At 73.8% G+C, this 114,190-nt stretch carries 102 protein-coding genes and 3 pseudogenes (1 of these 105 cut by a window edge); 63 read left to right on the top strand and 42 right to left on the bottom strand.

Annotated features, from left to right (window positions below):
• The 16 genes in view from asnB to PUR71_RS27545 are tightly spaced (at most 56 nt apart) and all read left to right on the top strand, a layout consistent with a single transcriptional unit that may run on beyond the window.
• Positions 1-1,400: the 3' portion of an asparagine synthase (glutamine-hydrolyzing) gene (gene asnB / locus PUR71_RS27620; protein WP_329929841.1), read on the top strand. Its footprint begins 508 nt before the window's first position; the window shows 1,400 of its 1,908 coding nt (coding positions 509-1,908); the start codon falls outside the window, past its left edge; the stop codon is at positions 1,398-1,400.
• 56 nt (positions 1,401-1,456) lie between these two features.
• Positions 1,457-3,661 carry a bi-domain-containing oxidoreductase gene (locus PUR71_RS27615; RefSeq protein ID WP_329929840.1) on the top strand — a complete coding sequence of 735 codons (2,205 nt, stop codon included), beginning with the start codon at positions 1,457-1,459 and terminating at the stop codon, positions 3,659-3,661.
• Positions 3,658-5,607, top strand: coding sequence for an alginate lyase family protein (locus PUR71_RS27610; RefSeq protein ID WP_329929839.1), 1,950 nt, complete (start codon positions 3,658-3,660; stop codon positions 5,605-5,607). The genes PUR71_RS27615 and PUR71_RS27610 overlap by 4 nt, the downstream gene beginning before the upstream one ends.
• A gap of 11 nt (positions 5,608-5,618) precedes the next feature.
• The gene (locus PUR71_RS27605) at positions 5,619-7,133 is read left to right on the top strand and encodes a right-handed parallel beta-helix repeat-containing protein (RefSeq protein WP_329929838.1); all 1,515 of its coding nucleotides are present in this window, start codon (positions 5,619-5,621) and stop codon (positions 7,131-7,133) included.
• 1 nt (position 7,134) lies between these two features.
• The gene (locus PUR71_RS27600; RefSeq protein ID WP_329929926.1) at positions 7,135-8,382 is read left to right on the top strand and encodes an O-antigen ligase domain-containing protein; all 1,248 of its coding nucleotides are present in this window, start codon (positions 7,135-7,137) and stop codon (positions 8,380-8,382) included.
• Positions 8,382-9,656 carry a glycosyltransferase gene (locus PUR71_RS27595; RefSeq protein ID WP_329929837.1) on the top strand — a complete coding sequence of 425 codons (1,275 nt, stop codon included), beginning with the start codon at positions 8,382-8,384 and terminating at the stop codon, positions 9,654-9,656. The genes PUR71_RS27600 and PUR71_RS27595 overlap by 1 nt, the downstream gene beginning before the upstream one ends.
• Positions 9,653-10,885 carry a class I SAM-dependent methyltransferase gene (locus PUR71_RS27590; protein WP_329929836.1) on the top strand — a complete coding sequence of 411 codons (1,233 nt, stop codon included), beginning with the start codon at positions 9,653-9,655 and terminating at the stop codon, positions 10,883-10,885. The genes PUR71_RS27595 and PUR71_RS27590 overlap by 4 nt, the downstream gene beginning before the upstream one ends.
• Entirely contained in the window at positions 10,882-11,694 is an 813-nt protein-coding gene (locus PUR71_RS27585) for a glucose-1-phosphate cytidylyltransferase (RefSeq protein ID WP_329929835.1), read from the top strand. The genes PUR71_RS27590 and PUR71_RS27585 overlap by 4 nt, the downstream gene beginning before the upstream one ends.
• On the top strand, positions 11,691-12,338 hold the full coding sequence (locus PUR71_RS27580) for a PIG-L deacetylase family protein (RefSeq protein ID WP_329929834.1): 648 nt from the start codon (positions 11,691-11,693) through the stop codon (positions 12,336-12,338). Before PUR71_RS27585 ends, PUR71_RS27580 begins: the two co-directional genes overlap by 4 nt.
• 3 nt (positions 12,339-12,341) lie before the next feature.
• The gene (locus tag PUR71_RS27575) at positions 12,342-13,367 is read left to right on the top strand and encodes an NAD-dependent epimerase/dehydratase family protein (RefSeq protein ID WP_329929833.1); all 1,026 of its coding nucleotides are present in this window, start codon (positions 12,342-12,344) and stop codon (positions 13,365-13,367) included.
• Entirely contained in the window at positions 13,355-14,638 is a 1,284-nt protein-coding gene (locus tag PUR71_RS27570) for a DUF4910 domain-containing protein (protein ID WP_329929832.1), read from the top strand. The genes PUR71_RS27575 and PUR71_RS27570 overlap by 13 nt, the downstream gene beginning before the upstream one ends.
• On the top strand, positions 14,635-15,936 hold the full coding sequence (locus tag PUR71_RS27565; RefSeq protein WP_443077593.1) for a hypothetical protein: 1,302 nt from the start codon (positions 14,635-14,637) through the stop codon (positions 15,934-15,936). Before PUR71_RS27570 ends, PUR71_RS27565 begins: the two co-directional genes overlap by 4 nt.
• Positions 15,933-16,880: a glycosyltransferase family 2 protein gene (locus tag PUR71_RS27560; protein WP_329929830.1), complete on the top strand. Its 948-nt coding sequence runs from the start codon at positions 15,933-15,935 to the stop codon at positions 16,878-16,880. Before PUR71_RS27565 ends, PUR71_RS27560 begins: the two co-directional genes overlap by 4 nt.
• On the top strand, positions 16,877-18,082 hold the full coding sequence (locus tag PUR71_RS27555) for a polysaccharide pyruvyl transferase family protein (protein ID WP_329929829.1): 1,206 nt from the start codon (positions 16,877-16,879) through the stop codon (positions 18,080-18,082). Before PUR71_RS27560 ends, PUR71_RS27555 begins: the two co-directional genes overlap by 4 nt.
• Positions 18,079-18,630: a dTDP-4-dehydrorhamnose 3,5-epimerase family protein gene (locus tag PUR71_RS27550; protein WP_329929828.1), complete on the top strand. Its 552-nt coding sequence runs from the start codon at positions 18,079-18,081 to the stop codon at positions 18,628-18,630. The genes PUR71_RS27555 and PUR71_RS27550 overlap by 4 nt, the downstream gene beginning before the upstream one ends.
• A 6-nt stretch (positions 18,631-18,636) precedes the next feature.
• Positions 18,637-19,971 carry a glutamate-1-semialdehyde 2,1-aminomutase gene (locus PUR71_RS27545; RefSeq protein ID WP_329929827.1) on the top strand — a complete coding sequence of 445 codons (1,335 nt, stop codon included), beginning with the start codon at positions 18,637-18,639 and terminating at the stop codon, positions 19,969-19,971.
• A 2-nt stretch (positions 19,972-19,973) separates the two neighbouring features.
• Here PUR71_RS27545 and PUR71_RS27540 read toward each other — a convergent pair whose 3' ends face one another.
• The 3 genes and pseudogenes from PUR71_RS27540 to PUR71_RS27530 all read right to left on the bottom strand — a co-directional run bounded on the left by PUR71_RS27540 (position 19,974) and on the right by PUR71_RS27530 (position 21,991).
• The gene (locus tag PUR71_RS27540) at positions 19,974-20,618 is read right to left on the bottom strand and encodes a phosphatase PAP2 family protein (RefSeq protein ID WP_329929826.1); all 645 of its coding nucleotides are present in this window, start codon (positions 20,616-20,618) and stop codon (positions 19,974-19,976) included.
• A 125-nt stretch (positions 20,619-20,743) separates the two neighbouring features.
• A pseudogene (locus PUR71_RS27535) lies at positions 20,744-20,983 on the bottom strand (aldo/keto reductase); the annotation flags it as partial.
• A 102-nt stretch (positions 20,984-21,085) separates the two neighbouring features.
• Positions 21,086-21,991, bottom strand: a complete 906-nt coding sequence (locus PUR71_RS27530; RefSeq protein WP_329929825.1) for a LysR family transcriptional regulator — start codon at positions 21,989-21,991, stop codon at positions 21,086-21,088.
• A gap of 461 nt (positions 21,992-22,452) precedes the next feature.
• Here PUR71_RS27530 and PUR71_RS27525 point away from each other — a divergent pair, with 461 nt between their 5' ends.
• The 8 genes from PUR71_RS27525 (at position 22,453) to PUR71_RS27490 (ending at position 30,868) form a co-directional block, all read left to right on the top strand.
• On the top strand, positions 22,453-23,130 hold the full coding sequence (locus PUR71_RS27525) for a DUF4142 domain-containing protein (RefSeq protein WP_329929824.1): 678 nt from the start codon (positions 22,453-22,455) through the stop codon (positions 23,128-23,130).
• Between the two features lie 81 nt (positions 23,131-23,211).
• Positions 23,212-24,654, top strand: coding sequence for a DUF1996 domain-containing protein (locus PUR71_RS27520; RefSeq protein WP_329929823.1), 1,443 nt, complete (start codon positions 23,212-23,214; stop codon positions 24,652-24,654).
• The gene (locus tag PUR71_RS27515) at positions 24,651-25,640 is read left to right on the top strand and encodes a hypothetical protein (RefSeq protein ID WP_329929822.1); all 990 of its coding nucleotides are present in this window, start codon (positions 24,651-24,653) and stop codon (positions 25,638-25,640) included. Before PUR71_RS27520 ends, PUR71_RS27515 begins: the two co-directional genes overlap by 4 nt.
• Complete coding sequence (locus PUR71_RS27510) at positions 25,637-27,070, top strand: NADH-ubiquinone oxidoreductase-F iron-sulfur binding region domain-containing protein (RefSeq protein WP_329929821.1); 1,434 nt, start codon at positions 25,637-25,639, stop codon at positions 27,068-27,070. The genes PUR71_RS27515 and PUR71_RS27510 overlap by 4 nt, the downstream gene beginning before the upstream one ends.
• A gap of 102 nt (positions 27,071-27,172) precedes the next feature.
• A complete protein-coding gene (locus PUR71_RS27505) occupies positions 27,173-28,228 on the top strand; it encodes an SCO0930 family lipoprotein (RefSeq protein WP_329929820.1) in 1,056 nt (351 codons plus the stop codon).
• Positions 28,229-28,272: 44 nt separating this feature from the next.
• On the top strand, positions 28,273-28,707 hold the full coding sequence (locus PUR71_RS27500) for a hypothetical protein (protein WP_329929819.1): 435 nt from the start codon (positions 28,273-28,275) through the stop codon (positions 28,705-28,707).
• Positions 28,708-29,246: 539 nt separating this feature from the next.
• The gene (locus tag PUR71_RS27495; RefSeq protein WP_329929818.1) at positions 29,247-30,068 is read left to right on the top strand and encodes an RNA polymerase sigma factor; all 822 of its coding nucleotides are present in this window, start codon (positions 29,247-29,249) and stop codon (positions 30,066-30,068) included.
• A gap of 185 nt (positions 30,069-30,253) precedes the next feature.
• Entirely contained in the window at positions 30,254-30,868 is a 615-nt protein-coding gene (locus tag PUR71_RS27490; protein WP_329929817.1) for a hypothetical protein, read from the top strand.
• Positions 30,869-31,280: 412 nt separating this feature from the next.
• Here the strand turns inward: PUR71_RS27490 and PUR71_RS27485 are convergent, their stop codons facing one another.
• The 4 genes from PUR71_RS27485 to PUR71_RS27470 form a co-directional block, all read right to left on the bottom strand.
• Positions 31,281-32,177 carry an MBL fold metallo-hydrolase gene (locus PUR71_RS27485; protein WP_329929816.1) on the bottom strand — a complete coding sequence of 299 codons (897 nt, stop codon included), beginning with the start codon at positions 32,175-32,177 and terminating at the stop codon, positions 31,281-31,283.
• The gene (locus PUR71_RS27480; RefSeq protein WP_329929815.1) at positions 32,174-33,421 is read right to left on the bottom strand and encodes an MFS transporter; all 1,248 of its coding nucleotides are present in this window, start codon (positions 33,419-33,421) and stop codon (positions 32,174-32,176) included. Before PUR71_RS27480 ends, PUR71_RS27485 begins: the two co-directional genes overlap by 4 nt.
• 76 nt (positions 33,422-33,497) lie before the next feature.
• Complete coding sequence (locus PUR71_RS27475) at positions 33,498-34,073, bottom strand: TetR/AcrR family transcriptional regulator (RefSeq protein ID WP_329929814.1); 576 nt, start codon at positions 34,071-34,073, stop codon at positions 33,498-33,500.
• Between the two features lie 208 nt (positions 34,074-34,281).
• Complete coding sequence (locus PUR71_RS27470) at positions 34,282-35,031, bottom strand: FadR/GntR family transcriptional regulator (RefSeq protein WP_329929813.1); 750 nt, start codon at positions 35,029-35,031, stop codon at positions 34,282-34,284.
• A gap of 213 nt (positions 35,032-35,244) precedes the next feature.
• Between PUR71_RS27470 and PUR71_RS27465 the strand changes: the two genes are divergently transcribed.
• The 5 genes from PUR71_RS27465 to PUR71_RS27445 are packed head-to-tail and all read left to right on the top strand — an operon-like array spanning position 35,245 to position 41,089.
• A complete protein-coding gene (locus PUR71_RS27465; protein ID WP_443077591.1) occupies positions 35,245-36,810 on the top strand; it encodes an amino acid permease in 1,566 nt (521 codons plus the stop codon).
• 40 nt (positions 36,811-36,850) lie between these two features.
• Positions 36,851-38,209: a glutamine synthetase family protein gene (locus PUR71_RS27460; RefSeq protein ID WP_329929812.1), complete on the top strand. Its 1,359-nt coding sequence runs from the start codon at positions 36,851-36,853 to the stop codon at positions 38,207-38,209.
• A complete protein-coding gene (locus PUR71_RS27455) occupies positions 38,206-38,946 on the top strand; it encodes a gamma-glutamyl-gamma-aminobutyrate hydrolase family protein (RefSeq protein WP_329929811.1) in 741 nt (246 codons plus the stop codon). Before PUR71_RS27460 ends, PUR71_RS27455 begins: the two co-directional genes overlap by 4 nt.
• A complete protein-coding gene (locus tag PUR71_RS27450; protein ID WP_329929810.1) occupies positions 38,943-40,316 on the top strand; it encodes an aldehyde dehydrogenase family protein in 1,374 nt (457 codons plus the stop codon). The genes PUR71_RS27455 and PUR71_RS27450 overlap by 4 nt, the downstream gene beginning before the upstream one ends.
• Positions 40,313-41,089 carry a 3-oxoacyl-ACP reductase gene (locus tag PUR71_RS27445; protein ID WP_232543295.1) on the top strand — a complete coding sequence of 259 codons (777 nt, stop codon included), beginning with the start codon at positions 40,313-40,315 and terminating at the stop codon, positions 41,087-41,089. The genes PUR71_RS27450 and PUR71_RS27445 overlap by 4 nt, the downstream gene beginning before the upstream one ends.
• 189 nt (positions 41,090-41,278) lie before the next feature.
• Here PUR71_RS27445 and PUR71_RS27440 read toward each other — a convergent pair whose 3' ends face one another.
• From PUR71_RS27440 to PUR71_RS27420, 5 genes are all read right to left on the bottom strand, one after another.
• Complete coding sequence (locus PUR71_RS27440) at positions 41,279-42,718, bottom strand: lyase family protein (RefSeq protein WP_329929809.1); 1,440 nt, start codon at positions 42,716-42,718, stop codon at positions 41,279-41,281.
• A complete protein-coding gene (locus PUR71_RS27435; RefSeq protein ID WP_329929808.1) occupies positions 42,715-43,929 on the bottom strand; it encodes an MFS transporter in 1,215 nt (404 codons plus the stop codon). Before PUR71_RS27435 ends, PUR71_RS27440 begins: the two co-directional genes overlap by 4 nt.
• Positions 43,929-44,558 carry a GNAT family N-acetyltransferase gene (locus PUR71_RS27430; protein WP_329929807.1) on the bottom strand — a complete coding sequence of 210 codons (630 nt, stop codon included), beginning with the start codon at positions 44,556-44,558 and terminating at the stop codon, positions 43,929-43,931. The genes PUR71_RS27435 and PUR71_RS27430 overlap by 1 nt, the downstream gene beginning before the upstream one ends.
• A gap of 37 nt (positions 44,559-44,595) precedes the next feature.
• On the bottom strand, positions 44,596-46,305 hold the full coding sequence (locus PUR71_RS27425) for an FAD/NAD(P)-binding protein (RefSeq protein ID WP_329929924.1): 1,710 nt from the start codon (positions 46,303-46,305) through the stop codon (positions 44,596-44,598).
• 441 nt (positions 46,306-46,746) lie between these two features.
• Positions 46,747-47,511, bottom strand: a complete 765-nt coding sequence (locus tag PUR71_RS27420) for a VOC family protein (protein ID WP_329929806.1) — start codon at positions 47,509-47,511, stop codon at positions 46,747-46,749.
• A 303-nt stretch (positions 47,512-47,814) separates the two neighbouring features.
• Between PUR71_RS27420 and PUR71_RS27415 the strand changes: the two are divergent.
• The 8 genes and pseudogenes from PUR71_RS27415 to PUR71_RS27380 all read left to right on the top strand — a co-directional run.
• Positions 47,815-48,348, top strand: a pseudogene (locus PUR71_RS27415) (carbohydrate binding domain-containing protein); the annotation flags it as partial.
• 42 nt (positions 48,349-48,390) lie between these two features.
• Positions 48,391-49,506 carry a chitinase gene (locus PUR71_RS27410; protein WP_443077597.1) on the top strand — a complete coding sequence of 372 codons (1,116 nt, stop codon included), beginning with the start codon at positions 48,391-48,393 and terminating at the stop codon, positions 49,504-49,506.
• Between the two features lie 190 nt (positions 49,507-49,696).
• Positions 49,697-50,374 carry a TetR/AcrR family transcriptional regulator gene (locus PUR71_RS27405; protein WP_329929805.1) on the top strand — a complete coding sequence of 226 codons (678 nt, stop codon included), beginning with the start codon at positions 49,697-49,699 and terminating at the stop codon, positions 50,372-50,374.
• A gap of 138 nt (positions 50,375-50,512) precedes the next feature.
• Positions 50,513-52,123 (top strand): cytochrome bc1 complex cytochrome b subunit, encoded by a 1,611-nt coding sequence (gene qcrB, locus PUR71_RS27400; protein ID WP_329929804.1) that lies wholly within the window; start codon positions 50,513-50,515, stop codon positions 52,121-52,123.
• Positions 52,124-52,150: 27 nt separating this feature from the next.
• Positions 52,151-52,591, top strand: a complete 441-nt coding sequence (locus PUR71_RS27395; RefSeq protein WP_329929803.1) for a PPOX class F420-dependent oxidoreductase — start codon at positions 52,151-52,153, stop codon at positions 52,589-52,591.
• Positions 52,592-52,813: 222 nt separating this feature from the next.
• A complete protein-coding gene (locus PUR71_RS27390; RefSeq protein WP_329929802.1) occupies positions 52,814-54,019 on the top strand; it encodes a PucR family transcriptional regulator in 1,206 nt (401 codons plus the stop codon).
• Positions 54,020-54,178: 159 nt separating this feature from the next.
• Complete coding sequence (locus PUR71_RS27385; protein WP_329929801.1) at positions 54,179-54,535, top strand: DUF485 domain-containing protein; 357 nt, start codon at positions 54,179-54,181, stop codon at positions 54,533-54,535.
• Entirely contained in the window at positions 54,532-56,136 is a 1,605-nt protein-coding gene (locus tag PUR71_RS27380) for a sodium/solute symporter (RefSeq protein ID WP_329929800.1), read from the top strand. Before PUR71_RS27385 ends, PUR71_RS27380 begins: the two co-directional genes overlap by 4 nt.
• A 15-nt stretch (positions 56,137-56,151) precedes the next feature.
• Here the strand turns inward: PUR71_RS27380 and PUR71_RS27375 are convergent, their stop codons facing one another.
• From PUR71_RS27375 to PUR71_RS27355, 5 genes are all read right to left on the bottom strand, one after another.
• On the bottom strand, positions 56,152-57,039 hold the full coding sequence (locus PUR71_RS27375) for a carbohydrate ABC transporter permease (protein ID WP_329929799.1): 888 nt from the start codon (positions 57,037-57,039) through the stop codon (positions 56,152-56,154).
• The gene (locus PUR71_RS27370; protein ID WP_329929798.1) at positions 57,036-58,349 is read right to left on the bottom strand and encodes a carbohydrate ABC transporter permease; all 1,314 of its coding nucleotides are present in this window, start codon (positions 58,347-58,349) and stop codon (positions 57,036-57,038) included. Before PUR71_RS27370 ends, PUR71_RS27375 begins: the two co-directional genes overlap by 4 nt.
• A 5-nt stretch (positions 58,350-58,354) precedes the next feature.
• Complete coding sequence (locus PUR71_RS27365; RefSeq protein ID WP_329929797.1) at positions 58,355-59,683, bottom strand: ABC transporter substrate-binding protein; 1,329 nt, start codon at positions 59,681-59,683, stop codon at positions 58,355-58,357.
• Positions 59,684-59,741: 58 nt separating this feature from the next.
• On the bottom strand, positions 59,742-61,439 hold the full coding sequence (locus PUR71_RS27360) for a glycoside hydrolase family 13 protein (protein ID WP_329929796.1): 1,698 nt from the start codon (positions 61,437-61,439) through the stop codon (positions 59,742-59,744).
• A 195-nt stretch (positions 61,440-61,634) separates the two neighbouring features.
• Positions 61,635-62,942, bottom strand: coding sequence for an ABC transporter substrate-binding protein (locus PUR71_RS27355; RefSeq protein WP_329929795.1), 1,308 nt, complete (start codon positions 62,940-62,942; stop codon positions 61,635-61,637).
• Positions 62,943-63,132: 190 nt separating this feature from the next.
• Here PUR71_RS27355 and PUR71_RS27350 point away from each other — a divergent pair, with 190 nt between their 5' ends.
• Genes PUR71_RS27350 through PUR71_RS27340 form a run of 3 tightly spaced genes read left to right on the top strand, consistent with a single transcriptional unit; the run spans position 63,133 to position 66,795 of the window.
• Positions 63,133-63,636 (top strand): helix-turn-helix transcriptional regulator, encoded by a 504-nt coding sequence (locus tag PUR71_RS27350; RefSeq protein ID WP_329929794.1) that lies wholly within the window; start codon positions 63,133-63,135, stop codon positions 63,634-63,636.
• Positions 63,633-64,397, top strand: coding sequence for an ABC transporter ATP-binding protein (locus tag PUR71_RS27345; protein WP_329929793.1), 765 nt, complete (start codon positions 63,633-63,635; stop codon positions 64,395-64,397). The genes PUR71_RS27350 and PUR71_RS27345 overlap by 4 nt, the downstream gene beginning before the upstream one ends.
• A 4-nt stretch (positions 64,398-64,401) precedes the next feature.
• The gene (locus PUR71_RS27340; RefSeq protein WP_329929792.1) at positions 64,402-66,795 is read left to right on the top strand and encodes an FtsX-like permease family protein; all 2,394 of its coding nucleotides are present in this window, start codon (positions 64,402-64,404) and stop codon (positions 66,793-66,795) included.
• A 221-nt stretch (positions 66,796-67,016) separates the two neighbouring features.
• Here the strand turns inward: PUR71_RS27340 and PUR71_RS27335 are convergent, their stop codons facing one another.
• Complete coding sequence (locus PUR71_RS27335) at positions 67,017-67,421, bottom strand: VOC family protein (RefSeq protein WP_329929791.1); 405 nt, start codon at positions 67,419-67,421, stop codon at positions 67,017-67,019.
• 105 nt (positions 67,422-67,526) lie between these two features.
• On the opposite strand from PUR71_RS27335, the gene PUR71_RS27330 reads away from it, so the two are divergent.
• Positions 67,527-68,495, top strand: a complete 969-nt coding sequence (locus tag PUR71_RS27330; protein ID WP_329929790.1) for a helix-turn-helix transcriptional regulator — start codon at positions 67,527-67,529, stop codon at positions 68,493-68,495.
• 82 nt (positions 68,496-68,577) lie between these two features.
• Here the strand turns inward: PUR71_RS27330 and PUR71_RS27325 are convergent, their stop codons facing one another.
• Complete coding sequence (locus PUR71_RS27325) at positions 68,578-70,056, bottom strand: purine-cytosine permease family protein (RefSeq protein ID WP_329929789.1); 1,479 nt, start codon at positions 70,054-70,056, stop codon at positions 68,578-68,580.
• Between the two features lie 182 nt (positions 70,057-70,238).
• Between PUR71_RS27325 and PUR71_RS27320 the strand changes: the two genes are divergently transcribed.
• Complete coding sequence (locus tag PUR71_RS27320) at positions 70,239-71,579, top strand: YhgE/Pip domain-containing protein (protein ID WP_443077589.1); 1,341 nt, start codon at positions 70,239-70,241, stop codon at positions 71,577-71,579.
• 418 nt (positions 71,580-71,997) lie between these two features.
• Here the strand turns inward: PUR71_RS27320 and dnaE are convergent, their stop codons facing one another.
• The 4 genes from dnaE to PUR71_RS27300 form a co-directional block, all read right to left on the bottom strand.
• The gene (dnaE, locus tag PUR71_RS27315) at positions 71,998-75,564 is read right to left on the bottom strand and encodes a DNA polymerase III subunit alpha (RefSeq protein ID WP_329929788.1); all 3,567 of its coding nucleotides are present in this window, start codon (positions 75,562-75,564) and stop codon (positions 71,998-72,000) included.
• A 349-nt stretch (positions 75,565-75,913) separates the two neighbouring features.
• On the bottom strand, positions 75,914-76,381 hold the full coding sequence (locus PUR71_RS27310; RefSeq protein WP_329929787.1) for an ATP-binding protein: 468 nt from the start codon (positions 76,379-76,381) through the stop codon (positions 75,914-75,916).
• Positions 76,382-76,542: 161 nt separating this feature from the next.
• On the bottom strand, positions 76,543-76,983 hold the full coding sequence (locus PUR71_RS27305) for an STAS domain-containing protein (protein ID WP_329929786.1): 441 nt from the start codon (positions 76,981-76,983) through the stop codon (positions 76,543-76,545).
• 100 nt (positions 76,984-77,083) lie between these two features.
• A complete protein-coding gene (locus tag PUR71_RS27300) occupies positions 77,084-77,983 on the bottom strand; it encodes a SigB/SigF/SigG family RNA polymerase sigma factor (RefSeq protein WP_329929785.1) in 900 nt (299 codons plus the stop codon).
• A gap of 250 nt (positions 77,984-78,233) precedes the next feature.
• Between PUR71_RS27300 and PUR71_RS27295 the strand changes: the two genes are divergently transcribed.
• The 5 genes from PUR71_RS27295 (at position 78,234) to PUR71_RS27275 (ending at position 81,185) form a co-directional block, all read left to right on the top strand.
• Entirely contained in the window at positions 78,234-78,677 is a 444-nt protein-coding gene (locus PUR71_RS27295) for an SRPBCC family protein (protein ID WP_329929784.1), read from the top strand.
• 139 nt (positions 78,678-78,816) lie between these two features.
• Positions 78,817-79,185, top strand: coding sequence for a PRC-barrel domain containing protein (locus PUR71_RS27290; protein ID WP_329929783.1), 369 nt, complete (start codon positions 78,817-78,819; stop codon positions 79,183-79,185).
• Between the two features lie 120 nt (positions 79,186-79,305).
• Positions 79,306-79,701, top strand: a complete 396-nt coding sequence (locus PUR71_RS27285; RefSeq protein ID WP_329929782.1) for an SsgA family sporulation/cell division regulator — start codon at positions 79,306-79,308, stop codon at positions 79,699-79,701.
• A 34-nt stretch (positions 79,702-79,735) separates the two neighbouring features.
• Positions 79,736-79,990: a hypothetical protein gene (locus PUR71_RS27280; RefSeq protein WP_329929781.1), complete on the top strand. Its 255-nt coding sequence runs from the start codon at positions 79,736-79,738 to the stop codon at positions 79,988-79,990.
• 100 nt (positions 79,991-80,090) lie between these two features.
• Positions 80,091-81,185, top strand: a complete 1,095-nt coding sequence (locus tag PUR71_RS27275; RefSeq protein ID WP_329929780.1) for a mechanosensitive ion channel family protein — start codon at positions 80,091-80,093, stop codon at positions 81,183-81,185.
• A gap of 243 nt (positions 81,186-81,428) precedes the next feature.
• Here the strand turns inward: PUR71_RS27275 and PUR71_RS27270 are convergent, their stop codons facing one another.
• Complete coding sequence (locus PUR71_RS27270; RefSeq protein WP_329929779.1) at positions 81,429-81,833, bottom strand: hypothetical protein; 405 nt, start codon at positions 81,831-81,833, stop codon at positions 81,429-81,431.
• Positions 81,834-82,178: 345 nt separating this feature from the next.
• On the opposite strand from PUR71_RS27270, the gene sigK reads away from it, so the two are divergent.
• The 3 genes from sigK to PUR71_RS27255 all read left to right on the top strand — a co-directional run bounded on the left by sigK (position 82,179) and on the right by PUR71_RS27255 (position 84,003).
• Positions 82,179-82,763, top strand: coding sequence for an ECF RNA polymerase sigma factor SigK (sigK, locus tag PUR71_RS27265; RefSeq protein WP_329929778.1), 585 nt, complete (start codon positions 82,179-82,181; stop codon positions 82,761-82,763).
• Positions 82,760-83,509 carry an anti-sigma factor gene (locus tag PUR71_RS27260; protein ID WP_329929777.1) on the top strand — a complete coding sequence of 250 codons (750 nt, stop codon included), beginning with the start codon at positions 82,760-82,762 and terminating at the stop codon, positions 83,507-83,509. Before sigK ends, PUR71_RS27260 begins: the two co-directional genes overlap by 4 nt.
• Positions 83,510-83,622: 113 nt before the next feature.
• Positions 83,623-84,003, top strand: coding sequence for a DoxX family protein (locus PUR71_RS27255; RefSeq protein ID WP_329929776.1), 381 nt, complete (start codon positions 83,623-83,625; stop codon positions 84,001-84,003).
• Between the two features lie 69 nt (positions 84,004-84,072).
• Here PUR71_RS27255 and PUR71_RS27250 read toward each other — a convergent pair whose 3' ends face one another.
• The 5 genes from PUR71_RS27250 to PUR71_RS27230 all read right to left on the bottom strand — a co-directional run bounded on the left by PUR71_RS27250 (position 84,073) and on the right by PUR71_RS27230 (position 89,200).
• The gene (locus PUR71_RS27250) at positions 84,073-84,510 is read right to left on the bottom strand and encodes a universal stress protein (RefSeq protein WP_329929775.1); all 438 of its coding nucleotides are present in this window, start codon (positions 84,508-84,510) and stop codon (positions 84,073-84,075) included.
• Positions 84,511-84,626: 116 nt separating this feature from the next.
• Positions 84,627-85,490: a universal stress protein gene (locus tag PUR71_RS27245; protein ID WP_329929774.1), complete on the bottom strand. Its 864-nt coding sequence runs from the start codon at positions 85,488-85,490 to the stop codon at positions 84,627-84,629.
• Between the two features lie 13 nt (positions 85,491-85,503).
• Positions 85,504-85,896 carry a DUF302 domain-containing protein gene (locus PUR71_RS27240; RefSeq protein WP_443077588.1) on the bottom strand — a complete coding sequence of 131 codons (393 nt, stop codon included), beginning with the start codon at positions 85,894-85,896 and terminating at the stop codon, positions 85,504-85,506.
• A gap of 131 nt (positions 85,897-86,027) precedes the next feature.
• Positions 86,028-86,867 (bottom strand): alpha/beta fold hydrolase, encoded by an 840-nt coding sequence (locus tag PUR71_RS27235; RefSeq protein WP_329929773.1) that lies wholly within the window; start codon positions 86,865-86,867, stop codon positions 86,028-86,030.
• Entirely contained in the window at positions 86,864-89,200 is a 2,337-nt protein-coding gene (locus tag PUR71_RS27230; protein WP_329929772.1) for a hypothetical protein, read from the bottom strand. Before PUR71_RS27230 ends, PUR71_RS27235 begins: the two co-directional genes overlap by 4 nt.
• A gap of 196 nt (positions 89,201-89,396) precedes the next feature.
• Here PUR71_RS27230 and PUR71_RS27225 point away from each other — a divergent pair, with 196 nt between their 5' ends.
• Positions 89,397-89,807 (top strand): hypothetical protein, encoded by a 411-nt coding sequence (locus PUR71_RS27225; protein ID WP_329929771.1) that lies wholly within the window; start codon positions 89,397-89,399, stop codon positions 89,805-89,807.
• 107 nt (positions 89,808-89,914) lie between these two features.
• A complete protein-coding gene (locus tag PUR71_RS27220; protein ID WP_329929770.1) occupies positions 89,915-91,294 on the top strand; it encodes a pyridoxal-phosphate dependent enzyme in 1,380 nt (459 codons plus the stop codon).
• Between the two features lie 124 nt (positions 91,295-91,418).
• On the opposite strand, the gene PUR71_RS27215 is transcribed toward PUR71_RS27220, so the two are convergent.
• Positions 91,419-91,646, bottom strand: a complete 228-nt coding sequence (locus PUR71_RS27215; protein ID WP_329929769.1) for a DUF6458 family protein — start codon at positions 91,644-91,646, stop codon at positions 91,419-91,421.
• A gap of 201 nt (positions 91,647-91,847) precedes the next feature.
• Here PUR71_RS27215 and PUR71_RS27210 point away from each other — a divergent pair, with 201 nt between their 5' ends.
• Complete coding sequence (locus tag PUR71_RS27210; RefSeq protein ID WP_329929768.1) at positions 91,848-93,023, top strand: serine hydrolase domain-containing protein; 1,176 nt, start codon at positions 91,848-91,850, stop codon at positions 93,021-93,023.
• A gap of 46 nt (positions 93,024-93,069) precedes the next feature.
• Here the strand turns inward: PUR71_RS27210 and PUR71_RS27205 are convergent, their stop codons facing one another.
• Positions 93,070-93,918 (bottom strand): alpha/beta fold hydrolase, encoded by an 849-nt coding sequence (locus PUR71_RS27205; protein ID WP_329929767.1) that lies wholly within the window; start codon positions 93,916-93,918, stop codon positions 93,070-93,072.
• A 230-nt stretch (positions 93,919-94,148) separates the two neighbouring features.
• On the opposite strand from PUR71_RS27205, the gene PUR71_RS27200 reads away from it, so the two are divergent.
• Positions 94,149-94,568: a hypothetical protein gene (locus PUR71_RS27200; RefSeq protein WP_329929766.1), complete on the top strand. Its 420-nt coding sequence runs from the start codon at positions 94,149-94,151 to the stop codon at positions 94,566-94,568.
• Positions 94,569-94,701: 133 nt separating this feature from the next.
• On the opposite strand, the gene PUR71_RS41355 is transcribed toward PUR71_RS27200, so the two are convergent.
• Positions 94,702-94,935 (bottom strand): hypothetical protein, encoded by a 234-nt coding sequence (locus PUR71_RS41355; protein ID WP_443077586.1) that lies wholly within the window; start codon positions 94,933-94,935, stop codon positions 94,702-94,704.
• 65 nt (positions 94,936-95,000) lie between these two features.
• On the opposite strand from PUR71_RS41355, the gene PUR71_RS27190 reads away from it, so the two are divergent.
• Together PUR71_RS27190 and PUR71_RS27185 are read left to right on the top strand one after the other, a co-directional pair.
• Positions 95,001-95,639 (top strand): ATP-dependent Clp protease proteolytic subunit, encoded by a 639-nt coding sequence (locus tag PUR71_RS27190; protein WP_329929765.1) that lies wholly within the window; start codon positions 95,001-95,003, stop codon positions 95,637-95,639.
• Position 95,640: 1 nt separating this feature from the next.
• On the top strand, positions 95,641-96,243 hold the full coding sequence (locus tag PUR71_RS27185) for a ClpP family protease (RefSeq protein ID WP_329929764.1): 603 nt from the start codon (positions 95,641-95,643) through the stop codon (positions 96,241-96,243).
• Between the two features lie 84 nt (positions 96,244-96,327).
• Here the strand turns inward: PUR71_RS27185 and PUR71_RS27180 are convergent, their stop codons facing one another.
• The gene (locus PUR71_RS27180) at positions 96,328-96,762 is read right to left on the bottom strand and encodes a helix-turn-helix domain-containing protein (RefSeq protein ID WP_329929763.1); all 435 of its coding nucleotides are present in this window, start codon (positions 96,760-96,762) and stop codon (positions 96,328-96,330) included.
• Positions 96,763-96,910: 148 nt separating this feature from the next.
• On the opposite strand from PUR71_RS27180, the gene PUR71_RS27175 reads away from it, so the two are divergent.
• Positions 96,911-97,228, top strand: coding sequence for a WhiB family transcriptional regulator (locus PUR71_RS27175; protein ID WP_329929762.1), 318 nt, complete (start codon positions 96,911-96,913; stop codon positions 97,226-97,228).
• A gap of 22 nt (positions 97,229-97,250) precedes the next feature.
• On the opposite strand, the gene PUR71_RS27170 is transcribed toward PUR71_RS27175, so the two are convergent.
• The gene (locus PUR71_RS27170; protein ID WP_329929761.1) at positions 97,251-98,009 is read right to left on the bottom strand and encodes an alpha/beta fold hydrolase; all 759 of its coding nucleotides are present in this window, start codon (positions 98,007-98,009) and stop codon (positions 97,251-97,253) included.
• Positions 98,010-98,450: 441 nt separating this feature from the next.
• Complete coding sequence (locus tag PUR71_RS27165; RefSeq protein ID WP_329929760.1) at positions 98,451-99,503, bottom strand: BTAD domain-containing putative transcriptional regulator; 1,053 nt, start codon at positions 99,501-99,503, stop codon at positions 98,451-98,453.
• Between the two features lie 282 nt (positions 99,504-99,785).
• Between PUR71_RS27165 and PUR71_RS27160 the strand changes: the two genes are divergently transcribed.
• The gene (locus PUR71_RS27160; RefSeq protein ID WP_329929759.1) at positions 99,786-99,941 is read left to right on the top strand and encodes a hypothetical protein; all 156 of its coding nucleotides are present in this window, start codon (positions 99,786-99,788) and stop codon (positions 99,939-99,941) included.
• Positions 99,942-100,118: 177 nt separating this feature from the next.
• Here PUR71_RS27160 and PUR71_RS27155 read toward each other — a convergent pair whose 3' ends face one another.
• Positions 100,119-101,612 (bottom strand): amidase, encoded by a 1,494-nt coding sequence (locus PUR71_RS27155; protein WP_329929921.1) that lies wholly within the window; start codon positions 101,610-101,612, stop codon positions 100,119-100,121.
• A 317-nt stretch (positions 101,613-101,929) separates the two neighbouring features.
• Positions 101,930-103,462: an APC family permease gene (locus tag PUR71_RS27150; protein ID WP_329929758.1), complete on the bottom strand. Its 1,533-nt coding sequence runs from the start codon at positions 103,460-103,462 to the stop codon at positions 101,930-101,932.
• Between the two features lie 96 nt (positions 103,463-103,558).
• On the opposite strand from PUR71_RS27150, the gene PUR71_RS27145 reads away from it, so the two are divergent.
• The gene (locus PUR71_RS27145) at positions 103,559-104,188 is read left to right on the top strand and encodes a TetR/AcrR family transcriptional regulator (RefSeq protein WP_329929757.1); all 630 of its coding nucleotides are present in this window, start codon (positions 103,559-103,561) and stop codon (positions 104,186-104,188) included.
• A 65-nt stretch (positions 104,189-104,253) separates the two neighbouring features.
• On the opposite strand, the gene PUR71_RS27140 is transcribed toward PUR71_RS27145, so the two are convergent.
• From PUR71_RS27140 to PUR71_RS27130, 3 genes are all read right to left on the bottom strand, one after another.
• Positions 104,254-104,952: a hypothetical protein gene (locus tag PUR71_RS27140; RefSeq protein WP_329929756.1), complete on the bottom strand. Its 699-nt coding sequence runs from the start codon at positions 104,950-104,952 to the stop codon at positions 104,254-104,256.
• 114 nt (positions 104,953-105,066) lie between these two features.
• Entirely contained in the window at positions 105,067-105,627 is a 561-nt protein-coding gene (locus tag PUR71_RS27135; protein ID WP_329929755.1) for a hypothetical protein, read from the bottom strand.
• A gap of 77 nt (positions 105,628-105,704) precedes the next feature.
• Entirely contained in the window at positions 105,705-106,211 is a 507-nt protein-coding gene (locus tag PUR71_RS27130) for a diadenosine tetraphosphate hydrolase (RefSeq protein WP_329929754.1), read from the bottom strand.
• 772 nt (positions 106,212-106,983) lie between these two features.
• On the opposite strand from PUR71_RS27130, the gene PUR71_RS27125 reads away from it, so the two are divergent.
• From PUR71_RS27125 to PUR71_RS27115, 3 genes are all read left to right on the top strand, one after another.
• Complete coding sequence (locus PUR71_RS27125; protein ID WP_329929753.1) at positions 106,984-108,120, top strand: carboxylate-amine ligase; 1,137 nt, start codon at positions 106,984-106,986, stop codon at positions 108,118-108,120.
• 121 nt (positions 108,121-108,241) lie between these two features.
• Positions 108,242-109,921: a PP2C family protein-serine/threonine phosphatase gene (locus tag PUR71_RS27120; RefSeq protein ID WP_329929752.1), complete on the top strand. Its 1,680-nt coding sequence runs from the start codon at positions 108,242-108,244 to the stop codon at positions 109,919-109,921.
• Between the two features lie 230 nt (positions 109,922-110,151).
• Positions 110,152-110,829, top strand: a complete 678-nt coding sequence (locus tag PUR71_RS27115; protein ID WP_329929751.1) for a DUF1062 domain-containing protein — start codon at positions 110,152-110,154, stop codon at positions 110,827-110,829.
• Positions 110,830-110,894: 65 nt separating this feature from the next.
• On the opposite strand, the gene PUR71_RS27110 is transcribed toward PUR71_RS27115, so the two are convergent.
• A complete protein-coding gene (locus PUR71_RS27110; protein ID WP_329929750.1) occupies positions 110,895-112,046 on the bottom strand; it encodes a citrate synthase/methylcitrate synthase in 1,152 nt (383 codons plus the stop codon).
• Positions 112,047-112,218: 172 nt separating this feature from the next.
• Here PUR71_RS27110 and PUR71_RS27105 point away from each other — a divergent pair, with 172 nt between their 5' ends.
• Positions 112,219-113,460: a citrate synthase gene (locus tag PUR71_RS27105; protein ID WP_329929749.1), complete on the top strand. Its 1,242-nt coding sequence runs from the start codon at positions 112,219-112,221 to the stop codon at positions 113,458-113,460.
• A gap of 79 nt (positions 113,461-113,539) precedes the next feature.
• Here the strand turns inward: PUR71_RS27105 and PUR71_RS27100 are convergent.
• Positions 113,540-114,030, bottom strand: a pseudogene (locus PUR71_RS27100) (IS630 family transposase); the annotation flags it as partial.
• Between the last annotated feature and the right edge of the window lie 160 nt (positions 114,031-114,190).

Here is a 114,190-nt window from a genome sequence, read left to right as displayed (position 1 = left end):
GCTCGCTGGAGGTGGACCACGCGGCGCTGGTGGCCTCGTTGCTCTACTACTGGGTGCCGGACTCGCGGTGCGCGTACCGCGAGGCGGAGAAGCTGCCGCCGGGCGGCTGGCTCCGCTGCACGCCCGACGGCCGGGTGGAGCGCGGCCGGTACTGGCACCTGCGGGAGGTGGCCGCGGAGGGCCGGGAGCGGGCCCGCGCCGGTGAACTGCCCGACCTCGCGGCCATCGTGGAGGAGTCGACCCGGCGTCACCTGCTCTCCGACGTGCCCGTGGCGACCTTCCTCTCCGGCGGGCTGGACTCCAGCTACCTGACCGCGCTGGCCGCCCGCGACCGGCCCGGGATCTCCGCCTACACGATCGGCTTCCGCGCCGAGGACGCCAGGTTCGAGGCCATGCCCGACGACCTCCGCTACGCCCGACAGGTGGCCGGGCGCTTCGGCGTCGACCTGCACGAGATCGAGATCGCCCCGGACGTGCTCGACCTGCTGCCGAGGATGACCTACCACCTGGACGAGCCGATCGGCGACCCCGCCGCGATCAACACCTTCCTGATCTGCTCGGCGGCCCGGGAGGCCGGGGTCAAGGTGATGCTCTCGGGGATGGGCGCCGACGAGCTGTTCGCCGGCTACCGCAAGCACCTGGCCAACCGGCTCGCGCTGCGCTACCAGCGCGTGCCGCGGCCGCTGCGGCGCGGCCTGTCCGCGGCCGTGGACCGGCTGCCGGTCGCCACGGCCGACCGCGGGTTGCGCTCGGTGCGGTTCGCCAAGCGGTTCCTCTCCTTCGCCGACCTGCCGGAGGAGGCGGCGTTCCGGCGCAGCTACACGATGTACGACCGGGCCGAACTGCTCGCGCTGGTCGACCCGGACCTGGCCGGGACGGTCGACGACGTGCTGACCGAGCACGCGGACGTCTACGGGGACAACGACCTCGACGACTTCGTCAACCGCATGTGCCTGGGTGACGCCCGGATGTTCCTGCCGGGACTGAACCTCGCCTACACGGACCGGTCGAGCATGGCCGCGTCGACCGAGGTGCGGGTGCCGTACGTGGACGTCGAGGTGGTGCGGGCGGCGTTCGCGGTGCCCGGCGACCGCAAGATCGTCGGACGGCAGGGCAAGGCCGTGCTCAAGGAGGCGGCCGCCTCGGTGCTGCCCCGGGAGATCGTGTACCGGCCCAAGGGCCTGTTCAGCGCCCCGCTGCGGGCCTGGATGAGCCGGGACCTGGCGCCGCTGGTGCGCGAGGTGGTGAACGACGGCGTGCTCGTCCGCTCGGGCTTCCTGCGCAAGGACGCCCTGGCGCGGCTGGTCGCCGCGGACGCCGCCGGGCAGCAGGACTACTCCAAGCACCTGTGGCACGTGCTGACGCTTGAGCACTGGTACCGCGGCGCGACCTCCGTCTGAGGCCGCGGCGCGCACGTGATGACTGGGAAACCGGCTCGGGAACAAGGGGACTTCGGGTGAAACAGGTCGTGCAGAACTACAGGAGCGGCGAGCTGTCGGTGCTCGACGTGCCGGCGCCGGGCTGCAAGCCGGGCGGGGTGCTGGTCCGCAGCGCCTTCTCGCTGATCTCCACCGGCACCGAGCTGATGAAGGTCTCGGAGGCCGGGATGTCGATGCTGGGCAAGGCCCGCTCCCGGCCCGACCAGGTGGCCAAGGTCATGCAGAGCGTGGCCACCAACGGGCTGCCCGCCACCTACCGCAAGGTGATGGGCAAGCTGGACTCCTACACGCCGCTGGGCTACTCGCTGTGCGGGGTGGTCGAGCAGGTCGGCGCCGGGGTCGACGACGTGAAGGCCGGCGACCTGGTCGCCTGCGCCGGCAACGAGCACGCGCTGCACGCCGAGCTGAACTGGGTGCCGAGGAACCTCTACGTCCCGGTGCCGGACGGCCTCGCGCCGCGGCACGCGGCCTTCGGCACGGTCGGGTCGATCGCGCTCCAGGGCGTGCGCCAGGGCGAGCCGCAGCTCGGTGAGGTGGCGCTGGTCATCGGCCTCGGGCTGATCGGGCAGCTGGTGGTGCAACTGCTCACCGCCGCGGGGGTGCGCGTCGTCGGGGCCGATCCCGACCCGGCGCGCTGCGAACTCGCCGAGCGCCTGGGCGCCGTGGCCTGCGGCGACCCCGGGTCCGCGGCCGTGGCGGCGGCCGTCGCCGAGCTGACCGGCGGTCACGGCGTGGACCAGGTGTACCTGGCGGCCGGCGGCGCCAGCAACCAGCCCGTCGAGCTGGCCGCCGCGCTGGCCCGGGACCGCGGCCGGGTCGTCGACATCGGCAAGTGCCGTCTGGACCTGCCGTGGAACGCGTACTACGAGAAGGAGCTCGACGTCCGGTTCTCCCGCTCGTACGGTCCCGGGCGCTACGACCCGGAGTACGAGCTGGAGGGGCGGGACTACCCGATCGGCTACGTGCGCTGGACCGAGCGGCGCAACCTCGCGTGCTTCCTCGACCTCGTCTCCCGCGGCCGCGTCGACGTGGAGCCCCTGATCTCGCACATCGCCGACTTCGAGGACGCCGTCGAGACGTACCGGCGCCTGAAGGACGGCGAGTCGAAGGCCGTGGCGGTGCTCTTCCGGTACTCCGGACCCGAGGGGGAGGGGACGGCTCAGGCCCCGGCCGTGGCGGTGCCCGCGGTGCGCGTCGAGACCAGGGCACCTGCCCCGTCCCGTCCGGTCGACACGCCGGTGCGGCTGGCGTTCGTCGGCGCGGGGAACTACGCGACGTCGATGCTGCTGCCGCACCTGGCCCAGCGCGAGGGCGTCGTGCTGTCCACCGTCGTCACCACGACGGCGCTCTCGGCGGCCAACGCGCAGCGGAAGTTCGGCTTCGCGCGGGCGACCACCGATCTGGACGGCGTGCTCGGGGACCCGTCCATCGACGCGGTGTTCGTGGTCACCCGGCACAGCTCGCACGCCGACCTGACCCGGCGGGCGCTGCTGGCCGGCAAGACGGTGTTCGTGGAGAAGCCGCTGGCCCTGACCGAGGACGAACTGGCGGGCGTGCTCGCGGCGGTGACGGAGTCCGGCAACGACCGGCTGCAGGTGGGCTTCAACCGCCGGTTCTCGCCGCTGCTGCGCGAGGCCAAGGCCCGGTTCGGCACCCGGAGCGGCCCGGCGAGCCTGCGCTACCTGGTCAACGCGGGCCGCCTGCAGCACGGCAGCTGGTACCTCCGGCAGGGCACCGAGGGCTCGCGGTTCACCGGCGAGGGCGGGCACTTCGTGGACACGGCGAGCTGGCTGCTGGAGGCCGACCCGGTCTCGGTGTACGCGGTCGCCGCGGCCGGCAACGAGGACCTCCAGGTCGTGCTGCGCTACCCGGACGGCTCCACGGCCACCATCAGCTACGTCACCACCGGCGCCTCCGGCTTCCCCAAGGAGACGATGGACCTCGTCGCGGACGGCAAGGTCCTGAAGCTCGACGACTTCGTCCGGGCCTCGGTGCATGTCGACGGCACGGCCGGGCGGAAGCGGTGGGTCAGTTCGCGGCTGCCGAAGGCCCGGGACAAGGGCCAGTCCAACGAAGTGGCCGCGTTCGTCCGGGCGGTGCGCACCGGCGGGCCGATGCCGGTGCCGCTGGAGTCGCTGGTCGCCACCACGGCGGCGACGCTCGCGGTGCGCACCGGCCTGGCGAGCGGCGCGCCGGTGACGCTGGCGAGGGCGGCACGATGACGATGAGCGCGGGCTGGTACCTGCGCCGGCTGTCCCGGATGGGGCCGCGGGAGGTCGGCGGCCGGGCGGGCGACGCGGTGCGAAGGCGACGGTGGCGCGCGCAGCCGCCGCCCTGCCCGGCCGTCGTCGGGGCCCGGTTCACCGCCGTCCTGCCCGCCGGGGCGCTCGCCGCGGTGCCGCCGGAGGCCGCGAAGCGCCTCGTCGCCGGGGCGGACCGGCTGATGGACGGGCACGCCGGGTTCTTCGGGGTGGACCGCGACGACCTGGTGGACCCGGACTGGTGGCGCGACCCGAGGACCGGGCGCCGGGCCCCGGCCGGCTACGCCTTCGACGTGCCCTACCGCGACGAGGACGCGGTCGGGGACGTCAAGCAGATCTGGGAGCCGTCCCGGCACCAGTACCTGACCGTGCTCGCCGCCGCCTACGCGCTCACCGGCAACGAGCGCTACGCCGAGCGCGCGGCCGCGCACCTGCGCTCGTGGTGGGCGGCCAACCCGCCGCTGCACGGCGTGCACTGGACCAGCGGCATCGAGCTGGGCATCCGGCTGCTGTCGTGGGTGTGGGTGCGCCGGCTGCTCGACGGCTGGCCGGGCGCGGCCGGGCTGTTCGAGGGCAACCCGGTGGCGCTGGAGCAGATCTGGCACCACCAGCGCTGGCTGGCCGCCTTCCCCAGCCGGGGATCCTCGGCGAACAACCACGTCATCGCCGAGGCCGCCGGGCAGTTCGCCGCGGCCTGCGCGTTCGGCTGGTTCCCGGCCTCGGCACGCTGGCGCTCCGGCGCGCTGCGGTCGCTGGAGCGCCACCTGCGCGCCAACACCTTCCCCTCCGGCCTCAACCGCGAGCTGGCGACCGAGTACCACGGGCTCGTCCTGGAGCTGGGCCTGGCGGCGCTGGCCGAGGCGGACGCCGCCGACGTGCCCGTCCCGGAGTCCGTCCGGCTGGTCCTGCTGCGGATGACCGACGCCCTCGCGGCCGTCGTGGACAACCGGCTGCGCCCGCCGCGCCAGGGCGACGCGGACGACGGGTTCGGGCTGGTCCTGGACGCCCCGGGCACCGACCGCTGGGCCTCGTTGCTGGCCACCGGGGACGCCGTGTTCGGCCGGCTCCCCTGGTGGCCCGAGGCGACCGGCGACGACGTGCGCACCCCGCTGCTGGCCGCGCTCGTCGAGCCGTACGCAACGAACGGAACCGTCACCCGCCCCGCGCGCAGGCCCGGACACTTCGCCGACGCCGGCATGACCATCCTGCGCGGCCCGGGGGAGATCTGGTGCCGCTGCGACGGCGGCCCGCACGGCTTCCTGTCCATCGCCGCGCACGCCCACGCGGACGCGCTGTCCGTGGAGGTCCGGCACGACGGCGTGGACGTCCTCGCGGACCCGGGGACGTTCTGCTACCACGGGCAGCCCGAGTGGCGGAGCTACTTCCGCTCGACCCTGGGCCACAACACCCTGGAGCTGGACGGCGCCGACCAGTCCGTCTCCGGCGGCCCGTTCCTGTGGACCCGGCACGCCCGCGGCCGCGTCCTCGCCGCGGACACGTTCAACGGGAGCGTGGCCCGCTGGAGCGCCGAGCACGACGGCTACGGGGACTCGGTGCACCGCCGCCGGGTGGAACTGACCGCCGCGAGTCGGGAGGTGCGGGTGGTCGACGAGGTGCGCGGCCCGCGCCGGGCCGTGCGCCTGGCGTTCCACCTCGGCCCGGCGATCACCGCGGACCTGGCGGGGCACCGGGCCCTGCTCACCTGGACCCGGGACGGCGAGGGCCGCTCCGCGGTGCTCGACCTGCCAGGGCGGTTGTCGTGGCGGGCGCACCGCGGCGAGACCGACCCGCCACTGGGCTGGTACTCGTCCGGCTTCGGGCGCAAGGAGCCCTCGACCACGCTCGTCGGCACCGGATTCACCGGCGGCGCCGGGGAGTTCACCACCACGCTCGGATTCCGGGACTGAAGGGGGGAGGGGTGGGGATCAAGAGGCGGCACCGGGGGGCGCTGGCACTGGTCCTGCTGCTGGCGACGGGCTGCACGGGCGGCTCGGGCACCTCGCCGACGCCGACGGCCACGCCCTCCGGCTCCGTGGCCGCGGCCCAGGTGTGCGCCCACCCGGGGGAAGGCCCGGCGGCCGCTCCGGCGGGCGCGGTGACGGTCGACCCCGCGGTGGTCGGCGACCTGACGGCGAAGACCAAGAGCAGCCCCCCGCACACCACGTTCTGGCTCCAGCCCGGGACGCACAGGCTCGAACCGGACCGGTACGCCCAGGTCGTCCCGAAGGAGGGCGACACCTACCTCGGCGCGCCGGGCGCGGTGCTCGACGGCCTGAAGACCAACCAGTACGCGTTCGGCGGCGCCGCCGCCGACGTCACCATCCGCTACCTGACCGTTCAGGGCTTCGCCGCGCCGCAGAACGAGGGCGTGGTCAACCACGACTCGGCCGACGGGTGGGTGATCGAGCACGCGACGATCCGCGACAACTCCGGGGCCGGGCTGATGGCCGGCGCCCACCAGCAGGTCCGCGCCGACTGCCTCCAGGGCAACGGGCAGTACGGCATGAACGCGTACAAGTCCGGCGCCCCCCTGGGCGGCCTGGTGGTCGAGGGCAACGAGATCACGGGCAACGACACGGACCAGTGGGAGCAGCGCCAGCCCGGTTGCGGCTGCACCGGCGGAATCAAGTTCTGGGCCGTCAACGGCGCCGACGTGCACGGCAACTGGGTGCACGACAACCGCGGCCCCGGGCTGTGGGCGGACACCAACAACAACGACTTCCGCATCGAGGACAACGTCCTGGAGGCCAACGACGGCGCCGCGCTGATCTACGAGACCAGCTACAACGCGGTCATCCGCAACAACACGATCCGGCGCAACGACGTCGTCGAAGGCCGCCGCTCGGCCGACCGCGGCGACGACTTCCCGTACGCGACCGTCTACCTGTCCGAGTCCGGCGGCGAACCCCGGATCCCCGCCCGCACCGACAGGATCGAGATCTACGGGAACGTCCTGGAGGACAACTGGTCCGGGATCACCCTGTGGGAGAACGCCGACCGCTTCTGCAACAGCCCGGCCAACACCTCCTCCGGCGACTGCACGCTCCTGGTGAAGAACACCGCGGACTGCGCCCAGCCGGCCATCGCCGCCCCGCCGCTCTACGACGACTGCCGGTGGAAGACCCAGCGGGTGGACATCCACGGCAACCGCTTCGTGCTGCACCCGTCCGCCGTCGGCTGCACGGTGAAGTGCGGCCGCATGGCGGTGCTGGCCAACTACGGCACCTACCCGGACTGGTCGCCGTACAAGGGCCAGCCGGTGGCCGTGGCGGTCACCGGCGACCAGCAGAACCACTGGCACGACAACGCCTACCTGGGGCCGTGGAGCTTCGTCGCCCACGACCCGAGCCGCACCCTCGACTTCGGGCAGTGGCGGGGCGATCCGTACCGGCAGGACACGGGCAGCACCTTCCAGCCGCAGGCCGGTGGTTGAGGTGACCCGGGACCTCACGCACCACGGGACGCCGCACGGACCGGGCACCCCCACGTCCGTCGGCGCGGTCTGGGCGCTGCTGATCCTCAACACCCTCGGCTCCGCCGGGGCGCGGACCGTCATCCCGCTGCCGCGCTCGCTCATCCAGACGGCCACCATGGGCGCGCTGCTCTCCGCCTTCGCACTGGCGCTCGTCCTCAACCTCCGGCTGCGGATCCGACCCGGTGCCCACCTCTTCCTGCTCACCCTGCTGCTGGTGCTGAGCGTGATCTCCAGCGCACACCTGGAGTCCGGGTTCGGCGCGCTGTTCCGCTGCGCCCGGCTGGCGCTCTTCGTCGGCACGCTGTGGCTGCTCAGCCGGTGGTGGGACGGCGGCGAGACGTTCGTCCGCCACCACATCAGGGCGTACTACGCGGTGCTCGCGTCGGTGGCCGCCGGCCTGGTCGTCGCGCCGGGGGCGGCGATGCCCGAGCTCTACGGCGGGCGGCTGGTCGGCGCGCTGTGGCCGCTGACCCCGCCGCAGATCGGGCAGTACGCGGCGGTGATCATCGGGCTCACCGTGCTGCTCCTCCTGGGCGGCCGGACCACCAGGGGCAGTGCGGCGGCGGTCGTCGTGCCCTCTCTCGTCCTGCTCGCGCTGACCCACACCCGGACGGCCACGCTCGGCCTGATCCTCGGGCTGGCCCTGGCGATCGGCTCGCTCGTCCTGACCAGCGCCGCCGCCCGGCGGTTCTTCGCCTGGGCGGTGCTGAGCGCCGCCGTGGCCGCGGTGGCGCTCGGCTCCCTGCTCCAGGCGTGGTTCCTGCGCGGCCAGAGCCAGGAGAACTTCTCCAGCCTCACCGGGCGGGCCAAGGTCTGGGACGCCCTGCTGGCGGCGCCCCGGACCACGACGGAGCAACTGTTCGGCGCCGGCCTGGGCGACAAGTCCTTCGGCGGCCTGCCGATCGACAACAGCTGGCTGGCCGTCTACAACGAACAGGGCCTGACGGGCGTCGCCGTCGTCGCGGCGATCATCATCGGGCTCGGCGGCGTCGCACTGCTGCGGCCGCCCTCGTTGGCGAGGGCCTGCGCGATCTTCCTGATCGGCTACTGCGCGATCGCCTCCTACACGGAGGCCGGGCTCGGCGACGCCTCGCCCTACCTGCTCCACCTGACCGTGGCCGCCGGGCTGTTGGCGGCACCCGCCCCGGCCGAGCCCCTCGCGGCGCGCGTACCGCACCGGGCCGCCCGGAGATCGGAGGTGACCTGATGCACGTCCTCGTGGTGCACAACCGCTACACCTCGGCGCAGCCGAGCGGGGAGAACAAGGTCGTCGACCAGGAGGTGGCACTGCTGCGCGAGGGCGGCCACCGGGTCGAGCTGTTCGAGCGCCGCAGCGACGACATCGCCGGCCGCTCCCTGCCCGGCAAGGCCGCGGTGCCGCTGCTGGTGCCGTGGAACCCGGCGGTCCGCACCGAGCTCGCCGCCCGGCTGCGCCGTGAGCGGCCCGACGTGGTGCACGTCCACAACGTCTTCCCGCTGCTGTCGCCCGCGGTGCTGGCCGCCTGCGCCGACGCCGGGGTGCCGGCCGTCGCGACGCTGCACAACTACACCCAGGTCTGCCCGCCGGGCACGCTCCAGCGGGACGGGCGGCCGTGCACCGAGTGCGTCGGGAGGTCACCGTTGCCCGCCGTCCGGCACGGCTGCTACCGCGGCTCGCGGCTGGCGACGGTGCCGCTCGCGGTCAGTTCGGCGGTCAACCGGCGGCGGTGGTGGTCCGGCGTGGAGCGGTTCTTCTGCATCTCGGCGGCGCAGCGCGACGTCCTGGTGCGGGCCGGTCTGCCGGCCGAACGCCTGGCGGTGAAGCACAACTTCGTGCCGGAGCCGGGCGTGCGGCGCACGGGCGCGGGCGAGCACGTGCTCTACCTGGGCCGGCTCGCGGAGGCCAAGGGCGTGCCGCTGCTCATGGCCGCGTGGGACGCGATCGCCGCCGACGGCGGGGTGGGCGTGCCGCTGGTGATCGCCGGCGCGGGCCCGCTGGAGCCGGAGGTCACGGCGTGGGCGGCGGGCCGGGAGGACGTGCGCTTCGCCGGCCTCCACGACACGGCCCAGTGCCGGGAGGCCGTCGCGCGGGCGGTCGCCGTGGTGGCGCCCTCGACCTGGCTGGAGGCGTTCGGCCTGGTGGTCGTGGAGGCGATGGCGGCCGGGGTCCCGGTCGTCGCCGCCGGGCACGGCGCCTTCGTCGAACTCGTCGAGGACGGCGTGACCGGGCTGCTGCACGAGCCCGGCGACGCGGCCTCGCTCGCGGCCCGCCTGCGCGGGATCACGGCGGAGCCGGCGCGCAACCGGCAGATGGGCCTGGCGGCCCGGCGGCGGTACGAGCGGGGGTTCGGCCCGGCCGTCGGGCTGGAGCGCCTGGTGGAGGGGTACCGGACCGCGATCGCGGGTCGGTCCGGCGGCGCCGAGGGCGCGCCGCCGCAGGGAACGGACAACGCTGGCCCGCGGTGGGGATCCCGCGCGGGCAGGAGTGGGGGCAGTAGATGACATGCCGACTGTGCGGCTCGGCGGCGACGGCGAGCGTCGTCGACCTGGGGGCGACACCGCCGTGCGAGAGCTTCCTCGCCGCGGACGAACTGGACCGGCCGGAGCCGACCTACCCGCTGCACCTGCGGGTCTGCACCGAGTGCTGGCTCGCGCAGATCCCGCCGCTGATCACACCCGAGGAAACGTTCACGCAGTACGCGTACTTCTCCTCCTACTCGACCTCCTGGGTGGAGCACGCGCGGGCGTTCGTCGACGGCGCCGTCCAGCGACTGGGCCTCGGCGCCGACGCCTTCGTGGTCGAGGTCGCGAGCAACGACGGCTACCTGCTGAAGCACGTGGTGGACCGGGGGATCCGCTGCCTCGGCATCGAACCGTCGGTCAACGTCGGCGCCGCGGCACGCGAAGCGGGTGTGCCCACGCTCACGGCGTTCCTCGACCGGGCCACCGGCACGGCCGTCCGGGGCGAGCACGGCCCGGCGGACCTGGTCGTGGCCAACAACGTGTACGCGCACATCCCCGACGTGGTCGGCTTCACCCAGGGACTGCGCGCCCTGGTCGCCGACGACGGCTGGGTCTCCATCGAGGTGCAGCACCTGCTGACCCTCATCGAGGAGAACCAGTACGACACGATCTACCACGAACACTTCCAGTACTACACGGTGGCCTCCGCGGCCCGCGCCCTCGCGAGCGGCGGGCTCACGCTCGTGGACGTCGAGCTGCTGCCCACCCACGGCGGCTCCGTCCGGCTGTGGGCCCGCCCGGCCGAGGCGGCCGGCGAGCCGGCCCGGCGGGTGGCCGAGGTGCTGGACCGGGAGAAGGCCGCCGGGCTCCGGGAGCTGTCCGGGTACACCGAGTTCTCCGCCCGGGTGGCCAAGGTGCGCCGGGACCTCCTGCGCTTCCTCGTCGACGCGGCCGAGCGCGGCGAGACGGTCGTCGGCTACGGCGCCCCCGGCAAGGGCAACACCCTGCTCAACCACTGCGGCGTCCGGCCCGACCTGCTCCCGTACACCGTCGACCGCAACCCCTACAAGCACGGCCGGTTCACCCCGGGCACCCGCATCCCGATCCTGGCGCCCGAGCGGATCGCCGCCGACCGCCCGGACTACGTCCTCGTCCTCCCGTGGAACCTGCGCGCGGAGCTGGTCGAGCAGCTGTCCTTCGTCCACGAGTGGGGCGGCCGCCTGGTCTTTCCCATCCCGGAGCTGAGCATCATCGAGGTGAAGCCGTGAAGGTCGTCCTGTTCTGCGGGGGTTACGGGCTGCGCATGCGCAGCGGTGCGTCGGACGACGTGCCCAAGCCCATGGCGATGGTCGGTCCGCGGCCGCTGATCTGGCACGTGATGCGTTACTACGCCTACTTCGGGCACACGGAGTTCATCCTGTGCCTCGGGTACGGGGCCCACCACATCAAGGACTTCTTCCTCAACTACGAAGAGACCACGTCGAACGACTTCGTGCTGCGGGGCGGCAGGACCGAGCTGCTGTCCACCGACATCTCCTCCTGGACGATCACCTTCGCGCAGACCGGCATCGAGTCGCCGATCGGGGAGCGGCTGCGCCGGGTGCGCCACCACCTGGACGGCGACGAGATGTTCCTCGCCAACTACGCCGACGTGCTGACCGACGCCCCGCTGCCGGAGATGATCGACCGGTTCGCGCGGCGGGACGCCGGCGCGTCGATGATGGTGGTGCCGCCGCAGTCCTCCTTCCACTGCGTGGAGTTGGGCGAGGACGGCCTGGTGGGCGGCATCACGGCGGTGAGCGAACTGCCGCTGTGGGAGAACGGCGGGTACTTCGTGCTGCGCCAGGAGGTCTTCGACCACATTCCGGAGAACGGGGACCTCGTCGCCGACGGGTGCGCCCGACTCGCCAAGTGCGGACGGCTGGTGGCGCACCAGCACCGCGGGTTCTGGAAGCCGACCGACACGGTGAAGGAGCGGGCCGCGCTCGACCTCGCCTACGCCCGCGGGGACCGCCCGTGGGCCGTGTGGGAGCGGGACGGCGCGCACGCGGCCGGCGCCGCGGTGAGGACCGCGTGATCCGGCTCGGCGCCGGGCGCCTGGAGCGGATCGTCGCGGCGGGGGCGCACTGCGACGACATCGCCATCGGCGCCGGCGGCACGCTGCTGACGATGTGCCACGCGCGGCCGGGCGTCCGGGTCGACGCGCTGGTGCTCTCCGGCGGCGGCAGCGAGCGGGAGCAGGAGGAACAGGCCGCGCTCGCCGCCTTCTGCCCGGGCGCCGACCTGCGCCTGACCGTCCTCAAGCTGCCGGACGGCCGGCTGCCCGCGCACTGGGACGAGGCCAAGGCCGCCGTCGAGGACCTGCGCGAACGCACCGACCCGGACCTGATCCTCGCCCCGCGCACCGACGACGCCCACCAGGACCACCGCGGCCTGGCGCGGCTGCTGACCACCGCGTTCCGCGACCACCTCGTGCTCGGCTACGAGATCGTCAAGTGGGACGGCGACCTCGGCCGGCCCACGGCCTACCAACCGCTCTCCCCGGAGACCGCCGAGGAGAAGGTGCGGCTGCTGCAGGAGCACTACCCCTCGCAGCGGAACCGCCCTTGGTACGACCGCGAGGCCTTCCTCGGACTGGCGCGGATCCGCGGCATCGAATGCCACGCGCGCTACGCCGAGGCGTTCGCCACCACCAAAGTCACTCTCAACCTGGGGGGTTGAACCATGCGCGTACTGCTGACAGGGCACCAGGGCTACCTGGGCACCGTGATGGCCCCGGTCCTCGCCGCCGCCGGACACGAGGTCGTCGGCCTGGACGCGGGCCTCTTCGCCGACTGCGTCCTCGGCCCGAAGCCCGCCGACCCGCCGGGTGTGCGGGTGGACCTGCGCGACGTCACGGCCGAGCACGTCGCCGGCGTGGACGCCGTGATCCACCTGGCCGCGCTGTCCAACGACCCGCTGGGCTCGCTCGCGCCGGACCTCACCTACGACATCAACCACCACGCCTCCGTCCGGCTCGCCGAGCTGGCCCGCGACGCCGGGGTGCGGCGCTTCCTGTACGCCTCCACCTGTTCCGTCTACGGCGCCGCCGGCGGCGACGACCTGGTGGGCGAGGACGCGCCGCTGCGCCCGGTGACGCCGTACGCGGAGTCCAAGGTGCGGGTGGAGGACGACCTGCACGCCCTGGCCGACGGCGACTTCACCCCGGTGTACATGCGCAACGCCACCGTCTTCGGCTACTCGCCCCGGCTGCGCGCCGACATCGTGCTGAACAACCTGGTGGGCCACGCGCTGCTGTCCGGCGAGGTGCTGGTGCTCTCCGACGGCACGCCCTGGCGCCCGCTGGTGCACGCCGCCGACATCGCCCGGGCCTTCGCGGCCGCGCTGACCGCGCCGCGCGAGGCGGTGCACGACCGGGCGTTCAACATCGGCAGCGAGGTCAACAACGTCACCGTCGCCGAGATCGCCCAGCAGGTCGCCGAGGCGGTGACCGGCGCGCAGGTGGTGATCACCGGGGAGAACGGCGCCGACCCGCGCTCGTACCGGGTGGACTTCTCCCGGTTCCGCGCCGCGCTGCCCGGCTTCGACTGCGAGTGGACGGTCAAGCGGGGCGCTCTCGAACTCGCCGACGCCTACCGGACGTTCGGGCTGACCCGGGAGGACTTCGAGCGGCGCTTCACCCGGCTGGCCGTGCTGCGCGAGGCGTCCTGCGCCGGGGCCGTCGACGAGACGCTGCGGTGGCGCCGGTGACCGGGGTCGGCGAGGAGATGCACGCCCTGGTGGAGCGGCTGTACCCGCTCTGCCGGAGCATCACCGGCGACGGGGTGCGCGCCACCCTGGAGATCGTCGGCGAGTACGTCCCGCTCCGGGTGCACGAGGTGCCGACCGGGACGCGGGTGCTGGACTGGACGGTGCCGCAGGAGTGGAACATCCGGGACGCGTACGTCGCCGACGCCGCCGGCCACCGCGTCGTCGACTTCGCCGCCTCCAGTCTGCACGTGCTCGGCTACAGCGTGCCGGTGGCCGCGACCATGCCGCTGTCCGAGCTGCGCGGACACCTGCACACCCTGCCGGACCACCCCACCTGGGTGCCCTACCGCACCAGCTACTACGCGCCGGACTGGGGCTTCTGCCTGTCCCAGGAGACCCTGGACGGGCTGCCGGACGGCGACTACGAGGTGCGCATCGACTCCACCCTCGCGGACGGCCACCTCACCTACGCCGAGCACGTCGTTCCCGGGCGGGTCGCCGACGAGGTGATCGTCTCCTGCCACGTCTGCCACCCCGCGCTGGCCAACGACAACATGGCGGGCGTCGCGGTGGCGACCTACCTGGCACGGGAGTTGGCGGAGCGGAGCCCGTACTACACGTACCGGTTCATCTACGCGCCCGGCACGATCGGGGCGATCACCTGGCTGGCCCGCAACGCGGAGCGGATCGAGCGGGTCAAGCACGGACTGGTGCTGGCCTGCGCGGGCGACCGGGGCCGGCTGACGTACAAGCAGAGCCGGCGCGGCGACGCGGAGATCGACCGGGTGCTGCGGCACGTCCTGCGCACCTCCGAACGCCCGCACGACGTCGTCGAGTTCACCCCGTACGGCTACGACGAGCGGCAGTACTGCTCGCCCGGGTTCGACCTCGGCGTCGGCTCGCTCAGCCGGACCCCGTACGCCCGGTACCCGGAGTACCACACCTCGGCGGACAACCCGGACTTCGTCTCCCCGCAGGCTCTGGCCGACACGCTCGCCGTCTGCCGCGAGGCCTTCGCCGTGCTCGACCGCAACCGGCGCCACGTCAACCTCAGCCCCTACGGCGAACCGCAGTTGGGGCGGCGCGGGCTCTACGACCCGCTCGGCGGGCGCAGCGACGCGAAGCAGGCCCAGACGGCGATGCTGTGGGTGCTCAGCCTGTCCGACGGGGAGCACAGCCTGCTGGACGTCGCCGAGCGCTCCGGGCTGCCCTTCGACGCGGTGGCCGCCGCGGCCGACGCCCTGTGCGGCGCCGGGCTGATCACGGCATGACGCGGATGGCCACCGGGACCGTGAAGCCGGGCCCCATCGCCAAGCGGGCCGTCGTCGGCCGGCTGTCCTGGGGGCTGGCCGACCAGGCGGCCTCCAGCATGACCAACTTCGCGGTGGGCATCTACGTGGCGCGCGAGCTGGGCGTGACGGCGTTCGGCGTGTTCAGCCTGGCCTGGCTGACCTACGGCGTGGTGCTCAACGTCGCCCGCGGGCTGGCCACCGACCCGCTCGTGGTGCGCTTCAGCGGCGTGCCGGAGGCGACCTGGCGCTCGGCCGCGGCCCGCGCCTCGGGCGCCGCGCTCGGCGTGGGCGCCGTCCTCGGTGCCGGATGCCTGCTGGTCGGGCTCGGCGTCGGCGGCCGGGTGGGGCCCGCCTTCGCCTGCCTCGGCGTCGTCCTGCCGGCGCTGCTGCTCCAGGACTCCTGGCGGTTCGCCTTCTTCGCCGCCGGCACCGGGCGGAAGGCGTTCGCCAACGACCTCACCCAGGGCGTCGCGCTCGTCCCGGCCATGGTCGTCGCCGCCCGGGTGGGCAGCGTGTCCGCCTTCGTGCTGGCCTGGGGCGCCTCCGCGGCGGTGGCCGCGGGCTCCGGGTGCCTCCAGTCCGGCATCCGGCCCCGGGTGTCCCAGGCCCGCGGGTGGCTCCGCGAGCAGCGCGACCTCGGCTCCCGGTACCTGGCCGAGAACGTCAGCCTCAGCGGCGCGAGCCAGCTGCGGGCCTACGGGCTCGGCGCGATCGCCGGCGTCGGCGCGGTCGGCGCGGTCCGCGGCGCCGAACTCCTGCTCGGCCCGTTCCTCGCCCTCCTGATGGGCCTGTCGCTGGTCACCGTCGCGGAGGCGGCCCGGGTGCTGCGCCGCGCACCGGAACGGCTCGGCAGGTTCTGCCTCCTGCTCGGCGGCGGCCAGGCCGGCGCCGCGCTGCTGTGGGGCGCGGCGCTGCTGCCGGTGCCGGACCGGGCCGGCGAGCTCGTCCTCGGCGGCGTCTGGCACTCCGCCTCGCAGCTCATCGTGCCCGCAACCCTCGGCGTCGCGGGCGCCGGCCTCGCCAGCGGCGCGGCGGCCGGGCTGCGCGCCCTCGCCGACGCCCGGCGCAGCCTGCGCTGCCAGCTGTTCGCCTCCGCCTGCTACGTCGCCGGCGGCCTCGGCGGCGCGGTCGCGGCCGGCCCGGTCGGTTCGGCCTGGGGCGTCGCCGCCGCGACCGCCTGCGGCTCGGCCGCGTGGTGGCTGCACCTGCGGACCGCCCTGCGCGAGCACCACCCCGTCCCCGTTCCCCTCCCCGTCCCCGAAGTGAGGACGCCGTGACCGCCCAACCCCGGCTGAGCATCGGCCTGCCCGTCCACAACGGCGAGGAGTACCTCGCCGAGTCGCTCGACGCCCTCCTCGGCCAGACCTACGAGGACTTCGAGCTCGTCATCTCCGACAACGCCTCGACCGACGGCACCCAGGACATCTGCCGCACGTACGCCGCGCGGGACTCCCGGATCCGCTACCTGCGCCTGCCCCGGAACATCGGCGCCGCGCCCAACCACAACCACGTCTTCACCGAGTGCCGCGGCGAACTCTTCAAGTGGGCCTCGCACGACGACCTGTACGCCCGGGACCTCCTCCGGCGCTGCGTGGAGGCGCTGGACGAACGGCCCGACGTCATCCTCGCCCACTCCGGACAGGCCGTCATCGACGGCGACGGCCGGGTGAAGGTGCCCTACGAGTACGGACTCGCCACCGACTCCCCGCACGCGCCGGAACGCTTCCGCAGCCTCCTCTTCGAGCCCGGCGGAGACGACTTCTACGGCGTCATGCGGGCCGACGTGCTGCGCCGCGTGAAGCCGCACGACAGCTACCACCACGCGGACCGCACGTTCGTCGCCGAGATCACCCTGCACGGGCCCTTCCACCAGGTGCCGGAGCTGCTGTACTTCCGCCGCGACCACCCCACCCGCGCCGAGCGGGCGAACCCCTCCAAGCGCTCCCGGTGCGTCAACCTGGACCCCCGCCGGGCCGGGCCGCTGCACCCGACGCCCCGGCTGCTCGCCGAGTACGTCTGGGGCTTCGCCTCGGCGGTCCGGCGGGCGCCGCTGTCCGCGGCGGACCGGCGCGCCTGCTACGGCCACCTGGCCGCCTGGATGACCAGCCGGCTCCGGCCGGGCGCCGGCGAGCGGGTCGAGGACCGGGCCCCGGCAGACCCGGCGCTGCTGACGGTGGCCGTCGACGCCCTCGTGGCCGGACGCGAGGGGCGGGGGGCGTGACCCGCGTGCGCGTCGGGGTGTTCGGCCTGCTCGGCTCCGGCAACCTCGGCAACGACGGGTCCCTCGAAGCCGTGCTCGGCCACCTCCGCGCCGAGCACCCGGAGGCCGTCGTGGATGCGCTGTGCGGCGGCCCCGAGGCCGTCACGGCCCGCCACCGCATCCCCGCGACGCGGCTGCACTGGTACCGCGGGGAGTACCGGACCGCCTCCCGGGCGGGCGCGATCGCGGCGAAGGGCGTCGGCAAACTCGTCGACGCCGTCCGCACCGCCGCGTGGGTGCGCCGGCACGACGTGGTGATCGTGCCGGGCATGGGCGTCCTGGAGGCCACGCTGCCGCTGCGGCCGTGGGGCTTCCCGTACGCGCTGTTCCTGCTCTGCGCGTCCGGCCGGCTGCTCGGCACCCGGGTGGCGCTGGTCGGCGTCGGCGCCGCCCCCGTCGCCGACCGGCCCACCCGGGCGCTGGTCCGCCGGGCGGCGCGCCTGGCCGCGTACCGCTCCTACCGGGACGACCTGTCCCGCGACGCGATGCGGGCGATGGGCGTGGACACCGCGCGGGACGAGGTCCACCCGGACCTCGCCTTCGCCCTGCCGGCGCCGGCCGCCACCGCGTCCCCGGACGGGCGGGTCTGCGTCGGTGTCATGGACTTCCACGGCGGCAACGACGACCGCTCCCGGGCCGAGGAGATCCACCGGCGCTACCTCGACGGGACGACCCGCTTCGTCCGCGCGCTGGTCGAGGACGGCCGGCCGGTCCGGCTGCTCACCGGCGACGGCGTCGACGCGACGGTGGTCGCCGCGATCCTCGAAGCCGTCGACTCGCCGCTGGTCACCGCCGCCCGAACGGCCTCGCTGGCCGACCTGATGGCAGAGGCGGCGGCCGCCGACGCCGTGGTGGCGACCAGGTACCACAACCTCGTCTGCGCCCTGAAGGCCGGCACGCCGACGCTCGCCCTGAGCTACGCGGCCAAGAGCGACGCGCTCATGGAGCAGATGGGGCTGGGCAGGTACTGCCACCCGGCGCGCGAGGTGGACGCCGACCGGCTGATCGAGCAGTTCCGGGAGCTGGAAAAGCACGCGGCCGAGCTGCGCCGGACCCTCGCCGAGCGGAACCTGGCCGCCACCCGGCGCCTGGAGGCCCACTTCACCACGCTGTCCGAGGTCCTCTTCCCCACGACCGACCACGCTTCGAGGGAGGCGCCGTGAAGGCGACCGAAGTCCCGGCGATCGCCGGCGCGTACCTGTTCGAGCCGACGCCGTACACCGACGCACGCGGCTTCTTCTGCCGCACCTTCGACGCCGACGTGATCCGCTCGGTGGGCCTCGACCCGGACGCCTTCGTCCAGCACAGCGTCTCCCGCTCGGTCGGCGGCGTGCTGCGCGGCCTGCACCTGCGCTCCGGCGCCGGCGAGGCCAAGCTGGTGCGCTGCTCGTACGGGCGGGTCTTCGACGTCGTCGTGGACCTGCGGCCCCACTCGCCGACCTACCGGAACCAGGCCCACTTCGAGCTGTCCGGCGAGACGCAGGCGACCCTGTACGTCCCTGCGGGGTGCGCGCACGGCTTCCAGGCGCTGACGCAGACCACCGACGTCTCGTACCTGATCGACCGCCCGCACGATCCCACCGAGGACGTGACCATCGCCTTCGACGACCCGGAGCTCGCCGTCCCCTGGCCGCTGCCGCCCACGTCGATGTCCGAGCGGGACCGGGCGGCGCCGAGCCTCGCCGAGGTCCTGAGCCGGAAGGAGAGCTGAGACCCGGTGGAGAGCGCACACACCGACGAGTTCGCGCTGCCCCGGTCACGCGCGGCGAACGAGAAGCTGCACGCCATGATCCCCGGCGGCGCGCACACCTACGCCAAGGGCGACGACCAGTACCCCGAGCACCTCGCCCCCGTCATCAGCCACGGCCGCGGCGCCCACGTGTGGGACGTCGACGGCAACCGCTACGTCGAGTACGGCTCCGGCCTGCGGTCGGTCAGCCTCGGCCACGCGCACCCGCGCGTCCTGGCGGCGGTCCGGCGCGAACTCGACCGCGGCGGCAACTTCGTGCGGCCCTCCATCGTGGAGGCCGAGGCCGCGGAACGCTTCCTGGAGACCGTGCCGACCGCCGAGATGGTGAAGTTCGCGAAGAACGGCTCCGACGTCACCACCGCCGCGGTGCGGCTCGCCCGCGCCGTCACCGGGCGCACCCGGGTGGCCATCTGCGCCGACCACCCGTTCTTCTCCGTCGACGACTGGTTCATCGGCACCACGCCGATGTCCGCCGGGATCCCGGCGGCGATCACCGACCTCACCGTGGCGTTCCCCTACGGGGACCTGGCCGCCACGGAGGACGTGCTCACCCGGTACCGGGGCGAGGTCGCCTGCCTCGTCCTCGAACCCGCCGGCCACGCCGAGCCGCCGCCCGGATACCTCGCGGGTCTGCGCCGACTGGCCGACCGGCACGGCTGCGTGCTGGTCTTCGACGAGATGATCACCGGCTTCCGCTGGTCCGAGGCGGGCGCCCAGGGCCTGTACGGCGTCGTGCCCGACCTCTCGACGTTCGGCAAGGCGCTGGGCAACGGCTTCGCCGTCTCCGCACTGGCCGGGCGACGCGACCTGATGGAGTGGGGCGGGCTGCGCCACACCGGCGACCGGGTGTTCCTGCTGTCCACCACGCACGGCGCGGAGACGCACGCGCTGGCCGCCGCGATGGCCGTCCAGACGACCTACGTCGAGGAGGGCGTCACGGCCAGGCTGCACGCCCTCGGCGAGCGGCTGGCCGCCGGGGTCCGCGAGGCCGCCGCGGGCATGGGCGTCGGCGACCACGTCCTCGTCCGGGGCCGGGCCAGCAACCTGGTCTTCGCCACGCTCGACGCGAGGGGGGAGCCCTCGCAGGAGTACCGCACCCTGTTTCTGCGCCAACTCCTCGCGGGCGGCGTGCTGGCACCCTCGTTCGTGGTGAGCAGCGCGCTCGGCGACGCCGACATCGACCGCACCGTGGCCGTGGTGGCCGGGGCCTGCGCCGTCTACCGGAAGGCGCTCGACGTCGGCGACCCCACACCCTGGCTGGGCGGGCGGCCGGTGAAGCCGGTGTTCCGTCGTCTGGTGTGAGGTCAGGGACGGCCCGGGCGGGGCCGGTCGACCAGCCACGCGGTCGCCGGCACCACCGCCAGCGCGGTGCACCAGCCGCCGAGGACGTCGGTCGGGTAGTGCGCGCCCAGGGCGACCTGCGCCCAGCCCATGACGGCGCCTGCGGCCAGGGCCGCGGCGAACACCAGCGGGGTGCCGGGGCCGGGGCCGTCCCGGCCCCGGCGGCGGGTCGCGACCGTCGCCACCGCCAGGGCGAGCGCGGTCAGGAAGGCGGTGTGCCCGCTCGGGTAGGACAGGTTGTCGCCGTGGATGGTGCGCCCCGCCAGGTGCTTGAGCAGCGTCGCCACTCCGACGGCCAGGCCGACGCCGACGACGACGAACACCGCCGCGCGGGGGCGCCGGAGCAGCAGGCAGCCTGCCACGACCGGCACGACCAGGGCCGCGGCCCCCACCGGCTCGCCCAGGGAGTCCAGGGCCAGCGCGACGGACCGCCACGGCGGCTCCACGCCGTACACCACCCCCGCGAGGCGTGCGTCCACCCCGCGGGCGTCGCCCTGGCCGGCGTAACGGACCCCGAGCACGGCGACCACCAGCGCGGCGAGGGCCGCCACGACGGCGAGCACGGCGGCGGAGCTCCGGCGCCCCGGCAGGAGGTTCGGTTCAGACATCGCCGGACTTCCCCGTGAGGCCATGCGCTCACCCTAGCGAGCCCGCGACGTCCGCCGGGCGACTCCGGGCGAAGCGGCCCCCGGTCGCCACGGACCGGAGGCCGCTCACGGGTGCACCGGCCGGCTCACACGGCGTGCGTCACGGCCTCGAACTCCTCGTCCGTCAGCCGTACTTCCGCGGCGGCGACGTTCTCCTCCACGTGCGCGACCGACGACGTCCCCGGGATCGGCAGGACGACGCGCGAGCGCCGCAGCAGCCAGGCGAGGGCCAGTTGGGACGGCGTCGCGCCGTGGTCCTTGGCGATCACGGCCAGCGGGCCGCCCGGGTCGGCGAGGGCACCGGTGGCGATCGGGTACCAGGGGATGCTGCCGGTGCACCGGCTCGGCTTCGGGGCGATGCGGCGGGCCCACCCCACCCAGGGCCTCCGCTACCTGGACCGGGATCCGCCGCGCGGGTAGGCGCGGGCTCACGCCTCCACGGCCGGCCGGGCGGCGGCGTTGCGGAGGACCAGGAGCAGCAGTTGCTCGTACGCCGTGAGCGGCCGGGCCAGGGTCGAACAGGCCGTCACGGTCCGGTGGCCGGGCGCCGGGTGGATCCGCAGCTCGGCCAACACGCCGCGCCGGAGCTCCAGGTGGACGGACCGGCGCGCCACCAGGCCGATCCCCAGGCCGATCCGGACGGCCTCCTTGACGCTCTCGGTGCCCCACAGGTCGAGCGTCCGGGCGCCGGACAGCTCCCACGCGTGCAGGAGGTCGGTCAGCTGACGGCGGGTGTGTGATCCGGTCTCGCGCAGCAGGAACGTTTCGTCCGTCAGATCGGCGGGGGTGACCTCCCGGCCGGCCAGTGGGTGACCGGCCGGGCAGGCGAGCAGCATGTCGTCGTCGGCGAGGCGTTCCGACCGGTAGCGCCCGGGAGGCAGCGGGCCGCCGCTCAGCGCGACACCGATCCGGCCCTCCTCCAGTGCGGCCGCCAGCCGGTCGGCGCCGTCCACGAGGAGGCTGCACCGGACCTCGGGCGCCCGTTGCCGCAGGTCGAGCAGGACGGACGGCAGGAAGTGCGCGGCGATCGTGCTCGTGCCGCCGATCACCAGCGGGTCGTCCAGAGGGAGCGCCGCGGCCCGGACGGCCGCGACGGCCTGGTCGGCGAGCGCGAGCACCTCCTTGGACTGCGCGAGCAGGACCTCGCCGGCCAGGGTCGGGCGGATCTTCGGGCCGGAGCGGTCCACCAGCTGGGTGCGCAGGGCTATTTCCAGGTTCTGCACCTGTTTCGAGACGGACGACTGGCTCAGGAACAGGACCTGGCTCGCCGCCGAGAAGCCGCCGCATTCGATGACCTTGGCGAATATCGCCAGTTGATTGAGGTTCAGTCGCACGTGGCCTCGCTCGCGTCCGGACGGAGAAGGGGGACACCAGGGCCGGTGCGGTGCCCTGGGGTGCCGACCGGTAGGGCAATCTACCGCCTCCCGGGCTCCGCGCCACAGTGGCCTTCCGTGCGGGTTTCGCACGTGCTGACGGATTGTCGAACAAGCGTCGGGAATGGACCTCCGCCGAGGCGTCCGGGCGCACGTCGAGCAAAGGATTCGCAAAGTCGCGGGACGCAACGCGGAGTTCGGCCTCTTTCCACGGTGACCGGCCCGCCAGTGGCCGGCGGTTCCCGGGAGGTTCCCCGGTGCGGTCGCCACCGAACCGTCCGCCCGGTGACGGCGAACGGAATCCCGGCACGATGAGGAAGCCGATGTCATCTTCGAGGAAGAAACGCGAACCCGGAACGGCGGTTTACGGAATTCCGGGCGGGACCAGACTTCCGCGGTGGTTCGCCACCCTGCTCGTGATCGTGGCCGTGCTGTTCACGGGCACGGCCCTGGCGATTCCCGTCGTGCGCTCGGCCGGCTCGTACCGCACCGCCGCGCGGGCGGCCCCGTCCCCGGTGGCGACCCTGCAGACGGCGTCCGGGCCGCTGACACCGCTCGACCGGGACTTCGTCAAACGGGTCCGGCTGGCCGGGCTGTGGGAGATCCCCGCAGGCCGGATGGCCGTCGCCAAGGGCGGCACCCCCGAGGTCAGGACGGCGGGGCAGCACCTGATCGACGGGCACACGGACCTCGACCGGGACGTGGTGGACACCGCCAGGACCCTCGGCCTGGGCCTGCCCGACGAGCCCTCCGACCAGCAGAAGGGGTGGCTGAAACAGCTGGACGACGCCCAGGGGCCCGATTTCGACCGGCTGTTCGCGAACATCGTGCGCAACGCCCATGGTCAGGTCTTCGCCGTGGTCGCCCAGGTGCGCGCCGGAACCCAGAATTCCACCGTCCGCGATCTCGCGACCACCGCGAATTCCACCGTGCTCGACCACATGACGGTGCTGGAGAACACCGGACTGGTGAAATTCGGCGACCTTTCCGGACCGCCGGCCGGTTCCTCCGCTCCCAGCAGCCAGAACCCGAGCCAGAGCCAGAGCCCGAGCCAGAGCCCGGGCCAAGGCGTGGGCTCCGGTCCGGCGACCCAGCGCTAGAAACCCTGCCCGGAAACCCGCGGCAGCAGAAGGCTTTCCACGGCCTGCCAGGCAGGCCCGATCCCGTTCCGAAGGTGCGACATGAGGATTCACAAACGCGGCAGGGCCAGGCGGAAGGCGTTCGCCCTCCTGCTGGCCGGGATACTGGCGGTCACCGGAGCCTCGGCGCTCGCGGCGGCCGCGTTCGCCGGGCAGCGGCCGTCCCGCTCCCAGGCGGCCGATTCCCGGCAGGCCGGCGCCCGGCCGGGCACGGTCGCCTGCGCGGACGTCGGCACGGCCCTGAACTCGGTGCCGGAGAGCGCGCAGCAGGACGTCGACCAGGACCTCGCGGACCTCGACGTCCAGGTGGCGGACGCGTACCGCAGCCTCTCGGAGCCGGGCTCCGGAGGCGGTGAGCAGCAGGTCATGGGGGAGCTGGCCGGGAAGCGCACGGCGACCCTGCGCAAGCTCGTGGCGAGCGCGGGACCGGACTCCGGCCTGCCGCAGGACGTCTCCGCACTGGCGACCTGTGCGATCCGGCGGGACCTGGTGACCGACGCCTCCGCCGAGGACTACGCCCCCGACGGCGGCAGCGACGCGGCCGGCCAGAACGGTGGAACCGGGCAGAGCGGCGCCGCCGCGCCCAAGAACCTGGCGAGCGGCGGACGGAACGGCCTGGGACGCGGGTTCGTCGACATCAGGACCGTCACCCCGAACACCGCCCGGCCCACCCGCACCGGGCCCGCCGACGGCACGTTCACCTCGCGGTGCGGGCTCAACGAGAACCGCCACCTCAACCCCGACAACGTGATCGTGGCGCCCGGGGTCAGCAACGGCGCCCACCACATGCACGACTACGTCGGAAACCTCGTCACCGACGCGTTCTCCACCAACGGCAGGCTCGCCAACGCCGGCACCACTTGCTCCGACGGCGACCAGTCGGCCTACTACTGGCCGGTGCTGCGAGTCCTGGACGGCCGGGCGGAGAAGGACGCGAGGGCGCCGGGCGGTGGGAAGGACCGCAACGTCGGGAGCATCCTCCAGCCGGCCGAGGTCGGGATCACCTACGACTCCCCGGCCGGGAACAGGGTCCAGCCGATGACCCGCTTCCTGCGGATCATCACCGGCGACGCCAAGGCGCTCACCAACGGCCCGGCCAACGCCCACGCCTCGTGGAGCTGCACCGGCTTCGAGGACCGCCAGCTCGCCGACAAGTACCCGCTCTGCCCCTCCGGCAGCCGGGTCGTGCGGACCCTGAAGTTCCCCGACTGCTGGGACGGCAGGAACACCGACAGCGCCAACCACCGCACCCACACCGCCTTCTCGCGGGCGGACGGCAGCTGCCCGCGCAACTTCCGGGCGATCCCCCGGCTGACCGAGCGCATCGCCTACGACGTGCCGGCCGGTGAGCGCTTCGCCGTCGACACCTTCCCCGAGCAGCTCCACAACCCGATCACCGACCACGGGGACTTCATCAACGTCATGTCCCGGGACCTGCTGGACCAGATGGCGACCTGCATCAACGAGGGGCGTCGCTGCGGATGACCCACACCAGCCCGGAGGGCTCAGCGATGTGGACGGAGGACGGCCGCCTGGCCTGGCACTCGGCCGCCGGACCGGCGCCGGCGGGCCGCACCCGCCGGGCGGGTCACGCGGGCCGGGCGGGTCACGGGGGCCGCGCCGACCGCACGGGCCGCGCCGACCGGACGCGCCAGGCGCGCCGCGCCGCCGTCGGGGAGCGGACGCCGGACGGATCCGCCGCGGACCGGCCCGAGCCCGGTGGCCCCCTCACGCACCGGGCGTGGCGGCTGCTCCCGCTGTGCGCGGTGGCGCTCGGCCTGACGGCGGTGACGGTGAACGGCGCGCTGCAGGCGTTCCTCGGCGTGGCCGCCGGGGTCCTCACCCTGGTGTCCTTCACCTCCGCCGTCCTGTGGGGGCTCACGGCGACCGACCGGCTGCTGCTGTACCCGGTCCACCGGCTGGCCGCCCAGACGATCCACCGGGCGATGGGCATCGCCGGCGTGGTCTTCCTCGTCCTGCACGTGTGGATGAACCTGATCCAGGACCGGATCGGCGCGCTCGCCGCCTTCGTCCCGTTCGCCGATCCGCGCCGGCCGCTGGTCCTGGGCCTGGGGGTCCTGGCGGGCTACCTGCTGCTGGCCGTCGCCCTCGCCGGGGCCGCCCGCGGGCTGCTGGCCAGGACGGGTCCGGCGCGCCGGTGGCGGATCGTCCACATGTGCGCCTACCCGGCGTGGGGCGCGGCACTGGTCCACGGCCTGCACGCGGGCCGACTGCCCGCCTCGTGGGTCTCCGTCCTCTACGGGGTCGCGGTGGTGGGCGTGGTCATCGCGCTCGGGCTGCGGCTGGCCTTCCGGGACGGCGGCAGCAAGCGCAGGCCCGGCGCCCCCGTCCGTCCGCTCGGTCCCCTCCGTCCGGGCGGGCCAGGCCGCGCCGAACCGCTGGTCGGCGAACGGCGGCGCACCGGCGGCACCGGCGGCGCCGGCGTCGGACGGCGGTGGCGGGACGGATGAGCGGCGCACCGATCGCCTGGCTCGGCCGGCCGGTCCTGTTCGCCGGCCTGGAGCGGGACGAGCGCCTGGACCACCGCGCCCACCTGGTCGTCCACGGCGGGATGCCCGCGCTGCCCGCCGACGAACTGGCCGACCTCGCCGAGAACGTCGACCTGCGCGGGCGGGGCGGAGCCGGCTTCCCGTTCGCCCGCAAGCTCCGGGCCGTCGTCAAGGCCGCCGCCCGACGCCGCACCCGACCGGTCGTGGTCGTCAACGGCACGGAAGGAGAACCGAGTTGCCTGAAGGACGCCGCGCTCCTGTTGCGCACGCCCCACCTCGTCCTGGACGGCGCCCTGCTGGCGGCCGAGGCCCTGGACGCCGAGCAGGTGACGGTCGGCGTCACCCGCGCCGACACCGAGCAGTCGCTGCGCCGGGCGCTCGCCGAGCGGCGGACCACCCGGCTGCCGGTCTCCGTCACCCGGCTCCCCGAGCGGTTCGTCTCGGGCGAGGGGAGCGCGCTGGCCCGCGGCATCACCAGCGGGATCGCCCTCCCGCGCGGCGGCGGCGTCCGGACCAGCGACAGCGGGGTCAGGGGAGTGCCGACCCTGCTGTCCAACGCCGAGACCTACGCGCAGCTCGCCGTCGCGGCCCGCCTCGGGGCGCTGCCGTACCGCGAGGTCGGTACCCCCTCGGAGCCCGGGACGGTCCTGCTGACCCTCGCCGGCTCCCGGGTGGTGGAGACGCCCACCGGCGTCCCGCTCGGCGAGCTGCTCGCGATGTTCGGCCTGGACGTCGGCCAGGGCGTCCTGACCGGCGGTTACCACGGCACGTGGCTGACCCCGGGGGCCGCCGCCGCGGCCGAGGTGTCGCGCGAGTCCCTCCGGAGCCTCGGCGGGGCACTGGGGGCCGGCGCGATCCTGCCGCTGCCGCACACCACCTGCCCGCTGGGCGAGGCGCTCCGGGTCGCCCGCTGGATGGCCGACGAGACGGCCGGCCAGTGCGGGCCGTGCTACCTCGGGCTGCCCGCCCTGGTCAGGGCGCTGGAGGAGGTGGTGCGGGGCGGCCGGGCCGCCCTGGACGCCGTCGAGGGCCGGATGCGGGCGGTCACCGGCCGGGGGGCGTGCAGCCACCCCGACGCCGCCTCCCGGTTCGTGGCCTCGGCCCTGGAGGTCTTCGACCAGGACCTCGAACTGCACACCCACCGCTACGGCTGCGGCCGTCCCGTTCAAGGCGTCCTCCCGATGCCGGCCGTGGAGAGCGCCGGGAGCATCGTCGTGGACTGGACGCTCTGCGAGGCCCACGGGCTGTGCACGAGCGTCCTGCCCGAGGTCATCAGCCTCGAGGCGGACGGATTCCCCTCCGCCGGTGTGATGCCCGTCCCGCCGCAGCTGCTCCAGCAGGCGGCCCGCGCGGTCGACCGGTGCCCCGCGCTGGCGCTGCGCATCCAGTGAGCCGCCGGGCCCGAGGCCCGCGTGCCCCTCCGGACTCCTTCGCTCCGGGTTCGCATTCCCCCAAACCCCCCAGGCTCCACCGATGGAAAGGCAAGGAAGACCTTGACGACGACAACGAAGCGGTACGGCCTGGTGGCGCTCTGCCTCCTCCTGGCCGGCCTCGTGCTCATGGCGGCCTTCGGGAACGGCAGTGGCAACGCCTACCCGTCCGCCGGGCCGACCGACGCCGGGCAGCTGGCCGGGGCGACGGCGCCCGCCCCGGCCGGCGGTTACGGCTCCTACGGCGACTACGGGTCGTCGGCCTCCGCCGCGCCCTCGTCGGCCGGCAGCGGCTCGCCCGGCGGGCAGCTGGCCGTCCGGGTGGACGACAAGCTCGGGTCCGTCCTGACGGACGGCCAGGGCTTCACGCTCTACCGGTTCGACAAGGACTCGGCGCACCCGCCGATGTCGAACTGCTCCGGCGGGTGCGCCACCACCTGGCCGCCCGTCATCAAGGACGGCACCACCACGGCGGGCACCGGCATCGACTCGGCCAAGCTGGGCGAGATCGTCCGGGCCGACGGCACGCACCAGTTGACGGTCGGCGGCTGGCCCGCCTACCGCTACGCGCAGGACACCGCGCCCGGTGACACCAAGGGCGAGGGCGTGGGCGGCACCTGGCACGCCCTGGCGCCGGACGGGTCGAAGGCCACCGGCGCGGGCGCTCAGGCCACCCCGTCGGCGACGGCCACGGCCCCGGCGACGCCCCCCGCCACCACCGCGCCGATGCCGCAGCCGTCCCAGCAGCCCCCGGCCGGGCTGCAGCTCTCGATCTTCACCCACCCCCAACTCGGCCCGATCATGGTGGACGCCAACGGCCGTACCCTGTACCACTTCGGCAAGGACACCGCCTGGCCCATGCGCTCCAACTGCGAGGGTGACTGCCTCAAGACGTGGATGCCCGCGGCGCCCGTGGACCCCGGCAAGATCAAGGGCGTCGACCCGAAGCTCGTCGGCAAGATGCAGCGCCCGGACGGCACCTGGCAGCTGAGCATCAACTGCACGCCCGCGTACGTCTACTCGGGCGACAAGGGCTACGGCGACGCCCTCGGTAACGGTCTGGCCGGGGGCCTGTGGACGGCCATCAACCCGCAGGGCAAGCCGGCGACGGGCAAGTGAGGATCCCGGGCGTCGCCCTCGGACCGGCCGGGAACAGCCGGCGCGTGCGCACCGTGCTCCAGTGGGCCGCGCTGGTCCTCCTGCTCGCGCTCGGCTCCGTCGAACTCCTGTGGGGCAACGGCGGGTTGGCCGGAGCCACGCAGGCGGCGCCGACGACGCCGGGCCCCGGCGCCGGCTCCGTGGAGGCACTGGCCCGGCGGATCGGCTGCACGGCGGAGATCACCACCGACGCGGCGGACCTCCGCCAGGGCCTGTGCACCTCCGGCGACGAGGAGATCTGGATCGCCACCTTCCCGACGCCGCGCGCCAAGGACGCCTGGATCGACGAGGCCAAGGCGTACGGGGGTTCGTACCTGGTGGGCGACGCGTGGGTGGTCGTGCTGTCCGACACCACCGCGGACCTCCTGCACGGGCTGCTCGGCGGCACGGTCGTCGGCGGCGCCGACCACACCGGGCACGCACACACGGGAGGTGGATGACCGGCGACAACCGTGAACAGCAGGGCGAGGGTTCTCACCGGCGTCGGGCCGGTGGGGGCCCTCGCCCCCTTTGTTCACCCGGTGGACACGTATGCCGAGTCGAATGCGGCACACGACAACTGGCACAGTGTCATGACTACGTCGGTGCACGGGCGTTCAGTCATGCGAATGCCGTATGACCTTTTCTGTTATCCGTGGTCGCCGCGCTTGACGAGACCTCGCCACGGTGCCGGGGAGCGGCGTCGCGCCCCATCGGGGCGGGTCCGGCGCCACCGGCGGCACGTTTGTCGCCCCGCACACGGATCTCCCCCATTCGGATCCGGAATCACCGGGCGCGCGGACGTTTGCGGACGGTTGCCCGGAAACCCGTGGGACTGGTGTGCTGTGGCCCTTCCCGCCACACCGTCCCGACGGCCCCGGAACCGGGCCGCCGTCGCGTCCTCCGTCCGGGCGATCCCCCGCGCGGGCCCCTGCCGCCGCCACACCGGCCGGGCCCGCGGACTCCCCGCCGGACGGGGGCCACAGCCGAGGAGGACCAGGTGACCCTGCTGACCAGCACCCGCGAACCGGGACTGAGCGACCTGACCGACGCCGAACTCGCGGAGGCGCTCACCGCGCCGGCCCCGGCCGGCGGCGCGCGCATCAGGGAGGTCATGGCCGAGGTATTCACCCGCCACCACGGCGCCGTGCTCGCCTACGCCCGCCGCTTCTGCCGCGACCAGCAGACGGCCCAGGACCTCGCCGCCGAGGCCTACGCCAGCACCTACCAGTCCGTGGCCCGCGGCCGCGGGCCGCGCCACGCGTGGCGCCCCTACCTCCAGGCCTGCGTCCGCCGCACCGCCATGGAGTGGAGCGCCCAGACCAGGGACCGCATCGTGCTGGCGGCCGACTTCCACACCTGGGCGGAGTGCCTGGCCGACGAGGCCGGGACCGACGACGCGCTGCTCGCGGCCGAGGAGACGGCCCTGATAGCCGGCGCCTACCGAGCCCTGCCGGAGCGCTGGCAGGTGCTGCTGTGGTTCTTCGTCGTGGAGGGCGAGTCGGCCGCCACCGTCGCCCAGCGGATGAGCATGACCCCGAGCGGCGTGCGTTCCCTCGCGGCCCGCGCCCGCGCGGGACTGCGCGAGGCCTACCTGAGCGCGCACGAGGGCGGGGGAACGGGGAAGGAGTGCCGGTACTTCACGTCGGTGCTGACCGGCGACGCCCGCCGGCCCGGCCGCCGCCGCGGCCGCGAACTGGCCCGCCACCTGCGGGAGTGCCCCGGCTGCGGCCGCGTCGCCGAGCAGTTCCGCCGCGCCAACTCCAGCCTCGGCACGTCGACCCTGGTCCCGCTCCGCGCCGTGCCGGTCCCGCCGCGCTGAGCCCGGGCCGGGCCGGGCCGGGCCCCTCGGAGCCCGCCCGGGTGTGGGCGGGCCACCGGGCGGCCGGGAGGCGGCTACGGTCGCCGGACCACCTCGGTGCGGCCTGGGCCGGTCGGCGTCGGGTAGCCGGCCAGGACGCCGACGGTCGGGCCGCTCCCCTCGACTGGCTGGCGGCTCCTGCTCAGGTGCACCAGAACAGGAACGGGGTGCACTTCGGCGTGGCCGTCGGGGTGGTCGGGTGCTGGGTGGGGGAGGGCTGCGGGGCGGTGCCGGTGCTCGGCGTGGTCGGGGACGGCTTCGCGGGCGGCTCCGCCGGGGGCGGGGGCGCGGCGGCCGACGCGGGCGGGCCGGACGGTGACGCCGGGGCCGAGGAGGTGCTGCCGGACGGCTTCGGCCGGGTGCTGGCGGCGGACGGCTGCGGGCGGACCGTGGCCGTGGTGGTGGCCGGAGCCGGTGCGGCCGGGGCGCTGGTGATGGCCGTGGCCTTCTGCGAGGGCGTCTCGGTGCCGGCGGAGGCCGGGGTGACCGCGCCGTCCGAATTGCCGCTGGCCAGCAGGACGGTGGCCAGTCCGCAGACGACCACCCCGGCCGCCGACGCCGCCAGGATCGTGCCCCGGGCCCGGCCGCCCCGCCGCCGGGCCGCCCGTCTCGCCGCCTGGCGCGGCGGCGCGGCCGAGGGGACCCCGGCCGGCCGGGCGGCCGCGTGGCCCGCGCCCTCCCCGGTCGGGGCCTCGGCGGCCCGCCCGCAGCCGGGGCAGGAGAGCGCGCCGTTGAGGTGGCGCTGGCAGGGCGTGCAGTAACTCATGGGATCTTTTCCGTAGGTGCTGCGGCATGGCCGGGATCCCGGCGGTGACTCCCACGCCGCCCGCAGGCCTTGGCCGGATTTGGAAGCGAGCGTACGCAGACCGGACGCCTGTGCGACACCCGGCCGACGCGAGGCTTCTGCGCGGGTCGGGTGTCGTTCGTGTGAGGGCGTGTCCGTCCGAACGCGCCGCGTCGCGGCGACCCCGACCAGTGCGCTGCACTCCCGGCGCGGCGGGAGCAAGCGGGAGCAAGGGGAGCGATGACGGCGGCCGTCGGCGCGGTCACCGGATCTGGTGGACGACGTCCCCGGAGCCGCCGAAGGGCAACATCGTCGGTGTCGGCGAGCACTCCCACGGCGTGATCCCGGACCGGGTCGAGGTCCCTGAGCCCGAGGGGATCCGGCGCGCTTCACACCGCCGTCGGCGCCAACCCTCCTGCCGGTTCGGCGTGGAGGCGGTAGCGGCCGTTCTCGCGCTGGACGGTGCCCGCCGTGGGGTGCGGGAAGTGGGTGCCCAGGAGCAGGGTGTCGGTGTCGGCGAGGGATTCGAGCATGTCGGCGCGGGTGCGGATGGCCTGTGCGGGGTCGATGTCGACGCAGCTGTGCACGTGGGGGTGCGAGAGCTGGACGGGGTGGTGGATGCTGTCGCCGGTGATCAGGGCGCGGCGGTCGGTGCCGCGCAGTTCCACGGCCACCTGGCCGGGGGTGTGGCCGGGGGCGGGGACCAGGTGGACGCCGGGGGCGACTTCGAGGCCCGCCTCGGGGACGTCCACGGGGTGGTGGAGCCCGGCGTCCCGGACGGGGTGGACGGAGTCGCGGAACATCTGGGCGCGGGCCTCGTCCAGCTCGGTGGCGGCCCAGTGGTCCCATTCGGTGCGGCTGGTGAGGTAGCGGGCGTTGGGGAAGGTGGGGACCCAGTCCTCCCCGTCGAGGCGGGTGTTCCAGCCGACGTGGTCGGTGTGCAGGTGCGTGGTGATCACGAGGTCGACGCTCCCGGGCGGGAAGCCGGCGGCCGTCAGGCGGTCCAGGAAGTCGGTGTCGAGGCCGTTCCAGGCCGGGTTGGCACGGGTCTTGCCGTTGCCGATGCCGGTGTCCACGACGATCCGCAGCCCGCCGACCTCCACCGCGAAGGAGTGGCTGGCCAGGCGGGGGACGCCGGCGTCGGCGAAGTCGGGGTGCAGCCACGGCACGTCGTCCAGCACCTCCGCGGTGGCGGCGGGCAGCAGCCATGGGCCGGTCTCGCGGGGCAGTTCGATCTCGTCGACGCGGCGGACGGTGAGGTCGCCGAGGTTCCAGCCGGTGCTCATCGGTGGGTCCTTTCGAGGGGGTGCGGGGCAGGGCGGCCCTGCCGCAGGGCGTGGGTGAGGCCGGTGACGGCCAGGAGGACGACGGTCGCGGCGTAGACCGCGACGGCGGTCGGCAGGCCGTAGAGGTTGGTGAGCAGTCCGGCGAGGACGGCCGGGATGCTCATCGCGAGGTAGCTGAGGACGTAGTAGGCGGCGAGGGTGCCGGCGCGTTCGTCGGGGGCGGCCGGGGGGAGCAAGAGGCGCAGGGCTCCCTGGGTGACGGCGCCGAAGCCCGCGCCGGCCAGCGCGGTACCGGCGAACAGGGCGGCCAGGCTGTGCAGTTGGGGGCCGCTCAGGGTGAGCAGGGCGCCGGGGATCAGGAGCGCGGTGCCCGCGAGGCCGGCGGTGCGGGCTGGCAGCGCCCGGGCCCCCTGGGCGGCGAGGCCGGCGGCGGCCGTCATGGTGAAGAAGACCAGGCCGCCGGTGGCGCGGGTGGCGTGCGGGGCGATGAGCCGGGCGAGGGGCGGGCCGAGGGAGGAGTAGAAGCCGCCCAGGGCCCAGGCGGCGACGATGCCGGGCGCGGCGTGGGCGAAGGCGGGTCGGGAGGCGGGGGCGACGGCGATCGTGGGGCGCAGGGAGTGCCGGGCGCCGGGGTGGGGCCGGGCGGTCTCGGGCGTGAGCAGGACGAGGGTGGCCTGCGCGGTGAACAGCGCGAGCAGCAGGAGGTAGACCGTCCGCGTCGGGGCGGGGGCGTACTGCACGAGGGCGGTGGCGGCCAGGACGCCGACGGCCATGCCGGCCACGGGGGTGATGCCGTTGGCGGCGGTGGCCCGGCCCGGGCGGCCGGGGTCCTCGAAGTCGAGCAGGGCGGCTCCGGCGGCGCCGGTGGCCACGCCGGTGGCCAGGCCCTGCAGGATCCGGGCGGCGATCAGTGCCGGGACGCCCTGCGCGGTGGCGAAGACGGCCATGGCGATGGCTTCGGCGGCGAGGGCCCCGGCGAGGACCGGGCGGCGGCCGAGGTGGTCCGAGAGCGTTCCCGCGGTGAGGAGCGCGACCAGCAGGGCGAGCGCATAGGTGCTGAAGACGACGGTGAGCGTCATGGCCGAGAAGTGCCAGGCGGCCTGGTAGAGCGCGTAGACCGGGGTCGGCGCGCTGGAGGCGGCCAGCAGGCCGACCAGGACCGACGCGTGGAGCGGGAAGGCGCCGCGGCGGATCAGCACGGGAAGGCGGTGGGGACGGGACGGTAAGGCGGTGACGCCGGACATGGGAGCACCTCTGAGCCTTAAGGCGAATGCTTTGCGTTAAGCACTCTAGGCCCGAGCCAGCCATAAACGCAAACGCTTAGCCTTTGCGGAGGGTGGCCGGTGCAAGTGCCACCGCCACCAGCTGCTCCGTGTAGGCGGTCGACAGGTCCGAGGGGCGGAACAGGATCCGGTACATCAGGGGGGCGACGACGACGTCCAGCAGGCTCTCCACGTCGGGCACGGCCTCCCCGCGTCCGGCCGCGCGCACGCCGATGGCCTTCAGCTGCTCGGCGGCGTAGTCGGAGCAGCGCGCGGCGTTCCCGTGCTCGGGGTCGCCCAGCAGCGCGTCCCGGATGTACGCGAGGCCCGCCGTCGAGGACATCTCCTCCGCGAACTGGGCCGCCCACGCCTCCAGGTCGGCGCGCAGGCCCCCGTGGTCGTCCGGCGGCCCGTCGGGGCGCAGCCGTTCCACGGCCACGTCCGACAGGAGTTCCCGCAGGTCGCCCCAGCGCCGGTAGACGGTGGACGGGGTGACGCCGGCGCGGGCGGCGATCAGGGGCACGGTGAGTCCGTCCCGGCCCAGTTCCGCTTCGAGGTCGCGGACGGCCTGGTGGACGGACTGCTGGACGCGGGCGCTGCGCCCGCCGGGGCGGGTGGTCGGTCGGGCACTCATGGGTCAAGACTAACGCGAAGAAGTTGCGTCTGGTTGGACGGGCGGCCGAAGAGCAGAGGGACGGGGGAGCGGCCATGGTGTCCGTGGGCCCCGCGCTGTGGAGGTGGCGGCTCGGCGCTGGATCTGCGTGCGAGGCGCTGTGGCAGCGGGAGTCGCCCGGCCCGACTCCCCCGGGGGCGGGGCCTCGGGCCGGGAATGCCCGAGGGCCTCAGGCCAGGAAGCCGCGCAGCAGCGCCGCCGTCGCGGCGAGGTGCTCCTCGGTGGCGCGGCGGGCGGCGTCGCCGTCGCCGTCGAGGATCGCCCGCACCATCGCCCGGTGCTGCTCGGCGGCGTGCTCGATGTTGCGGTCCAGCATGGGGATCGCGTTGAGCAGGTCGTTGAGCCGCATCCGGGCCTCGGCGATGGCCGCGGCGAGGGTGGGGGAGCCGGTGAGCTCGCCGATGGCGAGGTGGAAGCGCGAGTCCAGCCGGCGGTAGTGCTCGGCCGGGCCCCCCTCCAACTCGGTCAGCCGGCCCTCCAGGTGGGCCCGTTGTTCGGGGGCGAGGGGGCGCCGGGCGGCGGCCTCGGCGGCGCCGACCTCCAGCACCTGCCGGTAGGTCAGCGCGTCCTCCAGGGCGCCGCCGAGGTCGCGGGCGGCGCGGCGCAGGTCGTCGACGTCCGGTTCGGGCATCCGGTAGGTGACGAAGGTGCCGCCGTAGCGGCCGCGGCGGGACTCGACGCAGTCGGCCTGCTGGAGCGTGCGCAGCGCCTCGCGCAGGGTCTCGCGGCTGACGCCGAGCCGGGCGGCGAGGTCGCGTTCGGCGGGCAACCGGTCGCCGGGGCCGAAGACGCCGAGCTTGATCGCCTGGAGCAGGCGTTCGACGGTCTCCTCGAAGGCGTTGCCGGTCCGCACCGGGCGGAAGATCGCCCCGGCCCGCCAGTCGAGCCGCGCCTGCTCACGTGCCTGGTCCGCGTCCACGGCGGAATCGTACCTACGAACGTGTTTCCCGCACTCGTTCCACCACCGCTCTTGACGCGCCCCGGGCCCAGCCGGAACGATGCTGCTCACCCACCCAATGGACTGATTCCAGACCATTGAAGAGCCGTCCGACCGTCGAACCCGCCGGGGCGGGCGCGCCACGCCGTCGTGGCCGCGCGAACCCCGGCACACCCTCAACCCCCAGGGGTGCCCATGACCGACGCACGCTCACCCGACCGATCCGGCCCCGCCGTGATCCCGGTGGACTCCTCCCCCGTCTCCGCCGACGAACAACGCCTCCGCGAGCTGGGCTACACCCAGGAGCTGGCCCGCTCGATGTCGGGCTTCTCCAACTTCGCCGTCTCCTTCTCCATCGTCTCGATCCTCTCCGGCTGCCTCACCCTGTACGGGACGGGGATGAAGACCGGCGGCCCCGCCCTGATCGTCTGGGGCTGGCCGGTGGTCGGCCTGTTGACGCTGTGCGTCGGCCTCGCGATGGCCGAGATCTGCTCCAGCTACCCGACGGCCGGCGGGCTCTACTACTGGTCCGCCAAGCTGACCCGCACCGGCGGCCCGGCCTGGAGCTGGTTCACCGGCTGGTTCAACTTCCTCGGCCAGGTCGCGGTGACCGCCAGCGTCGACTACGGCGCCGCCTTCTTCACCAACGCGTTCCTCACCCTCCGCTTCGGCGTCGCGGCCACCCCCGCGCACACGATGGAGATCTTCGCCGTCATCCTGGTGGTGCACGGCCTGCTCAACACCTTCGGGGTGCGCCTGGTCGCCGTCCTCAACAGCGTGTCCGTGTGGTGGCACCTGATCGGCGTCGCGATCATCGTCGGCGCGCTCGCGTTCCTCCCCGACCGGCACGCCTCCGTCTCCTTCGTGCTCACCGAGTTCGTCAACCAGACCGGGTTCCACAACCAGTTCTACGTCGCGATGCTCGGCCTGCTGATGGCCCAGTACACCCTCACCGGCTACGACGCCTCCGCGCACATGACCGAGGAGACGCAGGACGCCGCCCGCTCCGGCCCGCGCGGCATCGTCAACGCCATCACCGTCTCCCTTGTGGCCGGCTGGATCCTGTTGCTCGGCATCACCTTCGCGATCCGCGACTACGACGGCGCGCTCAACAGCGACACCCAGGTCCCGCCCGCGCAGATCTTCATCGACGCGATCGGCGACGGCGGCGCGCAGCTCCTGCTGCTCATCGTCATCGGCGCCCAGTTCTTCTGCGGCATGGCCTCCGTCACCGCCAACTCCCGCATGATCTACGCCTTCTCCCGCGACGGCGCGCTGCCCGGCTCCCGCCTGTGGCACCGCATCTCCCCGCGCACCCAGACCCCGACCAACGCCGTCTGGCTGGCCACCGGCGGAGCCCTCCTGCTCGGACTGCCCGCGCTCTGGAACAACACCGCCTACACCGCCGTCACCTCGATCTCCGTCATCGGCCTGTACATCTCCTACGTCATCCCGGTGTACCTGCGGCTGCGCCAGGGCGAGGACTTCCCGCGGGGACCCTGGCACCTGGGCCGCTGGAGCCGGCCGATAGGCGTGATCGCCGTCGCCTGGACGGCGGTGATCACCGTCCTGTTCATGCTGCCCACCGCCAGCCCGATCACCGCCGACAGCTTCAACTACACCCCCGTCGCCGTGCTCGTCGTCGTCGGCTTCGCCGGCGTGTGGTGGCTGTCCTCCGCCCGCACCTGGTTCACCGGGCCCCACATCGGCCCCGCGCCGACCGCGCCCGACGCCCCGGCCCCCGAAGCGGAGATCCGATGACCGGCCCGCGGCCCACCCCGGACACCGAACTGGAGACCCGATGACCACCCCCCGGCTCACCCTCGACGAGCTGCGCACCCGCGTCGCCGACGGGTCCGTCGACACCGTCGTGCTCGCCATGACCGACATGCAGGGGCGCCTCCAGGGCAAACGCGTCGCCGCCGAGTACTTCCTCGACGACGTCGTCCCCGGCGCCGCGGAGGGCTGCGGCTACCTCCTGGCCGTCGACGTCGACATGAACACCGTCGACGGGTACGAGATCTCCTCCTGGGAGAACGGCTACGGCGACCTGACGCTGCGCCCCGACCTCGCCACCCTGCGGTCCGTCCCCTGGCACCCGGCCACCGTCATGGTCCAGTGCGACGTCGTCCACCACGACGGCACGCCGGTCGCCGTCTCCCCGCGCCAGGTCCTCCAGCGCCAGCTGGACCGCCTGGCCGGCTACGGCTGGCAGGCCCAGGCCGCCACCGAGCTGGAGTTCATCGTCTTCCGGGACAGCTACGAACAGGCCTGGGACAAGGACTACACCCGCCTCACCCCGGCCAACCAGTACAACGTCGACTACTCCATCCTCGGCACCGGCCGCATCGAGCCCCTCCTGCGCCGCCTGCGCAACGGCATGGCCGGCGCCGGCCTCACCGTCGAGTCCGCCAAGGGCGAGTGCAACCTCGGCCAGCACGAGATCGCCTTCAAGTACGCGGACGCCCTCACCACCTGCGACAACCACGCCGTCTACAAGACCGGCGCCAAGGAGATCGCCGCCCAGGAGGGCTGCAGCCTCACGTTCATGGCGAAGTACGACGAACGCGAGGGCAACTCCTGCCACATCCACCTCAGCCTGCGCGACGAGCAGGGCGCCCCGGTGTTCGCCGGCGACCGCCCGCACGGCTTCTCCCGCACCATGGAGCACTTCCTGGCCGGCCAGCTCGCCTGCCTCGCCGACTTCGCCCTGCTGTTCGCGCCCACCGTCAACTCCTACAAGCGCTACGTCCCCGGCAGCTTCGCGCCCACCGCCATCGCCTGGGGCCGGGACAACCGCACCTGCGCGCTCCGCGTCGTCGGCCACGGGCAGTCGCTGCGCTTCGAGAACCGCGTCCCCGGCGGCGACGTCAACCCCTACCTCGCGGTCGCCGCCCTGATCGCCGCCGGACTGCACGGCGTCGAGCGACAGCTCGAGCTCCAGCCGGAGTTCACCGGCAACGCCTACGCCTCCGACGCGCCCCGGGTGCCCGCCACCCTGCGCGACGCCGTCGACGCCTTCGAGCGCAGCGCCGTCGCCACCGAGGCCTTCGGCAAGGACGTCGTCCGGCACTACGCCCACGCCGGACGCACCGAACTCGCCTCCTACGAGCGGGCGGTGACCGACTGGGAGCGGCGGCGCGGATTCGAGCGGCTGTGACCCACGACGATCCCCGGCGCCCGCTCATCGGCATCAGCAGCTACCAGGACGACGCCTCCTGGTCCGTCTGGAACCAGCGCGCCTCCCTCGTGCCCCAGACGTACGTCGACGCCGTCGTCCGCGCGGGCGGCACCCCGGTGCTGCTGCCGCCCCAGCCCGGCGGCGCCGGCCACCTGCTCGACGCCCTCGACGGACTCGTCCTCGCCGGCGGACCGGACGTCGACCCGGCCCGCTACGCCGCGGCCCCCCACCCGCGCACCGGCCCGCCCCACCACGCCCGCGACGACTGGGAGGCCCGGCTCCTCGGCGCCGCCCTCGCCCGGGACCTCCCGGTGCTCGGCGTCTGCCGCGGCATGCAACTGCTCAACGTCGAACTCGGCGGCACCCTCGTCCAGCACCTGCCCGACGACAGCCACCAGCTCGTCCCCGCCCGCTTCGTCCGCCACCGGGTCGGCCTGGCCGACGGCAGCCGGCTCGCCGAAGTCCTCGGGCCCGCCACCGAGGTCTCCTGCTACCACCACCAGGCCGTCGACCGGCTCGGCACCGGCCTTCAGGCCACCGCGCACAGTGCCGATGGGACGGTCGAGGGGCTCGAACTGACCGGCCACCGCTTCGCGCTGGGCGTCCAGTGGCACCCCGAGACCGACCCCGACGACCCGCGCCTGTTCCAGGCCCTGATCACCGCCAGCCAGACCGCCGGGCGCACCGGCGCCACGCACAGGGAGACCACCCCATGACCGAACCGGACCTCTACGAGGTCGTCAATCCCGCCACCGAGGAGGTGATCACCACCGTCGAACTCGCCGGCCTCGCCGAGACCGACGCCGCCGTCGCCCGCGCCCGCGCCGCCTTCGACACCTGGCGCCGGGTCGCCCCCGCCGACCGCGCCCGGCTGCTGCGCGCCTTCGCCGCCGCCGTCGACGCCGACCGCGAGCACCTCGCCGCCCTGGAGGTCGCCAACGCCGGCCACACCATCGGCAACGCCCGCTGGGAGGCGGGCAACGCACGGGACGTCATCGAGTACTACGCCGCCGCCCCCGAACGCCTGTTCGGCCGCCAGATCCCCGTCGCCGGCGGCATCGACGTCACCTTCCAGGAGCCGATCGGCGTCGTCGGGGTCATCGTGCCCTGGAACTTCCCCATGCCGATCGCCGCCTGGGCCCTGGCCCCGGCGCTCGCCGCCGGCAACACCGTCATCGTCAAACCGGCCGAGCTCACCCCGCTCACCGCGCTGCGCCTCGGCGAACTCGCCCTGGAAGCCGGGATCCCCGAGGGCGTGCTGCAGATCCTGCCCGGCCGCGGACCGGTCGTCGGACAGCGCTTCGTCACCCACCCCGACGTGCGCAAGGTCGTGTTCACCGGCTCCACGCGGGTCGGCAAGGAGATCATGGCGGGCTGCGCCGCCCAGGTGAAGCCCGTCACCCTCGAACTCGGCGGCAAGAGCGCCAACATCGTCTTCGCCGACGCCGACCTCGCCAAGGCCGCCGCGACCGCGCCCTACGCCGTCTTCGACAACGCCGGCCAGGACTGCTGCGCCCGCTCCCGGATCCTCGTCGAGGCCTCCGTGTTCGACGACTTCCTGGCGCTCCTGGAGCCGGCCGTGCACGGCGTTCGGGTCGGCGACCCGACCGACGAGAAGACCGAGATGGGCCCGCTGATCTCCGCCGCCCACCGCGAGCGGGTCGCCTCGTACGTCCCCGACGCCTCGGCCGTCGCCTTCCGCGGGAGCGTCCCCGACGGGCCCGGCTTCTGGTACCCGCCGACCGTCCTCGCGCCCGTGCGGCACGACGACCGCGCCTTCACCGAGGAGATCTTCGGCCCTGTCGTCGCCGTCGTGCCGTTCCGCGACGAGGCGGACGCCCTGCGCATCGCCAACGCCACCGAGTACGGCCTGTCCGGCTCCATCTGGACCAGGGACGTCGGCCGCGCCCTGCGGGTCTCGCGCGGCGTCGAGGCCGGCAACCTCTCCGTCAACTCGCACTCCTCGGTGCGCTACACCGCGCCCTTCGGCGGCTTCAAGCAGTCCGGCCTCGGCCGCGAACTCGGCCCGGACGCCCTCGACGCCTTCACCCAGACCAAGAACGTCTTCATCTCCACGGAGGAATGATCAGCATGACCCAGCGACTCGACGGCCGCGTGGCCGTCATCACCGGCGCCGGCAGCGGCATCGGCCTGGCGACCGCCCGCCGCTTCGCCGCCGAGGGCGCCAAGGTGGTCTGCGTCGACCTCGACCCCGAGACCGGCGCCAAGGCCGCGAACGAGGTCGGCGGCCTGTTCATCCAGGCCGACGTCACCGACGAGGCCGCGGTGCGCGACCTGTTCCAGCGGGCCGTCGACGAGTACGGCCGCCTCGACATCACCTTCAACAACGCCGGCATCTCCCCGCCGGACGACGACTCCATCCTCACCACCGGCCTGGAGGCCTGGAAGCGCGTCCAGGAGGTCAACCTCACCAGCGTCTACCTGTGCTGCAAGTACGCGATCCCGCACATGCAGCGCCAGGGCAAGGGCTCGATCATCAACACGGCGTCGTTCGTCGCCGTGATGGGCGCGGCCACCTCGCAGATCTCCTACAGCGCCTCCAAGGGCGGCGTGCTCGCCATGTCCCGCGAGCTGGGCGTGCAGTTCGCCCGCGAGGGCATCCGCGTCAACGCCCTGTGCCCCGGCCCGGTGAACACCCCGCTGCTCCAGGAGCTCTTCGCCAAGGACCCGGAGCGCGCCGCCCGCCGCCTGGTCCACATCCCGCTGGGCCGTTTCGCCGAGCCCGAGGAGATCGCCGCCGCGGTGGCCTTCCTCGCCTCCGACGACTCCTCCTTCATGACCGCCAACACCTTCCTCGTCGACGGCGGCATCTCCGGCGCGTACGTGACGCCGCAGTAGTCGCCGGACAACGCCGACGGCCTGCCCGCCCCCGTGCCGCCGGGGGCGGGCAAGCCGCGCTTCAGCCGGCTTCGTGTGGCGGAGGTTCGTGCCGCACGAAGCCGTGTGGTCCGGTGCCCACCGGCCGGGCCCGGCAGGAGCGGAGTCCGTCCACTCCCGCCGGACCCGGCCCCTGGGGAAGGGGGCCGACTACCCGGCGAGCTCGCCGAAGCCCGCCTCCAGCGCGGCCTCCGCCGCGGCCAGACGCCCGGCCACCCCGTCCAGCCACGACGCGTCCGCCCGCACCGCCTCCCTGGCCTCCGCGAGCATCCGCCGGAACTCGGCCGGCTGCGGGCCGCCGAGACCGCGGTAGGACGCGACCATGTCCACCGGGTCCAGCGCGGCCCGGAACTGCGCCTCGGTCAGCGGCAGTTCGCCCTCCACGCCGTCGAACTCCGCCGCGATCTCCCGGTAGAGCCGCCGTGCCTCGGCGAAGTCGAGCCGCTCCACCGTCAGCCCGCCGCCGCGCCCGTACGTGACGAGGGCGGAGGCGAACCGGTGGCCGACGTGGAACGGGACGTCGCGGTCGCGCTGCAGGACGTTCGCCAGCTCCGAGGTCGTCGAGTAGTCGGACCGCACCTCGGCGAGCGCCGCCTCCTCGTCCAGCCGCATGCCGCCCACGATCGCGTTCACCTCCCCGAGCAGCGCGAGCGCGCGGTCGAGCGTCCGCTGCGCCTCGGCGCGCTTGTAGTCGGTGAGGCCCGAGCACACGTTGTGCGCGGCGAGCGCCGTCGAGACGCCGTCGCCGATGACCTCGCTGGCCAGCAGCCGCGCCCGGTTGAGCGCGACCGGGTTGCGCTTCTGCGGCATCAGGGTGCTGGGACTCAGGAGGTCGGTGTTGTCCAGGGTGATCCACGGCCGGGCGTGGTGGTACTGCGCGTGCACGTCCTGGACGAAGGTGCCGAGCGACAGCGCCAGCGCCATCGCGGCCGACGCCACCTCGAACCCGACGTCGATCGGCGAGAGCTGGGCCGCGTCGAAGGAGTTCCGCACGGGCTCGTCGAAGCCGAGCAACTCGGCGAGCCGCACCCGGTTGACCGGGAAGCTCGACGTCGCCAGGGCCGCCGCCCCGAGCGGACACTGATTGACCCGGGGATAGGCCTCGGCCAGGCGCAGCGCCGAGCGTCGGAGGGTCGCCTCGTAGCCGAGGAGGAGGTGTCCGAAGGTGGTCGGCTGGGCCTGCACGCCGTTGGTGTAGGCGGGCACGATCGCCGAACCGTACCGCTCGGCGAGCGCCAGCAGCGCGGTGCGCAGTTCGCCGAGCGCGCGGTGGACGAGGACGAGGCGGTCGCGCAGGAGCAGGCGGTACACGGTGGGCAGCATGTCCTGACGGCTGCGCCCGGAGTGGATGCGGGAGCTGTCGGGCCCGACCAGGTTGCGCACCAGCGGTTCCACGTGCAGGTAGTCGGTCGGCCGGTCGGCCCCGGGGGCCTCGGCGTCGGAGACGACCTTGGCGATCGCGGCCGCCGTCCGGACGCCGACGTCGCGCGGTGCGATGCCCTCCTCGACGGTCATCACCGTCGAGGCCTTGTCCAGCCGGCAGAGCCAGAAGAACGTGTCCCGGCCGGTGAGGTCGGTCGTGTCGGTCATGGCGCGGGTTCCTCGATTCGATGGGGCCGGCCGGCTCGGGCCGACCAGGCGGCGAACGCCACCAGGACGCTGGCGCCGACCACGGCGGCCAGCAGGCCGACGGTCGCGCCCCAGCCGGCGGCGGTGTAGACGGGGGAGGGGGCGACGGCGCCGATGCTGCCGCCGGCGTAGTAGGAGGTCAGGTACAGCCCGACCGCGCTGGACTTGGCGGGCCCGCCGGCCTCGGCGGCGTAGCCGATGGCGCAGGCCTGGCCGGAGAAGACCCCGGTGGACGAGGCCGCCAGGCCGACGATCACGGCGGGGACGGACGGGACGAGGGTGAGGGCGAGACCGGCCAGGCAGACGGCGCTGACCAGGACGAACGTCCTGAGCCGCCCGATCCGGTCGATCAGCCGGCCGGTGAGCGGCGTGACGACCACCGCGACCAGGAAGACGGCGAACACGGCGCCGATCTCGAAGCTGCTCAGCCCGAACGGCGGAGCCTCCAGGACCATCCCCGCGTAGGTGAAGGACCCGACCTGGAGGAACAGGATCGCCGCCCCGATGAAGCAGGTGCCGAGCAGCCGCGCGTTGCCGAAGTGCCGCCCGATGCCCTGCAGGCTGGCCAGCAGCGATTCCGACCGCCGGAAGCGCCGCTCCCGGGGCAGCCAGGCTGCCGTCACCGCCAGGGTCACGAGCAGCACGAGGGCCATCGCGACGAACGACGAGCGCCAGCCGAAGTGCGTGGCCGCAGCGCCCGAGAGGAACCGTCCGCAGAACCCGCCGAACGCCGTGCCGGAGACGTAGAGGGCGTTCGCCCCCTGCGCCGCCGCGCCGGTGCACTCCTCCGCGACGTACGAGACGGCGACGGCGAAGACGAACGGGATGAACAGCCCCTGGGCGAACCGGCACACCAGCATGGCGGGGAAGTCCCGGGCCAGCGCGCAGGCGAGGGTGGCGGCCAGGGAGGCGCCGATCGCCGCCACCATCACCCTCTTGCGGCCCAGGAAGTCGGAGACCGAGCCGGCGAACGGCGCCATCAGCGCGACGCCCAGCGTCGTCGCGGTGATGGTCCAGGTGGCCTGCCCGACGGGCACGTCCAGGTCCCGGGCGAGCTCGGGCAGCACCGGCTGGGTGGAGTAGATGTTGAGCAGCGCGCACAGGCCGAGCAGGAAGACGGCCGTCCGGGCCCTCGGGGGGAGGGACCCGGCGGCCTCGGGACCACGCGGCACTACGCCGACTCGGCGGCGGACGCGGCGCGGGCGAGCAGCCAGGTCAAGTGCCGCTCCACGGCGGGCCATTCGCCGTTGATGATGCTGTAGTAGCAGGTGTCCCGCAGGGTCCCGTCCGGCAGGATGAGGTGGTTGCGCCAGACGCCCTCCAGCTTCGCCCCGAGCCGCTCGATCGCGCGTCGGCTCGGCTGGTTGAAGAAGGCGGTCCGGAAGCCGACCGCGATGCAGTCCAACTGCTCGAACGCGTGCCGGAGCAGCAGCAGCTTCGCCTCGGTGTTGAGCGAGGTGCGCTGCACGCTCCGGCGGTACCAGGTGTGCCCGATCTCCAGCCGGCGGTTGGCCGCGTCGACGTTCATGTAGGCGGTCATGCCCGCGATCCGGCCCTGGGCGTCGAGCACGGTGAAGGGCACCATCCGGCCCTCCTCGGCGAGCCCGAGGCGCCACTCGATCTCCTGGCGCATGCCGTCGGGGGAGGGCACCGCGGCGAACCAGGTGTCCCACACGTTGCCGTCCTGGACGGCATCGACGAGCTCGGCCTCGTGGCCGGCTTCGAGCGGGACGAGCGTCACGTGCTCGCCCTTGAGCGTGAACGGCTGTATCCAGGGGGCGTGTTGCCGGGTGGTGGTCATCGTCGTCTCCAAGCTTCCTGAGGAAAGGTCCCGGCCGTCAGGCCTGCTGCGGGGACCGCTGCGGCGCGAGCAGGTGGTCGACCATGGCCCGGACGGCCGCGGCGGCGTCCGCGGTGATCCGGGAGTCGACGCCCGGCGCCGGCAGCATGTTGGTGAAGTAGTGGGCGCCTTCGGTGATGTGGCCGAGCGCGCAGATGTTCGGCACGACCGAGCCCTCGGCGTCGATCAGCCGTCCGGCGGTGTCGACGTCGAAGCCGCCCGGCCGGAACCAGCCGTTGGCGAACGGGCGGGCGTGCCCGGCGGACAGCAGCGACCGCGTCAGCGGCGAGGTGTCGTGCTCCGGAAGGAACGGGTCGACGCTCGCCCCGACGAGCACGTCGAAGCGGGTGGACGGCGAGGACTGCAGGGGGCTGTCGAGGACGAACTCGCCGCCGTCCGGGTCGAGTCGGGCCGTCGCCCCCGGCCCCGCGCCGAGGTGCAGGACCCCGGCGGCGAACAGGGCGCGCCACTCGCGCGACCGCGAGGCGGGCGGTCCGGCGGCCACGGCGTTCAGCATCGGCGCGTACACCTGGCAGAACCGCTGGTGCGAGGCCGGGGTCAGGCCCCGGTGCTCGATGGCCAGCCGGAGCTCGTCGCGCAGGTCGCGCAGGGCGTCGGCGGCGGCCTTGACCGGGTTCTTCAGGTTCCCCTCGGCGGCGCGGCGCTCGTCCGCAGCGAGGAAGGCGACGAGGTCCGACTGGTAGGCGCCGAGCGTTCTGGGCGGGCCGGGCTCGAGGCGGCGGAGCATGGACTCGACCTCCGGGAGCTCGGCGGGCCCTGCCACCGATGCGGCGGCCGCCCGCAGTTCGGTCTGCACCAGGGGAAGCAGGTGGCTCTCGAAGTCGAGCTGACCGTGGGTCCGGCGCAGGTTCCGCAGCTCGTCCGCGGTCAGGACCGAGGGCCGGTGCGCGTCCGCCGGGGTCTTCTGGTTCACGGCCCGGGGCGAGAAGATCCGGCCGCTGCGCGAGTACACGTGGATCCGGGGTTCGTCCCCGCTGGGGCGGTAGACGGGCTCCCCGTCCGCCCCCGTGACGAACCGTCCGCCGCGGCCGACCGTCAGACTGGCGACCGCGTCGATCGCCGACAGCCCCATGCCGCGCACCGCGACGCGCGCGCCGGGTTCGATGGTGTCGAGCTTCTGCAGCGGATAGCAGTTGCGGACGTAGCGCAGCCGGGGGTTGGCCCGGTGGTGGTCGGCGACGAACTGCTGGACCGCCTGGTCCTCGTCCGTCGGGTGGTTCGTCCCGTGCCCGGTGGTGAGGAAGACGAAGTCGGCGGCGACGATCGCGCCGTCCGAGAGGTTGAGGACCCAGGACCGGTCCCGCAGGGCCCGCAGCGTGTGCGCGGTCGCCCGGTGCTCGTGGACCCTGATCGTGTCCGGGGCCTGTCGGCGCAGGAGCCGGTAGGCGTGGGCCAGGTAGCGGCCGAGGACGCTGCGCGGCAGGTACGTGTTCTCGGGGACCCCGGCCCATTCGGCCAGGCTGGGGCCGGAAATCGGCTGCCCGGGGGCGTTGGAGTCGCCCGTGCGGAACACCGTGACCTGGCCGGCGATGGTGTTCATGAGCAGGTGGTTCGGCTGACTCGGGTAATGCGTCCCTGAACCCGGGTGATTCGGGTCGATCAGGTGGATCGACAGACTTTCCCAGGGGATCTGTGGTATTCCGCAGATCCGCTCGAGAATGCTGAGTCCGCGCGGGCCGCCGCCCACGATGGCAATGGAGGCGTGCTTTGAAGTCACAGTAACCCCAGGGTTAAGAAGCGGTCATTGCGCGGGGCACGTGCGGGTCTGCCCTGGTGGTTGACGTGCAGGGAGTGGAAATGAAGCGTCATGGCGGCGAACTCCAGGTGGTTTTCGGTGACTTCCGTGCAGAGCTGCGGGCACGGACGGGTCGGCCTCGAATGGCCGTCGGACGGGCGGAGCGCGTCCCCTCAATGCTCAACGGGTCGCTCACGAAGTCCGGTTCAACGGAATTTATTCAACCGGAGCGTCGTCCTGACGGCAAGTGAGGGAAGTGTGCGCTTGGCGCCGAAGGATGGTGAACATGCGACTGTCGTCGTCGCACTGCGGCCGCATCGGTGGCGGGAACGCGCAGGCCCCGGCTGTCGGGCAGCCGGGGCCTGCGCGAGTCGCTCCGTCGCGACGGCGTGATCAGCCGGTGGTGCGGGGCGCGAAGACGCCGAAGGCGGCGCCCTGCGGGTCGCGGATGACCGCGATCCTCGGGCCGTTCTCCATCTCCACGTCGACCGGCCCGTGCAGGACCTCGGCCCCGATCCGGCCCGCCGTCGCCGCCGTCGCGTCCACGTCGGCGACGAGGAAGTGCGGGATCCAGTGGGACGGGATCTCGGGCGGGAACTCCTCGCCCATCTCCATCACCCCGCCGAACATCTCCCCGGCCAGGCCGACCATCGGGTAGGTGTCGTTCGGCCAGATCTGCCAGCCGAAGGTGGACTTGTAGAAGTCCACCGCGGCGTCCCGGTCCCTGGTCGACAGGTCGGCCCAGCCGAAGGCGTTCGGCTCGTTCACCACGCCGAAGCCCCGGAAGGACCGGGCCTTCCACACGGCGAACGGGGCGCCGGTCGGGTCGCTGAGCAGCGCCCAGCGGCCGAGGTCGCCGACCTCCATGGGGCCCATCCAGACCTGGGCGCCGGCCGCCTTGGCGGTCTCGCAGGTGGCGTCGGTGTCGGTGGTGGCGAACGACAGCAGCCACATCACCGGCTGCTGGGGGTTCATCAGCGGGGCGACGGCCGCGGCGGGGGAGCCGCCGAGGGAGAAGGTCGTGTAGCCGCCGTACTGGGGGTCCGGGTCGGTCTCGGCGGTCCAGCCGAACAGTTCCCCGTAGAACCGCTTGGCGCCGTCCATGTCCTTGACGCTCAGCTGTGCCCAGCAGGGGGAGCCGGGGATGATCTCGGTCACCTTCAACGCGGGAGCCTTTCGGATCGAGGGTCGGGGTTCGAGGTTCGGAACATACCGACCATATCGGCTCTTTCCTCCGATAACGGCCAGTCGGCCGCGGAGTCCCGGGATCATTCGGCCACCGCCCGGCGCGCGTTCGGCCGGACCCTCCCCAAGTGGTCCAGACCTATTGACGCGCCTTGCCACCCCTCCTACGATCCGGACCGGCACAGCCCCACATGTCCCCCCACCTCACCCAGGGCCGGGCGTCACGCCCTCACGTATTCGTCATGTCCATGACGCCCGGCGGGAAGGGAGCACAGCATGTTCCATCGGAGGCCGCACGGCCCACGCCCGCAGCGCGCGGTCGTGGAACGCGCACCACGGGTGAACCGCACCGGCCGCGCCGAGCACGGGCCGACCCTCCTGAGGCGTTCCCTCGCCGGGGTCGGCGCCGCCGCCGTCATCGGGGCCGGCCTCGCCGCGGTCGGCCCCGTCACCGCCGGGGCCGCCACCACCAACCTGGTCGCCAACCCCGGCTTCGAGAGCGGCCTCTCCGGCTGGACCTGCTCCGGCGGCACCGGCACGACCGTCGGCAGTCCGGTCCACTCCGGCGCCGCCGCGCTCCAGGCCACGCCGACCGGCCAGGACACCGCCCAGTGCAGCCAGACCGTCAGCGTGCAGCCCGACTCCCAGTACACACTGAGCGCCTACGTCCAGGGCAGCTACGTCTACCTGGGCGCCACCGGCACCGGTGGCGGCAGCGACCCGTCCACCTGGACACCGGGCAACGCGTCCTACGGCCAGTTGAGCGTCGGCTTCACCACCGGGGCGAACACCACCTCGGTGACCATCTACCTGCACGGTTGGTACGGGCAGCCCGCCTACGCGGCGGACGACGTGTCGCTCACCGGCCCCGGCGGCGGCAGCCCGTCTCCCACCGCCACGCCGACCAGCGCGCCGCCCACGTCGGCCCCGCCCACCAGCGCGCCGCCGACCACGAGCACGCCCACGACCACGCCGCCCACGAGTGCCCCGCCGACCACCCCGCCGCCCGGCGACACCTGCCCGACGAAGCCCAAGCCGTCCGGCAAGGTCCTCCAGGGCTACTGGGAGAACTGGGACGGCGCCTCGAACGGCGTTCACCCCGGCATGGGCTGGGTGCCCATCACCGACAGCCGGATCGCCGCCCACGGCTACAACGTGATCAACGCCGCCTTCCCGGTGATCCTCTCCGACGGCACCGTCCAGTGGCAGGACGGCATGGACACCAACGTCAAGGTCGCGACCCCCGCCGAGATGTGCCAGGCCAAGGCGGCCGGAGCGACGATCCTGATGTCGATCGGCGGCGCGGCCGCGGGCATCGACCTGAGCTCCGGCACCGTCGCCGACCGCTTCGTGGCGACCGTCGTCCCGATCCTCAAGAAGTACAACTTCGACGGGATCGACATCGACATCGAGACCGGCTTGTCCGGCGGCGGCGACATCAAGACGCTCTCCGCCTCCCAGGCCAACCTTGAGCGCATCATCGACGGCGTGCTCGCCCAGATGCCCCCGGGCTTCGGCCTGACGATGGCCCCCGAGACCGCGTACGTCACCGGCGGCAGCGTCACCTACGGCTCGATCTGGGGCGCCTACCTGCCGATCGTCAAGAAGTACGCCGACAACGGCCGGCTGTGGTGGCTCAACATGCAGTACTACAACGGCAGCATGTACGGCTGCTCCGGCGACTCCTACCAGGCCGGCACCGTCCAGGGCTTCACCGCCCAGACCACCTGCCTGAACAACGGCCTGACCATCCAGGGCACCACCGTCAGGGTCCCCTACGACAAGCAGGTCCCCGGCCTCCCCGCCCAACCGGGCGCGGGCGGCGGCTACCTGGACCCGGGCTCGGTCGGCCAGTCCTGGAACGCCTTCGGCGGCGCCCTGAAGGGCCTGATGACCTGGTCCCTCAACTGGGACGGCTCCAAGGGCTGGACGTTCGGCGACAACGTCAAGTCCCTGCAGGGCCGCTGACCTCCCGCCCGCGCCGACCTCCCCGCGCCCCGGACCGTTCGACGGCCCGGGGCGCGGGTCGTCTCGCCGTCGTGACGGCGTCGCCCGCGGACCAGGGCCCTCCTGGGCGGCCCGGATAGGGTGATGGGCGCCCGATTCCTCCCTTCTCCCCGTCTTTTCCAGATCCGCGACGACCACCGAGGCCACAGCCATGCCCCCCACCCCGAACGACTCGCCCGCCGACCCGGCGTCGGCGGCCCCGCGCCGCCGTGACGCCGCCCGCAACCGGCAGATGCTGGTCGCCGCCGCCCGCGACCTCTTCGCGCGCGAAGGCCTCGGCGTGCCGCTGGACCGCATCGCCAGGGCCGCGGGCATCGGCAACGCGACCCTCTACCGGCACTTCCCCACGCGCGACGCCCTGATCGAGGAGATCTTCGCCGACACGCGCACGGTGTTCGCCCGGGCAGCAGCCGACGCGCTGGCGGAGCCGGACGGCTGGCGGGCGCTGTGCGGCTACTTCGAGCGGATCTTCACCCTGGTCGCCGGCGACCGCGGCCTCAACGACCTGGTCACCGCCACCGCCCGCGACTCCCGGTTCCTCGCCGAGCTCTCCGAGCGCAACGCAGCGACGGTCGCCGCCCTGGTCGCCCGCGCCCAGGAGCAGCACGCCCTGCGCACCGACGTGACCACGATGGACCTGCTCATCCTCATGGGCCCGCTGGTGCGTGCGATGCCCGCCCTGACGGAGCGGCAGCCGGACGGCTGGCGCCGGCCCCTGGCCCTCCTGCTCGACGCGTTCCGCCCCACCGACGGGACGCGCCCCCTGCCCGGCGCGCCGATCGGTCCGGAGCACCTGGAGGAGGCCTTCTTCCGCCTCTGGGAAGCGTGAGACGGCACGGCTCCACGGACCCATGTGATCACGGCGCGACCACCCCGGTCTGGAAGCGGGGAATGCTCCCCGGTTATGGTGGCCTCGACTTGATGCGGGGAGCTGTCCCCGTTTCACTTTCGATCGAGGTGCGTGAACATGACGTGGAATCAGGGCCCCGGGCGCGGCCGGCGGGCGGCCGACTGGGCGGACGGCCGGCTGGGGATCCACTCCCTGGCCAGGGCCAACCTGCGCAAGATCTTCCCGGACCACTGGTCCTTCATGCTGGGCGAGATCTGCCTCTACTCGTTCATCGTCATCATCCTGACCGGTGTCTGGCTGACCATGTTCTTCAAGCCGTCGATGGGCGAGGTCGTCTACAACGGCTCGTACGTACCGCTCAAGGGCATCGGCATGTCCGAGGCGTACGCGTCGACCGTGGACATCAGCTTCGAGGTGCGCGGCGGCCTGTTGATCCGTCAGATCCACCACTGGGCCGCCCTGGTGTTCGTCGCGGCCATGTTCGTGCACATGATGCGGGTGTTCTTCACCGGCGCGTTCCGCAAGCCGCGTGAGGTCAACTGGGTGTTCGGCTTCCTGCTGCTCTTCCTCGGCATGCTGGACGGTTTCTTCGGCTACTCGCTCCCCGACGACCTGCTGTCGGGCACCGGTATCCGCTTCATCGAGGGTGTGCTGCTGGCCGTGCCGTTGGTGGGCACGTACATCCAGATGTTCCTGTTCGGTGGGGAGTTCCCCGGCCACGACATCGTGCCGCGCTTCTTCACGATCCACGTGCTGCTGATCCCGGGCATCATGCTCGGCCTGCTGGTGGCGCACCTGATCCTGGTCTTCTACCACAAGCACACCCAGTGGGCGGGCCCGGGCAAGACCGAGAAGAACGTCGTCGGCATGCCGCTGATGCCGGTCTACATGGCCAAGGCGGGCGGGTTCTTCTTCCTGGTGTTCGGCATCATCGCCGCCATCTCGGCGATCGCCTCGATCAACCCGATCTGGGCGTACGGGCCGTACCGCCCCGACCAGGTGTCCACCGACGCCCAGCCGGACTGGTACATGGGCTTCGCGGAGGGCCTGATCCGCGTCATGCCGGGGTGGGAGGTCGGGCTCTGGGGGCACACCCTCAACCTCGGGGTGCTCATCCCGTTCACGATGTTCCCGGTCGTCCTGGGGGCGATAGCCGTGTACCCGTTCGTCGAGGGCTGGGTGACGAACGACCCGCGGGAGCACCACCTGCTGGACCGGCCGCGCAACGCGCCCGTCCGTACGGCGCTCGGCGCCGCCTGGATCAGCGTCTACCTGGTGATGCTCGCGGGCGGCGGCAACGACCTGATCGCGACCCACCTCCACCTGTCCCTGAACGCGATCACCTACGCGGTGCGGGCCGGCTTCTTCGTCCTCCCGGTCGTCACCTTCGTCGTCACCAAACGCTGGTGCCTGGGCCTCCAGCGCCGGGACCGGGACAAGGTGCTGCACGGCCGCGAGACCGGCGTCATCAAGCGCCTGCCGCACGGAGAGTTCGTCGAGGTGCACGCCCGGCTGCCGCAGAAGGACCTGTTCAGGCTCACCGCGCACGAGCAGCCCCGGCCGATCGAGCTGCCGGCCCAGACGGACGAGAACGGCGTGACCCGCAAGACCGGCGTCCTCACCCGCACCCGGGCCAGGCTCTCCCGCGGCTTCTACGGCGAGGGCGGCCGGATCCCCAAGCCCACCGCCGATGAACACCACGAGATCACCAGCGGCCACGGCCACTGACCGTCCCGCCCGAGGGAGGAGGACCCCGTGAACGAGCGCACCGAGCGACTCTCCGAGAGCAGATACCTGCTGCTCACCACCTTCGACGAGGACGGCAGCCGCCAGGAGTCCCACATCTGGGTGGTCGCCGACGGCCCGGCGCTCGGTATCTGGACCCCCGCCCGGTCCGGCGCGGCCGAGCGGATCCGGCGCCACCCCCACGTGCTGGTCGGCCCCTGCGACGCCCACGGGCGCCCGACGGGCCGCCGGATCCCGGCCCGCGCACGGGTCTGCGACGCGGACGACACCGCCCGCTACCGCACCTCGCTGATCAACAAGTACGGCCTGACGGCCCTGCTCGCGCTCGCCCGCAGCCGCTTGCGCGTCGGCCTGGCCGGCACGGTGGGCATCCGGATCACGATCGACGAGGTGGAGCGGCGCCTGATCGGTCCCGAGTGGCAACCGCCGCGCACGTACTGCCTGAACTGAGGTCCCGCGACATCGCCGGGCCCGCCACGCCTGGCACCAGCCGCCGCCGGGAGTGCCGATTTCGTGAGCGTGCCACGCGTCACACGGTCCGGTGTCCGGCCGCGCGCCTAGCATGCAGGTCGGCCAACTCCCGCCCGGGCGGGGGAGGGTGCGGGTGGAGGGCGAGCGGAAGGCGTGGTTGTGACGGATGACAGCGCGTGTGAACGGGCGACCGGGGAGGTCATGGCGGAGCGGTTGCTGGCCGACCTGCCGCAGCTGAAGGCGGCGATCGCCCAGCGGCTGATGGCCGAGCAGCCGGTCTACGGGCGGCTGCCCGCCGAGCAGTTGGAGCACGACGTCAGCCGGGTCACCGAGCAGAGCATCCGCGGCATCGCCCAGTCCCTGCGCACCGGCCGGCCGCTGGAACCGCAGTGGCGGGCCTACCAGCGCGCCTCGGCCGCCCGCCGGGCGGAGGAGGGCGTGCCGATCGAGGCGGTGATCGACGCCTACTACCTGGGCGCGCAGGTGTGCGTCGACTTCCTGGCCCGCTACCTGCCGCCCGCCCAGGTGGGCACCGCCTACCGGACGCTGCTCACCGGCCTGCGGGTCACGGTCTCCGAAGTCACCGCCGGGTACCTGGAGGAGCGCCAGGCCCAGGCCGGCGAGAGCGACGCGGCCCGGCACACGATGCTGTCGGCGCTGCTCACCGGCACCGACATCCACACCGCCGCCCGCCACACCGGCACCGCCCTGCCGCCCGCCTACCTGGTACTCGCCCTGGCCATCGGCACCCACCGCGACGAGCTGCGCGAGGACGTGGACACCGCCGTCGCCGCCCGCCGGAAGATCCGGCGGATCCGCGCCGAGCTCGACCGACGCACCGGCCGGCCCGTCCTCGCCCAGCTGACCGCCACCGAGGGCCTGGCCCTGCTGCCCCGCACCGGGGCGGACGCGGACGCGGACGCCGACCACCGCGCCTGGCTGGACGCCGCGATGGAGGACCTCGGCCGGGCCGCGCGGGCGCCGCTGACCGCCGGGGCCGCGCTCTGCACGCCCGACCGGGTGCCGGACGCCGTCCGCGTGGCGACCGAGGTGCGCGACACCGCCGTCGTCTTCCAGCGCCCGCCCGGCGCCTACCTGCTGGACGACCTGCTCATCGAGCACCAGCTCACCCGCCCGGGCGCGGCCCGCGACCACCTCGCCGACCTGCTCGTCCCGATCGCCGACAATCCCGACCTGCTGCCGACCCTGCGGCTCTACCTCCAGAGCAACCTCAACCGCCGCGAGGTCGCGGCGCAGCAGCACGTCCACCCGAACACGGTCGACTACCGCATCCGCCGCATCGCCGCCCTCACCGGCCTGAACCCCGCCGAGCACGGCGACCGCATCAAACTCAGCGCGGCGCTCGCGGCCCTGGACACCCGGCGGCTGGAGCACGCCGTCCTCTGATCCGGTTGTGATCCGTGACAACCCCTGCCCCGGAACTCTGTGTCCGGCACAGGAGTCGCCCCGCCGGTGCGCCCCCATCATGGAGGACTACGCGCAGTCCGTCTGCGGAGAAGCCCGCCCGCCCACCCGCACCGACGCAAGGACGCAAGGACCACCCTCATGCCCTCGTCGCCCTCACTCTTCGGCCACCGGTCGCCGGCCGGCCCGCCGCCCGGCGGACGGCCGGCCGCCAGCCCCCGGGAACTCGCCGTCCTGCGCCGCCGCACCCTGCGGATCACCCGTGGCTTCGCACTGCTCAACGGCGTGCCGTTCGCGCTCACGGTGGTGCTCGCGTGCACCGCCGGCGGGCTGCTGGGGACGAAGGTGCTCGGCCAGTTCACCGTGGGCATGTTGCTCGGCGTCGTGCAGGGAACGCTGCTGTTGTGGACGGCCGCGCGCTTCGACCGCCGCTCGGCCGCGCGGTGCGACGCGGAGGCCGAGCGCCTGCGCGCGGGCGACCGGACGGAGGCCCGGTGAATCCCGCCGCCCCGGGCGCGGGCACCCAGACGATGGTGCTCATCGCCTTCCTGGTCTTCGTCGGCGTGACGCTGCTGCTGTGCGTGCTGGTCGGTCCGGAGGGTGACGAGACGGCCGACTTCTACACGGCCAACCGCACGCTGACCCCGTTCCAGAACGGCCTCGCCCTCTCCGGCGACTACATCTCGGCCGCCACCCTGCTCGGCACCACCGGCATCGTCGCGGTGAACGGCTACGACGGGGTCACCCTCGCCCTCAGCACCGCCCTCTCGCTGGGCGTCCTGCTCCTGCTCGCCCAGCCGCTGCGCAACGCCGGGCGCTACACCCTCGGCGACGTGTTCGCCCTGCGCGCCGACGGCGCCGCGCCGCGGATCGCCGCGACCGTGGTGACGCTCGCGGTCTCGCTGCCGTTCCTGGTCGTGCAGCTCTCCAGCGCGGGCACGGCCACCGCGCTGATGCTGGGGCTCACCCACAGCGGCGTGCAGCAGTTCTGCACCGTGCTGGTGGGCATGCTGATGGTCTGCTACACGGTGCTCGGCGGCATGAAGGGCACCAGCCTGGTCCAGATCGTCAAGGTCGTGCTGACCCTCGGCACCGTGCTCGCGGTCGTGCTGTCGGTGCTGGCCCGCTTCCACTGGGACGTCGACGAGCTGCTCGCCGCCGCCGTCAAGGGCAGCGGCCGGGCGCAGTCCTACCTGCGTCCTGGTCTGCGGTTCGGAGACTCGGCCGAGGGCTGGCTGAACTTCGTCGGCCTGCACCTCACCGTGGTCCTCGGCGCGTCCTGCATGCCCCACATGATCATGCGGGTGAACGCCTCGCCGACCGGGGCCGCCGCCCGGCGCTCGACCCGGTACGCGGTGGGCATGGTCGGCGCGTTCTGCCTGGCCGTCGTCGTGCTCGGGCTGGGCGCCGTGGCGCTGCTCGGCGGCCGGCTGATCTCGGCGGTCGATCCGAACGGCCAGGCCGCCCTGCTGCTGCTCGCGGGCAACCTGCAGGGCGGCACGGGCACGACGGCCGGCGGCGCGCTGTTCACCGCCGTCGCGTGCGCGGTGTTCGTCACCGTCCTCGCGGTCGTCGCGGGCATCACGCTCGCGGCGGCGGCCGCGCTCGCCCACGACGTGGCCGCCGGCGCGGTGCGCCGGGGCCGGATGCCGCAGGTCGCCGAGGTGCGGGCGGTGCGGTGGTCGGTGGGGGCCGTCGGCGCGGTCGGGATCGGGCTCGCGGTCGCCGCGCAGGGCTACAACCTGCAGTTCCTGTCCTCCCTGGCGGTGACGGTCGCCGCGTCGGCCGTCCTGCCCGCCCTCGTCTACAGCCTGTTCTGGAGCCGCTACAACCGCACCGGCCTGCTGTGGACGGTGTACGGCGGACTGCTCGTCTCCGTCGGGCTGCACCTGTTCTCCCCGACGGTCTCGGGTGCGCCGGACGCGCTGTTCCCGAACGTCGACTTCCACTGGTTCCCGCTGCAGATGCCCGGGGTGGTCTCGGTGCCGGCCGCCTTCCTGCTCGGCTGGGCGGCCACCGTCCGCAGCCGCCGCACGGAGGGCGAGCCCGCGTTCGACGAGGTGCGGACGCGGACGCTGCTCGGCGCGGACGCCGAATAGCGCCGCGGCCACGCGTCACTTCACCGACCCCGCCATCGCCCCCTGGACGAAGAACCGCTGGAAGCAGAGGAACACCACCACGGGCACCAGCAGCGACAGGAAGGCCCCCGGCGCGAGGATGTCCATGTTGCTGCCGAACTGCCGCATCTGGGACTGCAGGTAGACGGTGAGCGGCTGCGAGTCGTTGCCCGCGAAGATCAGCGCGACGAGCATGTCGTTCCACACCCACAGGAACTGGAAGATGCACAGCGAGGCGACGGCGGGCGCGGCGAGCGGCAGCGCGAGCGTGCGGAAGATCCGCCACTCGCCGCAGCCGTCGATCCGGGCCGCTTCGAGGAGTTCGGCCGGGATGTCGAGGAAGTGGTTGCGCATCAGGAAGACGGCGAACGGCAGCCCGTAGCCGACGTGGAACAGCACGACGCCCGGTATGGTGCCGAACAGCCCGACGGCGCCCTCCAGTTTGGCGACCGGGATGAGCCCGACCTGCACGGGGACGACCAGCAGCCCGACGACGCCGACGAAGATCGCGTCCCGGCCGGGGAAGCGCATCCACGCGAACGCGTATCCGGCGCCGGCCGCGAGGGCGACCGTCAGCAGGGTGGCCGGGACACTGATCAGCACCGTGTTCCACAGCGCCTTGGGCACGTCGCCCCCGCCGAGCAGCGCGGTGTAGTTCTGCAGCGTGAGCTCGGCGGGCTTGGTCAGCGCCGTCCACCAACCCCCGCTGGCGGCGGCCTGCTTGGGCCGCAGCGAGGAGACGAGCAGTCCGACGGTGGGCACCAGCCAGGCCACGGCGGCGACGATCAGGACCGCCTGGACGAGCCCGCTGCGCGTGAGGGCGGCGAGCCGGCCGGCGAGCGGCTGGGAGGGCCGCGCGCCGGGGGCGGGAGAGGTGGTGGTCATGAGCGACTCCCGCGGAAGCGGCGGACGTTGAGGAGCATCACGGGGACGACGAGCAGGAGCAGCAGGACGCTGAGCGCGCTGCCCAGGCCCTGGTCGTTGCCGCCGCCGAAGGAGACCAGGTAGAGCCGGAGCGCGAGCACGTCGGCGTCCTGCTGCACCGGTCCGGGCGCGATGATGTAGACGAGGTCGAAGATCTTCATCACGTTGATGACCATCGTGACGAACACGACGCCGAGCACCGGGGCGAGTTGGGGCACGGTGATGCGGCGGAAGATCTGCCATTCGCCGGCGCCGTCGATCCGGGCCGCCTCGATGGTCTCGCGGGGCAGGTTGGCGAGGCCCCCGGCGATGATGACCATGGCGAAGCCGGCCCAGATCCAGGTGTAGGCGCCGATGATGGCGGGGGTGACGAGGGCGGGGCCGAGCCAGTCGACGCCGCGGTAGGGGGCGGCGAAGTCGGCGGCGGGCAGCGCCACCGTCAGCGTCGCGGAGGGGGCGGCGGCGAACTGGAAGGTGCCGTCGGCGGCGGTGGTCGTGGTGGCGATCGTCCGTCCGCCGTCGCGGAGTTGGACGGTGAGGCCGGGCAGGCCCTTCTTGCCGGCGTCGAGCTGCCCGGGGCGGCCGCCGCCGCCCGGGACGAAGTCGAGGAACGCGGTGCCGCTGACCCCGTCGCCGGCGGTCGGCTGCCGGGCCGGCTGCGCGGAGGCCGGGATCGCGCCGGGCTGCACGCCGACCAGCGGCAGCAGGACGGCGCGGGTGGCGGCCGGTGCGGTGACGTCGCCGCCCTGGGCCTGGTCGAGGCCGGTGCCGGGGCGTGGCCGGGCGCCGGGGTAGGAGGGCCGGTCGGCGAAGGTGTCGTGGACGGCGACGGCGGCGGCGTTGAGCACGCCGCGGTGCGGGTCGGCGTCGTAGACGGTGCGGAAGATGATGCCGGCGGCGAGGAAGGAGATCGCCATCGGCATGAAGACGAGCAGCTTGAACGCGGTGGCCCAGCGGACCTTCTCGGTCAGCACGGCGAAGACCAGGCCGATGGCGGTGACCAGCGCCGGTGCGACGGCCACCCAGATCGCGTTGTTGCGCACGGCGGTGAGCGTCGCGTGGTCGGTGAAGGCCGTGCCGTAGTTGTCGAGCCCGACGAAGCGGTTGCCGGAGGCGTCGAAGAGGCTGCGCGCCACCGAGTAGCCGATGGGGTAGACGACGAGGGCGCCGAGCAGCAGGAGCGCGGGGAGGACGAACAGCAGGGCGAGGCCCCGGTGGCGCCGCAGGGCGCCACCGGATGCCCGGTCCCTGCGGGAGGAGCGCAGAGACATGTGGATCAGCCCTTGTAGTCCTTGGCGGCGTCCGCTTCGAGCTTGGCGGCGGCGCCCTGGACGTCGGAGGGGTTGGCGAGGAAGTCCTGGAGGTCCTTCCACTCGCCCTGGCCGGCGGTGCCGCCGAACGCGGCGGGGGCCTGGTCGGACATGTCGAAGCGGAAGGCGTCCCCGGCGTCGATCACGGACTTGGCGAACTGGCGGGTGGTGTCGTCGGGGTAGACGGCCGGGTCGACGGCCTTGTTGGGCGAGATGAACCCGCCGGCCTTGGCCCACACCGCGGCCGCCTCCGGACTGGCCAGGTACTCGACGAACTTCTGGGCGGCCTCGGCGTGCTTGGCGCCCTTGAGGAGGACGGCCGCGTCGCCCGCGCCCATCACGGGGGCCTTGCCCCCGTCGACGGCGGGGAAGGGGAACACCTTCGCGTCCGTGCCGACCTGCTTCTTGAGCTCGGAGGCGATGACCCCGCCGACGAAGTCGCCCTCGTAGGTCATGGCGGCCTTGGGCTGCGGCCCGAAGACCTGCTGGACGGAGGTGGGGAAGTCGGTCTGGAGCGCGCCCTGGCCGCCGCCGGCGACGAGTTGTCGGTCGCCGAAGACCTTGCCGAGGGTGGTGAGGGCCTTGATGACGGACGGGTCGGTCCAGGGGATCTCGTGCCGGGCGAGCTTGTCGTAGAGCTCGGGCCCGGCCTGGGAGAGGTAGACGTTCTCGAACCAGTCGGTCAGCGGCCAGCCGGCCTGCCCGGCGATGGAGAAGGCCGGGGTGCCGGAGTCGGAGAGGGCGCGGCCGGCCTTGAGCAGGTCGTCGAAGGTGGCCGGGGGCTGGACGCCGGCGTTCTGGAAGGCGGTGGGGCTGTACCAGACGGTCGACTTGTCGGCGGCCTTGAAGTAGAGGCCGTACTGCGTGCCGTTGACGGTGCCCAGGGTGGACCAGATGCTCGCGTAGTCCTTCTTGGCGGCGTCGGTGACGGTCGGCGGGAGCGGCGCGAGCCAGCCCTTGTCGGCGAACTGCTTGATGACGCCGGGCTGGGCGACCATGACGACGTCCATCGGGTCGCCGCCCTCGATCTTGCTGCCGACGACGGTGGAGAGGTTGTCGCCCGTGGAGGTGTAGCTGACCGTGGCGCCGGTCTTGGCGGTGAAGGCGTCCAGGACCTTCTTGAAGTTCTCCTGCTCGGTGCCGCTCCAGACGGCGGCGACGGTCAGGCTCTGGCCCTTGAGCTCCTGGGTGGCGGCGCCGGATCCGGAGCCGCTGCCGCCGCTGCCGCAGGCGGTCGCCGTGGCGGCGAGGACGACGGTGGTGGCCAGGGTGGGGAGGATGCTGCGGAGTCTCATCGTCGAGGCTTCCTTCGTGTGGGTGGGTGGCCCGTGGTGGGTGGGTGTCGAGGTGGCGTCAGCGTGCTTGTGCGGGACTGGACTTGATCCACCAGGCGGCGGTGCCCGGCGGCAGGACGCCGTCGGTGCACGGGCCGCTGGCGAGCAGGGGCGGACCGGCGACCGGGGCCGGTGCGGGGGCGTCGCCGAAGTTGACGGCGCACACCAGGCCCTCGCCGCGGACGAACGCGAGGACCCCGGAGGGGGCCTCCAGCCACCGCAGCGTGCCCTCGCCGAGCTGGGGGAGTTCCCGGCGCAACTGCAGTGCGGTGCGGTACAGGTGGTAGACGGACCCGGCGTCGGCCCGCTGCCGCTCGGCGGTGTGCGCGGCGAACGCGGCCGGCTGCGGCAGCCAGGGCGCGGCCGGGGCGTGCGGCGGGCTGAACCCGAACGGCGCCGCGTCGCCCGACCAGGGCAGCGGGATCCGGCAGCCGTCGCGGATCCCCGTGCGGCTGCCGGTCCGCCGGAAGATCGGGTCGGTGATCGACTCGTCCGGCAGGTCGAGGACTTCGGGCAGTCCGAGCTCCTCGCCCTGGTAGATGTAGGCGGCGCCGGGCAGGGCCAGCATCAGCAGCGCGGCGGCCGCGGCCCGGGCCGGACCGGAGGCCGGGTCCTGGCCGGCGAAGCGTGTCGTGGTGCGGACCTGGTCGTGGTTGTTGAGCACCCAGGTGACGGTCGAGCCGGTGGCGGTGATGTCCCGGACGGCGTCGTCGATCACCCGGTGGAAGTGCGCGAGGTCCCACGGCGCGTGCAGCAGGTGGAAGAAGAACGCCTGGTGCAGTTCGTCCGGCCGCACGTACAGGGCCTGTTCGGCCGGGGTGGGCACGGAGGCCTCGCCGACGAGCAGGCGCTCGTGGCCGTCGCGGGCGGTGTACTCCTCGCAGATCGCCCGCCACCGCCGCCACACGCCGTGCACCTCGGGCCGGTTCCAGGCGAGCGGGTTGACCGAGTCGCGGGTGCGCTCGTCGACGTCCGGGTCGGGGGAGTCGGGCAGGTCGGGGTGCTTGTAGAGCCCGGCGGCGACGTCGATCCGGAAGCCGTCGACGCCGCGGTCCAGCCAGAACCGCAGGATCTCCTCGAAGTGATCGGCGACGTCGGGGTCACGCCAGTTGAAGTCCGGCTGCTGCGGGGTGAACAGGTGCAGGTACCACTGGCCGGGCCGCCCGTCGGGCTCGGTGACCCGGCTCCAGGCCGGGCCGCCGAACATGGCCCGCCAGTTGTTGGGCGGCAGTTCGCCGTGCTCTCCGCGGCCCTCGGCGAAGTGGAACCGGGCCCGCTCGGGACTGCCCGGACCGTTGGCCAGCGCCTTCCGGAACCACGGGTGCTCGCTCGAACAGTGGTTGGGCACGACGTCCAGGACGAGCTTGAGGCCGAGCAGTCGGCAGTCCGCCACCAGGCGGTCGAACTCGGCGAGGTCCCCGTAGACCGGGTCGACGGCGCAGTGGTCGGCGATGTCGTAGCCGTGGTCGTGCTGGGGCGAGACGTAGAACGGGTTGAGCCAGACCCCGTCGGCGCCCAACTGCCGGACGTGGTGCAGGTGTTCGCGGACGCCGGCGAGGTCGCCGACGCCGTCGCCGTCGGTGTCGCGGAAGCTGCGCAGGTAGATCTGGTAGATCACCGCGTCGCGCCACCAGGCGCGGGCGGCGGGGGCGATGGGGGCGTGTGACCGAGCGCGCGGCAAGGCGGCCGCGTCGCCGTCGGGGAGGGTGTGGGGCATCTCGCTACTCCAACGGTTATGCATTCGCGTTAGGTATAGCAGGCAGAGATGGCCGCTGTTAAGACCCTGCTTCGAAAGGGTTTTCCAGGGGTTACGAACGAGCGTGCCGGGATCGGCATAGATACGTGTTAGGTACTCACGGGTAGGTACTCACCACCCCGGGGAACGCCCCCGGGATGCGGCCGGCGCGACGCCTCAGCCGACGATGGCGCGCAGGTCGGCCGCCAGCCGTGGCAACGCCGCCCCGGCACTGCGGCGGCCCGACACGACCTCGAACGCCGACTCGCTGAACGCGAGGCTCAGCTGCTGGTACTGCGGCACGCCGGGGCGCGCCCCGGCCGCCAGGATCGCCGTGCGCAGCACCGGCAGGAACGGGAAGCGGGCCGTCAGCTCCGGATCCGTGTAGAGGTCCGCCCGCACCGGCGGCAGCCCGCCGTCGGTCAGGACGCGGGACTGCGCCTTCCGGCTCGTCAGGTAGCCGATCAGCGCCCGCGCGGTGCGCTGGTGCCGGGAGAACCGGCTGACCGCCAGCCCCGAGCCGCCCAGCACGCCGCTGCCCGGCCCGTGCGGCCCCGGCAGCGGCACCACGCCGAACCGCCCGGCCACCGGCGAGCCGGCCGCGGCGACCTCGTGGTACACGTACGGCCAGTTGCGCAGGAAGAGCAGGCCGCCGCGCTCGAACGCCGCGCGGGACTCCTCCTCCTGGTAGCCGAGCACCTCGGGCGGGATCCACCCGTCCCGCACGCCCCCGGCCAGGAACTCCAGCCCGGCCCGGGCCTGCGGGCTGTCCACCACGACCGAGCCGTCGCCCGCCAGCAGATCGCCGCCCGCCGAGCGGATGGCCTCCAGCGCGTTGACGGCGAGCCCCTCGTACGGGCTCAACTGGCCCGCGTACCCGCCGAGTCCGTGCGCGGGCGCCAGCGTCCTGGCCTGCCGGGCCAGTTCGTCCCACGTGCCGGGCGGCTGCTCGCCGGCGGCGTCCAGCACGTCGCTGCGGTAGTACAGGAGGGCGGCGTTGGCGACGAACGGCACCGCGTACAGCCGCCCGTCGTACCGTCCGGTGGCGACGACCGGCGGCAGGAGGCCGTCCAGCGCGAACTCCGCCTCGTCCAGCGGCGCCGTCCAGCGGCGGGCCGCGAACTCGGCCGTCCACACGACGTCGAGGTTGAGCACGTCGAAGCGGCCGCCGCCGGCCGACAGCTCCCCGGCCAGCTGGGCGTGGACCTCGTCCGCCGCCTCGGGGAGCTCGACCAGCTCGGCCGGCTGGTCCGGGTGCTCGGCGTTCCAGTCGGCCAGCAGCCCGCGCAGGTAGTGGGTGGTGTCCCGGCCGGTGGCCAGCGTGACCGGCCCCACGCCGTCCGGATCGCCCGCCGCCGGCGTGCGCCCGGCCAGGCCGTACCAGGCGGACGCGCCCCCGGCCGCGAGCACCGCGGCCCCGCCCACCAGCGCGCGCGTCACGCGCCGGCGGCCCGCGTGGGGCCCGGTGGGCGGCCGGTCTGCCATGGAGCTCCTTCGTCCGGCCGGCGCGGGTGGGCGCCGACGCACGCCGGTGGCCCTCGGGGCGTCCACCCGGGGCGCCGGCCGACGCACGTCCCTTTATACGGCCTCCCTGCTCGACGGCACCCACCTGCCCGTACTGTGTGACCGAGGTGTAACCAGCGACGACGGAAGACCAAGGAAGAGGTGACGCCCGGTGCGCCATCAGCTGCTGGCGCTGCTGGCCCGGCAGCCCGCCTACGGGTACGAGCTCAAGCAGGGGCTTGAGCAGACCTTCGGCGCGGCGTACCCTCAGCCGAACATCGGCCAGATCTACGTGACCCTGAGCCGACTGGAGAAGTCCGGACTGATCCGCGGCACCGAGGTGACGCAGGAGGGCAGACCGGACAAGAAGGTCTACGAGATCACGGAGAAGGGCACCGAGGAACTCGCCGGCTGGTTCGAGGCCCCCACCGAGGGACCGAGGGTCAGGGACGAGTTCTTCATGAAGCTGATCCTCGCCGAAGGCACCGAACTCGCCGACCGGTTGACGCTGATCAACAACCAGCGTCGGCACTGCATCAACACGATGCGCGGACTCAACAAACTGGCCGCCACCGAGCGCGGCAACCGGACCTCACTGCTGCTGATCGAGGGCGCCGTCCTGCACCTGCAGGCCGACCTCGACTGGCTGGAGCGTTGCCAGGAGGAACTCACGTGAGCGGCTCGGAGCCGATACCGCCGCTGCTGGCCGCCGACGCCCTGGTGCGCTCGCACCTGAGCGGATCGGCCCTGATACCCGCCGTCCGCGGCATCAGCCTGCGGATCGACCGGGGCGAGTTCGTCGCCGTCACGGGCCCCTCCGGCGCCGGCAAGTCCACCCTGCTGCACCTCCTCGCCGGCCTGCTGCGCCCCGACGAGGGCGAGCTGCGCCTCGACGGCCGCCGGGTCGACGGGCTGCGCGAGGCCGCCTGGGCCCGGCTGCGCCGGCGCCACTACGGCATCGTCTTCCAGAGCGGCAACCTGCTCGCCGACTTCTCCGTCGCCGACAACATCGAACTGACCGCCGTCCTCGCCGGCCTGCCGGCCCGCACCGCCCGCGAACGCCGCCGCGAACTCCTGGAGGAGCTCGGCCTCGCCCACAAGGCCGCCGCCGGGCCCGGCGAACTCTCCGGCGGCGAACGCCAGCGCGTCGCCCTGGCCCGCGCCCTGGTCAACCGGCCCGAGCTGCTCCTCGCCGACGAACCCACCGGCAACCTCGACAGCCGCAGCACCCGCGACGTCCTCGCGCTGCTCACCCGCTACCACGAGCAGGGCACCACGATCGTGCTCGTCACCCACGACGCCCGGGCCGCCAGCACCGCCGACCGCGTCGTCAGCCTCTTCGACGGCCGGGTCGCCGACGACGCCCGGGTCGAGGAGCCCCCGGCCGCGCGGCGCGGCGCGATCGGGGTCCGCGACGTCATCGACTTCGGCGGCTGAGCCGGTGCGCGCCCTCCTCCGCTGGATCCGCGCCGACCTGCGCTCGCACCGCGTCCACGCCCTGCTGATCGTCCTCGCCACCGGCGGCACCGCCGCGGCCCTCCTGCTCGCCGGAGCCCTGCTCGGCGCCGCCGCCGACCCGTGGCAGCGCCAGTTCCAGGCCGCCGGATCGCCCGACGTCCGGATCGACCTGCGGCCGTCCGCCACCCCCCAGGCCGCTCAGGCCGCTCAGGCCGCCGGGACCGGAACGGACGAGGCGTCCGCCTCCCTGCTCTCCCGCGAACCCGGCGTCGTCGCCGTCTCACCGCCCCAGCGCACGGCCGAGACCACCCTCGTCGGCCGCCGCCCCGAGGGCGCCGCCGCCGCGGGCCCCACCGACCGCACCACACTGGTGCTGCGCGGCGACACCCCGGGCGCGGCCCGCCCGCTGCTGATCTCCGGCAGCTGGCTCGACCCCTCCGACGTCCACGGCATCGTGCTCGAACAGTCCGCGGCCGACGCCGCCTGGGCCCACCCCGGGGACCGCCTGACCGTCCTCGACGGCCACGGCACCCCGGTCGACCTGCGCGTCCTCGGCATCGCCGACAGCCCCGACCAACTGCCCAGCCAGGCCGCCGGCTACGACCTCGGCTGGACCCTGCCCACCACCCTCGACCTCGTCCAGCCCGACCGGGCGGCCCAGGGACTCACCCTCGGACTGCGCCTGGCCCACCCCTCGGACGCCGCCTACACCGCCCAGCGGGCGGTCAGCCTCCTCGGCGCCGACCGCGTCTCCCGGATCACCACCTGGCTCGACGCCCGCGACGCGCGGCAGCAGGACGACCGGCTCGCCGGCCTCCTGCTCGGGCTCTGCGGACTGGCCGCGCTGCTCTCCGCCGCCCTCGCGGTGGCCGGCGCGGCCGGCGGCCGGATCCGCGCCAGGACCGGGGACATCGCCCTGCTCAAGGCGCTCGGCTTCACCGCCGGCCAGGTCGCCTGGATGTTCATCGCCGAGCAGCTCCTGCTGGCCGGCACCGGGGTCCTCCTCGGCGTGGGGGGCGCCGCGATCGCCGCCCGCGCCGTCCCCGCCCTCGGTGGCGGGACGGACGTCCTCCACCGGCTCGTCCCCGGCGGCACCGCCGCCACCGTCGCGGTCGGGGCCGCGGCACTCGTCGCCGTCGGCGCCGCCGCCGCCCTGCCCGCCCTGCGCGCCGCCCGGGTCGCCCCCGTCCCGCCGACCGACGGCACCCGGCCACCCGCCATGACGGCCCGCCCGGTCCGCCTCGGCCCGCTGCGGCGGCTGCCGCCCGCCCTCGTCCTCGGCCTCGGCGGCGTGCTGCGCCGCCGCTCCGGCCTGGTCGTCAGCGCGGTCCGGCTGACCGTCCCGGTCGTCGCCGCCACCCTGGCCCTGAGCACCTGGGCCACGCTCGACGCCGTCACCCGGCCCGACGGCGCCGTCACCACCCCCTCCGTCACGGCCCGCCGGGCCAGCCCCGAACGGACCCCGGACGACGCCGAGCTCGCCGCCGCCCTGGCCGCCGACCCCGCCGTCCGCGGCGCCTACCCGGGCACCGAGACGCAGGCCCTCGCCCCCGGCCAGTCCGCGACGCTCACCCTGCGCGCCGTCGGCACCACCGACGCGCCGTACCCGTACACCGTCGTCGAGGGCCGGGCGATCCGCGCGACCGACGAGGCCGTCGCCGGTCAGGGCGCCCTCGACCTCCTCGGCGCCAAGGTCGGCCAGTGGGTGCGCGTCACCACCGGCGGCACCCCGCGCATCCTCCACGTCGTCGGGCGCGACCTCGAACCCGAGAACGGCGGCCGGGTCCTGTCCACCGGCTTCGACACCCTCGACCGGCCCGGCGACCCCACCCGCCCCGACTTCTGGCAGCTCGCGCTGCACCCCGGCCACGACCCCGCCGAGGTCCAGCGCGACCTGCCCGCCCGCGCCGGACTCGCCGGCCGGGTCGAGCTGCGCCTCCCGGCCGGCCCCGTCACCCGGCCCGGCGCGCTGCGGGCCAGCGTGGTCGGGCTGCTGCTCCTGCTCGCCCTCATCTGCCTCGTGGAACTGCTCACCACGGCCGCGGCCGGCTTCCACGAGCGACGCCGCGACCTCGGCCTGCTCCGGGCGCTCGGCCTGACCCCGGGCCAGTCCGCCGTCGTGCTGGCCGTCCGCGGCACGGCCATCGCCCTGCCCACGGTCGCCGCCGGGGCGGCCGCCGGCATCCCGCTCGTCCGGTGGCTGATCGACCGCCAGGGCGAGCTGGGCGGCATCGGCGCGGGCATCGCGCGGGCCCCGTCGCCCTGGACGGTCCTCGCCCTGGCCGCCCTCGGCGCGGCGACGGCGGCCGTCCTCTCCGCCCTCCCGGTCCTGCGCGCCCGCCCGTCCACCCGGGCCCCGGACGTCCCGGGCACGTAGCTCTCACGGGTCGACGCGCTCCCACCCCCGCCGCGCCGGCCGCCGGCCGTAACACCAGTCCTCGTTGCCGCCCAGTCCGCCGGGGGCGGATCGAGGCGGCAAGGGGCCCGGGAAGCCGACCCGGTGGCACGGACGTGGACATGGGACGGCCCCCGTGGTCGGCGGAACGCTTCGCAGGGTCGTGGCGCTGAAGCCGTGTCAGCTCCGGGGGGCGCGCAATCCTATTCGCCGCCCGCCAGCCTGGCCTTGGCGGCCGGGGTGACGGGGGCGAAGAAGTTGACGAGGTTGCCGTCGGGGTCGCGGAGCAGCAGGGAGCGGTTGCCCCACGGCATGGTGGTCGGCCCGGCGACGAAATCGGTGACGAAGGCGGTGAGGTCCTCGTGGACGCGGTCCACGTCGTCGACGAGGAACTCGGTGATCACGCTGTCGTTGGCCGCCGGGCGGGCGGAGCCCGGGGCGAACAGGGGGACGGTGCGGGTGCCGGCGATCGCGAGGGTGGCGCCGGTCGTCCTGAGCTCGGCGAAGTCCTCGGTGGCCCACGCCGCCGTGGCCCCGGTGGCCCGCTCGTAGAAGCCGACGAGGCGGGCGACGTCGCCGGTGATGATGCGGATCGAGACGAATTCCATGACAGGCTCCTCGGCCGTTCGGACGGTGTGCACGAGGTGTGCACACCGGAGGCTAGGAGAAATAGGGGACAGAACCGGTCCACTATTCGCGTTAGGCTGCGGACCATGTCCCGACCCGCCGGCCGCGTCCTCACGCTCCTGGAACTGCTGCAGTCGGGCGGCACCCGCACCGTGGCCGAACTGGCCGACCGGCTGGGAGTCCAGGGGCGGACCGTGCGGCGGTACGTGGACCAGCTGATCGACCTGGACGTCCCGGTGGAATCGGTGCGCGGCCGCTACGGCGGGTACCGCCTCGCCCCCGGCTACCGCCTGCCCCCGCTGATGCTCAACGACGACGAGGCGCTGGCCGTCCTGCTCGGCCTGGTCGCCGGCCGCCGAACGGGTCTGACGGCGGCCGAGCGCACGGCGGGGGAGACGGCCTCGGCGAAGATCCGGCGGGTGCTGCCCCACCACGTCGCCCGCCGGCTCGACACGCTCATGGAAACCCTGGACTTCACCGATGCGCCCGGCGAGTTCGACACCCCGGACGCCGAGGTCCTGCTCACCCTCGCCGACGCGGTGCGCCACCGCCGCCCGGTCTCGATCCGCTACACCGACCGCGGCGGCCGCCGCAGCGAGCGCACACTCCACGCGTACGGGATCGTCGCCCACGCGGGCCGGTGGTACGTCACGGCCCAGGACGCCGTGCTCGCCGAGGACCGGACCTTCCGCCTGGACCGCATCGCGGCCGCCAGACACCTACCCGGCTCGTTCGAGCCCCCCGAGGGCCCCGGCCCGGCGGAACGCCTCCTGTCGGCACTCGCCACGGCCGACTACCGCCACGAAGTGACGGTGACAATCCACGGCACGGCCGCCCAGATCCGCGCCCACCTCCCCGCCGGTGTCGCGACCCTGGACGAGGAGGACCCGACCGAACGCTGGCGCCGAGCAGAACTACGGGTGGAACGCCTCGACTGGCTCCCGACAGTCCTGGCCGCCCTCGACCGCCCCTTCGCCATCGAGCGCCCCACCGAACTGCGCGACCTCGTCCTCGACCTGGCCGACCGCCTGACCTCCTGCGCCCGCCGGTCCTGACCCCGGACGAAACCGGGCCGCCCGGGCACCGACTCGGCTGAATCGGCGCCCGGGCGGACCGGGGGGTGTTCGTGTGGAGCGGTCAGGCGGAGACCTTCTCGGGCTGCTTCGCCTCGGCCGCGGCGGGCTGCTCGGCGGTCGCGGCGGTGTTCTCCCGGGGCTCGGGGAGCACGGCCATGATCACGCCGGAGATCACGATGGTCGCGGCCCAGGCGAGCCCGTACTTGCCGACGGGGGTGCCGGAGAGCGGGCCGGCGAACCAGTCGCACTTGGTGAAGGCCAGGCCGAAGAGCAGGGCGAGCACCCAGGACACCATCGCCTGCCAGCAGAAGCCGCCCGCGTACCAGTAGCGGCTGTTCTTGCCGGTGTCCATCAGGGCGGCGGCGTCGTAGCGCACCGCGCGCGACTTGCGGCGGTACATGTCCACCGCGTAGACGCCGATCCAGGCGGAGAAGGAGACGGCGAGCAGGATCAGGAAGGTGATGAAGGAACCCAGGAAGCTCTTGGCGACCAGCATCAGCAGCAGGCCGCCGACCAGCGAGATCACGGCGTTGATGCTGACGGCCAGGGCGCGCGGGAGCTTGACGCCCATGGTCTGCGCGGTGAAGCCGGCCGAGTACATGGAGAGGCTGTTGATCAGCAGCATGCCCACGATCGCGGTGAGCAGGTAGGGCACGGCCAGCCAGGTCGGCAGGAGGTCACCGAGGAAGGAGACCGGGTCCGCGGCGTCGGCCAGGCCGGGGGAGGCGACCGCCATCACGGCGCCCATCAGGACCATCGGCACCATGACCAGGCCCGCGCCGGAGACCGTCACGCCGACGATCTTCTTGCCGGAGGCGGCGTGCGGCAGGTAGCGGGCGAAGTCGGGGCCGGTGGGGACCCAGCTGATGCCGCCGGCGGCGATGGTCCCGATGCCGGCGATCATCATCGCGGTGGTGCCCGCCGGCTTGGCGAAGACCTCGCTCCACTTCATGGTCGCGATCAGGTAGCCGAGCACGAGGACGCTGAAGAGGCCGAAGAGGTACGTCGACCAGGTGTTGCAGACGTTCAGCGCCTTGCGGCCCATGCCGGAGACCAGGAACGTGCAGGCGACGAAGGCGAACAGCGTGATCACGATCAGCGCGGTGTTGCTCTTGACGCCGAACAGGAGGTCGAGGACGGTCAGGACGGCGTAGGCGCCGGTGACGGCGTTGATCGTCTCCCAGCCGAAGCGGGCGATCCAGAGGATCGCGCCCGGGAAGAGGTTGCCGCGCACCCCGAAGGTGGCCCGCGAGAGGGTCGCGCCCGGCGCCCCGCCCCACTTGCCGGAGACCGACAGCACGCCGACCATGCCGAACGAGACGAGCGCTGCGCACGCCGCGACGACCAGGACCTGCCAGAAGTTCAGCTGGTTGAACACGACCAGGGCGGCACCCATGGTGAGCAGCAGGACGCTGATGTTCGCCGCGACCCAGGTCGGGAAGAGCTCGCGGACTCTGCCCCCGCGCTCGTGGTCGGGAACGGGTTCGATACCGCGGGTCTCTATCGCGCCGTCGACGTCGACGGTGGACAGGTTCTCCATGAGGGTGGCTCCGTGCGTGGGAAGCGGGAGATGAATCGGTCAAAGGGGACATCTATGGAACTCTTCGCGCGTAGCGCGGGAGTTGGGTCATCATACGATGTTCCAGATGTGACCTGATTGATGCGGTTGCTTGCTGGTGATCCGGCGCCCGTGGTCCACGGCCGCCCGCCGGCCGCTGCCGCATGTCGCGCCGTGTCGCGCCGTCCAACGGCCGCCGCGGCGTTCTAGCGTGGTCCACCGTGTCCTCCCCGATCCCCCCGCCCCGCGGTGCCCGCCCCCAGGTGCCCGTCGGCGCCCTGCTGAGGCGACCGATGCTGTGGCTGATCCCGTCCGTGCTCGCGGCGCTGGTGGCGCTGGGGCTGTCGCTGCTGTACATGGGCAGCGTCCTCGACCCGAACGGCAACCTGCACCACCTGCCGGTCGCCCTGGTGAACGGGGACACCGGGGCGCCACTGCCCGGACAGCAGCAGAACCTCGGGGCGCAGGTGGCGGGGGCGGTCGTCGCGGCCTCGCCCGCGGGCTCGGTGGACTGGCGCCAGGTCGGCCGGGCCGAGGCGCAGGACCAGCTGGCCTCCGGCCGGGTCTACGGCGCGCTGGTGATCCCCGCGGACTTCACGGCCTCGGTCGGCGCGCTGACCACGCCGGGCGCCACGTCGCGGCCCACCATCACCGTGCTGACCAACCCCGGCGTGGGCAGCCTCGGCTCGTCACTCGCCTCCCAGATCAACCAGAACGCCGCCCACCAGGCGTCGCTGAGCATCGGAAAACAGCTGGCCGCACCAGGGGCCGACGCGACCGCCCGCCTGCTGCTGGCCGACCCCGTCGCGGTGGTGACGCAGGTCGGCCACCCGATCGGGAGGCACAGCGGCCTCGGACTCAGCGCGTTCTACTACAGCCTGCTGCTGGTGCTCGCCGGTTTCATCGGCGGCAACCTGGTCCACAACGGCGTCGACACCGCCCTCGGCTACGCGGACAGCGAGATCGGCCCCTGGCACACGCGCCGGCCCACCGTCCCGATCGACCGCACCCGGACCCTGGTGCTGAAGATGGTGATGACCGCCGGGATCTCGGTGCTGACCACGTCGATGGTCATGGTGGCCTGCATCGTCGTGCTCGGCATGGACGCCTCGCACATCCCGCTGCTGTGGATCTTCTCCTACTGCGCCTGCCTCGCCGTCGGCCTCGGCGTCCAGGCCATCAACGCGGCGTTCGGCAGCATCGGGCAGCTCGTGTCGATGTTCGTCTTCATCGCCCTGGCCCTGCCCTCCTCCGGGGCGACCATCCCGCTGGAGGCGACCCCGGCCTTCTACCGCTTCCTCGGCGCCTTCGAGCCGATGCGGCAGCTCAGCGCGGGCGTCCGGTCGATCCTCTACTTCGACGCCCGGGCCGACGCCGGGTTGAACCGCGCGTGGATCATGATCGCGGTCGGCTTCGCCGCGGCGCTGGTGTTCGGCTTCGCCATGACGCGCTACTACGACCGCAAGGGCCTCAAGCGCCTCACGCCGCAACCGGTGGACGCCTGACCACGGTCTCCGGTCGACGGATCAGGCGGTGCCGGCCCTGAGGTGGGCCCGCTCGCCCTGGTGACCGACCAGCGCGAGACCTTCGCCAGGCCTGCCCGGGGTGGGGCTCCGGCCGTGGTGCCGGGTCCGGGTCGGGGTAGGGCACTGGGTCCGGGAACGGCGGGATGGGCGGCGGGACGGGGTCGGGGTCCTTGCCGGGACGCGGCGCCGGGTTGGGGTGGGGGATCGGCACGGTGTCCGGATCCGGGGGCGTCGGGATGGTCATCGTGGCACCTCCTCAGGTCGTTGCGCGAGCGCGTGTACCCGCTCTGACCGCGATGACGCGACGAGTCGGCCGGGAAGCGGATCCCGGCCGGAGGACCACGACGCCCCCGGCCGGTCGGACGAGCCGCCGGAGGCGCCGGGTCGGGCTCCGGGCTCAGGCCCGCACGGCCGCGCCCGCCCAGGCGCGGTTGCCGAGGAGCGTCTTGACGTCCGAGGCGAGGCCGTTGTCGGGGTTCACCAGGAAGCCAAGCTCGTAGAGCGTGTTCTTGTCCCAGTTGGTGGTCAGCAGGCGGACCGGGACGTCGCCGGGGTGGGCCTGGAGTGCGAGCTTGAGTTCGGCGACCACCTGAGGGGTGAGCCGGGAGACCGGGACGGTGATCTGGACCGGCGGCTTGGTGCCGAGTTCGGCGGAGGAGACGTCGAGCGTGCTGATCTCCTGGCCGAAGATGCTGAGCGATCCGTCGCGCTCGTTGAGGCGGCCGCGCACCGAGATCACGTTGTCCTCGATCATCTGGTCGGCCATGAGGTTGTAGGTCGCGGGGAAGAACAGCACCTCGACCGAGCCGTCGCGGTCGGCCAGGGTGATGATCGCCCAGGCGTTGCCCGCCTTGTTGATGCGCCGGTCCACGCCGGTGATCAGGCCGGAGAGGCGGACCTCGCCCTCGGAGCGGCCGGAGCCGAGGAGTTCGGCGATCGAGGTGTCGCGGTTCTGGGAGAGGATGTGCTCGGCGCCGTCCAGCGGGTGGCTGGAGACGTACAGGCCGAGCATCTCGCGCTCCAGGGCCAGGAGTTGGCGGCGGGGCCACTCCTGGTCGGTGAGCTGGAAGTCCAGTCCGATGCCCGGGCCGTCGCCGTCGCCGGCGTCCATCGCGCCGAACAGGTCGTCCTGGCCGATGGCCTGCTGCTTCTTCACCCCGGTGACGGCGTCGATCGCGGTCTCGTGGACGCTGCTGAGCGAGAGCCGGGTGTGCCCGAGCGAGTCGAAGGCGCCCGCCTTGACCAGGGAGTCGACGGTGCGCTTGTTGCAGACCACCAGCTCGACCTTGTCCAGGAAGTCGGGGAACGAGGTGTACTTGCCGTTCTCCTCGCGGGTGCGCACCAGGGACTCGATGACCGGCACGCCGACGTTGCGCACGGCCTTGAGGCCGAAGCGGACGTCGCTGCCGACGGCGGTGAAGTCGACCACCGACTCGTTGACGTCGGGGGAGAGGATCTTGATGCCCATCTGCCGGCACTCGGCCAGGTAGACGGCCATCTTGTCCTTGTCGTCGGCGACGGACGTGAGCAGCGCGGCCATGTACTCGGCCGGGTAGTTGGCCTTCAGGTAGGCGGTCTGGTACGAGACCAGGCCGTACGCGGCGGAGTGCGACTTGTTGAACGCGTAGCCGGCGAACGGGACCAGGACGTCCCACACCGCCTGGATGGCCTCGTCGGAGTAGCCGCGCTCCTTGCAGCCCGCGTGGAAGGGCACGAACTCCTTCTCCAGTACCTCCTTCTTCTTCTTGCCCATCGCGCGGCGCAGCAGGTCTGCCTGTCCGAGCGAGTAGCCGGCCAGCACCTGGGCGGCTCGCTGCACCTGCTCCTGGTAGACGATCAGGCCGTAGGTGGGGCCGAGGACGTCCTTGAGCGGCTCCTCCAGCTCGGGGTGGATCGGGACGATCTCCTGCTGGGCGTTCTTGCGCAGGGCGTAGTTGGTGTGCGAGTTCATGCCCATCGGGCCGGGCCGGTAGAGCGCGGAGACGGCGGAGATGTCGGCGAACTCGGTGGGCTTCATCAGCTTGAGCAGGGCGCGCATGGGGCCGCCGTCGAGCTGGAACACGCCCAGGGTGTCGCCGCGGGCGAGCAGTTGGTAGGTGGTGGGGTCGTCGATCGGGATCTTCTCGATGTCGACGTCGATGCCCCGGTTGGCCTTCACGATCTTGATGCAGTGGTCGATGATGCCCAGGTTCCGCAGACCCAGGAAGTCCATCTTGATCAGGCCCATGGCTTCGCACGACGGGTAGTCGAAGCCGGTGATGATCACGCCGTCCTTGTCCCGCATGTGCAGCGGGATCAGGTCGAGCAGCGGGGTGGAGGAGAGGATGACGGCCGCGGCGTGCACGCCGGTGCCGCGGATGAGGCCCTCGATGCCCCGGCCGGTGTCGATGATCTTCTTGACGTCCGGCTCGTTCTGGTAGAGCGCCCGGATCTCGGTGCCCTCGTTGTACCGGGCGTGCTTCTCGTCGAAGAGGTCGGCCAGCGGCACGCCCTTGCCCATGACGTCCGGCGGCATCGCCTTGGTGATGCGGTCGCCCATGGAGAACGGGTAGCCGAGGATGCGGTTGGCGTCCTTGACGGCGGCCTTGGCCTTGATCGTGCCGAAGGTGTTCACCTGGGCCGTGTAGGCGGCGCCGTACTTCTCGGTGACGTAGCGGACCATCTGGTCGCGCTGGCGGTCGTCGAAGTCGATGTCGACGTCCGGGGGGTTGATGCGCTCGGGGTTGAGGAAGCGCTCGAAGAGGAGGTCGTGCTCCAGCGGGTCCAGCTGGGTGATGCCGGTCAGGTAGGCGACCATCGAGCCGGCCGCCGAGCCTCGGCCGGGACCGACCGGGATGCCGTTGTCCCGGCCGTACTGGCAGATGTCGGCGACCACGAGGAAGTAGGCGTCGAACCCCATCGGGGTGATCACGCCCATCTCCAGCTCGATGCGGTCCAGCACCTCCTGGCTCGGGCTGTCGCCGTACCGGTGCTTGAGCCCGATCTCGATCTTCTTGCGCAGGTAGGAGGCCTGGGTCTCGCCCTCGGGCACGTCGAACTGGGGCATCCGGTCGACGTAGGTGAAGACCTCCTCGTACGACTCGACGCGCTCGGCGATCGCGAGGGTGTTGTCGCAGGCCTGCGGCAGCTCGCGGAAGAGCTCGCGCATCTCCTCGGCGGTCTTCACGTAGTAGCCGGTGCCCTGGAACTTGAACCGGTTCGGGTCGTCCTTGTTCTTGCCCACGCCGACGCAGAGCAGGCTGTCGTGGGCGTCGGCCTGGTCGGCGGTCACGTAGTGCGAGTCGTTGGTGGCCAGCAGCGGGATGTTCAGCTGCTTGGCCAGGCGCAGCAGGTCCTCGCGGACGTCCCGCTCGATGTCGAGGCCGTGGTCCATCAGCTCCAGGAAGTAGTTCTCCTTGCCGAAGATGTCCTGGTAGGCGCCGGCCGCCTTGACCGCCTCGTCGTACTGGCCGAGCCGCAGCCGGGTCTGCACCTCGCCGGAGGGGCAGCCGGTGGTGGCGATGATGCCGCCCGCGTTCGCGGCGATCAGCTCGCGGTCCATGCGGGGCTTCATGTAGTAGCCCTCCATCGACGCGAGCGAGGAGAGCTTGAACAGGTTCCGCAGGCCGGTCGCGTTCTGCGCCCACATGGTCATGTGGGTGTAGCGGCCGCCGCCGGAGACGTCCTTGCCGCCCTCGCCGTCGGCGCCGGTGGGGCGCTGGCCGCCGGGGGACCAGAAGACCTGCTTCTTCAGGAAGCGCGAGGCCGGGGCGACGTACGCCTCGATGCCGATGATCGGCTTCACCCCGGTCTTCGCGGCGGCGTGGAAGAACTCGTACGCGCCGAACATGTTGCCGTGGTCGCTCATCGCGATGGCGGGCATGCCCTGTCTCTGCGCCTCGGCGAACAGCTTGCCGTTCTTCGCCGCCCCGTCCAGCATCGAGTACTCGGTGTGGACGTGCAGGTGCGCGAAGCTGTCGGACACGGCGCTGTGCTCCTCGGAGGGCTCTCGGGGACCGCGCGGAACGCGGGGGGAACAAGCGGTCCAGGCTAGCGGGTCGGAGCGGTCGACGCGCCGGGCGGGGCCTTCGCGGCGGAGACTTTGACGGATCCTTCCCGCCGGCTTGACAAGGCGGTGGTCCGCCGTGCTGTGGTCCGCCCGGTCGCCGGTGTCGTCGAACGACGAGGGGAGCGCGCGTGCTGCCGACAGCGACCCGGTGGTGCGGGGGTGGGGAAGGGCGTGCTGGCCGCTGTGCTCGTGTCATTCGTCCCGCAGGGCACGGCAGTTGTGCCGCACGGGGACGACTCCGACGTCACCGTGCCGGAGCGGTCGCTCAGGTTCCGGGGCTCGCTGGTGTCGCGTCGATCTCGGCCCAGACCGTCTTGCCCTCGGCGTGCGGCTCGGCGCCCCAGCGGGTCGCGGCGTTCTGGACGATGAAGAGGCCGTGGCCGCCGGGCAGGCCCGGGAGGTGGGGCAGGCGCGGCTCGGGCAGGGCGGTGGAGCGGTCGGTGACCTCGATGCGCAGGCGGGCTTCGGAGGCGTCGAGGACGAGGTCCACCGGGCCCCCGGCGTGCAGCATGGCGTTGGCGACCAGCTCGGCGACGAGGAGCACGATGTCGTCCCCGCCGGAGCCGCCGGTCGGCCACGACCAGTCGGCGACGGCCTGCGCGGCGTACGCCCGGGCACGGGCGACGGGCTTCGGCTGCCCGGCCAGGTGCAGGCGCCGGCGCTGTCCGCCGGGCGGCAGGGTGGGGCCGGTGCCCGGCCGGTCGTCGTCCAGGGTTGCCCGGCTGGTCGTCATGTGCGGGGTCCCCTTCGGCTTCGGCGACGCGGTCCGTTTCGTCTGTTCGCTGAGCTTGGTCGTGCTTCGGTGCGCTTGGTGGCACCTGGTGGTGCTGCCGTGCTCCGGTGTGCTTCGTCTGCTCGGATTCCCGGCTGTCGCCGGAATATGCGCGCCGCCGGTCAGAGCGGTGCGGCGAGCGCCGCGTCCACGGAGGGGTGGAGTGAGAACACGCTGTCGGCGCAGGTCAGTTCGAGTAGCCGCAGCACCATGGCGGACGGCGCCGCGAGGCGGAAGCCGACGTCCGCCGCGATCGTCGCCATGCGGGTCTGCAGCAGCAGGTTCAGGCCGGAGGAGTCGCAGAAGTCGACGTGCCCGAGGTCGACGACGAGCAGTGGCGGGCGCCGGCGCACCAGGTCGTGGAGCGCGTTCCTGGCGGGCTCCAGGGTCTCGATGTCGAGGTCGCCCGCCAGCGCGCAGACGGCCGCCCCGGCGTCGGTGAGCCGGGTGTGCACGACCAGGTCGGGCCGGGGGCGGGAGCCCGGCTGGAAGGGGTCGGGGAACGCGGTGGTCGGCACGGTCGCTGGCTCGTTCTCTGTGGGCATCGTCTGCTCTGCGGGCATCGTCGTGTTTCCCCTCCACGGGTGTGCTCCACGAGCGTACGCACGCCACCCGGGTGCGGCCAAGGCCTCGGGTGGCGTGCGCGGCTTCGCGGGGGCCGGCTCAGGTGGCGGTGAGGTGCGCGTGGAGCTTCTTCAGGAGGCGGTTGAGGAGCCGGGAGACGTGCATCTGGGACAGTCCGAGGCGGGCGCCGATCTGGGACTGGGTGAGGTCCTCGCCGAAGCGCATGGACAGGATGAGCCGGTCGCGCTCCGGCAGGGCGGCGATGAGGGGCTTGAGGACGATCAGGGCCTCGACGGTGTCGAACCGCGGGTCCTCCTCGCCGAGCCGCTGGGCGAGCGGGTTCGCCTCCTCCTGGCCCTCGATGGCGGGGGCGTCCAGGGAGCCCGCGGTGTGGCCGTTGGCGGCGGCGAGGCCCTCGATCACCTCTTCCTCCGACAGGTCGAGGTGGGCGGCGATCTCGGGCACCGTCGGCGCGCGGCCCAGGCGCTGGAACAGCTCGTCGCGGGACTTCGCGAGGGTGATGCGCAGCTCCTGCAGGCGGCGCGGCACGTGGACGGCCCAGGTGGCGTCGCGGAAGTGGCGGCGGATCTCGCCGAGGATGGTCGGCAGGGCGAAGGTGGTGAACTCCGCGCCGTGGTCGGGGTCGAAGCGGTCGATCGCCTTGATCAGGCCGACCGAGCCGACCTGTATGAGGTCCTCGAGGGGCTCCTGGCGGTTGCCCACGCGGCGGATCGCGAACCGGACGAGGGACAGGTTGAGCTCGATCAGCGTGGCCCGCACGTAGGAGTACTCGCGGGTGCCCTCCTCCAGCGCCGCCAGCCGGACCAGCAGGACCTTGGTCAGCTCGCGCGCGTCGGCGGGCGCGACGTGCCGGGGGTCGTCGATGCCGTCGAGCTCGGGGATGACGGCGCACGCGTCTCCGGGCACGCCGACCGGCGGCGCCTCGTCCGGAGCAGGGCCTGTCGCGCGGTGGAGGAGTTCGTCACTGGTCGTGGCCATGTCGGTCCTTTCCCCTCGGCGTACGGTCCGTCCCCGGTTACCCGCCGGGTCCGGAACCATGCCGGTTCCCGTTGTGAGGGTTGTGTGAACGGCCGGATCGGGCGTCATGTCGGGCACTTCGTGGACGGATCGTAACGGGCTCGCCGCACACGGTGCATGCCGGGCGGGGAACGGGGCACCCGGGCACCCGTGGGCCGCCAGCCGGGCGGCGTCGGGGGAGCAAGGGCCGGAGGTCGAGGAGGAGGAAGGCATGGGACGGATCGAGGAGTCGGTCGAGATAGCGGCGCCGCGCGGCGAGGTCTACGAGCGCTGGGTGCGGTGCGAGGACTTCCCGCGGTTCATGCGCGGCGTGGTGAGCGTCGACGTGTCCGGGCCCGGGAACAGCAGCTGGGTGGTCGTGACGGCCGGCGGCCGCCGGGAGTTCGAGGCCGTGACCACGGAGGTCGTGGAGGGCGAGCGGGTCGCCTGGGACGGCGGGACCGGCCCGGTGCGCCACAGCGGCGTCGTCACCTTCCACCAGGTGGACGACCGGACCACCCGCATCATGCTCCAGCTGGAGATCGAGCCGCACGGGCTCTGGGAGCACCTCGTCGAGGCGCTCGGCTTCGTCGACCGCCGGGTCATCGACGACCTGAACGACTTCAAGCACCACGTCGAGCGCAGCGCCGCCGCGGGACCGGCGTCGTCCGCCTGAACGCCGGGCGGTCCCGGCCGCTGCGGGCGGTTCGTCGATCCGGTGGCATGAACCGCCGCATCCGGGGCAGCCGACCCGTCACGACCGGCCGGGCCCGTACGACGGAGCCCGGCTTTCGAGGAGACGAACGGAGGCAGTCATGACCGAGCGCCGTGACATCTGGGAGTTCCGCACCGCCGCGGGGCACTCGGCCGGCACCGACCTCATCGGCTTCCACGTGGAGGCGGTCGACGGTCCGATCGGCAAGGTCGACAAGCTGTCCGAGGCGGTGGGCGAGCAGTACCTCGTCGTCGACACCGGCCCGTGGATCTTCGGCCGGCGCGTGCTGCTCCCGGCCGGCACCGTGACGCGCATCGAGATCGCCGAGCAGAAGGTCTACGTCGACCGGTCCAGGGACGAGATCAAGAACAGTCCCGACCTCGGCGAAGGCGGCCAGGACGACGACTACGACGCCCGCGGTCGGTTCGGACCGTACTACGACGCTTTCTACGGCGGCCGGATCTTCTGACCCGGCGCGCTGCCCCGCCCGCACCGCCGGACGCGCCGGACCGCCGGACACCACACACGCACGGGCCGGGACGACCTGCGGCCGTCCCGGCCCGACGAACCCGGGAAGGGGAAACGCCCCATGGAATGCCTTGCCACCCGGATCACCATGCGCCTGATGACCGGGGACGAACGCAGCCGGCTCCTGGAGGTCGGCTGGTCCTACCGGTCCGACGAGCCGCACGCGGTGGCGCTGGACTTCGCGGACTACCAGCCGGGCGCCCTGTGGACGCTCTCGCGCGACCTGCTCGTCGCCGGGCTCCACGCGCCGACGGGGGAGGGCGACGTCCACGTCGCCCCCTTCGACGACGCCTACGTGCTGATCGCCCTCGCCGGCGAGGAGGGCATCGCCCTGCTCGCGGCCTCCGCCGACCGGGTCGCCCGGTTCCTGGCCGCCACCGCCCGGATGGTGCCGCCCGGCCTCGAACACACCCGGATCGACTGGGACCAGGGGCTCAAGGACCTGCTGGCCGCCTGACCGCACCGGACCGATCCCGATGGGAGACACCACCATGACCATCACGCCCGCCGAACCCGGCCTCCCGCCACCGCCGCCGGAGCCGCTGGCGCCGCCGGAGCCGACACGGCCGTCCGGTCCGCCCCTGGTGCCCGACCCCCCGCCGTCGCCCGGCACGCCCGAGCCCCCGCCGGATCCGACCCCGGACCCGCTCCCGGAGCCGACCCCGGATCCGGAGCCGCTCTGGCCGCCGCCCGACCCGGCCACGCCACAGCCGGGCCACCCCGGACCGCCCGAGCCGCCCGACTGAAGCGGATGAACCGGATGAACCGTGTGAACGGCTTGAACGGTGTGACCGGCGCGAACGCCTTCAACGGCGTGAGCCGCCACCGCAGAAGGGAGACCGCTCCATGTGGTGGAGCCTGCTCCGCCTCGCCGTCGTCGGCGTCGCCGCCGCCCTCGTCACCTACGGTCTCGACCGGCTGGTGCAGGCGGTGGCACGGCGCCTGGCGGCCCCGGGCACCACCACCGGCGTACCGATGATGGTGCGCCGCTGCCGACAGCCCGTCCTCGCGCTGACGGCGTGCCTCGTGCTCGCCGCCGCGCAACCGTGGATCGCCGCTCCGCCCGCCGTCCGCGAGGGGCTGCGCCACCTGACGGTGATCCTGGCGATCGCCTCCGGGGGATGGCTGTGCGGCCGGCTGGTCGCACTCGTCGCCGAGGGCGCCCTCAAGATCGCCGTCTACCGGCGCGACCCGGCGTGGGCGGGGCGCGCCCGGACCCAGGCCAGCCTGCTCGGCCGCATCTGCCAGGCGATCGTCGCCGTCGCCACCCTGGGCGCCGTCCTGATGACCTTCCCGGAGGTCCGCGGCGTCGGCACGAGCCTGCTCGCCTCCGCCGGACTGGTCGGTGTGGCGGCGGGAGTGGCGGCGCAGAGCACGCTCGCCAACGTCTTCGCCGGGGTGCAGATGGCCTTCGGCGACCTGGCCCGCATCGGGGACGTCGTCGTGGTGGCCGGCGAGTGGGGCAAGGTCGAGGAGATCACGCTGACGGCCGTGGTGATCGAGACCTGGGACCAGCGGCGGCTGGTGATGCCGATGTCCTACTTCGTCGGCCGCCCGTTCGAGAACTGGACCCGCCGCTCCAGCCGGATCACCGGCACGGCCCTGCTCCACCTGGACCACCACGCCCCGGTGGCCCTGCTGCGGCAGGAGTTCGACGACTTCCTGGCCAAGAGCGACCTGTGGGACGGTCAGGGCAGCGCCCTCCAGGTCGTCGACACCACGCCCACCACGATCGTCGTCCGCGCGCTGGCCACGGCGGCCAACGCCGACGACGCGTTCGCCCTCCGCTGCGCCCTGCGCGAGCACCTCATCGGCTACCTGCGCGACGAGCACCCGTACGCCCTCCCGCGCATCCCCGTGGGCGATGCGGCCGCGCACCGCTCACCCGCCCCCGAGCCCGCCGACGTCCCCCGCCCGGCCCGGGGCCCGCACGCCACGTGACCGGACCGACGCACCTTCAAGGTCCGGATGCGCGCCACCGTCCCGGCTCGGCGACCGTCACCCCCACGTCTCCTCGACCACCCCGGATCCGTCCTCGGGCGACGAGAGGGCTCGGTCACCACGAGCGTCCCACCCCTCGATCACCCGATCGGGTGATCGAGGCCCCGCCCCGCGCCGGGCAGCGGCGCGGGGCGGGGCCGGGGCGGGCGCCGACGTCACCCCCGTGGATGCCGGCGCCCGGGCTCAGGAGACGTCGATCGCGGGGGACTCGCCGGCGTAGTAGTAGCCGGGGGCGGTGAACCACGCCACGGCGTAGTACCTGCCGGGCGGCACGTTGGTCGCGTAGCCGTTCACGGAGCCGTAGTAGGCGTCCTGCCGGCTGCACGCCGTCCCGCCGTACTGGTTCCCCGCGCCGTCGACGATCTTGACGCACAGGTCGACGGTGTTGTGGACCTGGTCCGCGGTGTACGCGGAGGCGCGGATGGTGCGCCCGCCCTCCGAGCTGATGCAGGCCTGGGTCAGCACGCCGTCCGCGTAGTACGGGGCCCGGCAGCCGCCGTTGTCGGCGGAGGCCGTCCCGGCGGCGAACAGCGTGGCGGTCGCGGCGAGCGCCAGCACTCCGGCTGACGCGGCGAGACGGGGTTTCACGGAGACTCCTTCGGCGTTGACGGCTGCGTACGTCCCTCATCGGGAACTCGCGTCCGGGCCACCGGACTTGGCGTGCCTGGCGGGCGGCCCGTCCGGCCCCTGGTCGAGTTCTGCCTCAAGGCTGGCCGAGGCGGTGTGCGGAGTCACGAACTCCGTACAACCCCGTACAGGCGGCGGCCCCGGATACAGGCCAATCCGGTCGGGTGCCGGCCTCGAAGGAGGGGTGTCAGTCCGTTCCGCTCCGCCCTGCCGGGCCGCTCCCCGGCCGGGCCCTGGGAGGTCCTCCATGCCTGCCGTCCGCCCGTTGGGGCCGCCGTCCGCCCGCCGTGACCGGGGAACGGCCGGATGAGCGCCGTCGTGCACCTGTCCGGGCCGGGGCGGTCCGGACAGGACCTCGGAGACCTGCTCGCGCGGGTCGCGCGCGGGGACCAGGAGGCGTTCTCGCGCCTGTACGACGCGGTCGCCGGGCCGGTGCTCGGCCTGGTCCGCCGCGTCCTGCGGGACCCGGCGCAGTCCGAGGAGGTCGCCCAGGAGGTGCTGTTCGAGGTGTGGCGCACCGCCGCCCGCTACCAGGCCGAACGCGGCGGGGTGATGGCGTGGGTGCTGACCATCGCGCACCGGCGCGCGGTGGACCGGGTCCGCGCCGCGCAGGCCTCCGCCGACCGCGACCGGCGGGCGGCGGCCGCCGCCCACGCCCCGGTGTTCGACGAGGTCGCCGAGCAGGTCGAGGGCCGGCTGGAACGCGAGCAGGTGCGGCGGTGCATGCGCGTGCTCACCGAGCTGCAGCGCGAGTCGCTGACGCTGGCGTACTACCGCGGCTTCACCTACCCGCAGGTCGCCGAGGTGCTCGGCGTGCCGCTGGGCACGATCAAGACCCGCGTGCGCGACGGACTCATCCGCCTGCGCGACTGCCTGGGGGTGGGGGCATGACCGTCGCCGACCTGCACACGCTGACGGGCGCGTACGCCGCGCACGCGCTGGACCCGGCCGAGAGCGCGGAGTTCGAACGCCACCTGGCCGACTGTCCGGCCTGCGCCCAGGAGGTGGCCGAGTTCGCCGCGACCCTGGCCAGGCTGGGGGCGGCGGAGTCCGTGGTGCCGCCGGAGGCGATGAAGGCGCGGGTGATGGCGGCGCTGCCCGCCATCCGGCAGGAGGCCCCGCGGACCGCGGCCGCCGCGGCGGAGGGCGCCCGGCCCGGCCGGCTGCGCCGCGCGTGGCCGAAGCTGGCGCTCGCCGCCTGCCTGGCCGTCACGGCCGGCGCCGGCGGCCTCGCCGTCCAGCAGCACCGGGAGGCCGACCGGGCACGGGCGCGGGCCGCCGCGTTGCAACTGCAGCAGAACCGGTTCGCGGACCTCCTCGCCGCGCCCGACGCCCGTACCGCCAGCGGCACGGCGGCCGGCAGGGCGGGTGTGGGCACCGTGGTGTGGTCGCACGGCCGCGGTCAGGCGGCCTTCCTCGCCTCGGGGATGCCCGCCCCGGCCGGCGGCCGGACGTACGAGCTCTGGTTCGACGACGCCGGGACGATGCGCCCGGCGGGGCTGCTGCCGAGCGGCGACGGGTCGCTCGTGCTCTTCGGGGCGCTGGACGGGGCGACGGGCGTCGGCGTCACGGTCGAGCCGGCGGGCGGGTCCGCGCACCCGAGCGGCGCGCCGGTCATGCTGCTGCCGTTCACGTGAGGGCGCGCGGGCCCGGCCGGGTGTTCCGCCTGCCGCCCCGCCGGGGTTACTCTCCGGTAGTCACGGCGGGCCTTCCGCGCCGGGGCCCGCCGACGCGCACCTGGAGGAGCAGCATGCCCGCCGACAGATCCGACCGGTCCGACCGTTCCGCCCGCCTCCTGAGCGGGCTGCTGCTGGGCGCCGGGGTGGCGCACTTCGCCGCCCCGCGCCCGTTCGACGCGATCGTCCCGCGCGCCCTGCCCGGCAGTCCCCGGACCTGGACCCACCTGAGCGGTCTCGCGGAAGTGGTTGTCGGCGCGGCGGTCGCCCACCCGCGCACCCGCCGGGCCGGCGCGCTGGCCGCCGCCGGGCTCTTCGTCGCCGTGCTCCCGGCCAACGTGCGGATGGCCCGCGACTGGCGCCACCGCCCGGCGCCGCTGCGCACCGCCGCCGTCGCGCGGCTCCCGCTCCAGGTGCCCCTGGTCCTCTGGGCGCTGCGCGTGGCCCGGAGTTGACCCTCCGCCGCACCCCGGGTCGGGGCAGGTCGCGCCCCGAACACTGCGCAGCGAGACGTCCAGGTCGGCTCAGTCCGCGCGGGCGACGACCACCGGGCACGTGGCGTGCTGCGTGACGCGCACGCTGACCGAGCCGAGCAGCGCGCGGGTGAAGCCGCTACGGCCGTGGCTGCCCACCACGAGCAGCTCGGCGCCCCGGGAGGCGTTCAGGAGGACGTCGGACGGTTCGCCCATCACCATCGTCCGGCGCACTTCCACCGGCCGGCCCTCGCCGAGCACCCGGTCGAGCTCGTCGGCGAACCGCCGCTCGGCCACCTCCCGGTCGAAGGAGTGGTCGACCACGGGCGCCGACCAGCCCATGTGGCTGGGCGGCTCCCAGGCGCCCACCGCGTCGACGACGCCGCCGATCAGCTTGGCGTGCCGGAGCGCCCAGCGCAGCGCGGCGTGCGACGACGGCGAGCCGTCGACACCGACCACGACGCGGGGAGCGGATTCGTGCGCGTTCATCTGTACCGCCACCGTCCTGTGAACCGTCGGAGTTCCTCGTCCACCGTGCGGGCCGTTCGGTGCCGGCGCCAGTACGGCCTGCCACCCGGGTGACGGGCGGCAGAGCGGGGCGGGGGTCAGCCGTACGGGACGACGGCGACCGGGCAGTGGACGTGGTGGACCACGGCGTGCGCGACCGCCCCCAGGTGGTGGTGGCGCAGGGGCAGGTGCCGGGCGCGGCGGCCGACGACGAGCAGCCGGGCCGCGGCCGCCGCGTCCACGAGTTCGACGGCGGCCTTGCCCCGGACCAGGTCGGCGGTCACGGCCACCTCGGGGTGTCGGGCCCGCCAGGCCTCCATGGCCTTGGCGAGCCCGTTCCACTCGACGCTGGAGATCTCGCCCTCCAGCCCGCCGATGGCGCCGTAGGACATGTACTCGCTGCCGGCCGGCGGGGACCACACGTGGACGACCCGCAGCGGCGCGGCGCGGACCGCGGCGGCCTCGAAGGCGAAGGCCAGCACGTCGTCCGCAGGGTGCGCCAGGTCGAGCCCGACGACGACAGGGCCGTCCGGTTCTCGCCCGCCTGACTGTCCCTCGCGTGCGCGGACGAGCACCACCGGGCAGGCCGCCCGGCGCAGCACCTCCTGGCTCACCGAGCCGGTCAGGTACCCGCGGATGGTGCCGAGGCCGCGCGAGCCGAGCGCGAGCAGGGCGGCGGTCCGGCCGGCCTCCTCCAGGGCCTCGACCGGATCGCCCGACACCGTCGAGGCGGTCACGGGGACCCCGGGCGCCGTGTCGATCAACTGCGCTTCTCGGGCGGCCAGTCGTTCCTGCGCCTGGCGGAAGGATTCGTCCCTGCCCACGACATCCCGGTGCGGGCCGGGCCAGGCCTGGAGGACGGTGAGAGGGGCACGGCGGCGCTGAGCCTCGCGGGCGGCCCACTCGGTGGCGGCGAGGCTTTCGGGCGAGCCGTCGAATCCGACGACGACGGGAGCGTTCACGGCCGGATCCCCCTCAGCCCCTCAGCGAGTCGAGCGCGGCGCGCAACCGTCGGGCGGCCTCGTCGGCGATCTCGTCGAGCCCGCCGTCCGGCCCCGCGAGCGCGACCAGCACCTGCGGATCGACGGCCTCGACGACGGTGCCGTCACCGTCCGCCCGGACGACCACGTTGCAGGGGAGCAGCAGCCCGATCCGCCGGTCGGCGCGGAGCGCGCGGTGGGCGAGGGTGGGGTTGCAGGCGCCGAGGATGACGTAGTCCTCGACCTCTTCGCCGATCTTCTCCCGGAGGGTCGCCCGGACGTCGATGGTGGTCAGGACACCGAAGCCCTGCTCCTTGAGCGCGGCCGTGACGACCTCGACCACCTCCGCGAACGGCCGGCCGAGCCGGACGCCGAAACCGTAGTCCACGATCTCCTCCTCGGGGTCCCGCCCAGTATCGACGTGCCCGCCGCCCTCCGCCTCCTGGCGGGGGGCGAGCCGGTTCGCTCCTGCTGCATCGATTGCGGCAGGAGGTTCGGATGACATCGACCGAGGCGGACCTACCGGCGTTGCTGCTCGAGCTCCTCCGGGGAGCGCCCACCGTCCACCTGGTCGAGGAACCCGTACAGTGCCCGGCACAGGGGGTCGGGCTGTTCCAGGTGGACGTCGTGGCCCGCTGCGGGGATGCTCATGGCCTCCGTCTCGGGGCGGAGTCGGAGCATCGTCTCCGCCTCCTCCCGGGGGATGACGCCCGACTGGCCGAGGACGACCAGTGCCGGGCAGGTGATGCTCGTCCACTCGTCCCAGGAGGAACGCCGGGCGAGCTCCGCCAACGAACCGACCATCACGTCCCATTCGAAGCGCGGCCACCAGCCGCCGTCCCGCTCCTCCAGCCCGCCCGCCCAGGCCTCGCCGACCGCGCCGCCGCCGAAGAACTCGACCGCGGCGCCACGGGACGGGAACGGCTTCGGCCAGGCGTCGAGTGCTGCGCCGATCGCGGTGGGGAGGTCCGGGCTCGGGCTGCCTGCTCCCGCCTCGACGAGGACGAGGCCGCCCGGGAGGGCGGGGTGCGCGGCGGCGGTGAGCATGGCGGTGTGGCCGCCCAGCGACTGTCCGACCAGGACCGGGCGGTGCAGGTCGAGCTGTTCGACGACGGCGACGACGTCGGCGACGTACGCGGTGCGGGAGACGTCGCCCGGCCGGCGCGTGGCGGCGCCGTGGCCGCGCTGGTCGACGGCGACGACCCGGTGGCGGCGGCTCAGGCTCCGGGCGACGGCATCCCATTCGCCCGCGTGGCCGGCCAGCCCGTGCAGCAGCACCACCGGGGTTCCCGGCCCGCCCCAGTCGCGGCAGGAGAGGCGGACGCCGTCGCGTTCCACGATGTGCTCGGTCCAGGTCATGCCGGGTTGCTCCAGGAGGCGTTCGGTGTGGTGGCGGTGCCCGCGTCCGCAGTGGGGCGGACGGGTCGGACCGCGGGGCGGCGCTCGGGGAACGCCGCGGTCCCGACCGTCTCCAGGACAGCTTCCGCGAGCAGTGCCCGGCAGTCGGTGCGGAAGCGGTCGTCGGCGTCGGTGTCGTAGCGCGTCCCGCGGCTGTGGTCGCCGTTGTTGCCGACGCGGCGGGGGTCGGCGAGTTCGGCGTGCAGCAGCTCCGGGAAGCCGGACGGGAGGGCGCGCTCGGCCTGTTCGCGCCGCAGGGCGGTCGCGATGAGCGGACGGAGCGAGCGGCTGCGCGTCCACAGGGCGCGCAGCAGGTCGTCGTCGGGCCCCTCGTCGGCTCGGACGTCGGGTGCGGTGGCGCGGGCGGCGAGGAGGAGGCGGACGAGGGTGTGGTCGTGCTCCTCGATGTCGCGTTCGGCGGTGAGGGCGGCGCGGACGCGGTTCCCGAGTGGGGCGGCGTCCGGGCCCATCGCGGAGGCCAGTTCGAGGGCGTGGAAGCGCGGATACCAGTCGTCGGTGTCCGCGATCACGGCGTCGAGCACGGGCAGCAGCCCGGCGGGGTCCTGCCCGGCGTGCCACAGCGCGCGGGCGGCGGCGACCCGGGTGACGCGGTGGGGGTCGCCGAGCAGGTCGCGCAGGACGGGCAGCGCGTCCTCGGCGTCGGGGCCGAGGCCCTCGGGGGCGGACAGGACCGTGCGCAGGCCGGGGTGCAGCGAGCCGGTGGTGTCCCGGGTGAGGTCGAGGCACGCGGCCAGTACCGGGCCGATCACCACGCTCGCCTGCGGGTGGCCGGTGGCGGCCATGGCGGCGAGGAGGCGGCCGAGTTCGTGCAGCGCGGCGTCGTCGACGACGCCGTCCACCTCGCAGCGTTCGGACGCGGGGTGGGCCCGGGCGATCAGTGCGGGGAGCATGTCGTGGGCGTGCGGGCGCAGTTGGCGGCAGTAGAGCGCCAGGTCCTCGGGGACGGTGCGGCCGGCGAGCAGTGGTGCGAGGAGCCCGACGGTCCGTTCGTCGCCCGCGGCGGCGAGGAGTTGGATGCACTGGCCGGGCAGTTTCCGTTCCCAGCCCCAGTCGGTGTGGTAGCGGCCGTCGTCGGCGATGCGGGCGGCGGTGTCGAGCAGGTCGGGCGAGAGCGGCAACCGGCCGAGGCGCAGCTCCTGGGCCGCCGAGGCGGCGAGTTGCGGGTCGGGGCCGCGGAGGAGCCGGCCCAGCGCCTCGGCGGTGTGCGCGGCGTCCGGGGCGGGGACGCGCCAGCCGCTGTGCAGGTCGCCCGCCCGGTCGACGGCGGCCTGCGGGCTGTGCGGGTCGCCGTGGCGCAGTGTGTGCAGCACGAGCCGGTGACGCTCGGGCACCCGGTCGCCCAGGGCCTCGATGAGGTCGTCGAGCGCTTCGGCGACCATGTCGTCGGTGTCGTCGGTGAAGGACGCGGTCTGCAGGGTGCGCAGGTGCGAGAGGAGGGTGTCCGTCTCGGGGCGTGGTTCGTCGGCGGGCGCGGTGGGGTGCTGCCGGGCGCGGTCCAGGGCGGCGGTCGCGCGGTCGGCCAGGTCCTCGGGCAGGCGCTGCGGCGTGTGGCGGGCGAGGGCGGCGAGCGCGGCCAGTTCCGTCGCCGGGTCCTGGCCGGGCTCGGCGAGCGCGGCCAGCGCCCGGGTGGCGCGCAGCTGTTGGGGCGGGTCGTCGCTCAGCCGCCCGGCCAGGGTGCTCAGGGCGATGACGTGGGCGTGCCGGACCGTCGGGTCGTCCTCCCGCGCGGCGGCCGGGGCGGTGATGAGGTCCAGGACGGTGCCGGGCCGGGCGTGGCGGCCCGCCAGGAGGACGGCGGTTGCCGCGCGCACGTCGGGTTCGGCGTCGGCCAGCAGCGCGGTCAGGCCGGGCAGCCGCTGCTCCAGCGATGTGCGGGCCAGCAGACCGTACGCGAGCTCCAGGTCGTCGCCCCAGGAGTCGGTCGCCTGCGCCCGGGTGACGACGGCCTGCGGGTCCGCGATGTGCTCGGCCAGTTCGGCGCGGCGCTCGGCGCTCTCGCCGATGCTGTCGAGCAGCGTGAGCAGGGCGCCCCGGTCGGCGACGGCCGGGGAGGCGGCGAGGGCGCAGAGGAACGGCAGGCAGGCGAGGGTGGAGCCGTACAGGTCGCCCTGATGGTGGACCCCGCCGTACAGGGCGTCCAGCGCGTGGTCGCGCTCGGCCGGATCCGGTGACGCGAGCGCGCGCAGTAGGCCGGGGACGTCGGTGGCGGGACCGTAGGCGTGGTGCAGCGCCGCCCAGTCGATGTCGTCGAGCCCGTCGAGCGGGTCGGTCATGGTCTCCCCCGAGGTGGTGCGATGGCCGGTCCTTGCGCGGGCCAGTCTCACGGACCGCTCTGACACCTGGTCGGGCGGGGTGGGTCCGCACGGGAGGGGTGGGTCTTCGAGGGGCGGTCGGCGGTGCTACTTTGAACGCGTTCAACTATCTTGAACGCGGTCAAAGCATTCTGGGGGGTGGATGATGGCCGGATCGTTGGCCTCGCACTACGCCGAGCCGCGGCCGTGGGGGCTCGCCGCGTGTGCCGGTGCGTCGTGGCTGGTCTACGCGGTCGCGTACCTGACGGGTCATGCGGGAGCCGATGGGCAGACCCTCGCCCGGTGGTGCCTGGCGGGATTCAGCACGCTGATTCCGCTCGGAGTGCCGGGGCGCTGGGGCTTCCGCGTGGCCTGTCTCGTCATCGGCTGGCTGCAGTTCGGCCTGGAGCTCCTGGTTTCCCTTCCGTGGCTCCTGGCTCCGCTGCCCGTCCTGGTGGGGTTCTTCCCGTCCGGCCTCGTGCTGCTGCTCGCGGGCCGGAAGAACGGCGGTCCGATCGGCAAGGCGATCGGTGGTCTGCTGAGCCTGGCCCCGATCGTGCTCTTCTTCACGGTCTGGGGCGGCAAGTGACCGACCCCGCCCCCGGACCCGTCTACGGGGGCGCGGGCGTGGGCAGGCTCGGACCTGTCCGCCCACGGTGACCCGGTCGCACGTCGACCCGGATGAAGGAGCGCATGATGACCGCAGTGCACGAGTCCGTCCTCGACGCGATCGGCGGGACGCCGCTGTTCCGCCTCGCGCGGCTGGGGGCCGGGATCGGCGCGCCGATCTACGCCAAGGCCGAGTTCCTCAACATCGGCGGGAGCGTCAAGGACCGTGCCGCGCTGTCGATGATCCTGGCCGCCGAGCGCGCGGGGCTGCTGGCGCCCGGCGGGACGATCGTCGAGGCGACGTCCGGGAACACCGGCATCGGGCTCGCCATCGTGGGCCGGCGGCGGGGGTACCGGGTGATCGCCGGGGTGTCGGACAAGTCGGCGCCCGAGAAGTCGGACATCCTGCGGGCGTACGGGGCCGAGGTGGTGCTCGCGACGACCTCCGTGCCGCAGGAGGATCCGCGGCACCTGTTCAACGTGGTGCGCCGGCTCACCGAGGAGATCCCCGGGGCCTGGCTCGCCAACCAGTACGACAACCCGGCCAATCCGGACGCCCACGTGCGGACCACCGGTCCCGAGATCTGGGAGCAGACCGGCGGCCGGGTGACCCATTTCGTCGCGGGTGTGGGCACCGGCGGCACCGTCACCGGCACCGGCGGGTACCTCAAGGAGGCGTCCGGCGGCACGGTGACGGTCATCGGCGCGGACCCGGAGTCCTCGTCGTACGGGGGCGGAGACGGCAGCCCGTGGTTCGTCGAGAGCATCGGCCACTTCCTCCACCCCGAGACGGTCGAGGACCGCTGGCCGCAGGCCTACCGCTCGGAGGTGATCGACCGGTTCGAGCGGATCCCGGACCGCGAATCGCTGCTGACGGCCCGCCGGCTCGCGCGCGAGGAGGGCATCCTGGCCGGCCCGTCGTCCGGGACGGCGGTGGCGGCGGCGCTGCGGGTGGCGCGCGAGCTGGGGCCGGACGACCTGGTCGTGGTGCTGCTGCCGGACTCGGGCCGCTCCTACCTGTCCAAGGTGCACAGCGACGGGTGGATGCGGCGCCTGGGCTTCCTGGAGGAGCCGGGACAGGAGGAGCTGCGGGCGGCCTTGGAGGCGGCCGGCCCGCTGGTGACGGTCGGCGCGGACGCGACGGTCGGCGAGGCGCTGGAGGCGCTGCGGGCCGTGCCGGCCGGCGTGGCCCCGGCCGTTCTGCCGCGGGCGGCGCGGCCTCACGGGGTGGTCGACGCGGAGGTGCTCGGCTCGGTGTCCCGGGAGGTGCTCCGCGCGGCGCTCGCGGACGGCGGCGCCGGCCCCGACGACCCGGTGCGCCCGCTGCTCGGCCCGGCCCTGCCGACCGTCGGCGTCGGGCAGCCGGCCGCCGAGGCGCGGGCCGCGCTGGCGGGCGGGCACGCGGCGGTGGTGGTGCTCGTGGACGGGAGGGCGGCCGGGGTGCTGACGAAGGCGGAGCTGGCCTGACGGTCCTGAGGGCGGCGCGGGACGTGCCGGCGCGTGACCGAGCGGGCGGTGAGGCGGGGGACGCCGCCGCCGTCATCGTCGATCACGCCCCGGGACGGCTCCCCGCCCGGCGCGGCGGATCCGCTCAGGGCTCGTCGTAGTAGCGCCGTTCCTCGACGATCTCGTCGGCCCCGGCCCGGCCCGTGAAGCGGCGGCGCTTGTAGACGCTCGCGTAGGTGACCAGGCCGAGCAGGCCCGCGGCCATCAGGATCCAGCCCACGACGTGCACGTTCATCCCGGACAGGTGCCAGTCGACCCCGAAGGCCAGCACCGCGCCGAGGGCGAACAGGAGGATGCAGCCGCCGATGCCCATGGTCTCCACTCCTTTGCGGTCGGAATGGACTGCGGCTACCCCCAAGACGGCGGATGACACGGACCGTTGTCACATCGCACCCGCCGGGCGGATGGGGGCTGGCCCCCGTATCCATTCGGGTGGTAGCCGGTTGGGCAAGCGGTGGGCCGGCGCGGCACGCTGGGCGTGAACGGGGAACGAACACCACGAACAGGGGAAACGATGAGGGCACGTACGGGTACGGCGGCGCTGTGGGCGGGCGTGTGCGCGGCGGCGGTCACGGGGCTGCTCCCGGCGACGGCGGTCGCAGCGCCCCGGGCGGGAGCCTCCGCACCGCCCGCCGGCCTCGCCGAGGGTGTCGGGCAGGCGGTCGCGGACGGCTTCCCGGGAGTGCTGGCCTACGCCAGGGACGGGGAGCGGGAGGCGCGGGTGGCGGCCGGCGTCGCGGACCTCGCGACCGGCGAGCCGGCCCGGCCGGACCAGCGGTTCAGGATCGCCAGCAACACCAAGTCGTTCGTGTCGACGGTGCTCCTGCAACTGGAGGGGGAGGGGAGGCTGTCCCTGGACGACAGCGTCGAGACGTGGCTGCCCGGCGTGGTCGACGGGAACGGGAACGACGGCTCGGCCATCACCGTCCGACACCTGCTCAACCACACCGCGGGCCTTTACGACCCCACCACCGAGCGGGAGTTCTTCGCCCCCTACCTGGAACGCCACGACCGGGACCACGTCTACACCCCGCGCGAGGTGGTCGCCCGCGCCGTGCAGCACAAGCCGCTGTTGGCTCCCGGATCCGGCTGGTCCTACTCCAACACCAACTACCTCGTCGCCGGCCTGGTCATCGAAGCGGTCACCCACCACAGCGCCCCCGCCGAGATCCACCGGCGGATCCTCGCCCCGCTCGGCCTCGACGACACCACCTTCCCGCTCACCGATCCGGCCGTCCACGGCCCGCACCTGCACGGGTACGACTTCAAGCACCAGGACATGACCCGCTTCAGCCCGTCCTACGACTGGACGGCCGGCGCCATGATCTCCACCGTCAACGACCTGGCCCACTTCCACCGGGCGCTGTTCGGCGGGGAGCTGCTGCGCCCCGCCCAGCAGCGCGAACTCCTCACCACGGTGACGTTCCCCGACGCACCGGCGTACGGACTCGGCGTGCAGCACATGGACGTGCGGTGCGGCGAGGCGACGGACGCCAGGACCGTCGCCGCCTGGGAGACCGACGGCGGCGGGCCCGGCTTCACGAGCGTCGCGCTCACCACCGCTGACGGTCAGCGCCAACTGGTCCTCGTCGGCAACCTCTACGACATCGGCGCCGACCTGAAGGGAGAGCCGCCCGTTCCGCTGAGCAAGGGGATGGTGCAGGCGCAACGGGCAGCCCTGTGCGGCTGAGGCGAGGTCATCCGCGGGCAGGTGCCCGTCGACGCCGCCGTTCCGGTCAGCCCGCGAGGTGCTCCAGGAGGAGGGGCATGACGCGGTCGGCGTCGGCTTCCGGGAGCCAGTGGGTGGCGCCTTCCAGGGGGACGAAACGGTAGGGCGCGCTCACGTGCTTGGCCGTCAGTTCGGCGGCGTCGCGGCCCAGGGCCATGTCCTCGGTGCCCCAGATGTAGAGCGTGCGGACGGTGATCTTCCCGGCGGGGACGCGGAGTTCGTCGTTGATCGCCCGGTACCAGTTGAGGCCGGCCGTCAGGGCGCCGGGCTCGGTGAGGCGGCGGACGTTGGATTCGATGAGCTCCTCCGTCAGCGCCCCCCGGTAGAGGGTGTGCAGGCGGGCGGCGTCGTCGGCGAGCATCCCCTGCTCGGCGACGTGGCCCGGCTGGCGGAAGAGCCGGACGTACTGCGAGCGTTCGCGCTGGTCGCTGCCGTTGTTCATGGCCTCGTAGAGCGCCTCGGGGTGGGGCGTGGCCAGGACGGTCAGGCTGAGGAGCCGCTCGGGGTGGGCGGAGGCCAGCGCCCAGGCGACGAGGCCGCCCCAGTCGTGGGCGACCAGGTGGAAGCGCGGCGCGCCCAGGGCGTCGGCGAAGCCGAGGGCGTCCGCGACGAGGTGCTCGACGGCGTAGTCGGCGATGTCCTCGGGGCGGGCGTCGGGGGAGTAGCCGCGCTGGTCGACGGCGACGGCGCGGTAGCCGGCGGCGGCCAGGGCGATCAGCTCGTCGGTCCAGCAGTCCGCGAACTCGGGGAAACCGTGCAGCAGCAGGACGAGTTCACCGTCGGCGGGCCCGGCGGCGAGGGCGTCGAAGGTGTGGGGGCCGACGGTCAGCCGGGTGGGGGTCGGTGCGGCGGTCATGAGGTGAGCTCCTGTCGTCGGTGCGTCAACAGAACGATCAGATCACAGGGTTGGCGGGGCGAAGGGGCAGGGGGTGGGTCGCCCGGAGACCATTGCCGTCTGTTACAAGGCGGTGACGTTTCGCCCACAACCGACCGGCGCGGGCGCGGCGTCCGTATACATGACAGGGCCCGCACCGCACCGGACACCGCGGTCGGGCCGGAGCCACCTCCCTCGGAAGAGGTGTACCCGTGATCGTCTCCAAGCGGAACTCCCTGCGCCTGGCCGCCGTGACCGCGGTCAGCGTGCTCTCCATCGGCCTGGCGGGTACCGCCATGGCCGCCACCCCGGCCACCCCGGCCACCCCGGCCGCGCAGCCCGTCGCCGCCGCGGCCGCCCAGGCCGGCATCACGGCCAAGCCGTCGGTGTCGTCCGTCCGTGCCTGGGAGCTGTTCCGGGTCAACGGCACGACCACCGGCCTCAAGCCGGGCACCAAGGTGACCCTGCAGCAGAAGCAGCACGGCACGTGGGTCACCCTGCCCGCGTCCGTCAACACCAACGGCAAGGGCTCCTACTCGCTCGGGGTGAAGCTCGGCATCAAGGGCCTGAACGAGCTGCGCATCGTCAGCGGGAGCACCGCGTCGCCCGTGTTCACCGTGACCGTGGGCTGATCGGCGCTCGCGCTCGCGGTCGCCCGGTCCTCATCAACTGCCGGGGTGGCTGTTGATTCCCGACCGGGGGACACCCGTAGGACGGCGGCCGGCCCCCACCTCGACGAGGTGGGGGCCGGCCGCCGTCCTACGGTCAGCGGAACGCGGCGACGTTCCGGGCGGCCCAGTCGGCGAACGGGCGCGGCGCGCGGCCGAGGACCCGCCGGACGTCGGGGCTGATCCGCAGTTCGGCCGGGAGGTCGGCGAGCCGCTGGCCGACCTGTTCGACCGCATCACGCGTCGCCTGCCCCCGCGCGACACCGAGTAGGCCGAGCGCCGTCCGCCCGGCCTCTGCCCGCGGCGAATCTGCGGCGGGCAGAGAAATCACCTCCGGAGGTCTCCGGCGGTCGAGAGTGGAGGGGACAAGCACCCCCGCTCCTTCGAGGAGACCTGATGACTCCACTCGCCACCCTCCTGCCCCGCGCGGAGGAGGGAGACACCCCGCCCAGCCGGTTCGACGACCACCTCGCGGCGCAGCTGCTCGCCCAGCGGATCGTCCTGCTGGGCACGCAGGTCGACGACGTGTCGGCCAACCGGGTCTGCGCACAGCTGCTGCTGCTCTCGGCGGAGGATCCGCGCACCGACATCTGCCTGTACATCAACAGCCCCGGCGGGTCGGTCACCGCGGGGCTCGCCATCTTCGACACGATGCGCCTCATCCCGAACGACGTCTCGACGCTGGCGATGGGGTTCGCCGCCAGCATGGGGCAGTTCCTGCTCACCGTCGGCGCGGCCGGAAAGCGGTTCGCGCTGCCGAACGCGCGGATCATGATGCACCAGCCGTCGGCGGGCATCGGGGGTTCCACCTCGGACATCGAGATCCAGGCGGAGAACCTCCTGTTCACCAAGAAGACGATCGAGCGGATCACCGCCGAGCACACCGGCCAGACCGAGGAGACGATCGCCCGCGACGGCGACCGGGACCGCTGGTTCACGGCGGAACAGGCCAGGGAGTACGGAATCGTGGACCGGGTGGTGGAGTCGCTCACCGACATCCGCCCGGCCTCGTCGCGTCGACGGATGGGGCTGTGACATGGGGTCGTACACGGTTCCGTACGTGATCGAGCGCACCGCGCAGGGCGAGCGGTCCTACGACGTCTTCAGTCGGTTGCTGAACGAGCGGATCATCTTCCTCGGCACCGAGATCGACGACGGCGTCGCCAACGTGGTGATCGCGCAGCTCCTGCACCTGGAGTCGGAGAACCCGGAGCGTGAGATCTCCATCTACCTCAACTCGCCCGGCGGATCGTTCACTTCGCTGATGGCGATCTACGACACGATGACGTTCGTGCAGGCGCCGATCTCCACGTTCTGCGTCGGCCAGGCGGCGTCCACGGCGGCGGTGCTGCTGGCCGGCGGGGATCCCGGACGGCGGTTCGTGCTCCAGCACGCGCGGGTGCTGCTCGGCCAGCCGGCCAGCGGCGGGCGGCAGGGGACGGTCTCGGACCTCAGCCTCGCGGCCAAGGAGATGGTGCGCATCCGCGCGCAGGTGGAGGAGGTCCTGTCCCGGCACACGCACCACGACGTGGCCACGCTGCGCGCGGACATGGACCGGGAGAAGGTGCTCACCGCAGAGGAGGCCGTCGCGTACGGGATCGCCGACGAGGTGCTGAGCCGACGGCTCGCGTTCGCCTGAGCCGCGGGCCGCGGGGCCGCGGCCGGACACACAGGCACGGGCACGGCGGCCGGTACTACAGGGGTGTACCGGCCGCCGGTCCGGTCAGGCCACGAGGCAGAGACCGTCGTACCGCGACTGCGCGGTGGGCGACTTCCGGCCGAGCCGGCTGGTCCGGGCGTGCCGGGCGAGGTCGTCCTGGGCGAGCGAGAGCAGGTCGCCGAGGCCCAGTCCGAGCGCGCGGGCGGCGGCCGCGAGCACCTCGGAGGAGGCCTCCTTGCGTCCTCGCTCCAGCTCCGACAGGTACGGCATCGAGATCCGGGCCTCGTCGGCGACGTCCTTCAGCGTGCGCTCCTGCGCGAGCCGCTCGCGCCGCAGCACGTCGCCGACGAGGTCGCGCCACAGCGGTTCCTTCGGCTCGGGCGGCTGCGGCACACCGGACGGGCGCTGCGGGGCACCGGCCGACCCGCCGGAGCCGGCCGGCGCGGTCTTCGGGCGCAGGGGGATGACGCGGGCTTCGTTCGGCGCATGAGTGCTCACCCCTCCAGCCTATGGATCCCGGGCACGAGGGGAAGGGTGTGGCGTTCTGCCCTGGGTGAAGCCCGGTCAACGCACGCCTGGGCATGTCCGCCGCGAATCGGGATAGACGAGCGGGCGGAACCCACTGCTCGCTCGGAAGGAGCCCCTCGTGGCCGACATCACCCGCCTCCCCGGAGCGTTCGAGCACCGCTGGTCCTGGCAGCTCCGGGGCGCCTGCCGCACCGTCGACAGCAGCGTCTTCTTCCACCCCGTCAACGAACGCGGCGCGGCGGCGAAGCAGCGTGAGGAGGAGGCCAAGTCGGTGTGTGCCCGCTGCCCCGTCCTCGCGGAGTGCCGTCGGTACGCCATGGAGGTCCGCGAGCCCTACGGGGTGTGGGGCGGCCTGACCGAGGACGAACGCCGCACCCTCATCGCCCGCCGCCGCTCCCGCCGCACCGTTGCCGCCTGGCGCGAGCTCGCCGGGTGAGGCTTCCCCGAGGGGAGCCGCGCTACCGCGCTCCGGCGCTCTCCGCGAGGAATCCGATCAGCACCCGCGTCACCTCGTCCGGGCGTTCCAGGTTCGGCAGGTGGCCGGCCCAGGGCAGTTCGAGGTGGCGGGCGTCCGGGAGCCGGAGGGGCAGGGCGGCCGCGATCTCGCGGAAGTCCGGCAGGTCGTGCGCACCGGAGACGGCCAGCGTGGGGGCGGTGATCCGGGTGAGGTCGACCTCCTCGCGGTCCGGTCCGCCCGTGGCCTGCGCCTGCACCTCGAAGGCACGCTGCTGCATCCGCCGGACGCTCGCGCGGGCTTCCTCGTCCGCCTCCGGTCCCAGCCACGTCGAGACGTTCAGTTCGACGGCCGCCGCCACGTCGCCGGACTCGATCAGCTCGTCCTCGCGCGCACCGAAGGCGCGCAGCGCCGCACTGGGCTCGTGGCCGGGCATGCCCGCCCCCAACAGGGCCAGCGCGGACACGGCGTCCGGGCGCAGCGCGGCCACCGTGAGTGCGATCCGTCCGCCGTAGGAGGCGCCGACCAACGCGGCTGACTCGATGCCGAGGTGGTCCAGCAGGGCGAGGACGTCCGCGGCGTCGCTGTACGGGCCGTCCGCCAGCGGGGAGTCGCCGAAGCCGCGGAAGTCGCACCGCACCACCCGGTACCCCGCGTCGGCCAGCGGCTGCCACTGGGCGTCCCACATCCGCCGGTCACACACGGAGGAGTGGAGCAGCAGTACGGCGGGTCCTGTCCCGGTCACGTCATGAGAGATGATCATCTGTCGGATCGTAGCGATGTGCCCGGCGTTCTCCAATCGGGTGTCCACCCGTACCGTCGGCGGTGATGGTCCCGGCGGGCCCGCGGCGGGGGCGGCAGCCCTCAGCGCTGCCACCCCCGTTGGCTTCTCGGCACCCGGATGGTGGTTCATTGAGCCAAACCCCACCATGGGCTGAAAGGGGGTGTGGATCCGCGCGAGGTCCGGTGGGGGTTCGGTGAGCGTTCCGCCGTGCGGGGCGGGCGGGTTCAGTCCGCGAGGGCCTCGTCAGGCTGACGCCGCACCCCGCCCCACTCCGCCGGGTTCCGGCCATGCCCCGGGTCGGCACCGGACGTCAGGTCGGCGATCGACGCGATATCCGCTCGCGCAGGAACCGGCCCGGCCGGTTCGGTTCGTCCCGTGCTTCGGGTGTCCCGCTCACGGCTCTCCTCCTGTGGTGCCACCTCAGGTCCTCGGGGCCCCGCTCAGCATCGCCCGCCGGGTGCGGCGCAGCAACTCGCCCGGAGCCACCCCCAGTTCCTCGCGCAGGCGGCGGTGGGTGCGGTCGAAGACGGCCAGTGCCTCGGCCGGCCGGCCGCCCTGATGCAGGGCGCGCATCAGGAGCGCGACGACCTGCTCGTCGAGCGGGTGCGCCGCGGCGAGGGCGGACAGTTCGGCGGTCGCCTCGGCGGTCCGGCCCAGCCGCAGCTGCCACCCCGCCTTGCGCTGCGCCAGGGTGATGCGGTGTTCGGTCAGCCGAAGCCGCTCGAGTTCGGCGAACCGCTCGGGCAGGCCGGCCAGGGGCTCGCCGTAGAAGAGGTCCAGCGCCCGGGAGCAGGCGCGGACCGCCTCGGCCAGGTCGCCGGCCCGCTCGGCCCTGGTCGCGGCGGCGGCCAGCTCCTCGGCGTGGGCCACGTCGACCTCGACCGCGCTGCGGTTGAGCCGGTAGCCGGCCTGCTCCCGTTCGATCACCGGGTCCGCGCCGGCCCCGTGTCCGGTGCACAGGATCTTGCGCAGCCGGTAGATGTAGACCGGCACGACGTTGCCGATCGGCGGCTCCGTCCCCCAGATCCGGTCCAGCAGTTCGGGCGTGCCCACCGCCCGGCCCGGCCGCAGGGCCAGGGCGGCGAGCACGGCCTGCTGGCGCACCGGCCCCAGGGGGACGGGCCGCCCGGCCTGCCAGGCCCGCGGCGGGCCGAGCAGGGAGATCCGCACCCCAGCCCCGGGCGCGCGGTCCGCCACCCCGCGGACGGTGGTCCGTGACGGTGCGTCGGCCGCCTTCCTGCGCGGGCCGTGGCCGGGCTGCACCAGGCCGCAGTCGAAGGCGTGGACGATGGCGGCGGCGCGGTCGCGGAGCCGGAGCGTGGCCAGGATCCGGCCGAGGTGGCCGGCCACGGCGCGTTCCGGGATGGCGAGCGAGGCGGCGATCTCGGCGTCCGTCAGGCCGCAGCCGATGGCGTACAGGACGTCGCGCTGGCGGGGGTCGAGTGCGGGGGCGGCGGGCGGGCTCGGCGGCATGGCTGCTCCGTGGTCTGGGTCCCCGGTGGGGCGAACGGCTTCGCGGCTCCTCGGCTCCTGCCGAGGCCTCGATGCTGTTCCGGGGGTCGGCCGGGGAACAGGACGGGCGGGCGGCCATATCTGGCCGGTCGTGCGCACCACCTCTCACCTGGGGGAACGTGGGCCCGCGACGGTGCGGGCGGCCGCATTCACGGCGATTTCATCGCCCCTCCCTAACGTCACGCCGTCGGTGTTCAACGGCGGCGCGGTCTTCCGCTCCGCCACCTTCGGGAAGGAGTCGCTGTGTCCGAGTTGCTGCACAAGCTCGTCGGCGCGGCCATCGCGGGCGGCCTGATCGGTCTCGCGGGCTATCTGGGCGCGAGGCGCCGTCAGAGGCAGGCGGCCAGGTCGGCGCAGAGCGCTCCGGCCCAGGGCCGCAGCGATCGCGGGACGACCTGAGCCGGGCGGACCGTCAGCCCAGGAGCCGGCGATCAGCTCGGGCTCCACGCCGGGACGGCCGCTGAGCTCGTCCCCGTCCGCCCCGGACGGCGCCCGCCCCCGGTTCGGGCGGGGGCGGGCCGCTCGCTGTCAGGACGTCAGCACGTCAGGACGTCAGCGCGTCAGCGCGTCAGCGCGTCAGGAGGCCGGGAGGCGCGGGGTGCGCGGCGGTTCCGTGCGGCGCTGCCCGGTCTTCTCGAAGGCCGCGGCGAGCCGGAGCAGCGCGGTGTCGCCGTAGGCGCGGCCCGCGAAGGTCAGCCCGACGGGCATGCCGGTGTCGGTCATCGTGCCCATCGGCACGGTCACCGTCGGGATGCCGAGGTGGCGGGGGACGAGGTTGCCGTTCGCGACCCACACGCCGTTGCGCCAGCCCAGGTCGGCGGAGGCCTCGTTCACGTCCATGTCGGCCGGGCCGACGTCGGCGGCCGTCGGGAAGACCACGGCGTCCAGGCCGAGTCCGTCCATCCACTCCTCCAGGTCGATCCTGCGGGTCTCCTCGAGCCCGCGCAGCCCCTCTTCGAGCAGCGGGATGTCGGTGAAGGACGCGTACGGGCGCTCGCGCACGAAGCGGGGGTAGTCGCCGATCGAGTCGTCGAAGCCGTCGTAGCGGCAGGGGAGTTCGCCGGGGTGCTTGGGGAAGATGCGGGCGCCGTCGACGCCGGCGAGGGACGGGAGCGCGGGGTCGCCGTTGGCGCGCAGGAAGTCGTCCCAGGCCCAGGCGGAGAGGTCCTCGATCTCGACGGTGAGGAAGTCGCGGCCGACGAGGCCCCGGGTGAACAGGGAGGGCGCGCCGGGGCGGTCGGACTCGTAGTTGGTCACCACGGGGAAGTCGACCTCGACGACCTCGGCGCCGGCGGCCTCCAGGTCGCGGCGGGCGGCCTCCCACAGGGCGATGACGGAGGCGCGCGTGTCGATCCGCTGCCCGGTCCGGCCGCCGATGCCGCCCTCCGGGTTGGTGCCCGCGTCGGGGTCGGCGTTGATGTACATCCCGGGCACGCCGACGCGCTTGCCGGCCAGCGTCTCGTGCGCCGTCGCCGTGTCCGCGGGGGCCAGGGCGGGGTAGGAGTCCGGTCGCACCTCGGACGGCGCGGGGAGCGGCACCCAGGGCTGGGCGCGCCACAGGTCGCCGCGGGTGTCCGGGTCGTCGGCGACGATGACGTCGAGCAGTTCGAGCAGGTCGGCCATGGTGCGGGCGTGCGGGACGACGACGTCCATGGTCGGCACGAGCGGCCAGTTGCCGCGCACCGAGATCACGCCGCGGCTGGGCGTGTAGGCGCACAGGGCGTTGTTCGAGGCGGGCGCCCGGCCCGAGGACCAGGTCTCCTCGCCGAGGCCGAACGCGCCGAACGAGGCCGCGGTGGCGGTGCCGGAGCCGTTGGAGGAGCCGGAACCGTAGGCGCTGGTGAGCCAGTCGGCGCTGTACGGGCTCTCGGCGCGGCCGTAGACGCCGCGCTGCATGCCGCCGTTGGCCATCGGCGGCATGTTGGTCAGGCCGATGAGGACGGCGCCGGCGGCGCGCAGCCGCTCGATGGCGAAGGCGTCGCGCTGGGCGACGAGGTGCTGGAACGCCGGTGAACCGGCGGCGGCGGTCAGGCCCTTGGCGAGGTAGCTGTCCTTCGCGGTGTAGGGGATGCCGTCGAGCGGGCCGAGTGTCTCGCCGCGCGCGGCGGGCGTCGGAGGCCTCGGCGTCGGCGCGGGCGTCGGGGTTCATGACGACGAGGGAGTTGAGCGCGGTGGGGGTGCCGGGCCGGTCGTAGGCCTCGATCCGGGCGAGGTAGGCGTCGAGCAGGCCGACCGAGGTGGCCTCGCCCTTCTCCAGTGCCGCACGCAGCTCGGCGATGCCGGTCTCGACGACGTCGAACGGGTGGGTCATGCGGGTGTCTCCAGGGTGGTGCGGTCGGACGGTCCGGGGCGCTCGGCCCCGGAGGCCGCTCGGGGTGGTCGCGGTACTACAGGATGGCAGGCGCCAGTTCGTCGGTGGACGGACGGTCCTGGTCGGGGTGGGCCATGCGGCGGTCGGGGCGGCGCGCCAGCAGGTAGGCGAGGCCGGCGAGGGTGACGGTGCCGACGCCGAGCGGTGCCGCCCAGACCTGGTACCAGGGCGCTCCGGCCGGGGCGAGGATTGCGCGCGGCCAGCAGATGTTGACGACCTCGAAGCCGGTCCACAGCACGGCGAGGACGTTGAGCGGGGTGCCGAGGCGCCCGTAGCCGACGGCTCCGGCCGGCTTCCAGGTGCCGCGCAGACGGGCGGTCAGGGCGACGAGGGTGAGCAGGAAGAAGGGCACGAACGTGGCGGCGCTGCCGAAGGTGATCAGGCTGCCGATGGCCGAGGTGCTCAGGCCGAGCGGCAGCGCGGCGCAGCTGACCACCGTGGCGGCGACGAGGCCGCCGATCGGCGCCTTGTGCCGGTTGATCCGGCGGACCTGGCGGGAGAAGGGGAAGACGTCGTCGCGGGCGAGGGAGTAGAGGCCGCGGGCGGCGCCGCCCTGGGAGGCCATCAGACAGGCGGTGAAGCTGATCAGGACGACGAGGACGAAGGGCTTGTCGGCCCAGCCGCCGAAGGCGTGGGTGACGGCGGTGGTGACCGGGTCGAGGTCGGTGACCGCGACGACGGCGGCCGGGTCGGGGTGGGCGAGCTGGACCGAGACCGCGTTGAGGATGACGACGAGTCCGACGCTGAGCAGCGACCACCACATGGCGCGGGGGACCTGCCGGGCCGCGTCCTTGGTCTCCTCGGCGGTCGACACGCAGGCGTCGAAGCCGATGAACGCCCAGCCGGCGACGGCCACGGCGGCGAGCAGGGCACCGGTGTCGCTGATCCCCAGCCCCTTCGGCGCGTCGAGGAAGTCGGTGAGCAGGGAGAAGCCGTGCCGGCGGAAGACCAGCAGCAGGGTGAACCCGACCAGGACGGAGGCGACGGCCTCGGCGGCGATGCCCAGGCTGACGAACCAGCGCAGGAAGTCGATGCCGTAGGCGTTGACCAGGGTGCAGAAGAGCAGGAAGCCGGCCGAGACGAGCACCTGCTCGGTGGGCGTCGGGGCGGCCCCGAACAGCGCGAAGAGCCACGGCGAGGCGAGGTAGGCGACCGTGGTGTTGCCGAACATCACGGCGAACTGCCACATCCAGCCGCTCAGCCAGGCGAAGGCCGGTCTGGACAGGCGTCTGCTCCACTGGTAGGCGCCGCCGGCCAGCGGCCACTGCGAGGCGAGCTCGGAGTAGACGGCGACGACCAGGCACTGCCCGAGCAGGCACAGCGGCAGCGCCCAGACCCAGGCCCCGCCCGCGACGCTCATGCCGACCTGCACGGCGGCGTACAGCCCGACGACCGGGGAGACGACGGCGAAGCCCATGGAGATGGTGCCGAGCACGCTCAGGCTGCGGCGCAGCTCCTGCTGGTAGCCGAGTGCGGCGAGCCGGTCGGCGTCGGTGCCCGCGTCCGTGCTCACGGGTGGGGTGGGGTCGGTGGGGGTGTTCTCGGCCACGGGCGGCGCCCTCCAGATAAAACTAACTTAGTTAGCGACGGCTGTTGGTCTGGCACCATAGCCCCTGGACGGGGACGGCGGAAGAGGGGATTTTCGGTGGGTCGACCGAGCAGGGCGTTGCTCACCCGCGAGCGCATCGCGGCCGCCGCGCTCCAGGTGGTGGACGAGGAAGGTGCCGACGGGCTGACCATGCGCGCGCTGGCGGACCGGCTCGGGGTCAAGGCGGCGTCGCTCTACAACCACATCGAGAGCAAGGAATCACTGGTCGACGCGGTCTCCGGGCTGGTCAACGACGAGATCGACCACGGGCCGCTCGCCGACGCCGACTGGCGGGCCGGTCTCGCCGCGTACGCGCGCGGCTACCGCGCCGTCTTCCTGCGGCACCCGAACGCGATCGCGCTGCTCGCCCGCCGCCGCGTCGAGGCGGACAGCGCCCTGCGCGGCTACGACGCGCTGCTCGCGCTCCTGGGCAGGGCCGGCCTCGGCCCCGCGGACGCGGCGGAGGTCGCCGCGGCACTGGACTACCTGGTCCTGGGCTCGGCGATGGAGACGTTCACCGCCGGCTTCGCCCGGGAACCGGCCGCCTACCGGCCGGAGTACCCGGCGCTCGCGGACGCCCTGGACGGCTCCTTCGCCCGCGGCGGGGGCGCGACGGGCCTCGACGACCGCGGGTTCGAACTGGGCCTCGGTCTGCTCCTCGACGGCGTGGCGCGCCGGACGGAGTAGGGCGGGCCGTTCGGAACGGGTGGGGGCACCGGGCGGTGGGCCCGGTGCCGGGGCCCCGGACCGGATCAGGCGGTGGGCAGGCCGTTCGCCATCTCCCGGAAGCGGGCGGACGGGCGCATCATGCCGTTGTCGCCGACGTTCAGGTTCTCCAGCCAGCCGTCCCGGTACCAGAAGATCGACGAGGTCAGCGGGGCCGGGTCGTTGATCTGGAGCTGCTTGGACAGGTCGATCATGAAGCGGATCGCGTTCAGCGACGAGCCGGTGCGGATCGGCGCCGCGCAGAACGCGTTGTTCGTCGGCAGGGTGACCAGCGCGCCCTGGGGCAGCTCCACCCCGCCCAGGGCCCGCTCCAGGCGCAGCGCCTGGGCGGCGCCGGGCCACGCCCCCGTCCCGTTGACGGCGTAGAGGACGTCGCCGTTGGTCGCGTTGAAGGTCTGCCGGTTGAGCTGCTCGGTGGCCAGGTTGGCGAAGGCCCGCTCCCAGAGCTCGGCCCGGCTGACGCTCCACTGGTCGGCGGCGTGCTCGGCTATCGAGAGGGCGTCGGTCTTCCCGCCCCGCTTCCCGCCGTTGACGCACAGGACGAGCGACAGCTCGTCGTCGACCTGGCGGGCCATCGGGTCCGGGCCCAGGGCGCGGGTCGGGGCGAACAGCAGTCGCAGCCGGTCCCGGACCTCGAAGACCGAGATCTCGGCCAGTGCCTTGCACGGGCCGTGCTGGTCGCAGAGCGGCTTCGGAAGGTTCTTGCGATTGCCGAACAGCGGCATGGGTGGCTCCCCGGATCGACGTGGTGGTGGGACCAAGGTCACAGCATCCCACGGGAGTTCACCGTCGTCCGGTGGATCATCGGAATCCCGGGCCGGCCCGTCGGCCGGCCGCGCTCACCTGGTGATGTCGCCGTCCGGTACGTCCCGGACGGTGACCGTCCCGCGCGGCTGTCCCAGGAGCCTGGCCACCACGTCGCCGATCCCCTTGGCGTCGCCCGTCGGTCCGGGCGCCGCCCCGTCGGTGTACTGCTCGACGGCCTTCTCGAAGTACGAGGGGTTCCAGGCCCCGACGGCCCCGCTGACGTCGACGGCCCGCACCGGCCGGCCGCCGACGGCGCGCCTGATGGCCGGCAGGACCTCGTCCGAGCGGTACTTGCCCGGCACCTGGAACAGGCTCGCGTGGCCGCCGACCTTTCCGCCGTCCCGCAGGTAGACGGTGACGACCAGACAGCTCGTCACCGACGGGTAGAGGATCGTGCCCTTCGGGCCCACCTGGGCGACCTCGCCCTCGGTGATCGAGACGCCGGTCGCCGCCGGCTGCGCGCTCGCGGGCACGGACACGGTGGGGGCCGCCACGGCGTCGCCGGCGCCTGCCGCGCAGGTCGCCAGGACCAGTGCCGCACCGGCGGCCAGACCGACCTTGCGCACGTACCGCTCGGACACCACGAACCTCATGACCCCACACCCCGGGAAACCTTGACGCACCCGCGATCACGGGCAGCGACACATGCTCCCGAGTACGAACGATTCCGTCAACTCGCGGACGTGTGAGGGCCCGCAGGAGTGGCGGCCGACAGGGCGTCGAGTTCGTGGCCGATGGTTGCGCGCAGGGCGTCGTGCTCCGGACCGAGCGCGGTCGCGGGATCGCGCCAGTTGTCCCGCGGGTACAACCACACGGGGAGGCGGACGAGTTCCGGACTCTCCCACGCGAAACGGGGCCACACGTGCGCGTGCAGGAAGCCGTCGGTGTTGCCGAGGATCTCCAGGTTCACCCGCCGGAACTCCGGGTCCAGGCGCCGGCAGGCCCGCTCCACGGCCTCGCCCAGGCGGTCCATGTCCGCGAGGAAGGCCGTCCGTTTGCTCCGCGGGAGGTCGGACAGGCGCTCCACGCCCGGCTCGTCCACCAGGAGGACCGAGTACCCCGGCAGGAACTGCACGTCGCCGATCACCGCGAAGCCGGCGTCGAGCCGCCGGAGCACGGTGGGGTTCGCGCCTTTCAAGGCGCTGCCGATCCTGTCGTCCCGCCAGTCCTCAACCATGACCGGGCACCTTACCCATCCCGCTGCGGCGGCGTTGACCGGATGTGGACGCGCGACTGCTCGACTCGGGGTCATGGAGGTGCTCGCCGACACCTGGCGCGCCGTGCCCGTCCGGGCCGGTCCCGGCCTCGGCTGACTCGAGGCCGGGACCTCGACGAGCTGGCCCGCGGCGCGGGCGAGGCGGTGGCGACGCGCTTCCCGGCGCCGCGGCCGGCCGGCCTGCCCCTCGTCCGGCGCGCTTCGACACGGCCGCTGGGGGCCGGAGTCGGACCGGGACCCGGCAGCGGGCCCGGCAGCGGGCCGGGCGCCGGACGGGGATCGGGGCGGGGTGCGGGCGGCGGCTGCGGGTCGGGACCGGGCCGGGGCGGCGCCGGCGGAACCGGGTCCGGACCTCCGGGCGTCGGGACCGGGCCGGGCAGCGGCCCCGGAGAAGGCCCCGGTCCCGGGGCCGGGGTGGGGTTGGGCGGCACCGGATCATTCGGCGGCGTTCCCATGGTCGGCACTCCCGTTCGTATCCGTCGGCGCGTGAACGGCCCGGGCGGCTGGTCGGGCCGCTCGGGCCGGATTCCGTGCGGGGCCTCGTCTCGGGGACGGGGCCGCCCCGCGTCTTCCCCGGCCCGCGAAGGGCAAACGGTCACGGCGCGAGGTCGGCGTGCTTGCGACGGGTCCATGGGCGGCGCCTGCCCGGCCGCCCGGGAGGGAAACGGGGGCCTTCCGGCAGCCCTTGCGCCGGTCGGCGGTTCGGCGCGTGCGCGGCGGGTAGCCGTGCGGCGTGCTCACCATCGGCGTGGAGGAGGAGTACGTCCTCATCGATCCGGCCACCGGCGTGCCCGTGGCGCGTGCGGCCGACGTCCAGGCGGCCGCGGGCCGGCAACGCGCCCTGACCGCGGGCGAGGTCCAACGGGAGCTCAGCCAGGCCCAGATCGAGGTGGCGACCCCGGTGTGCCACACCCTCGACGAGGTCGGCGGGCACCTGCTGCGCCTGCGCCACTGCCTCGCGCAGGCCGCCCGGGGGTGCGGGTGCCGGCTGGCGGCGACCGGTTCCGTGCCCTTCACGGACCGTCTGGGCGTGCCGGTCACCCCCAGTCCCCGCTACCTGAGGCTCCGGCGCGCCGCACCGGCCCTGGTCGACGAGCAACTGATCAACGGCATGCACGTCCACGTCGGCGTCCCGGACCGCCCCACGGGGGTGCGGGTGATGAACGGTCTGCGGCCCTGGCTTCCCGTCCTGACCGCGCTCGCCGCGAACTCGCCGTTGTGGCACGGCCGGGACACCGGTTTCGCCAGCTGGCGCACCGTCGTCAACAACCGGTGGCCGGCCTCGGGCCCGCCGCCCGAGTTCGCCGGCGCCGCCGACTACGACCGCCGCATCCACGCCCTCGTGGACCGGGGGCTGATCGCGGACACCGGACAGCTGTACTGGCAGGTCCGGCTGTCCGAGCGGTACCCGACGGTGGAGGTCCGTGCCATGGACGTGCAGCTCACCGTCGACGAGGCGGTCCTGCTCGCGGGGCTCGTCCGGGGCCTGTGCGCCCGCGCCGTCACGGCCGCGCAGCGGCCGTTCCCCGAGCCCGAGGACTCGGGGTCCGGGGCTGCCGAGCCGTCCGGACCGCCCGAGCACCTCCAGCCCGAGCACCTCCAGGCCGCGGTCTGGCACGCCGCCCGGCACGGGACGACCGGCGTGCTGCACGCCCCGCTCACCGGCCGCCCGGCGCCGGCGCGGCAGGTGGCCGCGGCCCTGCTCGCCCGGGTCGACGAAGCGCTGGCGGCCACCGGGGACCGCGACCGGGCCGCGTTCCTGCTCGAACGCCTCCACCGGGACGGCAACGGCGCCGTCCGGCAGCGGCGGGCCCTTCGCCGCGGGGGCCGGGCCGCGTTGATCGCCCTGATCGTCGACGAGACCGCCTGACCCGCACGGCGCCGGCCCCGGGACGCCCCGTCGCTCCTGCGCCCCGATGACGTCCTGCGGTACCCTTTCCGACCTCTCCGTCCGATGTGCGTGTCCGTCCGACGCGTGAAGGGTGCACCCCGTGTTAGAGCAGGAGCCGGCGCCGGTCGCGCCGTCACCCGTGGCGCCGGACCTCGGCGACCTCGGCGGCTACGTCGTCGACGGCGCCGGGCGGATCGTCGCCGCGAACGACCGGGCCCTACGGCTGCTGCGCCTGAACCGTGCGGACGTGCTCGGCCGCGACCACCACGACCTGCTGCACCGCGGCCCGGACGGGAGCACCGGCCCGCGGGCGCAGTGCCCGCTCATGGACGCGGTCCTGTCCCGCGCCGCGTGCAGCGGCTCGGCCGTGTTCTTCCAGCGCGGCGACGGCCGGCTGCTGCCCGTGCACTGGACCGCCACCCCGGCTCCCGGGGAGGACGGCACGGCGACGCTGGTGCTGTTCCACCCGAGCGCGGACGACGTGACGGTCCGGGCCCCGGGCTCGCTGTCGGAGCTCGAACGGCTCGCGCTGCTCGCCGAGACCACCACGTCGCTGACGTCCACCATGAACGAGGGGGAGACCCTCGACCGGCTGGCGGGGCTGGTCCTGCCGCGCCTGGCCGACTGGGTCGTGGTCGACCTCGTCGACGACGCCGGCGACGTCCGGCGCGCCCGGGTGGTCGAGTGCCGGCCCGGCGGGGCGGTCCGGCACCCGGAGCTGGAGGGGCCGATCCCCGCGGTCACGGCGCGGTCGCAGCTGCCGCTGTCGCGTGCCCTGCGCGGCGGCGCCGCCTCGCTGGCCGGTCCGCAGCTCTACCGGGGAGAGCCCGACTCCGGCATCGCCGTCGTCCAGCGCGAACTGTTCGCGGCCACCGGGATGCACTCGGCGGCCATCGCCCCGATCCGCGGGGCCCGGGAGGTCCTCGGCGCCCTCACACTGGGGCGCGGCGGCAACCCCGTGCCGTTCGCCACCCGGGACCTGTCGCTGCTGGAGGACATCACCCGCCGCGCGGGGCTGGCGATCTCCAACTCGCGCCTGTACCAGCGCCAGCGCCGGGTCGCCGAGACGATGCAGCGCCACCTGCTGCCCCGCCTCCCCGACGTGCCCGGGGTGGAACTGCACGCCGCCTACGAGTCCGCGCCGGACGCCTCCCAGGTCGGGGGCGACTGGTACGACGCATTCGGCCTGCCCGACGGTGCCACGGCCCTGGTCGTCGGCGACGTCGTGGGCCACGACCTCGAAGCCGCTGCGGGCATGGCGCAGCTGCGCAACATGCTGCGCGCCCTCGCCTGGTCCCACCGGCACCGGCCCAGCGGCGCGGTCGACCGGCTCGATCACGCCATGGGCCGCCTCGCCGACCCGACCACGGCCACCGTGCTCCTGGGCCACCTCGTTCCGGAGCCGGACGAGGGCTGGACGTGGACCTGGACGAACGCCGGCCACCCGCCGCCCCTGCTCGTGACGTCCGACGGGCGGACCGAGTACCTCGACGCCCAGCGCGGACTGCTCCTCGGTACCGGTGTGCCCGTCACCCGCGGCGACGCCTCCGTGCGGCTGACGCCGGGCTCCACCCTCCTGCTCTACACCGACGGCCTGGTCGAATCCCGGGCCGACGGCATCGAACCCGGCCTCACCCGGCTGCGGCGCCACGCCGCCGCGCTCGCGCACCACGCCCTCGGCTCCTTCTGCGACCGCCTGCTGGAGCGGGTCCGTCCCCCGGACAACGACGACGACGTCGCCCTCCTGGCCGTGCGCGTCCCCGGCCGCCCGGACCGCTGACCGTCCGAAGGAAAACCGGTTGCCGGACGGGTGCGGCATCGCTCAGGATCGGGCGCATGGACAAGTAGCGGTTGCCACGTAGCTGTCACCAACCCGTCGCGCGGGTTGGCCCCCCGGCCTGACCACTCGGCCTCGGGGCCACGACCCGCGCCCACGTGTGCATCCGTCATGTCCGGGACCTGCGGCTCGGCCTGCCCGTGCTCCCGGTCGTCCTGAAAGCAAGCACTGTCATGAATACGAACCGCAAGGCCCTGTGGGCCGTGCGTCAGTCCGCCCTGCCCACCGTCGTCCGGCCCTGCCCGGACTGTTCCGGTGCGCGGCACCGGGCTTCGGGGAAGATCCGGGTCAACGCGAGCGGGAAGCTGCTCGACGTCTGGCTGCTCCTGAGCTGCGCGTCGTGCGACCGGACCTCGAAGGTGCCCGTCCACGAACGCGTCCACGTGTCGTCGCTCGAACCCGCCCGCCTGGTGGCGTTCGAGAACAACGACCCCGGCGTGGTCCGGGAGTTGACGATGAGCGCGTCGCTCGCGACGAAGCACGGGTACCGCCTCGACTGGACGGGCACGTCGGAGGTCGAGACGCGTACGCCCCTCTACGCCCTCGACGACCCCACGCCGCTCACGGTGCTGGTCCGCTTCGACCTGCCCGCGCCGGTCCGCGTCGAGCGGCTGCTCATGCTCGGGCTCGGCCTGAGCCGTGGTGCGGTGCGGGGGATGGTCCGGGACGGCCGCGTCCACCTGCCGTTCGCGCTGGACGCCAAGGCGCACCGGGACTTCGACCTCACCGTCCACGGGCCCGGTTCCGTCGATGCCGCGAGGCAACCGAGGCCCGTCGACGCGGAGGTGAGTTTCGTCGGCATGCCTGAATCGCCTCATCAATCGCCGCGCTCCGCGGCGGCCGGCGCCTAGGGACGACGCGGGCGGGGCCTCCCGGAGTGACCAAGAGGCCCCGCCCGCCGGCCCAACGCGCCGCTTCAGGCCGTCGGCAGCGGCTGCGGCGCCGACGGCCCGGTGTAGCGGGCGGCCGGGCGGATGATCTTGGGGTCGGCGGCCTGCTCCAGGATGTTGGCGCTCCAGCCGATCGCCCGGGCCGCGGCGAAGGTGGGGGTGAACATCTCCCGCGGCAGGCCGCACAGGTGCATCACCACGCCCGCGTAGAACTCGACGTTGGTGTGGAGCTCACGGCCCGGCTTCAGTTCGGCCAGGATCGCCTCGACCCGGGCCTCCACCTGGACGGCGAGGTCGACCAGCTCCCCGCCGAAGGACTCGGCGACGCCGCGCAGCATGCGGGAGCGGGGGTCCTCGGTGCGGTAGACGGCGTGGCCGAAGCCCATGATCCGGTCGCCGGCGAGCACGTGCTCGCGGATCCAGCCGTCGATCCGCTCCGGGGTGCCGATCGCGTCCAGGGTGTCGAGGGCGCGGCTCGGCGCCCCGCCGTGCAGCGGCCCGGAGAGCGCGCCGAGGCCGCCGACCAGGCAGGCGACGAGGTCGGCACCGGTGGAGGCGATCACGCGGGCGGTGAAGGTCGAGGCGTTGAAGCCGTGGTCGACGGTGGAGATCAGGTACTGCTCGATCGCCCTGGCCTTGGCCGGCTCGGGTTCCTCGCCGGTCAGCATGTAGAGGTAGTTGGCCGCGTAGCCGAGGTCGTCGCGCGGCTCTATCGGCTGCTCGCCCTGCTGCAGCCGCTGGAGCGCGGTGAGGATGGTGGGGACGAGCGCGGTGGCGAACAGCGCGTCCTCGACCCGCTGCTCGGGCGCGGTGTCGTAGAGCGGCCGGACGCCCCGGTCGGCCGCGGCGACCGTGAGCGCGGCGCCGAGCGCGCCGAGCGGGCCGCCGTGCGCGGTGCTCGTCGCCAGCGCGGGCAGGAGCGGGCGCAGTGCGTCGGGCAGGCGGCGCAGCGGGGTGGTGCGGGCGAGGAAGGCGGCGCGGCCGGGCGCGTCGGGCAGTGCGCCGAGGAGCATCAGGTGCCAGACGTCCTCCAGGGTGCGCTGTTCGGCGAGGTCGATCGCCGAGTACTGGCGGTAGCGGTAGAAGCCCTCCAGTCCGCGGACGTCGCCGAGTTCGGTCTCGGTGACCACGACGCCCTTGAGGCCGCGGGGGACCTCGATCTCGGTGGTGTTCGGCATGGCAGTGGCCCTTCTCGTGCGACTTCGTGCGTGTTTCCGACGACGTTCTGTACTCTCCGACTGTTGATCCATGTTGTCAACGTTGATTGAAATCAATGTGGAATACTGTGGATCGTCATCACGACGTGCGAACACGGGGCACAGGTACCCGACCGGAGGACGAGGGCAGACCATGGCCGAACGCCTGACCACCCAGCAGGTCGCCGAGCGGCTCGGCGTCAAGGTGGAGACGGTGTACGCCTACGCCAGCCGCGGGCAGCTCAGCAGTGAGCGCGCCCCGGGCGGCAAGGGCAGCACCTTCGACGCCCGCGAGGTGGCCGAGCTGGCCGCCCGGGGCCGCCGGGCTCCGGTGCGCCCGGCGGCGGGTGGAGCGTCCGCCGCGTCGTGGGGGAGCGAACCGGTCACGGTGCGGACGGGGCTGACGCTGATCGAGGACGGCCGGCTGTACTACCGCGGCCGGGACGCCGTCGAGCTGGCCTCCCGGTGCGGGTTCGAGGCCGCGATCGGCTGGCTCTGGGGACTGGGCGCCGACGCCCCGGTGGAGCTGCGGGTGCCGCCCGCCACGGCCGAGGCGCTGGCCCGCGCCGCCGCCGCGCTGCCCGACGGGATCCGGCTGCCCGATCGGCTCCGGATCTCGGCCACCGTCGCCGCCGCGCTCGACCCGCTGCGCTTCGACCTGCGCGAGCAGACCGTCCACGCCGCCGGGGCGGCGCTGATCGCCGGGATGGTCGAGGCGCTGCCGCGCACCGCGCCCGATCCCGCCCCGGGCCCCGACGCTTCGCTGGCCGCACGGCTGTGGAGCCGCCTGGCCACGGCGGCGTCCACACCGCGGGCACTGGCCTGCCTGGACCGCGCCCTGGTCCTGCTGATCGACCACGAGCTGGCGGTCTCCACCGTGGCGGCCCGGCTGGCGGCGTCGGCGCGGGCCCATCCCTACGCCGTGGTCTCCGCCGGGCTCGGCGCCACCGACGGCCCGCTGCACGGCGCGGCCAGCCCGCTCGCGCACCGGATGCTGGCCGAGGTGCTGGCCGGCGGTGCCGTGCCGGTGGTCTCCGACTACCTGCGCACGGGCCGGCCGATCCCCGGGCTCGGCCACCGCCTGTACCCCGAGGGTGACCCCCGCGCGGTCGCGCTGCTGGACGCGGTCCGTCACCTCGACGGCGGTGCGGCCGTGGTGGCGGCCGTCGCCGAGGTGGAGGCGGCCGCGGGCCCGGCCGGGCGGCCGGAGCTGCGGGCCAACATCGACCTCGCCCTGGCCGCCATGGCCCTGACGGCGGGGTTCCCGGCGGAGGCGGGCGAGGTGGTCTTCGCGGTGGCCCGCACCCCGGGCTGGCTGGCCCACGCGGTGGAGGAGTACCGCGAGGAGCCGCTGCGCATGCGGGCCCGGGCGGGTTACGTCGGGCCGCGCCCGTAGGAGCGTCATCGGCGGCGTCGGCCGCGGGTGCTGTAGGACCTCGAAGCGGGCCGGACGACCGGCGAACACGCCCTCGATCCTCGTCGGCGGTCTTGGTCCAGGTGAAGGGCCGGGGGTTGTCGTTCCAGGTCGTGATCCAGGCCTTGATGTCGTCCTCCAGGGCCTGGACGGAGGTGTGGACGCCGCGGCGGATGAGTTTGTCGGTCAGCTCAGCAGGCCGAACCAGCGCTCGACCTGGTTGAGCCAGGAGGAGCCGGTCGGAGTGAAGTGGACATGGAAGCGCGGGTGTTTGGCGAGCCAGGTCCGGATCTCGGCGGTGTTGTGGGTGGCGTAGTTGTCACACACCAGATGCACGTCGAGTTCGCGCGGGACGGCCTTGTCTATGGTGACCAGGAACTTCCTGAACTCGATGGCCCGGTGGCGGCGATGGAGTTCGCCGATGACGGTGCCGTCGGCGATGTCGAAGGCGGCGAACAGGCTGGTGATGCCGTGCCGCAGGTAGTCGTGGGTGCGTCGCTCGGGCATGCCCGGCATCATCGGCAGCACGGGCTGGGAGCGGTCCAGCGCTTGCTTAACTTCTGGCGCAGGACACTAGTAGGGCTTGGTCAGGTCTGTTTTCGTGTGGGTATGTCGCGGTGGCAGGTGGGGCAGGCGCCGGCCCAGGTCGCCAGAAGGATCTGGAGCTCGCGGACGACTTGGTAGAGGCTCAGGCCGGCCCCGCGTCTTTTGG

The organism is Streptomyces sp. SP17BM10 (assembly GCF_036322405.1).
GTDB lineage: Bacteria > Actinomycetota > Actinomycetes > Streptomycetales > Streptomycetaceae > Kitasatospora.
The sequence above is the reverse complement of the archived record's forward strand: the minus strand, read 5'-3'. Positions and strand labels throughout refer to the sequence as shown.

What these genes read in the sequence shown, in the direction of transcription:
- PUR71_RS27610 (WP_329929839.1), top strand. Translation starts at nt 3,658, where the DNA reads ATGACGATGAGCGCGGGCTGGTACCTGCGCCGGCTGTCCCGGATGGGG.
- PUR71_RS27595 (WP_329929837.1), top strand. Translation starts at nt 8,382, where the DNA reads ATGCACGTCCTCGTGGTGCACAACCGCTACACCTCGGCGCAGCCGAGC.
- PUR71_RS27590 (WP_329929836.1), top strand. Translation starts at nt 9,653, where the DNA reads ATGACATGCCGACTGTGCGGCTCGGCGGCGACGGCGAGCGTCGTCGAC.
- PUR71_RS27575 (WP_329929833.1), top strand. Translation starts at nt 12,342, where the DNA reads ATGCGCGTACTGCTGACAGGGCACCAGGGCTACCTGGGCACCGTGATG.
- PUR71_RS27565 (WP_443077593.1), top strand. Translation starts at nt 14,635, where the DNA reads ATGACGCGGATGGCCACCGGGACCGTGAAGCCGGGCCCCATCGCCAAG.
- PUR71_RS27540 (WP_329929826.1), bottom strand. Translation starts at nt 20,618, where the DNA reads ATGTCTGAACCGAACCTCCTGCCGGGGCGCCGGAGCTCCGCCGCCGTG.
- PUR71_RS27520 (WP_329929823.1), top strand. Translation starts at nt 23,212, where the DNA reads ATGAGGATTCACAAACGCGGCAGGGCCAGGCGGAAGGCGTTCGCCCTC.
- PUR71_RS27515 (WP_329929822.1), top strand. Translation starts at nt 24,651, where the DNA reads ATGACCCACACCAGCCCGGAGGGCTCAGCGATGTGGACGGAGGACGGC.
- PUR71_RS27510 (WP_329929821.1), top strand. Translation starts at nt 25,637, where the DNA reads ATGAGCGGCGCACCGATCGCCTGGCTCGGCCGGCCGGTCCTGTTCGCC.
- PUR71_RS27485 (WP_329929816.1), bottom strand. Translation starts at nt 32,177, where the DNA reads ATGAGCACCGGCTGGAACCTCGGCGACCTCACCGTCCGCCGCGTCGAC.
- PUR71_RS27480 (WP_329929815.1), bottom strand. Translation starts at nt 33,421, where the DNA reads ATGTCCGGCGTCACCGCCTTACCGTCCCGTCCCCACCGCCTTCCCGTG.
- PUR71_RS27475 (WP_329929814.1), bottom strand. Translation starts at nt 34,073, where the DNA reads ATGAGTGCCCGACCGACCACCCGCCCCGGCGGGCGCAGCGCCCGCGTC.
- PUR71_RS27465 (WP_443077591.1), top strand. Translation starts at nt 35,245, where the DNA reads ATGACCGACGCACGCTCACCCGACCGATCCGGCCCCGCCGTGATCCCG.
- PUR71_RS27460 (WP_329929812.1), top strand. Translation starts at nt 36,851, where the DNA reads ATGACCACCCCCCGGCTCACCCTCGACGAGCTGCGCACCCGCGTCGCC.
- PUR71_RS27450 (WP_329929810.1), top strand. Translation starts at nt 38,943, where the DNA reads ATGACCGAACCGGACCTCTACGAGGTCGTCAATCCCGCCACCGAGGAG.
- PUR71_RS27445 (WP_232543295.1), top strand. Translation starts at nt 40,313, where the DNA reads ATGATCAGCATGACCCAGCGACTCGACGGCCGCGTGGCCGTCATCACC.
- PUR71_RS27440 (WP_329929809.1), bottom strand. Translation starts at nt 42,718, where the DNA reads ATGACCGACACGACCGACCTCACCGGCCGGGACACGTTCTTCTGGCTC.
- PUR71_RS27430 (WP_329929807.1), bottom strand. Translation starts at nt 44,558, where the DNA reads ATGACCACCACCCGGCAACACGCCCCCTGGATACAGCCGTTCACGCTC.
- PUR71_RS27405 (WP_329929805.1), top strand. Translation starts at nt 49,697, where the DNA reads ATGCCCCCCACCCCGAACGACTCGCCCGCCGACCCGGCGTCGGCGGCC.
- qcrB (WP_329929804.1), top strand. Translation starts at nt 50,513, where the DNA reads ATGACGTGGAATCAGGGCCCCGGGCGCGGCCGGCGGGCGGCCGACTGG.
- PUR71_RS27390 (WP_329929802.1), top strand. Translation starts at nt 52,814, where the DNA reads ATGGCGGAGCGGTTGCTGGCCGACCTGCCGCAGCTGAAGGCGGCGATC.
- PUR71_RS27385 (WP_329929801.1), top strand. Translation starts at nt 54,179, where the DNA reads ATGCCCTCGTCGCCCTCACTCTTCGGCCACCGGTCGCCGGCCGGCCCG.
- PUR71_RS27375 (WP_329929799.1), bottom strand. Translation starts at nt 57,039, where the DNA reads ATGACCACCACCTCTCCCGCCCCCGGCGCGCGGCCCTCCCAGCCGCTC.
- PUR71_RS27370 (WP_329929798.1), bottom strand. Translation starts at nt 58,349, where the DNA reads ATGTCTCTGCGCTCCTCCCGCAGGGACCGGGCATCCGGTGGCGCCCTG.
- PUR71_RS27365 (WP_329929797.1), bottom strand. Translation starts at nt 59,683, where the DNA reads ATGAGACTCCGCAGCATCCTCCCCACCCTGGCCACCACCGTCGTCCTC.
- PUR71_RS27360 (WP_329929796.1), bottom strand. Translation starts at nt 61,439, where the DNA reads ATGCCCCACACCCTCCCCGACGGCGACGCGGCCGCCTTGCCGCGCGCT.
- PUR71_RS27355 (WP_329929795.1), bottom strand. Translation starts at nt 62,942, where the DNA reads ATGGCAGACCGGCCGCCCACCGGGCCCCACGCGGGCCGCCGGCGCGTG.
- PUR71_RS27335 (WP_329929791.1), bottom strand. Translation starts at nt 67,421, where the DNA reads ATGGAATTCGTCTCGATCCGCATCATCACCGGCGACGTCGCCCGCCTC.
- PUR71_RS27330 (WP_329929790.1), top strand. Translation starts at nt 67,527, where the DNA reads ATGTCCCGACCCGCCGGCCGCGTCCTCACGCTCCTGGAACTGCTGCAG.
- PUR71_RS27325 (WP_329929789.1), bottom strand. Translation starts at nt 70,056, where the DNA reads ATGGAGAACCTGTCCACCGTCGACGTCGACGGCGCGATAGAGACCCGC.
- PUR71_RS27320 (WP_443077589.1), top strand. Translation starts at nt 70,239, where the DNA reads ATGTCGCGCCGTGTCGCGCCGTCCAACGGCCGCCGCGGCGTTCTAGCG.
- PUR71_RS27310 (WP_329929787.1), bottom strand. Translation starts at nt 76,381, where the DNA reads ATGACGACCAGCCGGGCAACCCTGGACGACGACCGGCCGGGCACCGGC.
- PUR71_RS27305 (WP_329929786.1), bottom strand. Translation starts at nt 76,983, where the DNA reads ATGCCCGCAGAGCAGACGATGCCCACAGAGAACGAGCCAGCGACCGTG.
- PUR71_RS27300 (WP_329929785.1), bottom strand. Translation starts at nt 77,983, where the DNA reads ATGGCCACGACCAGTGACGAACTCCTCCACCGCGCGACAGGCCCTGCT.
- PUR71_RS27295 (WP_329929784.1), top strand. Translation starts at nt 78,234, where the DNA reads ATGGGACGGATCGAGGAGTCGGTCGAGATAGCGGCGCCGCGCGGCGAG.
- PUR71_RS27290 (WP_329929783.1), top strand. Translation starts at nt 78,817, where the DNA reads ATGACCGAGCGCCGTGACATCTGGGAGTTCCGCACCGCCGCGGGGCAC.
- PUR71_RS27285 (WP_329929782.1), top strand. Translation starts at nt 79,306, where the DNA reads ATGGAATGCCTTGCCACCCGGATCACCATGCGCCTGATGACCGGGGAC.
- PUR71_RS27280 (WP_329929781.1), top strand. Translation starts at nt 79,736, where the DNA reads ATGACCATCACGCCCGCCGAACCCGGCCTCCCGCCACCGCCGCCGGAG.
- PUR71_RS27275 (WP_329929780.1), top strand. Translation starts at nt 80,091, where the DNA reads ATGTGGTGGAGCCTGCTCCGCCTCGCCGTCGTCGGCGTCGCCGCCGCC.
- sigK (WP_329929778.1), top strand. Translation starts at nt 82,179, where the DNA reads ATGAGCGCCGTCGTGCACCTGTCCGGGCCGGGGCGGTCCGGACAGGAC.
- PUR71_RS27260 (WP_329929777.1), top strand. Translation starts at nt 82,760, where the DNA reads ATGACCGTCGCCGACCTGCACACGCTGACGGGCGCGTACGCCGCGCAC.
- PUR71_RS27255 (WP_329929776.1), top strand. Translation starts at nt 83,623, where the DNA reads ATGCCCGCCGACAGATCCGACCGGTCCGACCGTTCCGCCCGCCTCCTG.
- PUR71_RS27250 (WP_329929775.1), bottom strand. Translation starts at nt 84,510, where the DNA reads ATGAACGCGCACGAATCCGCTCCCCGCGTCGTGGTCGGTGTCGACGGC.
- PUR71_RS27235 (WP_329929773.1), bottom strand. Translation starts at nt 86,867, where the DNA reads ATGACCTGGACCGAGCACATCGTGGAACGCGACGGCGTCCGCCTCTCC.
- PUR71_RS27230 (WP_329929772.1), bottom strand. Translation starts at nt 89,200, where the DNA reads ATGACCGACCCGCTCGACGGGCTCGACGACATCGACTGGGCGGCGCTG.
- PUR71_RS27220 (WP_329929770.1), top strand. Translation starts at nt 89,915, where the DNA reads ATGACCGCAGTGCACGAGTCCGTCCTCGACGCGATCGGCGGGACGCCG.
- PUR71_RS27215 (WP_329929769.1), bottom strand. Translation starts at nt 91,646, where the DNA reads ATGGGCATCGGCGGCTGCATCCTCCTGTTCGCCCTCGGCGCGGTGCTG.
- PUR71_RS27210 (WP_329929768.1), top strand. Translation starts at nt 91,848, where the DNA reads ATGAGGGCACGTACGGGTACGGCGGCGCTGTGGGCGGGCGTGTGCGCG.
- PUR71_RS27205 (WP_329929767.1), bottom strand. Translation starts at nt 93,918, where the DNA reads ATGACCGCCGCACCGACCCCCACCCGGCTGACCGTCGGCCCCCACACC.
- PUR71_RS27190 (WP_329929765.1), top strand. Translation starts at nt 95,001, where the DNA reads ATGACTCCACTCGCCACCCTCCTGCCCCGCGCGGAGGAGGGAGACACC.
- PUR71_RS27185 (WP_329929764.1), top strand. Translation starts at nt 95,641, where the DNA reads ATGGGGTCGTACACGGTTCCGTACGTGATCGAGCGCACCGCGCAGGGC.
- PUR71_RS27170 (WP_329929761.1), bottom strand. Translation starts at nt 98,009, where the DNA reads ATGATCATCTCTCATGACGTGACCGGGACAGGACCCGCCGTACTGCTG.
- PUR71_RS27165 (WP_329929760.1), bottom strand. Translation starts at nt 99,503, where the DNA reads ATGCCGCCGAGCCCGCCCGCCGCCCCCGCACTCGACCCCCGCCAGCGC.
- PUR71_RS27140 (WP_329929756.1), bottom strand. Translation starts at nt 104,952, where the DNA reads ATGCCGCTGTTCGGCAATCGCAAGAACCTTCCGAAGCCGCTCTGCGAC.
- PUR71_RS27135 (WP_329929755.1), bottom strand. Translation starts at nt 105,627, where the DNA reads ATGAGGTTCGTGGTGTCCGAGCGGTACGTGCGCAAGGTCGGTCTGGCC.
- PUR71_RS27130 (WP_329929754.1), bottom strand. Translation starts at nt 106,211, where the DNA reads ATGGTTGAGGACTGGCGGGACGACAGGATCGGCAGCGCCTTGAAAGGC.
- PUR71_RS27115 (WP_329929751.1), top strand. Translation starts at nt 110,152, where the DNA reads ATGAATACGAACCGCAAGGCCCTGTGGGCCGTGCGTCAGTCCGCCCTG.
- PUR71_RS27110 (WP_329929750.1), bottom strand. Translation starts at nt 112,046, where the DNA reads ATGCCGAACACCACCGAGATCGAGGTCCCCCGCGGCCTCAAGGGCGTC.
- PUR71_RS27105 (WP_329929749.1), top strand. Translation starts at nt 112,219, where the DNA reads ATGGCCGAACGCCTGACCACCCAGCAGGTCGCCGAGCGGCTCGGCGTC.